The sequence below is a fragment of the Vitiosangium sp. GDMCC 1.1324 genome, assembly GCF_003044305.1.
GTDB lineage: Bacteria > Myxococcota > Myxococcia > Myxococcales > Myxococcaceae > Archangium.
The window spans coordinates 401719-515286 of the sequence record NZ_PZOX01000006.1; the positions used below are offsets into that span (position 1 = coordinate 401719).

Annotated in this window: 98 protein-coding genes (1 of these 98 only partly in view); 40 read left to right on the forward strand and 58 right to left on the reverse strand. The window is 68.2% G+C overall.

The window, feature by feature from the left end; all coding sequences use genetic code 11:
- The 6 genes in view from DAT35_RS20510 to speD are tightly spaced (at most 25 nt apart) and all read right to left on the reverse strand, a layout consistent with a single transcriptional unit that may run on beyond the window.
- A protein-coding gene (locus tag DAT35_RS20510) for an NAD(P)/FAD-dependent oxidoreductase (protein ID WP_199242950.1) crosses the window boundary here: on the reverse strand, positions 1-687 show its 5' end (the start). It extends 948 nt beyond the left edge of the window; only the first 687 of its 1635 coding nucleotides appear in the window; the start codon lies at positions 685-687; its stop codon lies off the left edge, out of view.
- Positions 678-2174: a polyamine aminopropyltransferase gene (locus tag DAT35_RS20515; RefSeq protein WP_108068746.1), complete on the reverse strand. Its 1497-nt coding sequence runs from the start codon at positions 2172-2174 to the stop codon at positions 678-680. The genes DAT35_RS20510 and DAT35_RS20515 overlap by 10 nt, the downstream gene beginning before the upstream one ends.
- 25 nt (positions 2175-2199) lie before the next feature.
- Entirely contained in the window at positions 2200-2427 is a 228-nt protein-coding gene (locus DAT35_RS20520; protein ID WP_108068917.1) for a DUF350 domain-containing protein, read from the reverse strand.
- A gap of 5 nt (positions 2428-2432) precedes the next feature.
- A complete protein-coding gene (locus DAT35_RS59955) occupies positions 2433-2582 on the reverse strand; it encodes a hypothetical protein (protein ID WP_199242951.1) in 150 nt (49 codons plus the stop codon).
- Between the two features lie 12 nt (positions 2583-2594).
- The gene (locus tag DAT35_RS20525; protein ID WP_108068747.1) at positions 2595-4493 is read right to left on the reverse strand and encodes a DUF4178 domain-containing protein; all 1899 of its coding nucleotides are present in this window, start codon (positions 4491-4493) and stop codon (positions 2595-2597) included.
- Positions 4490-4816 (reverse strand): S-adenosylmethionine decarboxylase, encoded by a 327-nt coding sequence (gene speD, locus DAT35_RS20530; RefSeq protein ID WP_233261599.1) that lies wholly within the window; start codon positions 4814-4816, stop codon positions 4490-4492. Before speD ends, DAT35_RS20525 begins: the two co-directional genes overlap by 4 nt.
- A gap of 125 nt (positions 4817-4941) precedes the next feature.
- Between speD and DAT35_RS20535 the strand changes: the two genes are divergently transcribed.
- Positions 4942-5970: a lipase gene (locus DAT35_RS20535; RefSeq protein ID WP_108068748.1), complete on the forward strand. Its 1029-nt coding sequence runs from the start codon at positions 4942-4944 to the stop codon at positions 5968-5970.
- 328 nt (positions 5971-6298) lie between these two features.
- Here the strand turns inward: DAT35_RS20535 and DAT35_RS20540 are convergent, their stop codons facing one another.
- From DAT35_RS20540 to DAT35_RS20550, 3 genes are all read right to left on the reverse strand, one after another.
- Entirely contained in the window at positions 6299-6658 is a 360-nt protein-coding gene (locus DAT35_RS20540; protein ID WP_108068749.1) for a hypothetical protein, read from the reverse strand.
- On the reverse strand, positions 6655-7992 hold the full coding sequence (locus DAT35_RS20545) for a hypothetical protein (protein ID WP_146209802.1): 1338 nt from the start codon (positions 7990-7992) through the stop codon (positions 6655-6657). The genes DAT35_RS20540 and DAT35_RS20545 overlap by 4 nt, the downstream gene beginning before the upstream one ends.
- 165 nt (positions 7993-8157) lie before the next feature.
- Complete coding sequence (locus DAT35_RS20550) at positions 8158-11343, reverse strand: CHAT domain-containing protein (protein ID WP_108068751.1); 3186 nt, start codon at positions 11341-11343, stop codon at positions 8158-8160.
- A 229-nt stretch (positions 11344-11572) separates the two neighbouring features.
- Between DAT35_RS20550 and DAT35_RS20555 the strand changes: the two genes are divergently transcribed.
- From DAT35_RS20555 to DAT35_RS20565, 3 genes are read left to right on the forward strand one after another with little or no spacing between them, the layout of a single operon-like run.
- Positions 11573-12373 (forward strand): peptidylprolyl isomerase, encoded by an 801-nt coding sequence (locus DAT35_RS20555; protein ID WP_233261600.1) that lies wholly within the window; start codon positions 11573-11575, stop codon positions 12371-12373.
- Positions 12374-12384: 11 nt separating this feature from the next.
- Positions 12385-13116 carry an alpha/beta hydrolase gene (locus DAT35_RS20560; RefSeq protein WP_108068752.1) on the forward strand — a complete coding sequence of 244 codons (732 nt, stop codon included), beginning with the start codon at positions 12385-12387 and terminating at the stop codon, positions 13114-13116.
- A gap of 30 nt (positions 13117-13146) precedes the next feature.
- Entirely contained in the window at positions 13147-13560 is a 414-nt protein-coding gene (locus DAT35_RS20565; RefSeq protein WP_108068753.1) for a secondary thiamine-phosphate synthase enzyme YjbQ, read from the forward strand.
- A 5-nt stretch (positions 13561-13565) separates the two neighbouring features.
- Here the strand turns inward: DAT35_RS20565 and DAT35_RS20570 are convergent, their stop codons facing one another.
- Genes DAT35_RS20570 through DAT35_RS20580 form a run of 3 tightly spaced genes read right to left on the reverse strand, consistent with a single transcriptional unit; the run spans position 13566 to position 16766 of the window.
- Positions 13566-14903, reverse strand: a complete 1338-nt coding sequence (locus DAT35_RS20570) for a sigma-54 dependent transcriptional regulator (protein WP_108068754.1) — start codon at positions 14901-14903, stop codon at positions 13566-13568.
- Complete coding sequence (locus DAT35_RS20575) at positions 14903-16294, reverse strand: ATP-binding protein (protein WP_108068755.1); 1392 nt, start codon at positions 16292-16294, stop codon at positions 14903-14905. The genes DAT35_RS20570 and DAT35_RS20575 overlap by 1 nt, the downstream gene beginning before the upstream one ends.
- Positions 16295-16310: 16 nt before the next feature.
- Positions 16311-16766, reverse strand: coding sequence for a hypothetical protein (locus DAT35_RS20580; protein WP_146209803.1), 456 nt, complete (start codon positions 16764-16766; stop codon positions 16311-16313).
- 283 nt (positions 16767-17049) lie between these two features.
- Between DAT35_RS20580 and DAT35_RS20585 the strand changes: the two genes are divergently transcribed.
- Positions 17050-17295, forward strand: coding sequence for a hypothetical protein (locus tag DAT35_RS20585; RefSeq protein WP_108068757.1), 246 nt, complete (start codon positions 17050-17052; stop codon positions 17293-17295).
- A gap of 114 nt (positions 17296-17409) precedes the next feature.
- Here the strand turns inward: DAT35_RS20585 and DAT35_RS20590 are convergent, their stop codons facing one another.
- From DAT35_RS20590 to DAT35_RS20625, 8 genes are read right to left on the reverse strand one after another with little or no spacing between them, the layout of a single operon-like run.
- The gene (locus tag DAT35_RS20590; RefSeq protein WP_108068758.1) at positions 17410-17772 is read right to left on the reverse strand and encodes a VOC family protein; all 363 of its coding nucleotides are present in this window, start codon (positions 17770-17772) and stop codon (positions 17410-17412) included.
- 36 nt (positions 17773-17808) lie between these two features.
- Positions 17809-18621 (reverse strand): AraC family transcriptional regulator, encoded by an 813-nt coding sequence (locus tag DAT35_RS20595; protein ID WP_108068759.1) that lies wholly within the window; start codon positions 18619-18621, stop codon positions 17809-17811.
- 13 nt (positions 18622-18634) lie between these two features.
- On the reverse strand, positions 18635-19363 hold the full coding sequence (locus DAT35_RS20600; protein ID WP_108068760.1) for an ABC transporter ATP-binding protein: 729 nt from the start codon (positions 19361-19363) through the stop codon (positions 18635-18637).
- Positions 19364-19375: 12 nt separating this feature from the next.
- Positions 19376-20800: a hypothetical protein gene (locus DAT35_RS20605; protein ID WP_108068761.1), complete on the reverse strand. Its 1425-nt coding sequence runs from the start codon at positions 20798-20800 to the stop codon at positions 19376-19378.
- A 12-nt stretch (positions 20801-20812) separates the two neighbouring features.
- Positions 20813-21538, reverse strand: a complete 726-nt coding sequence (locus DAT35_RS20610) for an outer membrane lipoprotein-sorting protein (protein ID WP_108068762.1) — start codon at positions 21536-21538, stop codon at positions 20813-20815.
- Between the two features lie 50 nt (positions 21539-21588).
- Positions 21589-22869, reverse strand: coding sequence for an ABC transporter permease (locus tag DAT35_RS20615; protein WP_108068763.1), 1281 nt, complete (start codon positions 22867-22869; stop codon positions 21589-21591).
- A complete protein-coding gene (locus tag DAT35_RS20620) occupies positions 22866-24134 on the reverse strand; it encodes an FtsX-like permease family protein (RefSeq protein WP_108068764.1) in 1269 nt (422 codons plus the stop codon). The genes DAT35_RS20615 and DAT35_RS20620 overlap by 4 nt, the downstream gene beginning before the upstream one ends.
- Positions 24131-24787 carry a TetR/AcrR family transcriptional regulator gene (locus DAT35_RS20625; RefSeq protein WP_108068765.1) on the reverse strand — a complete coding sequence of 219 codons (657 nt, stop codon included), beginning with the start codon at positions 24785-24787 and terminating at the stop codon, positions 24131-24133. Before DAT35_RS20625 ends, DAT35_RS20620 begins: the two co-directional genes overlap by 4 nt.
- Positions 24788-24882: 95 nt before the next feature.
- On the opposite strand from DAT35_RS20625, the gene DAT35_RS20630 reads away from it, so the two are divergent.
- From DAT35_RS20630 to DAT35_RS20650, 5 genes are all read left to right on the forward strand, one after another.
- Positions 24883-26415 carry an MBOAT family protein gene (locus tag DAT35_RS20630; protein ID WP_108068766.1) on the forward strand — a complete coding sequence of 511 codons (1533 nt, stop codon included), beginning with the start codon at positions 24883-24885 and terminating at the stop codon, positions 26413-26415.
- A 30-nt stretch (positions 26416-26445) separates the two neighbouring features.
- Positions 26446-27471: a hypothetical protein gene (locus DAT35_RS20635; protein ID WP_108068767.1), complete on the forward strand. Its 1026-nt coding sequence runs from the start codon at positions 26446-26448 to the stop codon at positions 27469-27471.
- A 140-nt stretch (positions 27472-27611) separates the two neighbouring features.
- Positions 27612-29447: a serine/threonine-protein kinase gene (locus tag DAT35_RS20640; RefSeq protein ID WP_108068768.1), complete on the forward strand. Its 1836-nt coding sequence runs from the start codon at positions 27612-27614 to the stop codon at positions 29445-29447.
- A 67-nt stretch (positions 29448-29514) separates the two neighbouring features.
- Complete coding sequence (locus DAT35_RS20645) at positions 29515-33294, forward strand: DUF3857 domain-containing protein (RefSeq protein WP_108068769.1); 3780 nt, start codon at positions 29515-29517, stop codon at positions 33292-33294.
- Positions 33295-33314: 20 nt separating this feature from the next.
- Positions 33315-34457, forward strand: coding sequence for a hypothetical protein (locus DAT35_RS20650; protein ID WP_108068770.1), 1143 nt, complete (start codon positions 33315-33317; stop codon positions 34455-34457).
- Positions 34458-34459: 2 nt separating this feature from the next.
- Here DAT35_RS20650 and DAT35_RS20655 read toward each other — a convergent pair whose 3' ends face one another.
- The 14 genes from DAT35_RS20655 to DAT35_RS20720 all read right to left on the reverse strand — a co-directional run bounded on the left by DAT35_RS20655 (position 34460) and on the right by DAT35_RS20720 (position 47218).
- Positions 34460-35221, reverse strand: a complete 762-nt coding sequence (locus DAT35_RS20655) for a crotonase/enoyl-CoA hydratase family protein (protein WP_108068771.1) — start codon at positions 35219-35221, stop codon at positions 34460-34462.
- A 9-nt stretch (positions 35222-35230) separates the two neighbouring features.
- Entirely contained in the window at positions 35231-35671 is a 441-nt protein-coding gene (locus tag DAT35_RS20660; protein WP_108068772.1) for a hypothetical protein, read from the reverse strand.
- 22 nt (positions 35672-35693) lie between these two features.
- A complete protein-coding gene (gene sufT / locus DAT35_RS20665; RefSeq protein WP_108068773.1) occupies positions 35694-36254 on the reverse strand; it encodes a putative Fe-S cluster assembly protein SufT in 561 nt (186 codons plus the stop codon).
- A 13-nt stretch (positions 36255-36267) separates the two neighbouring features.
- Complete coding sequence (sufU, locus tag DAT35_RS20670) at positions 36268-36720, reverse strand: Fe-S cluster assembly sulfur transfer protein SufU (protein ID WP_108068774.1); 453 nt, start codon at positions 36718-36720, stop codon at positions 36268-36270.
- On the reverse strand, positions 36717-37946 hold the full coding sequence (locus tag DAT35_RS20675; RefSeq protein ID WP_108068775.1) for a cysteine desulfurase: 1230 nt from the start codon (positions 37944-37946) through the stop codon (positions 36717-36719). The genes sufU and DAT35_RS20675 overlap by 4 nt, the downstream gene beginning before the upstream one ends.
- Positions 37943-39268: a Fe-S cluster assembly protein SufD gene (sufD, locus tag DAT35_RS20680; RefSeq protein ID WP_108068776.1), complete on the reverse strand. Its 1326-nt coding sequence runs from the start codon at positions 39266-39268 to the stop codon at positions 37943-37945. The genes DAT35_RS20675 and sufD overlap by 4 nt, the downstream gene beginning before the upstream one ends.
- Positions 39265-40047 carry a Fe-S cluster assembly ATPase SufC gene (gene sufC / locus DAT35_RS20685; RefSeq protein ID WP_108068777.1) on the reverse strand — a complete coding sequence of 261 codons (783 nt, stop codon included), beginning with the start codon at positions 40045-40047 and terminating at the stop codon, positions 39265-39267. Before sufC ends, sufD begins: the two co-directional genes overlap by 4 nt.
- Positions 40044-41480 carry a Fe-S cluster assembly protein SufB gene (gene sufB / locus DAT35_RS20690; protein ID WP_108068778.1) on the reverse strand — a complete coding sequence of 479 codons (1437 nt, stop codon included), beginning with the start codon at positions 41478-41480 and terminating at the stop codon, positions 40044-40046. Before sufB ends, sufC begins: the two co-directional genes overlap by 4 nt.
- Complete coding sequence (locus tag DAT35_RS20695; RefSeq protein WP_108068779.1) at positions 41477-41989, reverse strand: SUF system Fe-S cluster assembly regulator; 513 nt, start codon at positions 41987-41989, stop codon at positions 41477-41479. Before DAT35_RS20695 ends, sufB begins: the two co-directional genes overlap by 4 nt.
- Positions 41990-42152: 163 nt before the next feature.
- Positions 42153-44342: a helicase HerA-like domain-containing protein gene (locus DAT35_RS20700; protein WP_369945923.1), complete on the reverse strand. Its 2190-nt coding sequence runs from the start codon at positions 44340-44342 to the stop codon at positions 42153-42155.
- A gap of 16 nt (positions 44343-44358) precedes the next feature.
- Positions 44359-45540 (reverse strand): hypothetical protein, encoded by a 1182-nt coding sequence (locus tag DAT35_RS20705; RefSeq protein WP_108068781.1) that lies wholly within the window; start codon positions 45538-45540, stop codon positions 44359-44361.
- The gene (locus tag DAT35_RS20710) at positions 45533-46264 is read right to left on the reverse strand and encodes an ImmA/IrrE family metallo-endopeptidase (RefSeq protein WP_108068782.1); all 732 of its coding nucleotides are present in this window, start codon (positions 46262-46264) and stop codon (positions 45533-45535) included. The genes DAT35_RS20705 and DAT35_RS20710 overlap by 8 nt, the downstream gene beginning before the upstream one ends.
- Complete coding sequence (locus DAT35_RS20715) at positions 46261-46641, reverse strand: hypothetical protein (RefSeq protein WP_108068783.1); 381 nt, start codon at positions 46639-46641, stop codon at positions 46261-46263. The genes DAT35_RS20710 and DAT35_RS20715 overlap by 4 nt, the downstream gene beginning before the upstream one ends.
- The gene (locus tag DAT35_RS20720) at positions 46628-47218 is read right to left on the reverse strand and encodes an RNA polymerase sigma factor (protein ID WP_158501804.1); all 591 of its coding nucleotides are present in this window, start codon (positions 47216-47218) and stop codon (positions 46628-46630) included. Before DAT35_RS20720 ends, DAT35_RS20715 begins: the two co-directional genes overlap by 14 nt.
- Positions 47219-47488: 270 nt before the next feature.
- Between DAT35_RS20720 and DAT35_RS20725 the strand changes: the two genes are divergently transcribed.
- The 3 genes from DAT35_RS20725 (at position 47489) to DAT35_RS20735 (ending at position 49814) form a co-directional block, all read left to right on the forward strand.
- Positions 47489-48295, forward strand: coding sequence for a GNAT family N-acyltransferase (locus DAT35_RS20725; RefSeq protein WP_108068785.1), 807 nt, complete (start codon positions 47489-47491; stop codon positions 48293-48295).
- 79 nt (positions 48296-48374) lie between these two features.
- Positions 48375-49085, forward strand: a complete 711-nt coding sequence (locus DAT35_RS20730; protein WP_108068786.1) for an iron-containing redox enzyme family protein — start codon at positions 48375-48377, stop codon at positions 49083-49085.
- A gap of 102 nt (positions 49086-49187) precedes the next feature.
- Positions 49188-49814, forward strand: coding sequence for a hypothetical protein (locus DAT35_RS20735; RefSeq protein ID WP_108068787.1), 627 nt, complete (start codon positions 49188-49190; stop codon positions 49812-49814).
- A 72-nt stretch (positions 49815-49886) separates the two neighbouring features.
- Here the strand turns inward: DAT35_RS20735 and DAT35_RS20740 are convergent, their stop codons facing one another.
- On the reverse strand, positions 49887-50975 hold the full coding sequence (locus DAT35_RS20740) for a response regulator transcription factor (RefSeq protein ID WP_158501805.1): 1089 nt from the start codon (positions 50973-50975) through the stop codon (positions 49887-49889).
- Positions 50976-51160: 185 nt separating this feature from the next.
- Between DAT35_RS20740 and DAT35_RS20745 the strand changes: the two genes are divergently transcribed.
- Positions 51161-51922 carry an SDR family NAD(P)-dependent oxidoreductase gene (locus tag DAT35_RS20745; protein WP_108068789.1) on the forward strand — a complete coding sequence of 254 codons (762 nt, stop codon included), beginning with the start codon at positions 51161-51163 and terminating at the stop codon, positions 51920-51922.
- 5 nt (positions 51923-51927) lie between these two features.
- Here DAT35_RS20745 and DAT35_RS58235 read toward each other — a convergent pair whose 3' ends face one another.
- Genes DAT35_RS58235 through DAT35_RS20770 form a run of 6 tightly spaced genes read right to left on the reverse strand, consistent with a single transcriptional unit; the run spans position 51928 to position 57093 of the window.
- Positions 51928-52143 (reverse strand): hypothetical protein, encoded by a 216-nt coding sequence (locus DAT35_RS58235; RefSeq protein WP_146209805.1) that lies wholly within the window; start codon positions 52141-52143, stop codon positions 51928-51930.
- Complete coding sequence (locus tag DAT35_RS20750; RefSeq protein WP_108068790.1) at positions 52133-52489, reverse strand: hypothetical protein; 357 nt, start codon at positions 52487-52489, stop codon at positions 52133-52135. Before DAT35_RS20750 ends, DAT35_RS58235 begins: the two co-directional genes overlap by 11 nt.
- Positions 52490-52500: 11 nt before the next feature.
- Positions 52501-53439: a hypothetical protein gene (locus DAT35_RS20755; RefSeq protein ID WP_146209806.1), complete on the reverse strand. Its 939-nt coding sequence runs from the start codon at positions 53437-53439 to the stop codon at positions 52501-52503.
- Positions 53436-54596, reverse strand: a complete 1161-nt coding sequence (locus DAT35_RS20760; RefSeq protein ID WP_108068792.1) for a hypothetical protein — start codon at positions 54594-54596, stop codon at positions 53436-53438. The genes DAT35_RS20755 and DAT35_RS20760 overlap by 4 nt, the downstream gene beginning before the upstream one ends.
- Positions 54593-56212 (reverse strand): hypothetical protein, encoded by a 1620-nt coding sequence (locus tag DAT35_RS20765; RefSeq protein WP_146209807.1) that lies wholly within the window; start codon positions 56210-56212, stop codon positions 54593-54595. The genes DAT35_RS20760 and DAT35_RS20765 overlap by 4 nt, the downstream gene beginning before the upstream one ends.
- 32 nt (positions 56213-56244) lie before the next feature.
- Positions 56245-57093 (reverse strand): TadE/TadG family type IV pilus assembly protein, encoded by an 849-nt coding sequence (locus tag DAT35_RS20770; RefSeq protein WP_108068794.1) that lies wholly within the window; start codon positions 57091-57093, stop codon positions 56245-56247.
- A gap of 280 nt (positions 57094-57373) precedes the next feature.
- On the opposite strand from DAT35_RS20770, the gene DAT35_RS20775 reads away from it, so the two are divergent.
- Positions 57374-58450 (forward strand): hypothetical protein, encoded by a 1077-nt coding sequence (locus tag DAT35_RS20775; protein WP_108068795.1) that lies wholly within the window; start codon positions 57374-57376, stop codon positions 58448-58450.
- Between the two features lie 38 nt (positions 58451-58488).
- On the opposite strand, the gene DAT35_RS20780 is transcribed toward DAT35_RS20775, so the two are convergent.
- Entirely contained in the window at positions 58489-59334 is an 846-nt protein-coding gene (locus tag DAT35_RS20780; protein WP_108068796.1) for a class I SAM-dependent methyltransferase, read from the reverse strand.
- 277 nt (positions 59335-59611) lie between these two features.
- Here DAT35_RS20780 and DAT35_RS20785 point away from each other — a divergent pair, with 277 nt between their 5' ends.
- On the forward strand, positions 59612-60373 hold the full coding sequence (locus DAT35_RS20785; RefSeq protein ID WP_158501807.1) for an alpha/beta fold hydrolase: 762 nt from the start codon (positions 59612-59614) through the stop codon (positions 60371-60373).
- Positions 60374-60391: 18 nt separating this feature from the next.
- Here DAT35_RS20785 and DAT35_RS20790 read toward each other — a convergent pair whose 3' ends face one another.
- Positions 60392-61201, reverse strand: a complete 810-nt coding sequence (locus DAT35_RS20790) for a class I SAM-dependent methyltransferase (protein ID WP_108068798.1) — start codon at positions 61199-61201, stop codon at positions 60392-60394.
- Between the two features lie 69 nt (positions 61202-61270).
- On the opposite strand from DAT35_RS20790, the gene DAT35_RS20795 reads away from it, so the two are divergent.
- The 7 genes from DAT35_RS20795 to DAT35_RS20825 all read left to right on the forward strand — a co-directional run bounded on the left by DAT35_RS20795 (position 61271) and on the right by DAT35_RS20825 (position 70388).
- A complete protein-coding gene (locus tag DAT35_RS20795) occupies positions 61271-64117 on the forward strand; it encodes a TIR domain-containing protein (RefSeq protein ID WP_108068799.1) in 2847 nt (948 codons plus the stop codon).
- A 12-nt stretch (positions 64118-64129) separates the two neighbouring features.
- A complete protein-coding gene (locus tag DAT35_RS20800; RefSeq protein WP_108068800.1) occupies positions 64130-65284 on the forward strand; it encodes a cytochrome P450 in 1155 nt (384 codons plus the stop codon).
- 78 nt (positions 65285-65362) lie between these two features.
- Positions 65363-65608 (forward strand): hypothetical protein, encoded by a 246-nt coding sequence (locus tag DAT35_RS58240; protein ID WP_146209808.1) that lies wholly within the window; start codon positions 65363-65365, stop codon positions 65606-65608.
- A gap of 95 nt (positions 65609-65703) precedes the next feature.
- Positions 65704-67281, forward strand: a complete 1578-nt coding sequence (locus DAT35_RS20810; protein ID WP_158501808.1) for a S8 family serine peptidase — start codon at positions 65704-65706, stop codon at positions 67279-67281.
- Complete coding sequence (locus DAT35_RS20815) at positions 67278-68342, forward strand: hypothetical protein (RefSeq protein WP_108068803.1); 1065 nt, start codon at positions 67278-67280, stop codon at positions 68340-68342. The genes DAT35_RS20810 and DAT35_RS20815 overlap by 4 nt, the downstream gene beginning before the upstream one ends.
- A gap of 7 nt (positions 68343-68349) precedes the next feature.
- Positions 68350-69330: a hypothetical protein gene (locus DAT35_RS20820; protein ID WP_146209810.1), complete on the forward strand. Its 981-nt coding sequence runs from the start codon at positions 68350-68352 to the stop codon at positions 69328-69330.
- Positions 69327-70388, forward strand: coding sequence for a hypothetical protein (locus DAT35_RS20825; RefSeq protein WP_108068805.1), 1062 nt, complete (start codon positions 69327-69329; stop codon positions 70386-70388). Before DAT35_RS20820 ends, DAT35_RS20825 begins: the two co-directional genes overlap by 4 nt.
- Before the next feature lie 122 nt (positions 70389-70510).
- Here DAT35_RS20825 and DAT35_RS20830 read toward each other — a convergent pair whose 3' ends face one another.
- The gene (locus DAT35_RS20830; RefSeq protein ID WP_108068806.1) at positions 70511-71344 is read right to left on the reverse strand and encodes an alpha/beta fold hydrolase; all 834 of its coding nucleotides are present in this window, start codon (positions 71342-71344) and stop codon (positions 70511-70513) included.
- A gap of 48 nt (positions 71345-71392) precedes the next feature.
- On the reverse strand, positions 71393-71866 hold the full coding sequence (locus DAT35_RS20835) for a DoxX family protein (protein ID WP_233261602.1): 474 nt from the start codon (positions 71864-71866) through the stop codon (positions 71393-71395).
- A 363-nt stretch (positions 71867-72229) separates the two neighbouring features.
- On the opposite strand from DAT35_RS20835, the gene DAT35_RS20840 reads away from it, so the two are divergent.
- From DAT35_RS20840 to DAT35_RS20850, 3 genes are all read left to right on the forward strand, one after another.
- A complete protein-coding gene (locus DAT35_RS20840) occupies positions 72230-72541 on the forward strand; it encodes a hypothetical protein (protein WP_146209811.1) in 312 nt (103 codons plus the stop codon).
- Between the two features lie 165 nt (positions 72542-72706).
- On the forward strand, positions 72707-73126 hold the full coding sequence (locus DAT35_RS20845) for a CBS domain-containing protein (protein WP_233261603.1): 420 nt from the start codon (positions 72707-72709) through the stop codon (positions 73124-73126).
- A 100-nt stretch (positions 73127-73226) separates the two neighbouring features.
- Positions 73227-74426 (forward strand): ABC transporter substrate-binding protein, encoded by a 1200-nt coding sequence (locus tag DAT35_RS20850; RefSeq protein WP_108068809.1) that lies wholly within the window; start codon positions 73227-73229, stop codon positions 74424-74426.
- Between the two features lie 54 nt (positions 74427-74480).
- On the opposite strand, the gene DAT35_RS20855 is transcribed toward DAT35_RS20850, so the two are convergent.
- Both DAT35_RS20855 and DAT35_RS20860 read right to left on the reverse strand, forming a co-directional pair.
- Positions 74481-74708: a hypothetical protein gene (locus DAT35_RS20855; protein ID WP_233261604.1), complete on the reverse strand. Its 228-nt coding sequence runs from the start codon at positions 74706-74708 to the stop codon at positions 74481-74483.
- 143 nt (positions 74709-74851) lie between these two features.
- On the reverse strand, positions 74852-75046 hold the full coding sequence (locus DAT35_RS20860) for a hypothetical protein (protein ID WP_108068811.1): 195 nt from the start codon (positions 75044-75046) through the stop codon (positions 74852-74854).
- Between the two features lie 236 nt (positions 75047-75282).
- Here DAT35_RS20860 and DAT35_RS59045 point away from each other — a divergent pair, with 236 nt between their 5' ends.
- The 5 genes from DAT35_RS59045 to DAT35_RS20890 all read left to right on the forward strand — a co-directional run bounded on the left by DAT35_RS59045 (position 75283) and on the right by DAT35_RS20890 (position 82124).
- On the forward strand, positions 75283-75714 hold the full coding sequence (locus tag DAT35_RS59045; protein WP_158501809.1) for a universal stress protein: 432 nt from the start codon (positions 75283-75285) through the stop codon (positions 75712-75714).
- A gap of 69 nt (positions 75715-75783) precedes the next feature.
- A complete protein-coding gene (locus DAT35_RS20870; protein WP_108068813.1) occupies positions 75784-77601 on the forward strand; it encodes a hypothetical protein in 1818 nt (605 codons plus the stop codon).
- Positions 77602-77878: 277 nt separating this feature from the next.
- Complete coding sequence (locus tag DAT35_RS60815) at positions 77879-78604, forward strand: hypothetical protein (protein WP_233261605.1); 726 nt, start codon at positions 77879-77881, stop codon at positions 78602-78604.
- On the forward strand, positions 78601-81357 hold the full coding sequence (locus tag DAT35_RS20885) for a DUF4105 domain-containing protein (RefSeq protein ID WP_108068816.1): 2757 nt from the start codon (positions 78601-78603) through the stop codon (positions 81355-81357). The genes DAT35_RS60815 and DAT35_RS20885 overlap by 4 nt, the downstream gene beginning before the upstream one ends.
- Positions 81354-82124, forward strand: a complete 771-nt coding sequence (locus DAT35_RS20890) for a class I SAM-dependent methyltransferase (protein WP_108068817.1) — start codon at positions 81354-81356, stop codon at positions 82122-82124. Before DAT35_RS20885 ends, DAT35_RS20890 begins: the two co-directional genes overlap by 4 nt.
- A 22-nt stretch (positions 82125-82146) precedes the next feature.
- Here the strand turns inward: DAT35_RS20890 and DAT35_RS20895 are convergent, their stop codons facing one another.
- A complete protein-coding gene (locus DAT35_RS20895; protein ID WP_108068818.1) occupies positions 82147-83727 on the reverse strand; it encodes a DUF4388 domain-containing protein in 1581 nt (526 codons plus the stop codon).
- An 82-nt stretch (positions 83728-83809) separates the two neighbouring features.
- Positions 83810-84616 carry a lipopolysaccharide assembly protein LapB gene (locus DAT35_RS20900; protein ID WP_108068819.1) on the reverse strand — a complete coding sequence of 269 codons (807 nt, stop codon included), beginning with the start codon at positions 84614-84616 and terminating at the stop codon, positions 83810-83812.
- Positions 84617-84937: 321 nt separating this feature from the next.
- Between DAT35_RS20900 and DAT35_RS20905 the strand changes: the two genes are divergently transcribed.
- On the forward strand, positions 84938-91669 hold the full coding sequence (locus DAT35_RS20905; protein ID WP_158501810.1) for an Ig-like domain-containing protein: 6732 nt from the start codon (positions 84938-84940) through the stop codon (positions 91667-91669).
- A gap of 130 nt (positions 91670-91799) precedes the next feature.
- Positions 91800-92792, forward strand: a complete 993-nt coding sequence (locus tag DAT35_RS20910) for a metallophosphoesterase (RefSeq protein WP_108068821.1) — start codon at positions 91800-91802, stop codon at positions 92790-92792.
- Here the strand turns inward: DAT35_RS20910 and DAT35_RS20915 are convergent.
- Genes DAT35_RS20915 through DAT35_RS20925 form a run of 3 tightly spaced genes read right to left on the reverse strand, consistent with a single transcriptional unit; the run spans position 92782 to position 96206 of the window.
- The gene (locus tag DAT35_RS20915; protein ID WP_108068822.1) at positions 92782-93114 is read right to left on the reverse strand and encodes a cupin domain-containing protein; all 333 of its coding nucleotides are present in this window, start codon (positions 93112-93114) and stop codon (positions 92782-92784) included. The genes DAT35_RS20910 and DAT35_RS20915 overlap by 11 nt on opposite strands.
- An 11-nt stretch (positions 93115-93125) precedes the next feature.
- The gene (hemW, locus tag DAT35_RS20920) at positions 93126-94349 is read right to left on the reverse strand and encodes a radical SAM family heme chaperone HemW (RefSeq protein WP_108068823.1); all 1224 of its coding nucleotides are present in this window, start codon (positions 94347-94349) and stop codon (positions 93126-93128) included.
- A gap of 6 nt (positions 94350-94355) precedes the next feature.
- Positions 94356-96206, reverse strand: coding sequence for a gliding motility protein (locus tag DAT35_RS20925; protein WP_108068824.1), 1851 nt, complete (start codon positions 96204-96206; stop codon positions 94356-94358).
- A gap of 192 nt (positions 96207-96398) precedes the next feature.
- On the opposite strand from DAT35_RS20925, the gene DAT35_RS20930 reads away from it, so the two are divergent.
- On the forward strand, positions 96399-99002 hold the full coding sequence (locus DAT35_RS20930) for a pitrilysin family protein (protein WP_108068825.1): 2604 nt from the start codon (positions 96399-96401) through the stop codon (positions 99000-99002).
- Between the two features lie 95 nt (positions 99003-99097).
- Here DAT35_RS20930 and DAT35_RS20935 read toward each other — a convergent pair whose 3' ends face one another.
- From DAT35_RS20935 to DAT35_RS20955, 5 genes are read right to left on the reverse strand one after another with little or no spacing between them, the layout of a single operon-like run.
- Positions 99098-104236 (reverse strand): hypothetical protein, encoded by a 5139-nt coding sequence (locus tag DAT35_RS20935; protein ID WP_108068826.1) that lies wholly within the window; start codon positions 104234-104236, stop codon positions 99098-99100.
- A gap of 9 nt (positions 104237-104245) precedes the next feature.
- Complete coding sequence (locus tag DAT35_RS20940) at positions 104246-104782, reverse strand: hypothetical protein (protein ID WP_108068827.1); 537 nt, start codon at positions 104780-104782, stop codon at positions 104246-104248.
- Positions 104783-104793: 11 nt separating this feature from the next.
- Positions 104794-105951 (reverse strand): prepilin-type N-terminal cleavage/methylation domain-containing protein, encoded by a 1158-nt coding sequence (locus DAT35_RS20945; protein WP_108068829.1) that lies wholly within the window; start codon positions 105949-105951, stop codon positions 104794-104796.
- Positions 105951-106541, reverse strand: coding sequence for a hypothetical protein (locus DAT35_RS20950; protein WP_108068831.1), 591 nt, complete (start codon positions 106539-106541; stop codon positions 105951-105953). Before DAT35_RS20950 ends, DAT35_RS20945 begins: the two co-directional genes overlap by 1 nt.
- Before the next feature lie 4 nt (positions 106542-106545).
- Positions 106546-107328, reverse strand: coding sequence for a Tfp pilus assembly protein FimT/FimU (locus DAT35_RS20955; protein WP_108068833.1), 783 nt, complete (start codon positions 107326-107328; stop codon positions 106546-106548).
- Positions 107329-107590: 262 nt separating this feature from the next.
- Here DAT35_RS20955 and DAT35_RS20960 point away from each other — a divergent pair, with 262 nt between their 5' ends.
- Positions 107591-108463, forward strand: coding sequence for a 50S ribosomal protein L11 methyltransferase (locus DAT35_RS20960; protein WP_108068835.1), 873 nt, complete (start codon positions 107591-107593; stop codon positions 108461-108463).
- 80 nt (positions 108464-108543) lie between these two features.
- The gene (locus DAT35_RS20965) at positions 108544-109032 is read left to right on the forward strand and encodes a DUF962 domain-containing protein (RefSeq protein WP_108068837.1); all 489 of its coding nucleotides are present in this window, start codon (positions 108544-108546) and stop codon (positions 109030-109032) included.
- Between the two features lies 1 nt (position 109033).
- On the opposite strand, the gene DAT35_RS20970 is transcribed toward DAT35_RS20965, so the two are convergent.
- Positions 109034-110353: an adenylate/guanylate cyclase domain-containing protein gene (locus DAT35_RS20970; protein WP_199242952.1), complete on the reverse strand. Its 1320-nt coding sequence runs from the start codon at positions 110351-110353 to the stop codon at positions 109034-109036.
- A gap of 183 nt (positions 110354-110536) precedes the next feature.
- Between DAT35_RS20970 and DAT35_RS20975 the strand changes: the two genes are divergently transcribed.
- The 4 genes from DAT35_RS20975 to DAT35_RS20990 all read left to right on the forward strand — a co-directional run bounded on the left by DAT35_RS20975 (position 110537) and on the right by DAT35_RS20990 (position 113213).
- Positions 110537-110761 carry a hypothetical protein gene (locus DAT35_RS20975; RefSeq protein ID WP_108068840.1) on the forward strand — a complete coding sequence of 75 codons (225 nt, stop codon included), beginning with the start codon at positions 110537-110539 and terminating at the stop codon, positions 110759-110761.
- Positions 110762-111016: 255 nt separating this feature from the next.
- The gene (locus tag DAT35_RS20980; RefSeq protein WP_233261606.1) at positions 111017-112024 is read left to right on the forward strand and encodes an endonuclease/exonuclease/phosphatase family protein; all 1008 of its coding nucleotides are present in this window, start codon (positions 111017-111019) and stop codon (positions 112022-112024) included.
- 72 nt (positions 112025-112096) lie between these two features.
- Positions 112097-112831, forward strand: a complete 735-nt coding sequence (locus DAT35_RS20985; protein ID WP_108068844.1) for a 16S rRNA (uracil(1498)-N(3))-methyltransferase — start codon at positions 112097-112099, stop codon at positions 112829-112831.
- 115 nt (positions 112832-112946) lie between these two features.
- On the forward strand, positions 112947-113213 hold the full coding sequence (locus tag DAT35_RS20990) for a GlsB/YeaQ/YmgE family stress response membrane protein (protein ID WP_108068846.1): 267 nt from the start codon (positions 112947-112949) through the stop codon (positions 113211-113213).
- Positions 113214-113568 lie beyond the last annotated feature (355 nt).

Below are 113568 nucleotides of genomic sequence, written 5' to 3' on the forward strand. Positions count from 1 at the left end.
CTGCGCCATGCTCACCCTGTCGAGCGCCGTCCACTCGGCGTCATCGCTGGAGAGCGCCGTGGGCACCGCGAAGGCCTTGCGTCCCTTGGCGTCCCGCGCCGCCCCGAAGGCGTTCATCCTCGCATCGAAGCGCTCCAGCTCCGCCAGGTCCGCCGGGCTCGCCCCCGCGCGCAGGTACAGGCCCTCGTACCACTCGCCCTTGTAGAAGAGGCGCTCCTCGGGCTCGCGGATGAGCAGCTCCTCGGAGAAGGTGGGGTAGCCCTGCGCATCCACCCCCGTCACCGCGTCCATCTCACGCAGCAGCCGCATCACCGGCCCAGCATCCACCAGCGGGGCCGGCAGGTAGTGCGCGCCCCACGGGTACGCGGACACCTCGTTGCGCCCCGAGCGCGCCGTGCCTCCCGCCTCCGCGTCCAGCTCCAGCACCCGCACGTCCTTCACGCCCGCGGCCGCCAGCCGCCACGCCGCGCTCAGGCCCGCCACGCCCGCCCCCACCACCAGCACGTCCACTGTCTGCGATTCCGCCGCGCGAGGCAGCGGGCCGCCTCGCAGCTTGTGCCCCACGTCCACCGCCCGGTCCACGATGGCGCCGGGTACCGGCTCGCGCGGGCTCGTCCTCCGGCACGCACTGGCCGCCACCGCCGAGCCGAGGAACGCGGCGACGAGCTCCCGCCGCGTCAGTTCCACCGGCGCCACTCCTCCTCGTAATAGTGGACGAGCACCTGGTTGTTCAGCCGGTTCACCTCGGCCGGCAGCGGCCCCATGTCCATGGGGAACTGGAAGAGCGTGGCGTGCGTGTCGTCCGAGAGGAAGCGCAGCCCCTGGGGCAGCGGGCGGCGCGGCAGCGTGCCCTCGTGGGCCACCAGCACGTAGCCCCACTCGCCGAACGAGGGCACCAGCGTGTGGTACGGCTGCGTCCAGAAGCCCGCCGCCTTGAGCGTGGTGTCCACGCACCAGAAGGAGCGCCGGGCGTAGAGCGGCGAGGTGCTCTGGATGACGGCCACTCCGTCCGGTGCCAGCCGCCTCTTCAGCAGCTTGTAGAAGCCCGTGGTGTACAGCTTGCCCAGCGCGAAGTTGTTCGGGTCCGGGAAGTCCACCACGATAACGTCCCAGGTGTCTCTCCCCTCGCGCAGGAACTCCATCGCGTCCGTGTTGATGACGTGCATGCGCGGGTCCGCCATCGAGTGCGCGTTGAGCTCGGCCAGCTCGCCATAGCGCGTGGCGAGCCCCGTCATCGCCGGGTCCAGGTCCACCAGGGTGAGCGTCTTCACCTCGGGGTAGCGGAGGATCTCCCGCGCCGCGAGCCCATCCCCGCCGCCGAGAACCAGCACCCGCTCCGCCTTCCCCGCACGCACCATGGCCGGATGCACCAGCGCCTCGTGGTAGCGGTACTCGTCCACGCTGGAGAACTGCAGGTTGCCGTTGAGGTACAGCGAGAAGCCCCGCTTGCCCCGCGTCAGGACGATGCGCTGGTAGGGCGAGCTCGTCGCGTGCACCACCTCGTCCGCGTAGAGGTGCTCCTCGGAGAAGTTGGTCAGCCTGTCACCGAGCACCAGGCCCACCACGAGCAGGAGGCTGAGCACCACCGCCTTCACCCGCAGCCGCAGCGGGTGGGCCAGCACCGGCGCCAGCAGCCACGTGCTCCACAGGCCCACCAGCGCATTGAGCAGTCCGAAGAGCAGCGAGGTGCGCACCAGCCCCAGCTTCGGCACGAAGAGCAGCGGGAAGGTGATGCTCGCCGCCAGCGCGCCCAGGTAATCGAACGTGAGCACCTGGCTGACCAGGTCCTTGAACTTGAGCTGGTCCTTGAGGATGCGCAGCAGCAGGGGAATCTCCAGCCCCACCAGCGTGCCAATGACGAGCACGCACCCGTACAGCGCCACCCGGAACATGTCCGTGAGGGCGAAGGTGAGGAAGAGCAGCGGCGCGCATGCCCCGCCCACCAGGGCCACGCCCAGCTCCACCTCCACGAAGCGCTGGGGCACGCCGCGCTCGATGAAGCGCGACAGCCAGCTGCCAATTCCCATGGCGAAGAGGTAGCAGCCAATCACCGTGGAGAACTGGGTGATGGAGTCGCCGAGCAGATAGCTGGCGAGCGCGCCGACGATGAGCTCGTAGATGAGCCCACACGTGGCGATGACGAGGACGGTGACGAAGAGGAGCGTCTTGTTCAAAGCGGGTACTGCCTGCGACGGGGCATCAGCCCGAGATGGCCGCGGCCACGATGATGGCCAGGCCGATGATGAAGGAACCCATAACGATGCCGAGCGACGTGTTCTGGTCGACCTCGATCTCCTTTTGCACGTCGAACGGCATGATGAGCCGGAACACGAACAGGCCCGCCACGAACACCGCCAGCCCCACCAGCGAGTACACGAGACTCGCCAGCAGGTTGCCCACGTTCACCACCACTGCCAGCACACCCATCAGCATCACTTCCCTCCCATGAAACCGCCGGTCCAGTAGCGCACGCCGCTGCCTCGCGTCCCCGCCTGTCCCCGCTCCGAGCGCGTGAACGGCTCCCAACCAGAGAACGACATCAAGGCATAGAGCAGGACGACGACTCCTCCGATGAACTTCATGACCTTCCTCCCTCAATCCCCCGAGGACGAACCCAGGTTGCTCTCCGCCCAGCGCGTCGACTCGAAGCTGGACGAGCGGAAGAACGACAGCAGCGGCCCGATGAGCAGCAGCACCACCGACATGCAGAACCAGGTGCCGCGCGGGGTGTCGCTCACGAGCGTCACCTTGTAGCCGAGCCCCTGGGGCCGGCCATCGAAGAACGCCGTGGTGCGCAGCACGTAGCGCCCCGGCTCCACCGAGGACAGGTACTCCTCCTCCGACTGGCTGCCCTCGCTCCACGAGCCGTCCGAGTCGCTCCCCGCGTAGTAGCCCACCTCCTCGTAGAAGCTGACGACCTCGCCGTTCTCCTCGTTCACCAGGTCGCCCTGCACGCCCAGCCAGTTGTTGTTCACCGGCGCGACCAGCTCCGCGCGCACGTTGCCCTTCTTGTGGATGTCGAAGGGCTGGCTGAAGGTCATGGCCGAGGGCGTGCCGGATTGCATGTCCTGCTCCAGGGCCACCTCCTGCACCAGCACCGTCTCCTTGGCGGCCCTCATGTTCACCACGAGGAAGACGGCGAGCAGCGCCACGCCCCAGATGCCCGTCCACTTCCACGTGCCCGCGCTCGAGTGCGGGTTGGGCTGGCTGGGCGCGATGCCCTCGGGCGTGGGCAGGGGCTCCTGGAGCTGGAAGGCCTCCTTCACCACGCCGGGCGCGAGGTACTCGCCGAGCGTGTACGTCACCTCGTTGTCGGTGCGATCCACGTTCACCGAGTACGGCGGCGCCACGTACTCCTCCGCCTGCGCGTACTCGCCCGCCTGCACCTCCCAGTAGAACTCGCCCAGAACCGTCTCGGTGACGGCCGTCACGCTCTGGAAGGCCCGGTAGCGCCGGCCCTCCAGGTGCGCGGCCGATCCCGGGGACACCGCCACGTCGCCCGCGTCCAGCGGCTTGAGGAACACCCAGTGCCCGTTGGAGTTCATCAGCCAGGTGAAGCCGTGCGCCCGGTTGAAGAGGAGGTACTCCTCCCACGGGTAGCGCACGCCCTCCACCGTGCACGAGCGCACCAGGAAGCCGATGCACACCCACTCGGCGCCACCCAGCTTGCCCTTCGCGCCCAGGGGGATGAGGGGAGCGTGGTCCGGCTTCTCCAACAACTGGAGGAAGGCCAGCTTGCCCCGGCTCGCGTCCAGCAGCGCGCCACAGTAGGGGCACGCCACGCGCTTCGTCCGATCCGGGGCACGCAGCTCCAACGAGCCATTGCAGTTCGTGCAGCGCGCCTGCTGCAGCGACACCTTCTTCACTCGCGGCCGGAGCTGATCCGGAGGAATGCCCAGCTCCTCCAGCTTCAGCTTCTTGCCGACGTAGACCTCGGGCTCGCTCGTCCCCGTGCCGAAGTCCAGCGTGACGAAGACACCGCGTGGGCCCGTGGCGTCCACGTAGTGACTGTCCGCGCTCGGGTCCACGTCACTGGGGAGCTGGCCCGCGGCGGCCACCACGTGGCCATGCCCCCGCTCCTCCACCACGAGCCGGTGGCCCTGGAGGCTGAAGCGGTGACCGGGCTCGAAGTCCTCGAGCGACAGGCCCGGCTCGGTTCCAGAGGCGAGCATCAGGTGGAAGGCGCCCTCGGACTCGGAGAGCCAGCCGGTGCGCCCGTCGTCGAACTCCACGTACCACTCGTCCCAGGGCCCCGCGCCGTGGTCCTTCTGCAGGTGGCCCACCAGCCGGTAGCCATCGCGGCCAATGCGGCCCTCCACGTTGAGCTGCAGGGGTGAGTCGGTATCGACGATGGCGCCAATCTTCCCGTGCGCCTCGAGGTTGAGGCCCTGCTTCGCCACCACCGTCTGGCAGTGGCCGCACACCACCACCTGCGCCGTCCCCGCGGTGAACTCGACTGGAGCCCCGCACGACGGGCAATTCCCCTGGGTCACGCCACCACCCCCCGAGACAGCTCACGGACACGGCAGGAGGCCGCACCCAGGTGCCGCGCCAGCAGAGCCTCGAAGTCCGGGCGCTGGCGAGGGCGGCAGCAGTAGACGTTGAGCGCGGCGAAGCCGTGCTCCGGGAAGGTGTGGACGGCCAGGTGGCTCTCCGCCAGCAGCGTGAGGCCGGTGATGCCGCCCGGCTCCGGGAAGACGTGCCACTGCGGCTGGCCCACCACCTTCAGCTCCAGCAACACGATGAGCTCCTCGAAGAGGGCCGCGAGCACACCCGCGTCCCGCAGGCGCTCCGGCGGGCACCCGCTCACATCCACCAGCCATTCCTGTCCGGTCGTCAGCGTCCTTCCTCCCCTTTGAAGCCCCACCTTCTACCACGGACTCCGCCATTCCATGGCCGGGAGAACAGGGAGGACCGGGCCCTGGTACGCTGCGGGGACGTATGTCGCGGAAGGAACCCGGTCCCCCCTCCACCACTCCCCCGCCCGAGGGGGAGCACCTCGCCCCCAACACGCTCCGGACGCCCGCCACGGGCGCGGTGGCGCGGATGCTGCGCTCGTTGCGCGCACTGCCCGAGGCCTGGAGCGAGTCCGGCCCCGGCTGCGCGGGCATGGCCGGCTGGTTCAAGGCCGAGACGGCGCCGCCCACGGACATCACGGCCCGCTTCCGGGAGGTGCACCAGCGCGTGCGCGAGGATGAGCCGGTATTGCCGGACGAGGCGAAGCGCCACCTGTACCTGCTGGTGAAGGGGATGTTGGGGGACGAGGTGCCCGGCTACCTGGAGGACAACCAGAAGCGCCTGGAGAAGCGGGGACTGGAGACGCGCGAGGTGGCGGTGGACACCGAGGGGCGGCTCGTGGACAACGTGAAGGTGGTGCGCGAGGCGCTGCTGGACGCCATCCACTTCCGCCGCACGGTGGTGCTGGTGGGCCACAGCAAGGGGGGTGTGGAGGCCATGAGCACGCTGGCGCTCTACCCCGAGTTGCGCCGCCACGTACGCGCGGTGGTGGCGTTGCAGGCGCCATTCGGCGGCTCGGTCATCGCCAATGATCTGGTGACGACGCCGTCGCTGCAGCGGATGCTGGACATGGTGTTCCCCTCGCTGTTCCAGGGGGACGCGGCCTCGGTGGAGGACCTGTCGTACGCGCGGCGGATGGAGTTCGTGCGCAAACACCCCTACCCCACGGACATCCCCACGGTGGCGCTGGCGACGTCGAGACTGTCACGGCGCTCGCTGATGAGGCCGCTGTGCGCCTACGTGCACGAGCGCTACGGCTGGGCGTGCGACGGACTGGTGAACGCGGTGGACGCGGAGGTACCGGGCTCGCGCGTGGTGCGGCTGGACGACATGGACCACGCCGAGGCAGCCCTCATGGGACTGCCCGGCTTCTCCAACTACTACCCGAGCGACATCACCGAGACGATGGTCGCCCTCGCGCTCGAGACTTCCGAAGGGCCCCCGCAGCGGTGACGGTGGGATGAACCAGGAATATCCCTCTTCCAAGACGACCGAATTGAACACGGTGGGGTTCTGGCTCGACCAATACAACAAGCCCCCAGCCGCGGTCTCAACGAAGATCCCCATCTCGTAAGCGGAGCCATCCCGCGCCCGAGAGAAAGCCTCAGCAAGGTTTGGTGTCCGCAGAATCCGAACCCAGGCCGCCCCCTGCCTTGCCTTCTGGCTTACATAGAGGACGAGTTCTCTGCGGTGAGCCAAGTGCAAATCTTCTTTCGGAAGCATTCCAACGCCCCATGTTCACGACCTTGGGCACTGGCTCGGAGTTCTGGTCCGACAAACATCACCGAGACGATGGTCGCCCTCGCTCTTGAGACTCCGGCCCGATGAACCAAACGATGTCCCCAAGGTCAGGAGCACGACCAAGCCGCGCCCACTCCGAGTCAATGCGTGCGAGTTGCTCGTCCACCGAGCCCTCCCAGGGGTGGTAGGCACCACCTGGAAGAAGGTTGACGGCCCGGAGCAAACCCTGGCTCAGCAGTGGCTGAAGGGCACGGAGGGTTTCGCGGCGGATCTCCTCCTCCGAGGCATCGGGTTTGAGCTGACGCACATCATCCGCAATCCACCACAAGCCGATGTCACTGTCGGCACCAGCTTTGACCCAGGACGTTCGAGCATCCTCCAGCGCTTTGTCGATGTTCATGGGACGAATTTGATCTCGCGGATTCCAATTCCAGGGATGCGGACATCAATCGTAGGCGGACCAGAAGTAGAAGTAGGACGAAGACCTATTGTGCCCCCACCCGGAAGCCGAACAAGGGTTCCAGGATAGGTTGTTTCCGTGATGCGGGTTCCGCCAGCCGAGAGCTGGTCGAAGAATCCTTGGGCCTCGCTCAAACCGCCCTTCAAGATCCTGATCTGAGCGCTTGATCCCTCGGTACCGATGAGGCGGCCTCCTGGCCTCAGCAAATCTTCGATGTTTCGCGTGCGTGAGGAGTCACCACTTCCCGTCCGCGCGCTCTGGTCTGTGCCATCACTGATGTTGCTTCGCTCCGAACTTCCACCACCTCCCGTGTTCTGGGCACTCATGGCAACCGCGCCCGGAGCCAGAGCGATGGTGAAGGCTCCTTCGGCGGATACGGCGACTGACCGCACCTCACCTATCCCCGCCAGCCGGAAGCCTCCTTGCATCTCCGCCAACATCGCCGCCCGCGAGTAACCGGGTAGTCCTGGCCCCTTGGGTCCGAGCCCAGTCGTGCTGCCGATGGCCGCCGTCGCCAACAGAACAAAGGCCCGCGCTGCGTGCCTCGCCATCACCTTGCCGTACCGCTCTCCGGCCTCCCGCACCTGCTCAAAGGTCGTGGCTTGGTTCACCTCTCCTACCAGCTGTATCCAGCCCCCAATCAGTCCCCACACCGTATCGACGCCCAGGTACGCAATGAGCCAAGCCGTCAGGGTAGCGGCCAGGCCCTTGGATACTGGCTCGGGTAGCAACCAGAGCATCATGTACATGGCCATTGCGGACACGATGCCGGCCCGCACCTCCTCCGGGTCCGCCATCTCCGCCAGCGCCGCTTTCATCTCGTCCCACACCACGTCCACGGCCAGGGCCATTGCCAGTGTGTAGCGCCCATCCGCGTCGAGGCTCGGGGTGTCCTTCAGCAGTGACAGGCAGTCTCGCGACTGGCGCCTGTGTTCACACCAGCGCCCGTAACCGCACGTCAGTTCGTCTGGCCCTGGCAGCAGCCGCGAAGCTTCTGGTAGCGCAAGCACCAACTGCCGACCCGTCCACTCCAGGTACACCTCTTCCTGCCAGGACTCGAACATCACCGATCTGGCAAATCGCAGGGGCCGAGAGGCGGGCCGCACATCCCGGGCCACATCCGCCAGCGCCTGCTTGAATTCATCCTCACGCAGCCTCACCGGTTCATGGCCACCCCGTGCCTGATGAACCAGGGGCTTACCCTGCCCCGTATCCAGGCGCACGACACGCGTGGTGCCGCCACAGCCGAAGAGCAGCACCAGAAGCACCACCACGCAGCTCCGCCTCATGAGGAATCCTCCGAGTCGTGACTACGCGCCGCTGGGTAGTCCGTCCGAATGGATACCCATCTGGCCCGAGAAAGCCTGAGAGCAGGCCCCGAGACATTCACCCGTCATCTCAGACGGGTGAGGCTCTTTTCAGGGTGAGACCACCGCGATTCACGCCGCGGCGGAATGGGCCGCGGAGACCGCCGATGGCAGTCGCGCCATCACATCCCCCACGAACACGTAGGACAGGTACGTGGGCGACTTGTGCGCCTCGCGCTCACGCAGGAGCCGGAGCGCCTCGCCCACGGTGAGGCCGTTCTCCCTCAGGCCTTCCACCAGATGCTCCACCACGTGGCGGGCGTGTGCATCCTGCACGGGCCAGAGCGGAGCGATGAAGCCGGAGAAACGCTCGCTCACGAAAGCCTCAGCCCACCCGCCCACGCTGCCGAGCATGTCGGTAGCCGCCCCCACTTCGCAGGCGTTGAAGATGACGAGCGGCCGGAACTTGCGACCGAGCGATACCTTGGGGTTCCGCACATCGAGTGTGCGCAGGAACCCATCCTCCAGGTAGATATGGGAAGGCGACACCGGATCCCCGCTGTACTTGCCGTGCCCAGCGAAGTGCAACAAGCCCACGGAGTTGAAATGGCCTTCCGTCAGCACGCTCAACACGCGCTTGCGGCTCCCCGGCACCCGAATCGCGCCGAAGCGACTGGAGAGTTGCCGTGACTCCTCCTGGGCCTCGGGCAGCGGCGCCAGGTGCGGGTGGTACTGATAATCCGGAGCGATGGTGAGGATTTCCCCCTGCGGCAGGCGTGCCGTCAGCGACGTCTGGTAGTCGAGGAACCAGCGCGCCACCGGGTGCTGCACGCACAGCAGCCCCGCATCCTGCACATCCGTGGGCGTCATCAGTTCCCAGGGGATGTACGGGTCATCGGTGATGAACTGGATGGGGAAGCCCTTCCCGTACTGGTGGCGCAGGGCACGAAACGTCTCCCGGAAGGCCGCTGGCGTCCGCTGGTAGAGCAGCTGCCCGAGCCCCAGGAACCACTCGTAATGCTCGCCGGGCCGTTGCTCGCGCGCGGCGTTGGCCACGCTCTGGAAGAAGGCGGCCGGGTCCGAGCCCAGATCCACCTCGCCCGAGAGCCGGGACGGCAGCCCCTCGCAATCCACGGGCACCTGGAGCATCCAATACAGCCGACGCGGGTTGCCCTTCTCCAGGCGATGGATCTGCACCGTGAGGTGGGGCTCCTGGGCATCGGCCTCGATGGCGAAGACGCTCTGGCCCTGCACGGACGGATCCCTGTCGCGCGAGGAGGAACCCGTGGCCACCCCGGAAGAGGACGGGCCCGGCAGACCGGCAGCACCCGGCTCGATCGGAATGACCCGGCGCGCCGCGCCGCAGAAGCGCCCGCCGTACTCGAAGGTCGCCACGACGGTGAGTTCGCCAGAGGCGTTCGGGTTGACGATGGCCGAAAAGGTGGCGGCGATCGACTTCTTGTTGCGCTGCACCATCACAATGCCCTTGTCCCCGTCGGGCTCGAACATCAGATCCGAGCAGAGCAGGCGCACCTCGATGGGCAGACGGCTCCAGTTGGGCTCCAGTTTGGAGATAGAGAGGCCCGCGGACTCCGTGTCCGGATGCTGGGTCTCCAGCAGATCCACGGACAGACGAAGCACCTGCCCCGGACGCGCGATATCCAGCGGCTTCAACGCGGGATGACGGACGATGCTCTGTCCTTCGTCCTTGGACTCCGAGACGGGCACTTTCGGATGCGCTGGGTCGGTCGAGCGGTCCCCGTCATCACCTTCTTGTGGCAGAACGATCAACCCCCCCAGGTTCGGCAGGAACTCCTCCAGCGAGTCATCGCCGATCCCGCGCCGAGGGCCCGGCACGGGCACCGGGGACCTGGGCCGGACGGGTTGCTTGCCCTCACCATCAGGGTCCTTGGAGAGCGCGCTCTCGCCAGGGAAGACAGCGAAGACGTTGGCCACGGGAACGACCTCGGGGCCGCCCTTGACGACCACGCGGTACACACCGGGAGGCAGCGGGCGCAGCGTGCCCTCGTGCGTACCATCCGACGTGCGCTCGAGCGTCTGCTGGAAGGACTGCCCCGTGTCCGCGTTCACCACGTAGGCCTGGAGCGAAACGGGCTCCTCCGAGGGACGCACGCGCACGGTGACGGGCTCGTCGTGCGCGTAGGCATCATCGATGTGCAGCGAGAGGCTCCGAGGCGCCGCACGGAACTCGTTGAGGTTGATCTGCGTGCCGGTGAGCACTCCCTCTACGTGGGCGAGCACCTCGAAGGCATTCTGCAGCGAGGCATGCGACGTGGGACTGTACATGGCCCGCACGTGGTCCCGCTCCTCCACCGGCATGGCGGACACACGCGGCACGGTGCCATCGCCCCCCATGTCCCGGCCGTCTGGCAACGTGGAGAGCATCTCCAGTCCGGATGCCCCGACGCGCGCGCCCTGCAGCGTGGGCTGGAAGGTGCCCACCACTGGGTGGAGGTGGTAGCCACGCTCGATGTACTCCGAGTTCCTGAGGTTGGACTCCACGGCGCTCTGGATTTCCCGCTGGAAGGCGAGTCCCTCTGCGGCCCGCTTCGGGTCGAGGTTGGGAATGCCCTGGGCCTCGCCTGGCCGGACGAGACGCTTGTCCGGCATCTCGATGGAGGGATAGGTGGGCAGGAGCTGGTACGCCGAGGGCAGGGAGCGCACCATCTCGGACAGATCGAAGAGCTTCACCGGACCGAGGCTCTTGCGGAAGCCCAGCGCGAGCGCCTGCAGTGCCATGAACGAGCCGCGGTGGGGCGTGCCGAAGGTGATGAGCGCGCGGGTGTTCTTCCAGCCGCCGAGGCACTCGAGGAAGTAGCGCGCGACGATGCCGCCCATGGAGTGCCCCACGAGGATGAGGCGCGACTCGGGCGTGCCGCCATTCTTGGTACGCCACTGATAGAGCCAGCCCTCGGCCTCGCTGGCGAGCCGCTTCGCGGTGATGCGGATGTCGCGCCGCCAGTCGTAGGGGAACGTGAAGAAGTTGGCACCGGGGATGAGACCGAGCCGGCTTTCCAGCGTGCGCGCCACCTGGGTGTAGCCATCCACCTTCCAGAAGCCGGGCAGCAGCTGGGTGTCCGGAAGGACCTTCGAGGCACGCACGCCGTCATCGGCGAGCTCGCCCCCGCTGTCCGACTTGAGGGCGAGCGACTCCACGCTGCCACCGAGGCTCGTCAATGCGCGGAGGAGTGCGCCGCCGGAGAGTCCCCAGATTTCCTTCCCGTTCCGATCCACCAGCACGCTGCCGAGCAGACCCGGCAGGAGAACGACGACATCCTTGATGACGGTGGCGGCCATTGCATCCTCCAGAGGGAGCACAGTCCCAGGCGCTTCCACGAGCGGGCACCCGGAGAACTGACGATAGCCGGGATTCTACGGTTCCATTCCGACCCGCCGGAAAAGGCCCACGGTCAGGGACTGAACGCTGCCAGGAGGACGTGCGAGCTTCTGAACACCGGTTCAGAACGACGCATTCCTCGCAGGCTCGGGTTGCGAGCACTCGTTCGCTCTGTAGGATGCCCGCCCCATGCGAACGAGACTCCTGACAACCGGACTCCTCCTCCTGGCCCTGACCGCCTGCTCGAAGGAAAAGCAGGCCGAGGGCACCACCCCCACAGCCACCAAGCCCCCGGCGACGCCGAGCGCCCCGGCCAACACGCAGGCTCAAAACACGCCGCCTCCGGGCCAGCCGGTCCAGACGGAGACGGAGCCGAAGGTGCACGGCTCCAGCCCGGTGCCCCGCTCGCAGCCGCCCGCGGAGAAGCCGGGGCCCTGGCAGCAGAAGGCGCTGGACGGCAAGGACCTGTACGCCACGCTGGAGACCAACCAGGGCAACATCGTGGTGAAGCTCTTCGCGAAGGACGCGCCGCTCACGGTGGCGAACTTCGTGGGCCTGGCCACCGGTGAGCAGACGTGGCGCGACCCGCGGACAGGCGAGGTGAAGGAGAACACGCCCCTGTACCAGAACGTCATCTTCCACCGGGTCATCCCGGGCTTCATGATCCAGGGAGGAGATCCGCTGGGGATGGGGACGGGCACGCCGGGCTACAGCTTCGAGGACGAGACCCAAAACGGACGGACGTTCGATAAACCGGGCCTGCTGGCGATGGCGAACCGGGGGCGGGGAACGAGCACCAACGGCAGCCAGTTCTTCATCACCGTGTCGACGCCGCAGCACCTCAACGGCGGGCACACCATCTTCGGCGAGGTGCTGAAGGGCTACGACGTGGTGGAGCGCATCTCGAAGGTGCCGACGGGTGAGCGAGACAAGCCGCAGAAGGACGTGGTCATCAAGAAGGTGACGGTCAGCGACACGCAGCCCAAGTAGTGGAGCAAGCGATGCGAAGTGTGAGAACGCGCCTGGGCGAGCTGGACGCTTATGTGGTCGACGCGCTTCCCGAGGGAGCAAACCCGGAGCTGGTGGTGGTGCTGTGCCATGGCTTCGGGGCGCCGCCGACGGACCTCGTGCCCCTGGCGCCCGAGTTGGTGGCGCTGAAACCCGAACTGGGACCGAAGGTGCGGTTCGTGTTCCCCACGGCCCCGTTGAAGCAGGAGATGATGGGGCAGCGCATTCCCGCGTGGTTCCACCTGCCACCCGAGGTGCTGATGGGGCAGGAGCGGGACTGGGATGAGTTCGCGGCCTCCACTCCGGAGGGACTGGCGCAGGCGAGGCGCGGGGTGATGAGCCTCGTGTCGGCGCTGTCCGCGGCGACGAACCTGCCCTATGGCCGGATCGTCCTGGGCGGGTTCAGCCAGGGCGCGATGGTGACGACGGACGTGGCGCTGCGGTTGGAGGAGGCCCCGGCGGGGTTGTGCATCCTGTCGGGGGCGTTGATCTCCCAGGACGAGTGGAAGCCTCGGGCGGAGAAGCGCAAGGGCCTGCCGGTGCTGCAGAGCCACGGGCGCGTCGACAACATCCTCGCGTTCCAGCAGGCGGAGCGGCTCCGGGACCTCCTGTCGAACGCGGGGCTGTCGGTGGAGTTCATCCCCTTCAACGGACCGCACACGATCGCCCCGGAAGCGCTGGAACGGATGGCGGAGTTCCTCCACCACCGTCTCGAGAAGCGGTGAACCAAGGCCCCGGACCCGAGGAGATGAGCCATGTATCGCGCGAAGGAACTGACGGTGGCGACGCGGGGCCGGGGCTTCTACGACATCACCGACGAGGTGCAGCGGGCGGTGGCCGAGAGTGGTGCGAAGGAGGGCCTGTGCACCATCTTCATGCACCACACGAGCGCCTCGCTGCTGCTGTGTGAGAACGCGGACCCGGACGTCCGCCGGGACCTGGAGGCCTTCTTCTCGAAGCTGGTGAAGGACGGGGACCCGCTCTTCCGCCACGACGCCGAGGGCCCCGATGACATGCCGGCACACGTGAGGACGGTGCTGACGCAGAACTCGCTCAACGTGCCGGTGAAGAACGGGGGAGCCCATCTCGGCACGTGGCAGGGCATCTACGTCTGGGAGCACCGGACCTCACCCCACCACCGCCGGGTGACGGTCTCCGTCGTGAGCTGAGCGCCCTACTCCGTGGGCTCCTGCGCCTCGAGCAGCTTGTAGAGCGTCTTTCTATCCACATCCAGCAGGCGCGCGGCCTCGCTCTTGTTGCCGCCGACGTACTGGAGCACATGGGCCGCGTAGCGCCGTGACAGCTCGGCCAGACTCGGCATGTCCCCGGCCAGGCCACTCAGCTTCTTCGGCGCATCGCCAATCGGCTCGGGGAAGTCCTGCGGCCCCAGCACTCCCGTCACGTTGAGCGCGAGCGCCCGGGCCACCACGTTCTCCAACTGCCGCACGTTGCCCGGCCAGTCGTACGCGGTGAGCCGCGTCATGGCCTCGGCCGTCACCACCGGCGCCACCCCACCCCGTGCATGCAGCGCCGCGAAGTGCTCCACCAAGGCCGGGATGTCCTCACGCCGCTCGCGCAGGGGCGGCAGGTGCAGGTGCACCACATCCAGCCGGTAGAGCAGATCCTCGCGGAACAGGCCCTCGGCCACCCGCTCCTTCAAGTCCTTGTTCGTCGCGGCCACCACGCGCACGTCCACCTTCACGGGCGCGCTCTCGCCCACGCGGCGGATCTCCCCCTCCTGCAGCGCTCGCAGGAGCTGCGCCTGCACCTTCGGCCCCACATCTCCAATCTCGTCGAGGAACAACGTGCCGCCGTGGGCCTCCTCGAAGAGGCCGCGCCGCGCCCCCGTGGCCCCCGTGAAGGAGCCCCGCGCATGGCCGAACAGCTCGCTCTCCATCAGGGATTCGGCGATGGCGCCGCAGTCCACGGGGATGAACGACCCGCTGGAGCGCGGCGAGCGCCGGTGCAGCGCGCGAGCCACCATCTCCTTGCCCGTGCCCGTCTCGCCGGTGATGAGCACCGGCACCGACGTCGCCGCCGCCCGGGCCACCTGCTTGTACACCTCGAGCAGCGCCGGGCTGCGCCCCACCATCGAGCCGCGCTCCACCTGCTTGCGCAGCGAGCGGTTCTCCTCCACCAGCCGCTTCTGCTCCAGCGCCCGCCTCGCGACGCGCACGATGGCGTCCACGTCGAAGGGCTTGGAGAGGTAGTCGAAGGCGCCCTGCTGGATGCTGTCCAGCGCCCCCTCGATGTTGCCGAAGGCCGTCACCACGATGACGGGCGTGTCCGGAGACTGCGCGCGCACCTCGTTGAGCACGGTGAGCCCATCGCCCGCGTTGGGCATGGCCATGTCGGTGAGCACCAGGTCGAAGGGCCCATCGTCCGCGAGGCGTGCGGCGGCCTCCTTCGGGTGCGCGGCCTGGAGCACCTCCCCGAGCATGCCGAGCAGGCGCTTGAGCAGGTCTCTCGCATGGGGGTCATCGTCGACGACGAGGATACGAGCGGGATTCATCAGCCAACTCCGCGGGCAGGAGGCTCGGCATCGGCCGCGAGGGGAAAGCGGACCGTCACCCGGGTGCCCTCGCCCGGCGCCGAGCGCACCAGTAGCGCGCCCCCATGCGCATCCACCAGTCTTTTGGTGGTCGCCAGGCCGAGCCCGTGCCCGGGAATCTCCCGCGTCTCCGGGGCTCGGAAGAAGGGCTGGAAGAGCTTCGTCTGCGTCTCCTGGCTCATCCCGACGCCATTGTCGTCCACCTCCAGCACCGCCTCGCCACCCTCGCGCGCCACCTTCACGCGGACGCGGGCCTCGGGCCGGCCCGCCGTGTACTTCACCGCGTTGGACAGCAGGTTCTGCGCGATGATCTGCAACAACTGCGAGGGGCACGGCACCTTCACCCCGGACTCCAGCGTGCGCTCCAACGCCACGCCCTGCGCGGCGGCCGTCTGGCTCACCTCCAGCAGCAGCGTGCTCACGGCGGTGTCCAGCTCGCCCACCGAGGGCTCGCCCCGGGTGCCGGCACGGCAGAAGCGCAACAACGCCTCGATGAGCTCGCCCATGCGCTTCGCACTGGACTCGGAGAGCGCCACCAGCTCCAGCGCCTGCGCGTCCTTCACCGCCCCCGAGCGGCGCAGCAGCGTGAGGTACCCCTTGAGCGGCGACAACGGCCCCATCAGGTCATGCGCCACGCGCCGGGTGAAGGCATCCAGCTCCTGGTTGCGCCGATCCAGCTCCTCCATCTGCGCCTGGATGGTGGCCTCCTGGCGCTTGAGCACCGAGGTGATGCTCCAGCCCACCACCAGCGACACGAGCACCGCCAGCAGCGTCACCACGCCGCCATAGGCAAGGTTGCGCACGCGCAGGGCGGCCAGGTGCTCCAACAGCATGCGCGCCTCGTCGGCGTTCTCCTGGGCGAGCTGCCCCGCCAGCCCGTCGATCTCCTCGGCCAGGGGGCGCACCTGCTCCACCAGGTGGTGCCGGGCCTGCTCGGCCTCCTTGCGATTCGAGAAGACCGCCGCGGCGCGCACCTGCTGGGCCAGCCGGGTACAGGCCATGTTGAAGCGCTGCCACACCACGAGCTTGTCGTCGCGGGGCAGGTTGCGCGTGTAGTCGTTGGTGGCCTCGCGCACGTCCGCGAGGATGTCTTCCATCACTTCGTTGGCGGCTTGACGCTCCTCGTCATCGGTGGCGCGGATGTGGGCCTCGATGGCGGACTCCAGAGAGAGCGCGTCCACCCGGATGCGGCCGATGAGGCCCGCCCGGTCCAGCGCCTCCTGCACGCGCGCGTCCACCTGATGGCTGGTGCGCACCTCCGACCAGAGCGTGAAGCCGGCCACCGCCGACAGCAGCATCACCGCGAAGAGGAAACCCGCGCGGTAGCCGCGGATGGACGCAGGGGGGCTCACGAACCGCTCCGAAACTTCAGCGAGACCCTCCCTCGGGGGAACCGGCTGGCTCCTGCGGGGCGGGGGTCTGCTGCGCGGGCTGCGGCTGACTGCGCCGCCGGGCCCGGGACAGCGCCGACTGGTACCACACGTCCTCCAACTCCTCCTGGAGCGCCGTCAGCTCCCGCTGCCGCGTCACCAGCTGCGCGTTGTGCTCCACCAGCGAGTGCCGCTCCGCCACGGACCGGTCCAGCTCGTCCTCCAACAGGTGGGTGAGCTGCCCGGACTCGGCGCGCTCCTGGGCTGCCTGCTCGAGCGCACTCTCCGCCGCGGCGAGCCGCACCGCGAGTGCCTCCGCACGTTCGCACTCCTCCTGATACCGCCGCTGCCACCGCTCCACCTCCTCCGACACCTGTGGCCGCGAGGACACCTGCGGGGTCGCGCATCCCACTTCCAACCCGCCCGCTACCAACGCGATGAAGAGGTACCGCATACCTTCGCTCCCGTCCCTCCGCACGCGCGGCATGCGCATCCGGTCTAGACCGGGCTCTACCGTCTCCGGCTGACACGGCCAGCATCCCCAAGACAGGGGGTGTCGTCAAAGACCTCCGGCACTTTCTGGGGAGGGTGCCCCCAGGCCGGGCAGGCGGAATGGGGAGATTCTCCGCAATCCGGAGGGGCCTTCCCTCGGAAAAGGCCGTGGCACGGCGGGTGCTCAGTGTCGGCAACGCAACGCCGCACTGCCGCGACGTTTCGTTGCTGCTCGGAGAATCCACATGAAGAACATCATCGCCGCCATCGCCCTGACTGCCTCCATGACCGCGTTTGCCTCTGAGCCCGCGAAGGCCGAGGCCAAGCCGGAGGCCGCTGCTCCTGCCGCCGCCGCTCCCGCCGCCGAGGCGAAGCCGGAGGCCAAGCCGGAGGCCGCCGCCAAGCCGGAGGCCAAGCCGGAGGCCGCCAAGGGTGGCAAGAAGGGCGGCAAGAAGGCCGAGAAGCCGGCCACCGCCGCTGAGACCAAGTAGTTCTTCCGCTTCATCTGAAGCGCTGGTGAGGGCGCCCCCTGCGAAGGGAGGCGCCCTCGCCATTTCAAGGGCCCGGCACGCCGCCCGCTGGCCAGGCAGGCGTCCTAGGGAGGCTCAGGGCTCGGACCACACCGCGAGCTCGTTGCCGCTCGGGTCCACGAAGTGGAAGCGCCTGCCACCGGGGAAGCTGAAGATCTCCTTCACGATGCGCCCGCCCGCCTCGCGCACCTGAGCGTACGAGGCCTCGAGGGCTCGCGAGTAGAGGACGATGAGCGGGCCGCCCGCGGACACCGAGGCCGCCTTGAAAAAGCCGCCATTCATCCGCCCGTCGTTGAAGGCCACGTAGTCGGGACCGTAGTCCTCGAAGCGCCAGCCGAAGACGGCGCCATAGAAGCGCTTCGTCGCGGCGATGTCGGTGGCGGGAAACTCGATGTAGTCGACGCGGTGGTGCTGCTCAGCCTGGCTCTGGGTGGACATGAGTCCTCCGTGGGATGGAATGTAGGGCCCGGCACACTAGAGGCGCCCCTCGCCGGCGGATTGTACAAATCCGACCTGAGTCTGTTCGCGGACGTAGGCACCCGGGGAGAGACCTGTCAGGGCGCGGAACTCACGAATCAGATGGGCCTGGTCGTAGTACCCGGCGGACAGGGCCAGTTCGGCGCCCGCGGTCTCCGGCCGGTGCTCGAGGAGCGCAACGGCGTGCTGCATGCGAGCGATGCGGCACAGCACCTTGGGCGCCAACCCCACCGTGGCGCGGAAGCGGCGCTCGAGCTGGCGGGAGCCCACCCCCAGCACGTCCTCCAACGACTCCACCTGCAACCGCCCGCGCGCCGCCTGGATGAGACCCACCGCGTGGGCAAGCGCCGCGTCGAGGCTCGCGGACGAAAGCCGGCGCAGGAGCAGTTGCTCCAGGAGGGCCAGGCGCGCCCGGAGCCCCTCCGTCCCCCACAGCCGCTCCTCCCACTCGCGTGCCACGTGCGGCCAGAGCGACCCGAGCGCGAGATGGCCATCGGTGAGCTCGTGCACGGGGAGCCGCAGGAACGGGTGGGCACCGCCAGGCCGGAAGCGGATGCCGACGAAGCACGCCTCACCGGAGAGCGGCACCACCTCGGCCTGTTGCATCGCCCCCACGATCCGCAGGCGCGGCGGCATGGCATCCCGGCCGCTGCTGGAGCCGAGGTCCATGAGGATGTCGATGCAGCCATCCGGGAGCACGCGGCTGGGCAGCGGGATGGAGGCATGCGCGGTCATCCCCCAGAAACATTGGACGTAGGGCGCGAGGGCCGCGCACGGGCGCGCTTCGATGTAGCGCGGAGGGGGAGTCATCGGGCCAAGAGTCTCAGTGCGCCCCAGCGGCCTTCAGGCCCGGCGCCTGGAGCTCGCCCTGTACCATCTTCCCGTCCTGGATGTGCAGCGCCCGCCGCGCATGCGCCACCACGCGCGGGTCGTGCGTGGAGAAGAGGAACGTCACCCCCTTCTCCCGGTTCAGCGTCAGCATCAGCTCCAGGATCTGCTCGCTCGTGGCCGAGTCCAGGTTCGCCGTGGGCTCGTCCGCCAGCACCAGGCGGGGCTCGGTGATGAGCGCCCGGGCGATGGCCACGCGCTGCCGCTGCCCGCCCGAGAGCTCATCCGGCTTGTGGTGCAGGTAGGGCTTCAGACCCACCGCGTCCGCCAGCGCCTCCACGCGCTTGCGCAGGGCCGCCTTGCCCTCGGTGTCCTTGCGCACCATGCACGGGAATTCGATGTTCTCCGCCACGTTGAGCACGGGGATGAGGTTGAAGTTCTGGAAGATGAAGCCGATCTTCCGGTTGCGCACGTCCGCGAGCGCGTCGAAGTCCCGGTCCCCCACCTCCTCGCCATCCAGCCTGTAGGAGCCGCTCGTGGCCCGGTCCAGGCACCCGATGATGTTGAGCAGCGTCGTCTTACCGCTGCCCGAGGGGCCCATCACCACGGTGAACTCACCCGCGGAGACATCCAGGTCCACGCCGCGCAGCGCGCTCACCTTCGTCTTGCCCAGGAGGTAGTCCTTGGTGATGGCCTTCAGCTCGAGGAGATTCTGCGAGGGCATGGAGCACGTCCTTCAGTAGAAGAGGCGGACCTGGAAGAGGCCGCGATATTCGAGGGGCAGCAGGCTGAGCTCACTCACCTGGGTGGTGGACTCGGGCACTGTCGCCGCGAGGGACTTCGGACCCTGCCAGGGCACGAAGCCGGAGAGCGTGAGCGTCATCCACTCGGTGGCCGCCCAGGAGAGGCTCGGCGTGATGAGGCCCGACAGGTCTTGCAGGTTGGCCATCACCACCACGTTGAAGGTGAAGTCGTCGCGAATCTTCGGCTTCTGGTAGCTGACGAAGACGTAGTGGCGCCCGAGCGGCTCGAAGCTGAACTTCTGCGGCAGCCCCGCGTCCACGCTCCCGCGCGGGTCCACCGTCGAGGGGTCCAGGCCGAAGTCCTGCGCCACCCGCAACAGGCTGAGCGCGTTGACGTAGTGCTGGAACTCGCCGCGCGTGAGCCCGTCCGACTGGTACAGGTACTCCACCGAGAGCATCGACTCGTCGCCGAACATGTAGCGCGTGCCGGCCAGCACCCGCGGGCGCAACGTCCGCTCGTCCAGGCGCTTCGTGGAGAAGAAGGCCTCGCTCCGCAACACGCAGCCCAGCGCCGAGGGCCGATCCTCCAGGCACTCGCCCACCGGGTAGCGCCGCGCCGAGCCGAAGCCCACCAGCCCCTCCACGTGCAGCTCGTAGTCGGTGAAGAAGTAGCGCGAGAAGGAGAAGCCCAACCGCGTCTTGTCCTCGAAGGCGTCCCCGTACAGGTTGGAGTGGAAGAGCATCAGGTTGATGTCCGCGTCCGCCACCAGCGCATAGGCACGCGCGGCCACCAGGTAGTGCAGCTGGTCATCCTGCCGGTCCCACCTGGGGTACGCGAGCAGCGCCTGTGGCAGCCCGTTCTGCTGCTTGAGCACCGCGGGGCTCGCCAGCAGCGTGAAGGCGTACTTCTCCAGCGGGACCTCCACCCGGACCATGTACGCCCCCGCCCGCTGGAAGTTCGGGTCGGTGGGGTCCTTCGGCGGGTTGATGAGGTCCGTCGGGTTGTACGCCATCCCCGAGCCCCAGATGACCCGCTTCTTCCCCACCAGCAGGTGCAGCTGCGGCACCACCTCGTGGCTGATGTACAGCTCGTTGAGCGACATCAGGGGCTTCGCCGCGCTCGCCTCCTTCTCGCTCACGGCCACCTCGTTGCCGTCCGCGTCCAACCCCCGGTAGCGCCCCGAGGCCAGGAGGAAGAGCGACAGGTCCGCCGAGATGAAACCACCCGGACGGTACTCCTGACGCGGCTGCACGTTCAGCTCCAGGAGCTGTTGCAGCTCCGGCTGGCTGTCCGTGGCGAGCAGGCCCGAGACTCGCGAGCGCTGGTACTGCGTGCGGCTCTCGACGTAGCCCGTCACCTCGGCGGCCAGCGCCGGTGCCGAGGCCAGGAGCGACAGGGAAGCGAGCAGCGTGCGCATGGAGGAACCCGCTCAGCGGCCCAGGTCCGCCTGCGTGAAGCGCTGGGCCGGCGCGTCCACGTTCAGCTTCACTGTCTTCATCACCAGCTCCGAGCGCCTCGCCTTCACCAGCTCGTTGCGCATCACCACCTTCGCCGGCCGCGTGTAGCCCTTGTCGAACTCGGTGTACTCGGTGAACTCGGCGCTGCGCAGCATCTGCCCGCTCGTGCCGTAGTACTCGCCCTTCACCGGCATCGCGTCCTTCTTGCGCAGCCACAGCTTGATGGAGTCGTACGCCGTCTCCGCGCTCTTCGCCTTCAGCTCCAGCGCGTACGTGTCCGGCACGTCCGAGGGCACCAGCTTGCCCGTGTAGTCCTTCGTGTAGTTCACCCGCATCACGTCCGCGTTGTTGAAGTCGCCGCCCTGGAAGCTGTCGCGGTTGGCGATGCGCGTGGCCCTCTTGAGGTTGGGCAGGTACACCCACATGTTGTCGCCCGAGCGCAGCATCTCCTGCCCCTTCACGCTCGCCGGCCCCTTGAACCAGACGCGGAACTTGTCGTCCTCGCCGCGCAGCATCTTCATCACGTAGGTGCGGCTGCTGCCGTCCTCGCGGTACGCCGTCATCTCCGACTCGGTCTCGAAGGTGCGCGGTCCCATCACCGCGTCGTACTTCGCCAGCAGCTCCTCCGCGGTGGGCTCCGCGGCCAGCGCCGGTGCCGCCACCAGCAGCGTCATCAGGGCGAGAGTGAAGGTTCTCATCTGCAAACTCCTTGAAGGGAAGTCCTTGAAAGGAAGAAGGGGAACGGGACTCAGACCGAGCGCAGCGCTTCCACGGGGTCCAGGCGGCTGGCCCTCCAGGCCGGCCAGGCCGCGGCGGCCAGCGCGCCCACCACCGCCACCGCCAGGGTCATGACCACGAAGGACGGGCTCAGCTGGGGGCGCAGCACGGACTGCGAGCCACTGCTGACCACCATCGACATGGGAATGCCCCGCGCCGCGATGGCACGGACCACGGAGCTCCCCAGCAGCACGCCGCCCACTCCGCCCAACACGCCGAGCAGCGTGGCCTCCACCAGGAACATCGTCAGCACCTGCCGCCGACGCATCCCCACCGCGAGCATGGTGCCAATCTCGCGCACCCGCTCGAACACGCTCATCAGCATGGTGTTGATGATGCCGGTGATGATGATGACGAAGAGGATGAGGGAGATGAGCCCCATCACGAAGCGCTGCCGGCTGATGATGTCGCGCACGAAGGGCTGCAGCTCCTGCCAGGTGTGCACCTCGTACTGGGGGCCGAGCTCCTGGCGCAGGTCCTCCGCGATGCGCTCCAGGTTGCGCAGGTCATCCACCGCCACGGCGAGCTCGGTGACACGGCCCTCCATGCCCAGCAGTTCCTGCGCCAGCTTCAGCGGCACCGTCACCGTGCGCTTGTTCTCGAAGGGGAGGCCGGACACGCTCAGCCCCTCCACGGACACGTCCAGCGAGTTGGCCCGGCCCTTGGGGCTCGACGAGGCGAGCGTCACCCGATCCACCATGGACTCGGCGTCCGCCTCCTTCGAGGCCACCGCCTTCGCCTTCTCCGCCGGCACCACGGCATGGAAGGAGCGCGCCAGTTCGTTGCCGAGGATGGCATGGGCGTGGTCACCCGACGCGAGCGCCCGGCCTCCAGGCAACACGTCGAAGCCGGCCCGGGGCACGGCCTGCTTCTCCGAGGCCAGGTCCAATCCCCTGCCCACGAACATCGTCTGGGACACCCCGTTGCTCACCAGTCCGGAGAACTGGATGCGGCCGGTGACGCCCGTGACGCCGGGCACCTTGCGGACACGGGCCAGCAGGGCCTCGTCATAGGGGATGCTCGGCTCCAGCAGCAGCGCGTCGCTGCTGTCCATGTAGCCGGCGGTGTGAATCTGCAGGGCGCCCGTCTTGCCCTGGACGATGTCGTCCACCATCAGGGCCACGAAGCCGTCGATGAAGCCTCGCAGCACGAGGACGGCGGTGACGCCCAGGAGCACGGCGGCCAGGGTGACGAGGCTGCGGCGGCGGTTGCGCGCCACGTTGCGCGCGGCGATGGAAGAGAGCGTGCTCATGAGTGGGCCAGGGCCTCCACCGGACGGAGCTGGGCGGCGCGGTACGCGGGCCACAGGGCGGCGAGCGCCGCGCCCACCGTGGCCATGCCCACCGCGCGCACGAGGTACAGGAGCGACACGTGGGGACGGATGATGCTGTCCGCCGAGGCGCCGGGGGCCGGCAGGTAGATGCCCCGGTGGCCGAGCCACAGCGTCACCGCCCACCCCACCAGCGCCCCGAGGATGCCTCCCACCAGCCCCAGCACCGCGCCCTCCATGAGGAAGAGCGACACCACCTGCCTGCGCCGCGTCCCCACCGCGAGCATGGTGCCAATCTCCCGCACCCGCTCCAGCACGTTCATCAGCATCACGTTGACGATGCCCAGCAGCACCGTCAGCAGGAACACCGACGTCATGATGCCGAAGATGAAGTCCTGGTGGCCCACGAGCTGCGCGACGAAGGGCAACACCTGGTCCCACGTGTGCACCTCGTACTCGGGCCCGAGCGCCGCCTGCACCGCGTCGCGCACCCGGGGCGCATCCTCCAGCTCCTTCACCGCCAGGGCGTACTCGGTGACGCGGCCCTCCATCCGCAGCAGGCGCTGCGCGGTACCCAGGGGCACGTAGCCCTGCCTCCGGTCTCCCGGCGTGGCGCTCACCAGCGTGCCCGCGATGCGCACGGCCTCGCCGTTGAGCGCCCCGTCCCGGTCTCCCGACAGCAGCGCGGGCCAGCGCTCCGATGGCACCTGCGCGCCCGTCACCTCCGCACGCAGGCTCCTCGCCATGTCCGCGTTGAGCAGCAGCTCCGGCGCGTCCACGGTGGACAGGTGCGAGCCCCTGCCCAGCCACGTCATGCGATGGGGCGTCACCTTCGGCTCCAACGCCGGGTCATAGGCGGTGATCTGTAGGAAGCCCGTCTTGCCGGCGCCCTCGTCCCCCGTGGCCCCCTCCGCGTCCGGCAGCGACACCATGCCGCCGAAGGCGATGCGCGGCGACACCGCGACGACGCCCTCCACCGAGGCCATGCGCCGGCGCACCTCCTCCGAGTCCGCCATGTCCAGCGTCAGCGGCGAGCCCTGCACGTTGGCCAGGTAGCCCTTCTTGTGCACCTGGATGGGCCCCGCCTGTCCGAAGATGAGGTTCTCCAGGACCACGCGCTGCTGGCCGTTGATGAAGCCTCGCAGCCCCACCATGGCGCCCACGCCCACCACCAGCGCGACGAGCGAGATGGCGGTGCGGCGCCGGTTGCGCAGCAGGTTGCGCGCCGCGAGCGAGAGGAGCCTCATGAGCGCCTCCGCGAAACGGACTTCAGGGTCATGGTCTCTCCCGCCTTCACGGACTCACAGAAATGGCGCACGTGCGCGTCCACCCTCGCGTGGAAGCGCTCCAGGTCCGGGGCGCCCTCGGCCATCACCAGGAACATCAGACGCATCATCAACATCGGCCCCATGAACTCGATGGAGTACAGCTCGGAGTCCCCGGGCCGGATGACGCCCCGGCGGACCAGTTCCTCGAAGAGCCGTCCCAGCCGCGCGCGGCCCGCCATGATGGAGTGGTGGATGAGCCCCGCTTCCTTCAGCCTCGGGCCCTCGGCCAGCAGCATGCGAACGAACTTCTGCTCGCGCGGAGAGGCCCACTCGTCGACCAGGCGCTGGGCGATGAAGCGCAGCAACGGCTCGGGACCCTCGCGCAGCAGCGCGTCCAGGTCCAAGGACTCGAGCCGCTCGGACCTGCCCGGCCCCATGTCCTGCAGCAGCGCCTCGAAGATGGCCGCCTTCGAGGGGAAGTGATGGTAGAGCGCGCTCTCGCGCACCCCCACCGCCCGGGCGATCTGCCTCATGGACGTGCCCGCGAAGCCTCCTTCCGAGAACAGCTCCAACGCTGCATCCAGAATCAGGCGGCGCGTGTCCCGCGCTTCCTCTTTCGTCGGCCTCGCCATGCCGGGGCGCAAACCTAACGAACGTTCACTTCATTCGCAAGTCAGCGAGCCTCGGGCTGGAGTACCCTGGCGCTCACCGGTCCCCGGGCTCGCGGATGCTCTTCAACTCGCACGTCTTCCTCTTCGCCTTCCTGCCCGCGACGCTGCTCGTGTTCTTCGGCCTGGGACACCGCGGCCGCACCCGCGAGGCCCTGCTGTCCCTCCTCGCCGCCTCGCTCGTCTTCTATGGCTGGTGGTCCGCCGGCTACGTCCTGCTGCTCGTCGCCTCGCTGTCCTTCGACTACGTGCTGGGGGCTCGCATCGCCTCGCTCGCCGCCGTGGACAAGCGCCGCGCCCGGTGGCTCCTCACCGCCGGGCTCATCCTCGACCTGGGACTGCTCGCGTACTTCAAGTACTCGGGGTTCCTCGTGGGGAACCTCCAGGCGCTGCTCGGGACGCACTGGGACTACTCACCGCCCCGGCTGCCGCTGGCCATCTCCTTCTACACCTTCCAGCAGGTGGCCTACCTCGTCGACTGCTACCGCACCGCCCACCGCGAGCCGAGCTTCCTGCGCTACGGCCTCTTCGTGACCTTCTTCCCGCATGAGATCGCCGGCCCCCTGGTGAACCACCGCGAGATGCTCCCGCAGTTCGCCTCGCCGGACGTGGCGCGCCTGCGCTCCGAGCGCCTCACCGTGGGGCTCACCTGCTTCTTCCGGGGGCTGTTCAAGAAGGTCGTCGTGGCGGATGTCGTCGCGCAGTTCGCCAACCCCGTGTTCGCCGCCGCGGCGCAGGGCGTACCCGTGGGCCTCGTGGATGGCTGGGTGGGGGCCATCGCCTACTCGCTGCAGCTCTACTTCGACTTCTCCGGCTACTCGGACATGGCCATCGGGCTGGCGTGGCTCTTCAACATCCGCCTGCCGCTCAACTTCGACACGCCCTACCGCTCGGCGAGCATCGTCGAGTTCTGGCGCCGCTGGCACATCTCCCTCTCGCGCTTCCTGCGCGACTACCTCTACGTGGCGCTGGGCGGCAACCGGAAGGGCCGCGTCCGCCGCTACGTCAACCTGATGCTCACCATGCTGCTCGGCGGGCTGTGGCACGGCGCCGGGTGGAACTTCGTCCTCTGGGGCGCGCTGCATGGGGCCCTGCTCGTCGTCACCCACGTGTGGACCGCCGTGCGGGAGCGGCTGGGCCTGGCGCCGCTCGGACAGGAAGGACGGTGGACCCGGCCCCTGGCCATCGCCGCGACCTATGGGGCGGTGGTGGTGGCCTGGGTCTTCTTCCGCGCCGAGACACTGGAGGGTGCACTCGGCGTGCTCCGGGGCATGGCGGGCCTGACGGACGGCGCGCAGGCGGGGCTCGCCTTCCGCGCGGTGTGGAACGACGACCTCTCCGGCTTCTTCCGGGCGGCGGCCAAGACGGGCGTGCTGCTCGTGGCGCTCCCGGTGGTGTTCCTGTCCGGTGGCCTGCACCGCTGGATGGGGCCCCACAACCCCGCGCTGGTGGAGGACTCGCCCCAGGCATTCCCGGCGTCGCGCTGGGGCTGGCAGCCCACGCCGGGCCAGGTGCTCGCCTGCGCCGCCATGGCCGCGGTGGCCATCCTCCGCCTGAGCGAAGTGAGCGAGTTCATCTATTACAACTTCTGACCGGCTCCCCGGGCCGGCGCGGATACTCCCGTGAGCATGGACAGGTACCTCAAGCACTGGGTGGTGGCCACGGCGGCGCTGGTGCTGGGGGCGTTCGCGCTCAACCTGCTCGTGGATCCGCTCTGGTACGGCCAGGGCAACCGCCTCACCGGGCGCAACTACGAGTTCAACGAGCGCGTCTCCAAGGCCAACCTCTTCCTCCAGGACCCCGCCCGCTACGACTGCCTCATCCTGGGCAGCTCCACCTCCACCATCGTGCACCCCTCGCTGCTGGAGCCGCACCGCTGCTTCAACCTCGCGTTCAGCGCGGGCGTGGTGGGCGAGCTCGTGGCCTATGCCCGGTGGTTGCGCGCGCACGGCGCGAGGCCCTCGCTCGTCATCGTCGGGACGGACTTCGTGAACTTCGACGCCCGCGTGGACAAGCAGGTGGACGTGCCGGACTTCGTGACCCGGGGCGAGGCCCCGCCGCCGCGCTGGAAGAGCTACCTCTCCCTGGACGCGCTCCTCTGGTCGGCCCTGGCGGTGATGGACCAATCCCCCTACCCCAAGTTCTATGACGAGCGCTTCGAGGTCGTGATCCGCCCCGATGCGGGCACCTTCGACCCCGAGGGCCTGCGGCTCTCCCCGCGCACGTTGGATCCGGCCCGGGCGGCGCGCTTCCGCGAGCTCCGTGACGTCTTCCCCGAGGCGCGCTTCGTGGGCTGGATGCCGCCGCTGTCCGCGTGGCACATGGCCGAGCTGGAGCGCACGGGCGCCCTGCCGGACTACCTGCGCAGCCTGCACGCGCTGACGTCCGTGTTCGACGCGCTCTACGACTTCGCCGTGCCCTCGGACGTCACCATGCGCACCGGGAACACCTACGACGGGCGCCACTACGGCAACGAGGTCAACGCCCGGGTGACACGCCGGCTCGCGGGGCACGAGGACTCGTTCGGCGTCCGGGTGGATGGACTGACCCTGGAGGCCTACCGCGCGCTCTACGTGGAGGCACTGCGAGCCTTCCGGGACGGACAGTCGAACCCCTCTGCTCCCGTGGTGGGCCCTCTCACCCCCTGAGACTGGGGGTGTAGGTGGGCTCCCACATCCAGAACCCACCGGAACCATTCACGCCTGTCCTTCCCGTAGCGTCCTGGATCATCCTGTACGCCTGGAAGCAAAAGGTTCTGCTAGCCTCACCGCGCTCCGCAGCCCCCCTCATGCCCTCGCTCGACGCCACCGCCACCGCCATCAGCCGGACGCATGCGCCGGATCTCATCCCCGGCTATCGACTGGAGAAGCTCGTCGGTACCGGCGGCATGGGAGAGGTCCACAAGGCCATCCAGCTGTCCCTGGGCCGCACCGTCGCCGTCAAGCTGCTCAGCCAGCAGCTCGCCCAGGAAGAGAGCTTCGTCGCCCGCTTCCAGAAGGAGGCCGCGGCGCTCGCCACCCTCCATCACCCCAACATCGTCTCCATCGTCGACAAGGGCAGCACCGTGTCGACGTACTACCTGGTGATGGAGTTCGTGGACGGGCCCTCCCTGCGCGAGCGCATGCGCACGCCTCCCGAGGATCCGCTCGAGAAGATCCGCGTCATGCTGCAGATCTGCCGGGCCATCGAGTACGCGCACGGCCGCGGCGTCATCCACCGGGACCTCAAGCCGGAGAACATCCTCTTCGACGTGCAGGCCGGCGACATCCCCAAGGTGACGGACTTCGGCCTGGCCTCGTTCCTCGAGGACACCAGCTCGCGCTTCCAGCTCACCAGCACGCACGTGGCCATGGGGACGCTGTCCTATATGGCGCCCGAGCAGAAGGTGGACGCCAAGACGGCGGATGGACGCGCGGACATCTTCGCGCTCGGCCTCATCTTCTACGAGATGCTCGTGGGCGAGCTGCCCGCGGGCCACTACGATCCGCCCTCGCGCCGCAAGCCGGGGCTGGACCCGAGGCTGGACGGCATCATCGCCAACTGCCTCAAGCAGCTGCCCGCGGACCGCTACGACAGCGTCACCAGCCTCATCCGAGACCTGGAGCCACTCGCGCCCAACTACACCACCGTGCGGCCGGCGAAGCTCAGCCGGATGCAGCGCGTCAAGCTCGCGGTGAAGCGCACGGTGCGCGTCGTCCTGCAGGTGGTGGCCACGCTGATGGTGCTGGCCGCGATGGGCATCCTGGGCATCACGTGGCTGCGCAACTCGGAGAGACGCGTGCCGATGACCCCGGGCACCTCGCTCTCCGCGGACCTCGGGCTCCCCTCGGCGCAGCTCGTCGCGGGCAGGTTGAGCTCGACGGATGGCGAGCCGCGCAAGGTGAGCCTGGGTGAAGGCGTCGACAAGCCCTCCGTGCTGGTGTCCGGCCGGCCACTCACCCTTGAGGACAGGACGCTCGTCTTCCCCGCCGTGGAGGGCCAATCGCGTGTGGGCCTCATGGTCGTGGACGTGCCGGGCATGAGGGGGGATACCGCCCGCTTCTCGGCCCGGGTGAACACCGGGACGCTCGAGCCCACCTCCTTCGCCGACCACCTTCGTCCCCTGATGTACGGCCCTCGGCCAGACGCAGAGGTCGCCCTGTTGCTGATGGGCAGCCCGGGGCGGTACGTGGCTCTGGTGTACAACGGTGCCGGCGCCCCGCTCCGGCTGGAGTGGAACCTGGGAGAGAAGCGAGGCGCCATGCTGGGGCCCGACTCCCCCGTGGGACCCCTGGAGCTCGAGCTGTCCGTGGACGAGGAGGGGGTCCTGGTCGCCTCGTATGGCACCCGGGATGAGAAGCGCCCCATCGCCGAGCCCCTCCATCTGGGGTTGGACTGGCAGGAGAAGCGGTTCGGCAAGGCGCCCCATCCCGCCCTGGGTTGCATCGAGGGCATCTGCCGGGCGGAAGGTTTCAGCTACTCGGTCAAGCCCCTGCCACCCAAGCCCGTGGGTGCCGTGGCCCAGGCGTCCGAGCCCCCGCGCCCGCAGGTCCAGAAGCCGGCCCCCAAGCCGACGCCCCCGGCGCCTGCCAAGCGGCCAACCCCAAAACCCGCCCCTCCGCCGAAAGGTAAACGCTCAAAGTAGCGAGCGGGCTATTCGCCGCATGCGGATGTAGCCTCACCCGAGGGATTGAACTATCCCTGTGCGCTCTATGCGCACGCCCACCCGCGCCCTGACCGCGCTCCTGCTCGTCGTCGGCCTCCTGGCCGGCTGTGCCCACGCCCCCGCGTCCACCGAGGTGCTCGAACGAGCCGCCACGGCGGCGCAGAAAGGCACCAGCGAGGCGCGCACGCTCGCGCTCGCCGGCTTCCATGCGTGGTTGATGACGGGGGACGCCGCCGCCGCCCAGGCCCGCTTCGACGAGGCCATCGCCAAGGACCCGGCCGACCCCTACGCCCTCTACGGCCAGCACCTGCTCGCGCGCCGTGTCGCCCAGCCCCGCCGCGCGCTCGATGCCGCCCTGGCCGTGGCCACCCGCGCCCCCCGCCATCCACTCGCGGTGCCCTCCGCGCGCTACGTGCTGGACATGGTGGGCACCTCCCCCGCGCTGGATGACACCATCCTCACGGGACTCCAGGCCGCGCTCGATGCCGGCTCCTCGGGCGAGGCCGCCCAGTTGCTGCGCGCCAGCCAGGTGGCCATCCTCGGCCTGCGAGCGGATAGAGCCGCCCAGGCCCGCGCGCTGAAGGACATGGGCGCGGCGGACACGGCCACCCTGCTGGGGCCCTTCTCGCCCTGGCACCTGCTCGCCTTCGACGACACCACCCCTCCGGAGAAGGACGGCTCCCTGGCGGGCCCCTTCACCGGCCCCTTCGGTACGCTCGTGCCGCGCACCGTGCGCGGGCCAGACGGCCGGCTGGACGTGGCGGGCGAGCCAGCCGCTGGCGACATCTACCTGCTGGTCGTGGACGCGGAGGTGTCCGAAGCCGGTGACTACGTCGTGCGCTCCGTCTCCGCCTCCTCCCACAAGGTGATGGTGGATGGCACGCCCCTGCTGGAGCGCCGCGCCTTCACCCGCGCCGCCTCCACGGTGACCGCGCACACCGTGCACCTCGCCGCGGGCCGCCACCGCATCCTCCTCAAGCTGCTCAAGGACCAGCGTGGGGCCAACGTGACGCTCGCCCTGGTCCGCGCGGACGGGCGCCCCTCGGCCATCCGCTACACCCCGGCCACCGGGCCCGCCCCCTCCGAGTGGGGCTCGGCCCCGAAGGACGCCGGGTCGGAGCTCGTCTACCCCGGCGCGCAGGACCTGGCCGCCGCGCTCGCCGACGAGGCGGGCCCGCTGCTCTCGGACTTCGTCGCGGTGCGCGATGGGATGGGGAGGGATCCGGACGGCGCCTGGCGGCTGATGACGCGCCTGCAGAAGGCCACGCAGGCGCCCGCGGTCCTGTCGCTGCGCGCCGAGCTGGCCTCGCTGGACCGGAGCATCCCCACCAAGGTGTCGCGCGGACGCGCGACGCGGGACCTCGAGGCGGCCCTGGCGAAGGATCCGGGAGACGTGAACGCACTGCTGCTGCGCGCCGAGCTGACCCTCAATGACGGACAGGCGGCCGCGGCGCAGGAGACGCTCAAGACGGCGAAGGCCGCGGCGAAGCCGGCGGGCTGGCCGGTGTACCTGCTGGAGGCGCGCGCGGCGCTGGCCCTGGAAGTGGAGAGCGCGGCCGAGGAAAGCCTGGACGCGGCGATCCAGGCACAGCCGAAACTGTGCGATGCGCTGGGACTGCTCTACGGGCTGGCGCGGCGCCGGGACGCGGTGGCTCGAGCGGACGAGCTGATCTCCTCGATGGAGGGCTGCCCCGGTTGGCTGTCCCGCGCCACCGAACACGCACGGATGCGGGGTGACCTGGCCCGCGCCACCGAGCTCGCCCAGGAGCAGCTCACGCGCAACCCGGGGGACATGACGGCGGCCATGTCGCTGGCCAGTGCGTACGTGGCGCAGCGCCGCTTCGACGAGGCCACCGCCACGCTGCGGGCGCTGAGCGCGCTCTGGCCGCGCAACGCGAAGGTGCTGGAGAAGCTGGCGGACGCGCGTGAGCTCGCCGGGGACGCGGCTGGGGCGCTGGCGCTGCGCGAGCAGTCCCTGCTGTTGGATGGAAGCAACCTGGCGCTGCGCCGCGCCGTGGTGCGCGCGAAGACGGGGCAGGAGCTGCTCCAGGCGTACGCCATCGACGGGCGGCAGGCCATCAAGGACTACGAGGCCAACCCGGGCCCCGAGGAGAGCGCCGCCGCCTACGTGCTGGACTCGGCGGCCACGCAGGCGTACCCGGACGGCGCGCAGATCACCCGCATCCACGGCATCCAGAAGGCGCTGGAGCAGAGCGGCGTGCAGGATATCGCCGAGGTGACCCTGCCCTCGGGCGCGCAGGTGCTGGCGCTGCGCACCATCAAGGCGGACGGCACGGTGCTGGAAGCGGAGAGCATCGAGGGCAAGGACACCATCAGCCTGCCGGGCGTGCAGGTGGGGGACTACGTGGAGGTGGAGTACCTGCTGGCGGAGGGCTCGCGAGGGCCAGCGCAGCCGGGCTTCACGGCGTCCGACTTCTACTTCCGCATCGCCAACATGCAGGACCACCGGGCCACGTACACGGTGGTGGCGCCCAAGGGCACGGGCATGAAGGTGGACCCACACAACATGAAGGCACCTCCACCCGTGGTGAAGGGGGACGAGGAAGTCTTCACCTACGAGGTGAAGAACGCCCCCCCCTTCATTCCCGAGCCGGACGCTCCGCCCTCCAGCAAGGAGTACCTGCCCTTCGTGGTGGTGGGCGCGGGCACCACGGGCAACGACAAGCTGGTGGCGGTGTACTCGGACGCCTTCCTGGACCGGGGCACGTTCAACTGGGAGGTGGAGGCGTTCGCTCGCGAGGCGGTCGGAGACAAGAAGGGCCTGGAGGCGGTGAAGGCGCTGTACGCGGCGGTGATGAAGCGCTTCATCGGCCGGGACGCGGGGCTGACGCAGTCGGCGGCGTCGTCGGTGGCGCAGGACCGGGGCAGCCGGATGTGGGTACTGAAGGCGGGGCTGGAGTCGCTGGGGATTCCCACGCGCATCGTGGCGGTGCGGACCTACTCGGCGGACCCGGCGGAGTACCTCTTCCCCGAGGAGTCGCTGCTGCCGTACCTGGCGCTGAGGGTGGACGTGCCCGGGGAGGAGCCGGTGTGGCTGGACACCAACACGCGGTACGCCCCCTTCGGCGAGCTGCCCGAGACGGCGCTGGGCGGGCGTGACGCCTACGTGCTGCCCGAGCCCGGGCGTCCGTTGGAGAAGGTGAAGACGCCGCCGGCGAAGCAGGTGCCCGGCAAGCAGGTGAAGCTGGCGCTGGAGGTGGATGGAAGCGGCCAGCTCACCGGCAAGGGCGAGGAGGTGTACACCGGCTTCGAGGCGGCACAACTGGCGGAGGCCTTCGAGGCCATCTCCGGGGAGCGCCGGAGGCAGGCGTTGCAGGGCGCGGTGGGACGCTACTTCGGCGGGGCGGAGCTGACGGACCTGAAGCTGGAGCGCACGGAGGCGGTCGGAGCGCCCTTCACGGTGCGCTACGAGTTCAAGGCGGCGAACTTCGCGCGGGCGGACAAGGACAGGCTGGTGCTCCCGCCCATCACCATGCCGGCGATGCTGGGACGGCAGTACGTGCAGCTCAGCACGCGCAGCACGCCGCTGTACATCGGCGACACCGAGGCGAGCCATGTCGTGACGACGCTGACGATGCCGCAGGGCTACCGGCTGTCGGATCCGCAGGCACAGCTGAAGGTGGAGAGCCCATTCGGAAGCATGGTGCGCACGGAGAAGCAGGAGGGGCGAGCCCTCACCATCGACGAGACGGTCCGGGTGAACCGTGGCCGCATCCCGCCGCAGAAGTACGAGGACTTCGCGCACTTCGCGGGTGAGGTGGACCTCATCCAGTCGAGGGACCTGGCGCTGGAGAAGAAGCCGTAGGGAAACAGGAGAGAGCCCACGTGTCCGACCCGCTCATGACCGAAGACGACGTCGACGACCTGTCTCAGGCCACCGCCGACGCACTCCAGAAGGTCGGCTACGACATCACCCGCTGGAAGGAGGTGGGAGCGGTCAGCCCGGGTGTGGTCGGCCTGCTCTACGCCTGGTTCTCCAACCAGGTCTTCCAGAACGGCATCATCGGCTGGGTGGGGAACGGCTACGCCCGGAAGGGAGAGCACCGGGTGCTCGCCGCCCTCACCCGCATGCACGCCGGGCTCGACCCCGATATGGCAGCGGTCCTGTTCCACGCCTTCCAGCAGGTGGAAGAGCACGGGGCCGGGAACCCCGAGTCCACCCTACCGGGCCATCTCGACACGTTGCTCTGGGAGCGCCCCATGCGGCGGCTGAAGTTCGGCTTCGCGGTGGCGGCGCACTGGGACGCCAATGCGGATCCGTTCGCGCTCCCCCCACCCCGGTGGGAGCCACCACGCGCGACGCTGGCGCCGGCGAAGGGGCCGGTGCGCTACCCGAGCGTAGCGGTAGGACTCACCCCGAACGGCGCTCACCTCGACGTCCGCATGGAGGACTTCGACGCGTTCGACTACCTGAACGTGACCGGCGCCGTCGTCCGGGGACTGTGGCGCGCGGGCGTCTCGGACGAGGAGATGCGCCGCTTCTTGAGCGAGGCCGATGACGAGCGCAAACGCCTGGGTGAGGTCTGCGCGCGCTGGATCTCCTTCGATGGCGATGGAGGCGACGCCGCGCGCTTCCAGCGCATCCACGACGGGCTGTTCCCGCCGGATCCGCTGCTCGCCAGTTTCCCCCAGGTGAAGGACTGGCACGGACTGTTCCTCCTGCCGGAAGGCGCTATCGAGCGGGTTCAGCAGGCACTGAAGCAGGTGAACTACGTCCAGCTGAAGGAGCCGGCGGCCGGGCTACTCGACACGCTTCGAGCGGCCCTCCGGTGGGATCCAGACGCCATCGGAGTGCTCCGAGGAGAGACCCTCTCCTCCGCCGACACCCCGGTGTTCGAGCTGCTGGTCCAGGCCTCCCAGACGGGACAACGGATCATCATCTTCGGGCTTCGCGATGCGGCGAAGCAGGAGCTCCGCATCCAGGCCGCCCGCTTCAGGTCGCACGTGCACGAGCCCACGTCCGCCTGACCCTATTCGAACTTGCCGTGCCGGCCCGCGCCGCCCGCGAAGCGCTTCGCTCCGGTCAGCGACTCCGACTCGAGCACCTGGATGCCGCCCTTGAACTCCTGGAGGAGCGCCTCCTCCAGCGGGAGCCCGGCCTGCTCGTACGCCGAGCGCCGATCCGCGTTCATGCAGGCCTGCGGGAAGGCGGCGATCTCCCGGGCCAGCTGCTCGGCGGCCTCGCGCGCACCGCCATGGGGCACCACGCGGTTGACGAGCCCCATGCCGAGCGCCTCCTGAGCGGACACCGGGCGGCCGGTGAGGATGAGGTCCAACGCGCGGGAGAGTCCAATCAACCGGGGCAGCCGCACCGTTCCCCCGTCGATGAGCGGCACGCCCCAGCGGCGGCAGAACACGCCCAGCACGGCATCCTCCTCGGCCACGCGGAGGTCACACCAGAGGGCCAGCTCCAGGCCTCCCGCGACGGCATGGCCCGAGATGGCGGCAATCACCGGCTTGCTCAGCATCATCCGCGATGGCCCCATGGGCCCATCCCCCTCGGGAGCGAGATGGGGCAGCCGGCCTTCGGCCACCGCCTTCAGGTCCGCTCCCGCGCAGAAGGTGCCTCCCTCGCCGTAGAAGACGCCGACCTTCGCCTCGGCATCGGCGTCGAACTCCCGGAAGGCACTCGCGAGGGCCTCGGCCGTGACGCCATCCACGGCATTGCGCACCTCGGGGCGGCTGAGGATGACGGTGGAGATGGGACCGTTCTTCTCGACGCGGACGCTCATGGGAGACTCCTAGAACGCGTAACGCACGGCGCTCTGCGAGCCGGCGAAGCGCAGCTCGATGGTGCCGTGCTCACCCTTGTTCTGCTCGCGCCAGCGCCGCTTCAGGGGGCCCAGGTCGAACGTCGCGGTGCGGGACAGCAGCGCCTCGCATGAATCCCCGTTCGCATCGTGGGCCAGGACGAGCTCCGCCTGTGTGTCACCCGCCGCCAACGTCTGGAAGACACCATCCCAGAGCAGCTCGTACACGTGCTCCCGGCAGCCGCCCGAGTGCCTCACCTGCGCCACCAGCGTGTCGCCCTGAAGCTCCAGGCTCCTGATGATGAGCTCGTCCCCGGGCGCGGGAGTCGGCGTCATCCGCAGGACCTTGGAAGTGGCGGAGGCCGAGGACATCGGCCCCGCGCAGCCGAGCAGGGCACAGAGAACCAGACCACTCCAGATGGGCGTGCGCATACCCCTCCCGAAAACCCCGAGACTACATCCAGCCGAGCTGCAACCGCGCCACGTCCGACATGCGGCTCTGGTCCCAGGGCGGATCCCATACGAGCTGCACGTCCGCCTCCGTCACTCCGGGCACGCCCTGCACCTTCTGCCGCACGTCATCCACCAGCACCGGCCCCATGCCGCACCCCGGAGCCGTCACCGTCATGTGAATCTCCACCCGGTGACCGCCCTCCGGCAGCGGCGTGGCCTTGCACTCGTACACCAACCCCAGCTCCACGATGTTCACCGGAATCTCCGGGTCATACACCGTGCGCAGCTGCTCCCAGATGCGCTCCTCGTCGAACGAGCCCTCGGCGGCCTGCGCCTGGGGCTCCTCGGACTTCGGGTTCTGCGCGAGGTAGTCGGCGCCCAACGCATCGGTGTCCTTCTCGGCGATGCGCATGAGCTGCCCGTAATCACCCTGCACGGTCACGTTGCCGCCGAGCGTCTGGAGCACCCGCACCTCGGTGCCCGCGGGCACCGTCACCCGCTCGCCGCTGGGAATCATCGTCACTTCGCAATCACGCGCGAGCGGTGTCAGCAAGCCTCTCATCCGAACATCCTCCCTACTCCGTCGAGACCGAGGTCTCCTTGCCGTCGAGCGCCGCGCGCAGCGCATGCCACGCCAGGCTCGCGCACTTCACCCGAGACGGGAACTCATTCACTCCGGACAGCACCGCCAGCTTCCCCAGCGCCTCCAGGTCCATGCCCTGGGGACCCTCGGTCACCAGCTTGTGCACCAGCTCGTAGAGCCGCTCGGCATCGGCCCGGGACAGCTCCTTCACCGCCCCCGTCATCAGCGACGCCGAGGCTCGGGAGATGGCACACCCCTGCCCCACGAAGCCCACGTCCTTGATGACGTCGCCGTCCATCCGCAGCGTCACCGTGAGCTGATCTCCACAGAGCGGGTTGTACCCCTCGGCCCGGCGGTTGGCGCCCTCCACCTCGCGGAAGTTGCGCGGACGCTTGCCGTGCTCGAGCACCACCTCCTGGTAGAGGTCCTGCAACTCGGAGCTCATGCGAACACCTCCCGGACCTTGTGGAGCCCGCGCACCAGCGCGTCGATGTCCTCGCGCGTGTTGTACATGGCCAGCGACGCGCGCACCGTGGCCGCCACGCCGAAGCACGACAGCAGCGGCTGCGCGCAGTGGTGTCCCGCCCGGATGGCCACGCCCTCGCGGTCCAGGATGGTGCCCACGTCGTGTGCGTGCACGTCCTCCATGATGAAGGACAGCACCCCGGAGCGCTCGCGCGCCTGGCTCATCAGTCTCAGGCCCGGCACGCTCTCCAGCGCCCGCGCCCCGTACTCCAGCAGCGCCTGATCATGCGCGGAGATGGCGTCCAGCCCCACCGAGTCGATGTAGTCCATCGCCGCCGCCAGCCCGATCGCGCCCGAGATGTCCGGCGTGCCCGCCTCCAGGCGGTACGGCAGGCGGTTGTAGACCGTCTTCTCCATCGTCACGGAGAGGATCATGTCCCCACCACCCTGCCAGGGAGGCATCGACTCCAGAACGGCGGCCTTGCCATACAGCACGCCGATGCCCGTGGGGCCGAACATCTTGTGCCCGGAGAGCGCGTAGAAGTCGCAGTCCAGCGCCTGCACGTCCACCCGGAAGTGCGCCGGCGCCTGAGCCCCATCCACCAGCACCGGCACGCCCCGCGCGTGGGCCCGCCGGATGATGTCGCGCACCGGGTTCACCGTGCCCAGCGCGTTGGACACGTGCGTCACCGCGAGCAGGCGCGTGCGCTCGGTCAGCAACACATCGAGCTGGTCCAGCCGCAGGTCGCCTCGCTCGTCCACCGGCACCACCTTCAACGTGGCGCCCACCTGCTGGCAGAGCATCTGCCAGGGGACGATGTCCGAGTGGTGCTCCATGGCGGTGATGAGCACCTCGTCACCCGGGCCCACCTTGCTGCGCCCGAAGGTGTACGCCACCAGGTTGATGGCCTCGGTGCAGCCGCGCACGAAGATGATCTCCTTCGTCTCGCGAGCGTTGATGAACCGGCGCACCCGCTCGCGAGCCCCTTCGTAGGCCAGGGTGGCCCGCTCGGAGAGCGCGTGCACGCCGCGGTGCACGTTGGCGTTGTCGTGCGTGTAGTAGCGCACCAGCGCGTCGATGACCGCCTGGGGCTTCTGCGTCGTCGCCGCGCTGTCCAGGTACACCAGCGGCCGGCCCCGCACCTCCTGGTGGAGGATGGGGAAGTCCGCGCGGATGCGCGCCACGTCCAAAGGTGCTCCGCTCATGCCCGTCCCTCCTTCGCTCCGGGGAGCTTGCGTGCGAGCAGCTCCTCCACCTGCTCTCTCAGCGTCGCCAGGGGAACAGCCCCCACCACCTCGGTGGCGAAGGCGTGCGTCAGCAGCGACTCCGCCTCCGCCCGGGGAATGCCGCGCGCCCGGAGATAGAAGAGCGCCTGCTCATCCAGGCGGCCCACCGTCGCGCCGTGCGCGCACTTCACGTCGTCCGCGAGGATTTCCAGCTGCGGCCGAGCATCCGCCATCGCCGCCTCCGACAGGAGGAGGTTGCGGTTGGCCTGGCGCGCATCCGTCTGCTGCGCGTCCGGACGCACCATCACCTTGCCGTGGAAGGTGCCGCGCGCCTTGTCGTCCAGCACGCCCTTGTACAGCTCACGGCTGGTGCAGCGAGGCTGCGCGTGGTCCAGGTTCGTCCACTGGTCCAGGTGCTGCGTGCCGTGGCCCACGTACAGCCCGTTCAAGGTGGCCTCGCCACCCTCGGCCGAGAAGAGCGCATGCACCTCGTTGCGCGCGAGCGCCCCGCCCAGGGAGATGAGATGCGAGGCGAAGCGGCTGTCCCGCCCCTGCTCCACGTGCAGGCCGCCGATGTGAAAGGCCGACTCGGACTCGGCCTGCAGCTTGAGGTGCGTGAGCCGAGCCCCATCCCCCAGCACCACCTCCGTCACCGCGTTGGTGAAGGAGACGCCCGGCGCCGCGCCCACGTAGCTCTCCACCAACGTGAGCTCGCTGTTCTCCCCTGCCTGCACCACCACCCGGGGGCTCGCCAGCGCCAGCTCTCCATCCCCTCGCGTCACGAAGAGGAGCTGCACGGGCTCGTGGCACACCGTCCCCGGCGCCACCCGGACCAGCGCGCCCTCCTCCAGCAGCGCCGCGTTGAGCGCGGTGAAGGCACTCGCCTCCGCGCGAGCCCGGCGGCCCACCAGGGACTCCAGCGGCTCGCCGTCCTGCAACGCCTCGCGCAGACTGCGCACCGTGAGGCCCTCGGGAGCGCCCTCCAGCCGGGACAGCTCCCGGACGAACCAGCCGTCCACGAACACCAGCCGCGGCCCCGTGCCCGGCAGGGCGAGCCGTCCCACCGCCGCCTCCACCCCCGCCTCGTGCACGGTGCGCACGGGGCAGAAGGCATGATCGGAGATGGGGGCCACGTTCGTGTACTTCCAGTCCTCGAGCTTCGTGGAGGGGAAGCCTTGGCGCGCGAGCTGCGCGATGCCGTCCTGCCGCAACGCGCGCAGCCACGCGGGAGCACCCGCCGCCCGCTCCGCCTGGAAGCGCTCGGCCAGGTCGAGGTAGTGCTGCAGCCCCGCCTCCTTCACGGCCTCGCCTCCTTGCCACCCGCGGCTTGGCCCTGGCCCAGCCACGCATAGCCCTTCTTCTCCAGCTCCAGCGCCAGCTCGCGCCCGCCCGTGCGGACGATGAGCCCGCCGGCCAGCACCGACACCTTGTCCGGCACCACGTACTCCAGCAGCCGCTGGTAGTGGGTGATGACGAGCATGCTCCGCTCCGGCGAGCGCAGCGCGTTGATGCCTCCGGACACAATCCGCAGCGCGTCGATGTCCAACCCCGAGTCCGTCTCGTCGAGGATGGCCAGCCGCGGCTCCAGCACCGCCATCTGGAAGATCTCGTTGCGCTTCTTCTCGCCGCCGGAGAAGCCCTCGTTCACCGAGCGCTGCATGAAGGCCTGGTCGAGCTGCACCAGCTTGGACTTCTCCCGCGCGAGCTGGAGGAAGTCCATGGCGTCCAGTTCCTCCTGGCCCGCGGCGCGCCGCCGGGCGTTGAGCGCCGTGCGCAGGAAGTGCAGGTTGCCCACGCCCGGAATCTCCACCGGGTACTGGAAGGCCATGAAGACGCCCGCGTGGGCGCGCTCCTCCGGCGGCAGGGACAGCAGGTCCTTGCCGTCGAAGAGCACCTCGCCCTTCGTCACCTCGTACGTCTCGCGGCCGGAGAGCACCTGCGACAGCGTGCTCTTCCCCGAGCCGTTGGGGCCCATGATGGCGTGCACCTCGCCGGGCATGAGCTCCAGGTTGATTCCCTTGAGGACCTCGCGACCCGCCACGCGCACGTGCAGGTCCTTGATGCTGAGCAGCGGCTTCATCCCACGCTCCCTTCCAGACTCACGCTGAGCAGCTTCTGCGCCTCCACGGCGAACTCCATGGGCAGTTCCTTGAAGACCTGCCGGCAGAACCCATTCACAATCATCGACACCGCGTCTTCCTTCGAGATGCCCCGCTGCTGGCAATAGAAGAGCTGGTCCTCGCCAATCTTGGACGTGGACGCCTCGTGCTCCACCTGCGCGGAGGAGTTCTTCACTTCGATGTACGGCAGCGTATGGGCGCCGCACTTGCTCCCCAGCAGCAGTGAGTCGCACTGGGTGTAGTTGCGCGCGCCCTCGGCGCTCTTGAGCACCTTCACCAAGCCCCGGTAGGTGTTCTGCCCGTGGCCGGCGGAAATCCCCTTGGAGACGATGGTGCTCCTCGAGTTGCGGCCCAGGTGGATCATCTTCGTCCCCGTGTCCGCCTGCTGCCGGTGGTTGGCGAGCGCCACCGAGTAGAACTCGCCCACCGAGTCATCCCCCTTGAGGATGACGCTCGGGTACTTCCAGGTGATGGCCGAGCCCGTCTCCACCTGCGTCCACGAAATCTTGGAGCGGTGGTGGGCGATGCCGCGCTTGGTGACGAAGTTGTAGATGCCGCCACGGCCCTGCTCGTCACCGGGGTACCAGTTCTGCACGGTGGAGTACTTGATGTTGGCCCCATCCAGCGCCACGAGCTCCACCACGGCGGCGTGGAGCTGGTTGGTGTCGCGCATGGGCGCGGTGCAGCCCTCGAGGTAGCTCACGGTTGCGCCCTCGTCCGCGACGATGAGGGTGCGCTCGAACTGGCCGGTGTTCTCCGCGTTGATGCGGAAGTAGGTGGACAGCTCCATGGGGCAGCGCACGCCCTTGGGCACGTAGACGAACGAGCCGTCGCTGAACACCGCCGAGTTGAGCGCCGCGAAGAAGTTGTCCGAGTGCGGCACCACCGTGCCCAGGTACTTCTTCACCAGCTCGGGGTGCTCGCGCACGGCCTCGGAGAAGGAGCAGAAGATGACGCCGGCCTTGGCCAGCTTGTCCTTGAAGGTGGTGGCCACGGACACCGAGTCGAACACGGCATCCACCGCCACGTTCTGCAGGCGCTTCTGCTCCTCGAGCGGGATGCCGAGCTTCTCGTACGTCTTGAGGATCTCCGGATCCACCTGGTCGAGGCTGTCGAGCTTCGGCTTCTGCTTGGGCGCCGAGTAATAGATGATGTCCTGGTAGTCGATGCGCGAGTAGGACACCTTCTGCCAGTCCGGCTCCTTCAGGGTGAGCCAGTGCCGGTAGGCGCGCAGCCGCCACTCGAGCATGAAGTCCGGCTCGTTCTTCTTGGCGGAGATGATGCGGATGATGTCCTCGTTGAGCCCACGGGGGATGGACTCGGACTCCACCGCGGTGACGAAGCCGGCCTCGTACTGGCGCTTCGTGAGCTCCTGGATGGTCTGCGTGCTCATGAGTGGATTCCTCCCGCCGTGGCCGGGGTTGGGTTCGAGTTCTGGGCTGGAGCGGCCGGACGTGCGGGCACGCCGAGGCCCACCAGGCGAGGCACCGGCGCACAGAGGTCCGCCAGCGTCAGCTTCCCGAGCGCGTCCTGGATGGTGCGGTTGATGACGCGCCAGTGGCCTCGCACCTTACACACCGTCTCCAGCTCGCAAGCGCCAGCCGGCGGATGGGCACCATGCGCACCGCACTCGGTGAGGGACACGGGGCCCTCGAGCGCGGTGATGATCTCCGTGAGGGGAATGTGCTCGGCGGGCCGGGCCAGCCCATAGCCGCCGCTCGCGCCCCGGTGGGACACCAGCAGGCCAGCGCCCTGGAGCCCCTTGAGCACCTTGCTCACCGAGGGCAGGGGCACACGGGTATCGGCCGCCAACTCCCTCGCCGTGCGCGTCTCGTTCCCGGCGCGCGCCAGCTCGGTCAGCAGCACGATGCCGTAGTCGGTCATCTTGCTCATCCGGAGCATTCGGAATCTCTCCAGCCTTGGGGGCCCCCTCTACCAGGGGGTACCTCTGCGTGGTGGCTCTTTAAACAGGACTAACTTGGTCCGCATTAAAAATCGTGCCACCACGGGCTCGGCGAGCCGATTGCCCTGCGACCTGGAGTGAAGGCGAGAGAGAGCCGGAGTGCTACTCCACCAGCAGTCGCTTCACGGGCGCGGGGTCCACCGCGACCATCAACGGGCGGGTGAAGTTGCTGAACGAGACGAGCGCCTGGCCCGGGGCGAGCCGGGAGACCCGGTTCCACAGGCTCTCATCGATGCTGCCCACCGTGCGTTGCATCCGGGAGATCACCGAGCTGTCCGTGATCTTGTGGATGATGAAGTTGTTGAGCAGGCCCAGCACTTCGTTGGGGAGGTGCTGCGGCAGTTGCGTGACGAAGACGAGCCCCAACCAGCGCTTGCGGCCGCGCTTGGCGATCCGTGCCACCTGCTCGAACAACACCTTCATCTGGGTTATGCGGCTGGCCGACAGGAACTCGTGGGCCTCCTCGATGATGATGAGAACCGGGGTGACGGATTGATCCTGGTCGTTCGCCCGCTGGTAGTGCGCCTCCTGGGTCTCCTGGAGCCCGCGGAGGATGTCGGCGATGACGAGGTTGTTGAGCTGGGGTGAATCCGTGTCCGAGAGGTCGATGACGGACACCCGCCCGGGGGTGAGCATCGAGCCGTAATGCACCCCGGGGACCGAGCCGACGTCATAGATGTTGAGGCGCCGCAGCCTGTGGAGCTTGCTGGCCAGCGCCTTCCAGCTGATCTCGTGCTTGCTGCTCTGGGCTCTCACCCGGGCCATCACCTTGCCGGGGCTGCTCTTGAATTCGCTGTACAGCACGGGACCGTGCGGAGAAGCCTGCTCGGAAGCATCTTCGCCGGAGTCCTCGTCCTCACCGATGCCGTCCAGCAGCTTGCCCTGCTTCCGGGACGAGGCTCTCGGCTTGCTCCGGGTCTCGGACCGCCCCTCGTCACTGAGGCTGTAGATGTAGGCGCTCACGACGTCCAGGACGTGCTGGATGGTCATCCCCGGATAGCCCGTCGAGAGCTCATCGACGTCCAGCACCTGCCGGCGCTCCTCGTCATTCCTCGGGAAGAGTCCGAAGTCCTCCAGCAAGAGCTTCGTGACGTCATAGGCCTTGAGGAACCGCTCGTGCTGCGCATCCGACATGTCGAGGATCTCGGCGATCGCATGGGGCGAGAGGCTCGAGAAGTTCAGCGAGAAGCGGTGCAGGTTCCGGTGGCGTGGGTTGCGGCTCGCGCGGCCCGTCAGGTGGTGGATGTGCAGGTCCTTCACCCCCTCCGGCTTCTGGCCGCGGCGCCTGAGCGCCTCGAGCATTGCCGCGTGGTCCGTGGGCTGGTCCACGTGCGTGTACTCACCTTCCACGTCGAAGACGACGGTGGCGATGCCCGCCGCCTGGGCGCGGTGGATGAGCGTGGCAACGGTGGTGGACTTGCCACCGCCCGTCGTTCCGATGATGCCGGTGTGGCGAGGCAGGACGGCCTTGTCCCGGGGGTTGAGGCGGGCTTCCATCTTTTCGTAGCCCACCACCATCCCGAGGCTCATCTCTCCCCCCACGCCGAGCACGCGCGCACTCTCCTCCTCATTGAGGAGGAAGACGGGACTCTGGGGCCGGGGGCGGAAGCGCGGTGGCTCCAGGACCCCGCCGATCTCCTCACCGAGGATCTCCACCTCCGCACGCCCGTGGTAGTCGAACATGAACGCCACCGTCTTGCCCTTGGTCACCACGCCGACGGCCATGGTGGAGTTGGCGGGAACGCCGTCGGGCTCGAGGAAGGGTCCGCGAACGACCACGCCCAGATAGGAGCGCTCGTCTTCCCGCGACTTCACCCTCACGAGCGTCTGGGAAGCCAACCGGTGGAGGTCGCCCCGGCTCATCAGGACGGTGATGAGGTTGTCGCTGCTGGCCTGGGTGTCGAAGTGGGTGAACCCCACCGCCTTGTCGAGCTCGGGATCGGCGGGCGCCGCCGTCTTCACCTGGTTCTTGAGCTCGTTGATCTCCCCCTGATCCTCTTTCGGCAGGGGCCGGGTGAGCGCACCGCGCGGGGCCCCCGCGCCCGGAGACTGAGGCTCCTCTCCTCTCATCCCCTGAGTCGAACGTGCGGCCCCACCACGAGACGCCCCCGGACCTGGGGGCTGTGCGCTCCTTCCACTCCCCACCGGAGGAGCCGGACGCGCGGCCCCGCCGCGAGGAACACCCGCGCCTGGAGGTTGTGCGGCCCTCCCATTCACGACCGGGGTCGAGCGGCCGTTCTCACCATGGAATTCCCCCGAGCCCGGGGGCGGAATCTTGCCATCGTCCGACATACCTCACGCCTCCTTCCTAACCGCGCTTCTTGCCCTGCTGGAAGAACTGGAGGTTCGCGCCCGCATGGGCATAAGCGTCATGAACCAGACCCAGGAATCCGTCCGCACCGAACGCGTTGCGGCACGACACATCCGCGACGTCGAGCAGCATCGGGAAGCTCCGCTCGGGCCTGAGAACGCTGTCGGCCATCGCCACACGTGCCGCGAGATGGACATGCTCCCGGTGCGCATAGAAGAGCCGGGGGGGTGTCCGCTCGGAGATCCGATACAGACCGATGAGGACATCCGGGCAGCACCGCCGCACGAAGTCGAGCGCCGCCTCACGCCCCTCGTCTCCGTACTGCCATCCCTGGATGAGGCGGACACTGTCACTCTCGAGCGTCTTGAGAATGGCATACTCACCCGGGGCGAGTGCGTATCCGAGGGTCAGATAACCCCGCCCCTCGAGCGTGTCGGGAACGAACACGAACTTCTTGTGTCTCTGGATGAGCCGCTGGAGCACGTCGAGCGAAGCGCGCAGCAGGCCCATGTACCCAGAACCGGAGAGCATCTCGTGAGGACAGGGGTGGCCCATACCGATGCGCCACTCTGATTCCGCCTTGTCCACGAGGACGGCCCGCTCCGCGTAGCTCCTGATGCAACGATATGCGAGCCTGCTGGGCCCGTCCCCCCGGCCCACGCCATGCCGGTTCTGACGCATCTCGATGAGCGCCATCGCCTCCGCCACGGCATCCGTATTCCGGGATGACATCTCCTTGCGGAAGAACCGCTGAGCGAACGTGCCAGAGGTGCCCCCATAGCTCACGACCGCGACCCCGAACTGGGTGATGCCAATGGGCAGACTGTCATGGGAGACAGTGGTTCCGCTCACGGCTTCGACCCGCCCGGCAAAGAGCTTTCCTTCTTGGACGGCCCTCATCTCGTCGCGATTGGTCCGGTAGACACCCGCCTCGGCAGGTGTCCCGATGCGCGTCCCGAGCAGGGGAAGGATCTCCCCACGGATCAGGGCCCGGACGCGCCCTTCCTTGTCGATGGCGCTGGCGATCTCCCGCTCGAAGCGAGCCATGACATGCTCGAAGTCGAACCCGGTGTCCCATTTGCCGAGATCGAGAGCAGCGGACAATTCCTCGCCAAAAACATCCTGGAACCTGTCGTCTCCGGCGAGCTCGTCGTCATCTGGGGGATGGTCATCAGACATGGTCACCTCCGGCGCACCCAAGAAGCTCCTGGATGGAGAATCGCGAGTGGCCATGACGGAAAGAGAGCATCCGGACGTATTCCCGGGCCTCCTTCCGTGGCAGCCCGAAGCGGGCGACCACCCGGTCCACCGCGACCTCCTCCGGCGCGCCCTTCACCACCTCGAGGACACGCTCTGCCGGTGCCAGCAGTTCGAGGGCCAGACGATCCGCGCGCCGCTCGGAGCGCGCCACCTTCCCAGTACGGATTCCGGAGGGATCGCGCTCCATCAACCGGACCTGGAGTCCGAGCGGAACGCCCTCGAGCACGGAGGATAGGAGCTCCTCGGACCTGGGGGCTCGCCAGCCATCGAGCACCGGCCGTATCCCCTCCCCCAGGGCATGCAGGGCGTGGGAGCGAGGCAGGAGGTGCTCGAGCACGAAGTGGGCCACTTCATGCGCCAGGGTGAAGCGTTGCTCGTCCGAGTCGTCCTCGGTGTCATAGAAGATGACGCCGACGCCCCGCCACGCCACCATGCACCCATGAAGCGAGCGGTGGTTATCGGTCACCTTGTGGTGCACGCCCTTCCGCACGAGCCAGTCGCGAACCCCCTCGGAGCTGAGGTGCGCCATGCGCTCCAGTGTGACGGGAAGCGATAGAAGCGCCTGTTTGGGGTCCCTGGGAAAAGAGAGCGTGAGCGGCAACCCGCAGGCCGCCACGGCCTCCTTCAACCACCATTCGGTCATGAGTTCGTCTCGTCATCGCAGGAGCGATCCCGTGCCGCGAGCAGCAGGGAATCCTCATCCGCCGGCCCCTCTCCGCCTTCCGACCGTTCGGCGAAAGCATCCATCACTTCCACACGCCGAAGCACCGCCACCAGACGCAGAGGTTCCAATGCGAAACGTTTCGCGATGGTGAACACATGCTCGGTGAACTTCTCGCCCTCGGGACGCCGGCAGAGCGACAACCACTGGAGTACCTCCAGCGAGCAGCCCAGCTCCGCCGCGAGCTCTTCAGCGGACCGGCCTTCGCGCTCACGGTACTTCTCGAACACATGGCCCAGCATCCAGGCCTCGTGTGCACTGCGCCGGACCGCCGTCTTCAGCCATTCAGGATTCGTCATCGGAATCCTCCTTTCCGAGGCGCTCCAACAACTTCATGAGGCGATCCCGGTGCCGCTTCACCTCTCGCCGCATCTCGACCTCGGACGACGACTCCAGACCGAGTGCCTTCGCCAACTCCCGGGTCGAGCGCTCACCTTGCAGGATGAGCCGGAGGGCTGCCCGGTCTCTTTGCGTGATGTCGTACTTTTCGAGCCGTTCAAGGACGAGTGCGGCCTCCATGCCCCGCTCCAATTCCTCATTCGGAGCCGTGGCCTGAAGTTCGACAATGCCCGCGAAACCCTGCTCGCGCCGGGCGCGCGCCGCATGGGACCGGTGGCGATCCACCCCTCGCTTCTGAGCGATCTGGCGCAGGTAGGTGAACAGACGGCTGCGCTGCGGGTCATAGCGCTCGGGGTGTTGCAGGTAGACGAACACCGCGTCGATGGCTGAATCGTAGGCATCTTCCCGCTCACAGGTCTTCCTGAGGGCTCTCAGGAGCCACGGCATGTAGGTCTGGAAGACCTCGACCGGCGCCACCGGATCTCGCTGGAGGACCCGCTCATGCAACGTCACCTCATCCACCCTTGATGGGCTCATCCCTCTCCTCGCCAGGATTCTCTCGTCCGCCGTGGGACTCATTGCGTCTCGCATGATTCTTCGTCACCCATTCGTGGAGTTCGACGACCAGGCGCCTCCTGCCCCCGCGAGAGGATGGAAGCGGACGAGCCGCGAGTCTCTACCTCCCGGGTGGTAGGCCGCCGCGGCGTCATGGAAATAAACAGTCCGCGAACTCCGGCCTTCGGCAACGAACGAAATACAGAGGCCCGGTGAAGCGCCGGGTCTGCCTCGTTTCACGTGAGGGGATCCATGACATCCATGTGTTGCCGTGTTGCCACCACCCAGCGTCAGCTCGATGACGCGCTCCGGGTCCGCTGGGCTGTCTTCGGAGCGGAGCTGAAGCTGCTCGGAGGACCCGTTCCACCGGCACCGCGGGAGGTGAACTGCTTCGATACGCTGGAGACCACCGTGCATCTCGTCGTCTATGCGGATGACGTGCCGGTGGCCACCTCCCGTCTGCTGCTGCCCAACCCCGAGGTGGCTCGCACCACGGATGGAGGCCTGGGCATCGAGCTCGACCAGAAACTGAACCTGTCGGGACTGGCGGAACCGGGCCTCCTGTTCGCGGAGAGCACGCGCTTCTGCATCCTCAAACGCTGGCGCCACTCCGAGGCGCTCCTGCGGTTGCAGGCCGGGCTTTATGAGGAGAGCCGGCGGCGGGGGGTGACACATTGGATTGCCTCCGCGAACACGGAGACGGACTCGGCCGAGGACGCACAGCTGGTGTTCCAGGTAGCGGCGCACAAGGGACTGGTGAGCCAGCGTTGGCGCGTCCAGGCCCGCGTGCCGTCGACTCCTCCTGTCAGTCCAAACGCGCCCTTCTATTCACCTCCAGAGCGGGCATGCGCCCACCAGGGGCGGCTCCAGGGATTGAGACTGCCCCGGGTGCTATCGCTCTTCGCGCACAAGATGGGCGCGCGCTTCATCGCCGAGCCAATCTACGACATGGGTTTTCGCCGCTTCTCCCTGCCACTCGTGGCCGCGCTGGATGAGCTTCCGCCTGACACCCTGAGCCGGTTCGACGCCTTGGACGCGCATACCTCCCACGCCGCCTGAGCCGGACTCACTCCCGGCCTTTCCCTCTCACCTTCACCTCAACCGCCGGGACCGGCAACGGCCCGGATAGGAGACGTACATGCACACGCGAACCGGAACACAGACCCAAGCGGATTGGACCAGTGCCCTGGAGCACGAGGCGCGCACACTCGTGGAGGAACTGGACGCGTACCCCGCCGCCCGGAGCCTCTTCGAGGGAACCCTCGATGCCGAGGGCTACGCCCACTATCTGGTGCAGACGTACCACTACGTGCGGTGGAGCACGCCCCTGCTGGCGGCGGCGGGGCTCCGGATGAAGCGCCAGGGCCAGCTCCCCCTGCTGGCGGAGTTGCTCCTCCAGAAGGCCTCGGAGGAGCGCGGACACGAGCGCTGGCTGCTGGCGGATCTGGGAAACCTGGGGTGGCCGGCCACGCGGGTCGAAGGCACGGAGCCCGGTCCCGCGGTCACCGCCTATATCGCCTGGAACCGCTACACCACGCTGGCGGGCGTGCCCACCGCGTTCCTCGGCACGGCCTATGTGCTCGAGTACCTCTCCGTGCAGCGTGCCAGCGGGGCCGTGGAGCGCCTGATCGCGGCCAATACCATCCCGAACATCCGCAAGGCCGTTACCTTCCTGCGCGGCCATGGAAACATGGATGGAGACCATGTGGCGGAGCTGACCTCGGTGCTGCGCTCGCTGATGGACCCGGGGGAGCAATCGGCCCTGCTGCTGTCGGCCCGCATCACGCGCACCCTCTATGCCGGCTTCCTTTCCGGAACGAGCAGCGAGCAGCCGGCGCGTACCTCTTGAGAGGTACAGACACCGCGAGCCCTTTCAGCGCATCTTGCGCGCCCCGGTCCTCCCGCGCTCGAGAGGTCCGGGCCTCCAACCTCGCTCCTTCCTCGAGAAGACATGAACAGGGTTTTCGCAGTGGGCGTCATCGCGCTATCGGCACTGGCCGGCTGCGGTGGCGACGACAATACAGGACCTGGACCCAGCACTCCGCAGAAGTGCAGCACCTCGAACTGCGCGGGCTGCTGCTACAACAACGTCTGCCAGACAGGTACGACCGCCTCCGCTTGTGGCAAGTTGGGCGCGGCGTGCGTTGCTTGCGGTTCCGCCCAGGTGTGCAAGACGGATCAAACCTGCGGCGTGGACCCGAACAGCGTCTGGCTCATCCAGCCCGTCTCGGCCCAAATCACCTCCAACAACAATGGCTCTTACTGGGACGCTGATTACTCTCCGCCGGACGTCTTCGTCGTGATGAAGTGCCCGGGCGCGACCTCCGCCACCTCCACTTACGAGGTGGAGAGCTACACCCCCAAGTGGACCACCGGAGGATGCACCGCGAAGGCGAGCCAACTGCTCGCGGAGCCCTGGGTCTTCCAGCTCTGGGACAGCGATATCAGTGTCAACGACACCATCACCACCACGCTCGGGTTCCGGTTCACCGAGCAGGCCCTCACCTCGGGCACGGTCACCCTCGGCGCCTCGGGAGGGATGACGTCGCTGACGGTGCAATTGCAGAAGCAGCCTTGAGCCAGGCCGCATCAACATCCGCGCGGGGAAGCATCGGACTCGTTGCCTCCCCGCGCCCCTTCACCCTGGCACTCAATCCCGCGCCGACAGGTGCATGAGGGTCGCCCGGTAGATGAGCTCCGCCCGGCTCTCCACCCGGAGTTTCTCGAAGGCGTTCCTGACGTGCGTCTTCGCCGTTTCCGGCGAGATGTCGAGCTGGCTGGCAATGGACTCATTGCTATGGTTCTGAAGCACGTAGCTGACGACCTCGGTCTCCCGCTCGGTGAGCGTCACGCGGCAGATCCCGGGCACCGGAATGACATACGAGACCTCGTCGAGCACCAGCGTCCATAGCCGCCGTCCGTCCTGCTCTGGCATCCGGACAAACGTCACCCTCAGCTTCCGGTCCTCACGATGCCGCTCCCAGACGTCCAATCCGAACGCCCCGCCCTCCTCCAAGCGCACGAGCCAGACCAGCCGCTCCACCCATTCTCGGGGAAGACCCGAGGGGCCCAACTCGAACGGTGAGAACCAGTCCTGCAGCAACGCGGTGACCCGGTCCGTGCGCATCACCTCCTTGGCGCTCGGGGTCAGCACCAGGCAGTCCATGCCCCGCTGTTGGAGGAGCACATCCGGAAGCCCCCCGCACGTCGCCACTCCGCTGAACATCCGGCAGTTGCGGATTGTCCGGTTCAGAACGGGCGTGAGCGCTTGCAGGAGCGCCTGCTCTCGCGTGGAGAAGGGATGGAGCCGCTCGCGGTAGATCGTCAATCCCCCGTGCCAACCCTGTTTCATGTCCAGCTTCACCGACATGACTTGCTCCAGAGGCGTGCACAGCTCACGGCAGAGCTGATACGAGCGGCTGCGGATCAGCACCTCGCGCGGTGCCATCTCCGAGTCCCTGAGCACCACGTTGGGCAGGTGCACCACGGCACCTGCCACGAAGTCATCTCCGGCCATCTCCGGGTAACGATCCAGGAATGCGGCCAACCTGTCCGTCGCCACCCACACGTAGCCGGAAGACGGACCGGGCCTGGACATGCACCAGGCCGCATGGTCCGCCGGCAGGAGTTGGAACATCCACCCCTGGGCTCGGGACAGCACCACCGGAAGCTCCAAGGCGCTGGTCAGGGCCTCTCTCAGCTCGGAGATGAGCTCCCGTTCGCGCGAGTCGAGATTCATTGGGGATTCCTCCGCCAGAAAGGGATTGTCGCTGCTGGTACGCTCCGAGATGGACATTGTCCATACCACCCGGGTGGTAGGTGCCTGTCCGGTACCCAGCACTCTCCGTGGAGACAGGGCCTCGACTGCTTCCATAGGCGGAGGCCGAGCCTCCGCGCTAAGTCCCTCCCCCAAGGAGGGAGCGCATGACGGAGATGAGCTATCGGACAGCCCTGGTGACCGGGGCCTCCAGCGGCCTGGGGCGAGGTCTGGCGCTGTGGTTGGGCAAGCGCGGTGTGAAGGTGTACGCCGCCGCGCGACGCCGTCCCCAGTTGGAGGCGCTCGCTCAGGAGGCGAAGGAGGCCGGTGCCACCATCGAGCCCGTGGAGCTGGATGTTTCCCAGGCGGAGGCCACGCTCGAGCGAATCCGCGAGTGGGATGAGGCCTGCGGAGGGCTGGACCTGGTGGTGGCCAACGCGGGCGTGGGCGGGCAGACCGATGCCCGGCACTTCTCCTGGGAGCACGCGAAGCGGGTCATCGACGTGAACGTCACCGGGGCCGTGGCCACGCTGTCCGCGGTGCTGCCACGGATGGTGGAGCGCAACCGCGGCCACCTGGTGGGCATCTCCAGTCTGGCGAGCTGCCGGGGGCTGCCCCAGAACGCGGCCTATTCAGCGTCCAAGGCCTTCCTCAACACCTTCCTGGAGAGCCTGCGGGTGGATCTCCACGGCACCCAGGTACGCGTCACCTGCATCAAGCCCGGCTTCGTGAAGACCGAGATGACGGCCGGCATCCAGCACGCCATGCCCTTCCTCTTGGAGACACACGAGGGCGTGGAGTTGATGGGGCGGGCCATCCTCCGAGCGGAGGCCGAGTACGGCTTCCCCTGGCAGATGGCCAGCGCCGTCGGGGTGGCGAAGCTGGCGCCCAACTTCCTCTTCGACGCCGTCGCGAGCAGGGTGCTCTGAACGCGCTAGGGCACGGCCAGGTTGAGCATGAAGTAGATGCCCTGCAGGTACTTGTTCAGGGCTCCCATCAGCATGGGGATGACGGTGATGATGCTCACCCCCCCGGCCAGCGCCAGGAAGTAGACGATGACCGAGTACTCGACCATCGCCTGGCCACGCTTCCAACGGCGGGACAACGAGCGCGCCGCCCGCTTCACCTGTCTGGGAGCTTCATTCCTCATCGTTCTTCACCTTCACCCCCGCGGGGGCCTTGGGCGGAGTGATTCGCTCCATCATGTATTGGGCGTCGACCTTCCCCTTGGCCTTGCAGCTCCCGGAGCACGCATCCGCCACGTCCTTGCAGCTGGCCTTGCACGCGGACTTGGCGTCGTTGCCCTTGATGTCGTTGCAGGGGTCCGAGCAGATCGTCTCGATGGCCTCGCACTGGTCCGCGCACGTCTTGGGGGCCTTGGTGAGAACGGGCTTGGGCGCCTTTGGCGGCGTGGCCTTCTTCTTGGCCTGGGCGGAGGAAAGACCCGCGGCGAGCAGCAGGCCCAGCGCGGCGGTACGGAACAGGTGCGAAGTCACGGTAGAGCCTCTCATTCGTCAAGCCACAGGATGCCCACGGCCACGGAGGATGGATCCGCGTGGGGTTTGGCGGTCAGGGACAACATCCGGGAGCCCTTCTGGTAGCTCTCCATTCCGGGCAGCCCGTTCTCCAACGTCACGGGGGAGAACCCCCGCCGGGTCAGCTCCTGGCGGTAGAAGTCCTGCACCTTCTCCACCGTGCTGTCGCGCACCACGAAGACGGCGCTCCGGGACGCCAGTCCAGGCTCCATCTGCTGGATGGCGGTGGGCAGCTCCGAGTTGGGGGGAAGCGGCACGTCACCGGGCAGGACCGGTCGGCCCTCGATCAGCGCCTCCGGATTGCCAACGGACGCGAGGATGACCGTCCCCTCTCCATGGGGCACCAGGGTGATCGTCTTCAGGTTCTTGCTGCCCGGGGGCCGGAAGCTCACGTACGTCATGCCGGGCACTTCCTCCACCTGCCCGAAGATGAGGGCGTCGGACACCTGCGCCAGGGCCTGCTGGTAGAACTTCATCACCGCGTAGGGCGGCTCCTCGACGATGAGCGTGGCGACGTCCACCCGCGCACCGTTGATGAGCGTCTGCGCGCCCATGGGCTCCAGGCGCACACCCCGGTAGACGCTGAACAGGAAGGGGTCCACGTCCGGGGGCTCCGGCTCCTCGGGCGCCTCGGCGTACACCTGGCGCACGAACTCCCGCCAGTTCTCGTCCGAGGCATAGGGATTGAGCGCCTTGGCCTTGTCCCCATCGCAGGAGCCCTTCCCGGCTCCGCCTCCGCAGCACGAGCCGCCCGCGGAGGACATGGCCGGCTGGGTGGAGGCCAGGGCCTGCGCCACGGCCTCGGTGGGCTTCGCCCCGGCGGGCGCCTTCGGCTGCGGGGTGCTCGGGCCATTGGCCGCCAGCGCGGGCACCGCCCAACCCAGGGTCATCAGGAGGAAGAACGCTCTCATGGGCACTTGTCCTGCTCCGCCTGCCTGCAACCCATGTAGTGCACACCGCGCCGGCTGGCGGCCGACTGGTAGTTGTTGTTGATGCCGGAGTAGGGAGTGGACAGGTACTTCTGGCCGCCGCCGAGCGTCACCCCACCGGCCGCCTGCTTCTGGCCAGGGCTCTGCGCCTTGTAGCGGGCGACCAGGAACGTGCCGGCCATGTTGGGCAGGCCCGCCGCCTCGCGCGTCGTCGCGTTGGCGGTGACCGCGTTCATGTACAGCGCCGACTGGGCCCTGGCGGTGAAGTTGCCCGAGGCTCCCGCCACCGCGCCGTACGTCGGCACCTGGCTGTAGTCCTGGACCACCCGGTCATAGAAGGGGCCAGCGACGTTACCCGGGCTGGCGAGCGCGCTCGAGCGCGCGCCGATGTCCGCGTCGTTGAGCCTGCCCGACGACGAGCCGGTACGCAGCGCCCACGTGTTGAAGTACACCGCGCCCCGCTCGTACGCGACGATGTTGCCGCCCGTGCCCTGGTATTGGTGCGAGTCCGAGCCCGCCCCGCGCTTGGTCAGGTTCGACATCTTCACGTCGGTGAACTCCGTGAAGAGCTTCTCCGGGATGATGTAGTTGTAGATGTAGCCCTTGGCCCAGCACCGCGCCCTGCCGCCCGCGTTATAGCTGGAGCCCTCGAAGGAGCTCACCACGGGGTCCCCGACCAGGCCCGAGTCGGACCAGGCTTCGCACTGGAACTGCGTGTCTGGCCCCACGTTGGCATCGAAGCGGAACGTGTACTGGGCGGCGAAGTAGATCTTGTGGTGCTTCTGGTGATTGTGATTGCCGCGGATGCGCTCCACGTCACCGTAGCCCGGACCACCTACCTCGGCGCCATCATCGACGGCGGAGGTGTGGTCCGAATAGGTGGCGCGCACGGCGTGCTGAATCACGTCCATCTCGGCGTTGGCGCTACCCGACTCGGCGTTGCGCGTGGACATGTCCCAGATGCCGGCCACCACCGTCTCCTGCAGGTCCAGCTTCATGTACGCCGCGTCGATGAGGAAGAGGGCGTAGAGCAGCAGCGGGATGAGGACGAGCATCAACAGCACCGTCTCCACCAGCGCGGCGCCCCGGGGGTTCCGGCCAGCGGCCAGACGGAAGGAAGGGCTGCGAGAAGTGCTCATTGGAAGTTGACTCCCTTCGGGCCACCGTTGGAGACACCATTGGCACCTTGCACCACGGAGGCCGCGTTGGTGTCGATGGCGGTGAGGGCCTGCATGTCCGAGTTCGTCAGCGGGTGGAGCTTGGCGCGCCAGTACGGGTTGAAGAGGTTGGGGTAGTCGGACCAGTCACCGATGCGGTGGTAGTAGACGAGCGCCTTGGCGAAGGCCTTGGTGCGCTCGTTGTTGGAGAGCGTCAGCTGGCCATCCTGCGAGCCCGTCCCCGAGAAGCGGATGGTGCCGGTGCCATCCTTGGCCACCTCGTAGGGCCCGCGGATGCCGTACTCGTTGACGCGGCCGTCCGTGCTCACCGCGGCGAAGACGGTGGGCTGGTTGTACGGGGCAGTCGTGCCGATGTTGAACTCGGTGAAGCGCTCGAGCCGCAGCTGGGGCGAGCTGTGCGCGCTGCCCGAGTGAGGCCGGTTGAAGAAGTCCAGGATGCCCAGGTCGGCTCGGTGGCGCGCGCCCTGGCCACTGAGCAGCTCGCCGGGGCCCAACGCGCTCATGGCCGGCAACGGGCCCGAGGAGGAGCCATCCCGCCACTGGCCCTGGAGCATGCCCCAGTCATACGAGTTGAGGCTCTGCCCCTGGGTGGAGCCCGCGGCCGCATCCCGCGCCATGAGGGCCACGCCCCCCGACTGACCGGGGAAGTTGCCGTCGGTGAAGCCCGTGCGGCCTCCCGAGGATATCCCCATGTCCGGCGTCTGGTTGACATTCCACGTGCCCTGCGGGCCCATCCACAGCGACGCCTTGACGAGCTGAGGCATCTGGGTGAACAGCACCCGCTGGATGGCGGGCGTGCCCTTGCGGTTCCAGGCGAAGTCCTGCCGCGAGGCGTTCACCGTCTCCGCCATGATGCGCCGCTTGAGCTGGGTGTTGCTGTAGAAGATGTTGTTCCACTGGCTGGTGTTGAAGGCGGACACTGCGGACTCGTCAGAGGTGACGGATGCGGCCCGCAGCATGTTGTCATCCTTGAGCGAGCCCAGGTTGCCCGACATCAGGGTGGACGTCACGCCCGCGCGCACCGCGGTCTGCGAGGCGTTGAGCAGGGTGACGTGCGCGTCCAGCGCGCGCATGAGCTGCTGGGCGGGCTGGTCCAACTGCCTCACCTTCTGGCCCATCTTGCCGCTGATCCAGTCGATGGTGAGCCCCGCCGCGTTGATGGTCGCCTCGAAGGAATGGATGCAGTGGGTGAAGCAGCACGGCGCGCACCCGAAGGGCGTGCAGCAGCAGTAGCAGAGGCTGCGCTCCTGCGAGGCGATGGAGCTCATGACGGACGCCGCCGACATCTTCAGGTCCACCAGCATGGCCGCCTCGGACATGTAGGCGTGCACGTTGGCCATGCCCACGTAGGAAGAGGCGATGGCCCGGTTGGTGTAGGCGAAATGGTTGAGGGCGCGCGCCTCCACCACCGCCACGGAGAAGGCCTTGGCATCCGCGTAGTTCTGCACGCGGATCTTCTGCTGCACCGACACCGTGACGTTGAAGGTGATGAACACCACCAGCGCGAGCACCAGCAGCGTCACCACGCCCAGGATCATCGCCTGTCCGCGTTTGGCAACTCGAAGGGTTTTCTTCATGGGAGTCTCGTCGGGAAGAGGCGCGCCGGAGCCTAGAGGCTGTAGTGGATGCAGTCGTTGGTGTTCGGCAGGGGATAGCGGCCGAGGAAGTAGTTGCTCTGCATGCGCATGGCGTAGCTGACGTTGATGGGCAGCGTGTAGATGCGCTTGCCGGCCAGGGTGAGCACCGCACCGCGCTGCCCATCCGTCCTGGGCGTGGTGGGAGGCGCCCCCTGGCGCGTCATCCTCAACACGTTCGGCAAGGTGGCCCCCAGGTAGGTGCGGGTGATGATCCAGTTGGCGAACGGAATGGGCATCCGGTACAGAAGCTGGAGCTGCACCCGGAGGCGCAAGCGGTTGTAGCGACGCATGCCCTCGCCCGACTGCGCGTCCGAGCCCGCGGCCAGCATCAGCTCCGGATCATCGAAGTCCACCTCGTTCCGGCTGCCGATGCCATTGCGGGAGCTCTGATCGCCCGCCGGAAGGGGGGAGGCGCCGGTACCTCGCAGCTCCGAGAGCGTGGGGCCACAGATGACGATCTTCACCATCTGGGTGCCCGCGTTCTTGTACTGCTCGTTCTCCGCCATGGTGCGCATGTACTTCCTCACCACGTCCGAGCTACTGCTGGTGGGGAGGATCGTCTCGCTGTTGTTGACGAGCACGGGCAGCAAGTGGAAGACCGCAGCGGCCTCCATCGCCTCCAGGCTGGCGTTCTGCATGGCCCCCACCCGCGCCGCCCGGTAGACGGCGTACTTGGCCATGACTCGAGCCTGGGCAGTCATCCCAAGCTGCAAGATTCCAAGAATCAGGAACATGAAGAGAGGCAGGACCAAGGCGGTCTCGACAGCGACCTGCCCTGACTCCGCTCGTCCCGAAGAGCCGCTCCGCTGACCAGAGAACATGGGGAACACTCCTACTCCCACAGATACAGGTGCACCAAAAAGCGCACTATCGGTCAACTAGCCGGGCTCATCCCCCCGCCGCTCCTGCCCGGAAATACTGTGTGCACCAATATCTACAGTGGCACTATAATAGGGCAGGTGAAGTTCCGCAGCCTGGAGGCGGACAGCGGCACACTCAGCGACAGCGGGGTCGCGCTCATGCAGTCCCTGGGCGGATGGGCGGAACTCCCTTCAACCCTGCGACGCCCCCCCACTCACGAGTTGGGATAAGAAACCTCGCATGCTCCGACCCCACCTGCTCTCCCTCGTGATGCTGTTCCTTGTGGCGCGACCGGCGGTGGCTGAGACCTCGGCCCAGTTCCGTATCGACCCTCTGGCCAAGGTGAAGATCGAGGGCTTGTCGGCCAAGGACACCGCGACCTTCTACGCGGGCGTGGATGCATTCACGAACCATCTGGCCTCGTTCCCCTCCGTCAACACACCGACCCCCCCCGTGTGCGTGGCGCTCCAGCGCGAGGTCTTCCGCGTGCCGATGACCCCCAACCAGGCACAGGGAAAGGTCAACATCTCCTACCTGGCGCCGATGTCCCGCCAGACCTGCCGCACGGCGAAGATCGTCAACAGCAGTGTCGAGATGAACCTCAACCTCGCCCCCTTCGTCGACCAGAACAACGCCATCGGCCAGGACGACGCGGGCTGGCTGCTCGTGCCACAGACGTACACGAAGGTGGATGACGGCGTCTTCCTCGTCCAGCTCAGGAAGCACCGCTACTACGTCATCACCCGGGACCGGGAGGCGGCACTGGTTCCCGTCACCCTGGAGCGCTACCTGAAGTTCGAGGAGCGCAAGGTGCAACAACGGGTCGAGGAGGTCGACAAGTCCGAGCAACGGCACCGGGAGTGGCTCGCCCGGATGCACGAGAACTTCGGGCCCGACCTGAAGAAGGCCCCCGCGGACCTGCGTGACACCTACGCCAAGAGCATTCAAGAGGCGGAGAAGAACAACCAGGAGTCGCGGGCCAAGGTGTCCGCGGACCTCCAGCAAGTGCGCGGACGGCTGGCCTCGCTCTCCCCGGAGCAGCGCGCACAACCCGCCTGCATGGAGAGCCTGAAGGGCGGCATGGCCACGAACGTGGTCGCGGGACCGTGCAAAGCTCCGAGCCTGGGCCTGTTCGCCTTCAACCCGGAGCTTTCCAAGCCCGGCGCGGACAAGGGCACGGTGCGCTACCTGGTGGTGGATGTGCTCGACATGCGCCACTCCACCGAGGAGGAACACAACTTCAACCACCGCACGCAATTGATGGAGCACTTCGACTTCGCCGCCCTCGCACGCGTCCTCCGGTCGACCGGAAAGTGATTGAGCACCTCGAACGCGGGAGGTGACGACAGCCGCGCTCACCTCCTCGCGACGACGAGCCACGTCACTCCGCCGAGAAAGACCTTCCCGCCAGTCCGATGGTGTTCGCATTCGCGGGCAACCTCCGCCTCCCACGCCCGCTGTGCCTCCGGCGGCAGTCCCTCCACGAGCTTCGCCACGGGGCCCCCGAGCTCGCGAATCCAGCGCACCACTCCCGCCCCATCCGCTGCCTCCATCACGGGCACATGCATCGACTCGGCGTGCTCCATCGCAAACCCGCTGCGCGCCAACAGCGGGCGCAGGCGCTCGGGGTCGGAGAAGCGGGACACGCCCGGGGCATCGGGCCCGGCGGGAGGGGGAGGCGGACAGAATCGGGCCAGGGTCCTACGCGGCAGCGACCAGTACTCGACCTGTTCGGGCCCCGCCCAGCATGCGCACACCAGACGTCCGGAGGGACGCAGCGCGCGCCAGAGCCGCTCCAGCGCCCGCTCGGGCCGGGGCATGTACATCAACGCCCAGCGCACGGTCGCCGCATCGAAGGACTGCGCCGGCACTTCGAGCGTCTCCGCATCCGCGACACGAAACTCGATGTTCGAGAGAGCCAGGGCTCGTGCCTTCTCCCGTGCGACCTCCAGCATGCCGCCGGCCAGGTCCGTTCCCAGCACGAAGCCGGAGGGGCCCACCCGTTGCGCGGCGCGGAGGGAAGGCTCGCCCATCCCCGAGGCCACATCGAGCACCCTCATGCCCGGCCGAAGGCAGGCCAGGTCGAGCATCCGCTCACTGACGGGCGCCGTGAGGCGTGACTCCATCTCGTCGTACCGGCGGATGATGGTGGTGCGCTCGGCCCACCAGGAGGTCTGCTGCGGCGGACTCTGGAGTGTCATGTCTTTCTTCCGTGAGCGTGCGACCTACGGCACGAGCCGATCCGAAACGTACGAGTTCTAGCGCAACCAGCCCGCAGCGCCCGTGTTTCGACCTCGTGTTCCGCCAGCGGCGGGACCCTGGGACCCCTGCATGGTGGAGTGCAATCACGGACTCCTGGGGTGCATCTCCAGCCTGGCAAGAGACCTTCTGGAAGACAGGAGGGTGAGCCGGGAGGCACGAAGCGGGAGGGGAGACATCACAAAGATACATCCCCACCTCCATGAGAGAGGAGCTCCGATGAAGACCTTGGAACGAAACGGGACAAGGCTGGCCTACGACGAGGTGGGTCGCAGTCCGCCACCACTCGTCTTCATCCATGGCCTCGGCTGCGATCGGAGCTACTTCGCCCCTCAGCTCACACACTTCGGCCGCACGCACCGGGCCATTGCCGTGGACCTCCGCTCGCACGGCGATAGCACGAGCCCGGATGACGGCACGCTCGCGGCTCTCGCCGACGACGTCGCCTGGTTGTGCCAGGAACTGAGCCTCCAAGCGCCGGTGCTTGTCGGCCACAGCCTGGGGGGAGTCGTGGCCTTGGAGCTCTCGCGCCGCCATCCCGGCCAGGCCCGCGCAATCGTCCTCCTCGATTCAGCAGTCGCGATGACGTCCGAAATCCGGGCCATGAGCGAACAGCTCCTGCGGGCCCTCATTGCGACCCAGGACCTCCAGCAATGGGCGAGCCTGTGCGAGCAGCACATCGGTCCGGCGGCTTCCCCGGACCTGAGGGCCCGCATCCTCTCAGACTTCAAACGGTCTCCGGCTCGGCTCCTCCAGACCAGGACAGAACAAAGCATTCAGTGGGACGCGATGGGGGCACTCCAGGCATACCGTGGGCCCTTGCTCTACGTACAGGGGCTCGCGCCCTTCTCCAAAGCCATCCTCCATGCAGCGTGCCCGCAAGCCCAAGTCGAAAGACTCGAATCCGCGGGGCACTATTCGACGCTTGCGGCACCGGCGGCGGTCAACGCCTTGTTGGAGCGGTTCCTGGCGACACTCTGACGGGGGCCGCGCGACCCCTCACGCCCAGCCAAGACCAAGGTGGGCCGAAAGCTCCAGGCGCACCTCGCCCTGGCCCAGGGATGCCTCGAGGTTCGAGGAGACGCGCCCCGAGAAAGCCCGCCAAGGCCCCTCTCCTACTGAGCTCCGCAGTCCAACCAGCGGCGGAGACAGGGACGCGAACCACGCCCACGCCTTGTTCGGCGAAGGAAACGTCACGTCGAGGCACGTCGTGCGCACGTCAACCTCGCGGAAGCTCGAGGCGCGCATCTCCTGCCGCAGACCCTCCGGGCTGGCGAGCGTCGATGCATCACCCGGCCAGAAGAACATGGGCATGGCCGCGCGCAGGGACGTCCATAAGACAGACATGAAAGACGAGCGCTCCACCGCCGCCCAGCTTGAAACCACGGCGCGCCCTCCTGGCCGGAGCACGCGGCGGAGCTCACGAAAGCCCTTTGCCCGGTCGGGAAAGAAGATGAGGCCGAACATCGAAAAGGTCGCATCGAACACGCCATCGGAGAAGACAAGGGCCTGTCCATCTCCAACGGATGCCGCGATCCCGTCCACGCCCTCGGCCGCGGCGCGAGCGCGGAGCGCATCAATCATCCGGGGAGAAGAATCCACCGCGCTCACCCGGGCCCCCAGCCTGGCGGCTTCGAGCGCCAGGGTGCCAGGCCCCGTGGCCACATCGAGGACACGGGCCCCCGGAGTCAGCGCGGCGAGCTGGAGCGCTTCCTGGCTGAAGTGCCTGAACAGCGGCGTGACTTCCGCCGCGTAGTCGACAGCGACCTGGTCCCAGGGAGACGGGCAAGACGGCAAGCGGGTTGGCATGAGACGTCACCCCTTCCACTCGTGGATATTAGATTGATGTAGATCCCCACTGAACGAGGAAACTGATTCATGGAGGCTCTCGAGGGAACGCGGGTGGTCCATGAAAACAGGCCCACGGTGTTCATCAGTTACAGCCACAAGGACGCGGAGTGGGAGGCCCGGGTCGTATCCCATCTGATGGTTCTCCAAGAGCTCCTGGCGCCCTGGCATGACCTCAATATCGGCCCGGGCGCGGACTGGAAGGAGGAGATCGAGCGGGCGCTCGACGAGGCAGGTGTGGCGGTATTGCTGATTTCAGCCAACTTCCTGAGCTCGGAGTTCATACGCCAGGAGGAAGTGCCGCGGCTTCTGCGGCGCTGGGCCAACGGGAGCCTGCACCTCATCCCCGTGCTGATTTCGCCCTGCGACTGGGAGGCCATTGGCTGGCTCCGCCGGTTGCAGTTCCACCCCCGAGGCGCCCACGCCCTCTCCAAACAGAGCGCGCACGCCGTAGATACCGAGCTGGCGTCCCTGGCCAGGGAACTCCGCCTGCTCACAAGCGGGAGTGTGCAGGAAGCGAGCTCCAAACAGTGGGTTCCACCGCCCGACGTCTCCATTTCCCGGCTACCCATCACGGGCGAGCATCTCTTCGGCCGCGAGCGGGAGCTGGCCCTGCTCGACGGCGCATGGGCTGATCCAGACACGCACATGCTCAGCATTGTGGCCTGGGGCGGGATCGGCAAATCGAGCCTGGTGAACCAATGGCTGGGAAGGTTCGCGAGGGACAGGTACCGGGGGGCGCGTCGGGTCTACGCCTGGTCGTTTTATAGCCAGGGCATACATGGCACGACGGCGCTGGCGGATGACTTCATCTCCGCGACCCTGAAGCGCCTGGGCGACCCCTCACCGCCCGGTCAGGGCTCGGCCTGGGAGCGGGGCGAGCGTCTGGCCCGACTCATCCAGCAGGAACGCATGCTGCTCATCCTGGATGGAATGGAGCCCTTGCAATCATCGCCCGGCCCTCAGTGGGGCCGGCTCAGGGATTCCGCCCTGTCCGTTCTGGTCCGCGAGCTGGCCTTCTTCAATCCCGGACTGTGCATCATCACCTCGCGCGTCCCCGTCGCCGATATCGAGCACTTCCGCCGCACGACCGCGCCTGTCGTCGAGTTGGAGGGCCTCTCGGAGGAAGCGGGGGCGGAGCTCCTCCGGAACCTCCAGGTGAGGGGTTCGCAGCTGGAGTTGGAGCAGGCCTCGCTCGAGCTGGGCGGCCACGGCCTGACCCTGAGCCTCCTGGGCACCTACCTGCGGGATGCCTGCGAGGGAGATGTCCGGGCTCGCCGCGAGCTCCACTTCTTCGACGAGGGCCAGGGAGTGGAAACGCACGCGGAGAGAATGCTCCAATCGTACGAGCATTGGTTCGCAGAGGAGGGACCGGAGCTCGCGGTGCTGAGGTTGCTCGGGCTGTTCGATCGCCCCGTTGAGAGGCAGTGGGTGGACGTCTTGCGCGAGCCGATTGCCATTCCAGGCCTGACTACGCCCCTGGAGGGGCTGAGAGAGCGCGCCTGGCAGCGCACGTTGTCCCAACTGCGTCAAGCGCGATTGTTGGCAGAGGTGGACCCACTGAATCCGGGCACTCTCGATACCCACCCGCTGATTCGCGGGTACTTCCGGCGACAGCTCAAGACGCGGTTCCCAGAAGCCTGGAGGCAGGGGCACCACCGGCTCTACGAGTATTTCTCCCGGAGCGCCGTGCCGCTGCCGAGCACGTCCGAGGAGCGAACCCTGCTCCAACTCGCGGTGATGCACGGATGCCAGGCGGGCCACCACCAGGAGGTCTTCGAGCAGGTGTTTCTCCTGCGGCTCCTTCGGGGTGTGAATCTCAGAACCGTAGCTCCCGAGGTGGTCGACCGGGCCGGAGAAGATCTCGCGGCGCTCGCCCATTTCTTCGACCCGCCCTGGAGGAATCTCCCCCCCACCCTGCCGGATGAGCTCAAGATTCGTGTGCAGACCGAAACGGCCGGATACCTCATCCTCCTGGGCCACATCTCGGAGGCGGTCGAGCCGCTGCTCGGAGCGTTGAAGCTTTGTCTCTCGCAGGGAGACCGGGGCCAGGTCAGCGTCATCCTCGAGTACCTGTGCCGGGTCCACTTCCTCCTCGGAGAACTGCCCGCGGCCATCCACTATGGCGAGCGCGCCGTGGCTCGGGCACGGGAGGAGCACATCCCCCCCTGGCAAGAGGCTGTTCAACTGGCGTCTCTCGCCTGGGCACTGTTCCTGAGTGGCCGCTTGGAGGAGGCCGAGGAGCGCTTCCGCCACGCCGACTCCATCCCCATGGGAGCGGAGCGGGTGAACTTCCTCACCGGCGAGCTCTTGTATTGGATGATGCTTCTGGACCAGGGGCGCTCTCGGGAAACCCTGCAACGGATTGAACCCTACGTGGACTGGGCACGGTCGACGGGCAGCCAGCTGCTCATCGGGCTGATCCGGATGTATCAGGGAATCGCCTATCTGCGGCAGGGCCCAGACTCTCCGGAAGCGCTCACCCTTTCGCTCGACGCCTTGAACGAAGGCCTCCATTTGATGTGGCAGTTGGGAACTCCGGTTCTGATGAGCTTCGGCCTGGAAGCCCGGGCGGCAGTCCACCGGCTGCGGGGTGAATTCGAGCAGGCGTGGAAGGATGTCCAGGAGGCGATGTTCATCGCGATCGGCTCGGGCATGCAGTTGGCCCAAGCGGATCTCCACCTCGAAAGCAGCCGCTTGCATCTGGCGATGGGGCATAACGAGCTGGCGAGAGCGGAACTAGATGCCGCGCGGAAGATGATCGCTCGGACAGGCTATCACCGCCGCGACCGGGAGCTGGCGGAACTGGAGACCCGGCTCACTCCCGCCGAGAGGAGGGAACCAGGCACGAATCACGGCCAGCTCGTGGAGAAGTGACGCGGAGCATCCATGGATCCACTCTCGAGCCTGGCGAGCCTGTTCGACGCGTCACGAGCCCATGCGCGGCTCCGGCAGACGGACCCGGTGCACTGGTCGGAGCAGCTCCAGTGTTGGTTCCTCACCCGTTACGAGGATGTCGCTCACGCCTTTCGCGATCCTCGGCTGAGCTCCGCGCGCAGCGAGCTCTTCATCGCGCGCTATCTGGCGGACAAGGCCTCCCTGACCAGGGATTACCTACGCCTCTCCAAGCGGTCCATGCTGATGACAGACGGCGCGGACCACGCACGGCTCCGGAAGGAGTACGGCACCGGCTTCACCCATGCGTTCGTCAAGAGCTGGCGGCCCGTGGTGGCTCGGGTGATGGACGAACTTCTCGCGGCGGTGCGGGACCAAGGCCGGATGGAGCTGGTTTCGGACTTCTCGGCCCCCTTGGTTCCACTCATCCTGATGGAGCTCTTCGATATTCCCACGAAAGACCGGAAACGCTTCCGGACGTGGATCGACGCGGCGGGAAAGTTCGGCAACGTGCTGGAAGCCGGACCCGTCCGCCGTGCCAACGACAGCATGCGGCGAATGGAGAAGTACCTACTCCGCCACCTCCTTCGAAACGAGCCCGAGGAGCGGATGGACGTGACAGAGCTGATCTCCAACGTCATCCTGACTCTGACCGCAGGGTACGTCGCCACCAGCGACCAGCTGAGCACGGGAGTCTACAATCTGCTCATCCACCCAAACCAGCGCCTGCTCCTGCGAGAGCGCCCCGAGTTGCTCACTGGCGCGGTGGAAGAGGTGCTGAGATACACCCCTTCGGCGCCGCTCATCTACCGCATCGCCCTCGATGACATCCCCATGGGCGGGAAGGTGCTCCGGAGCGGACAGTGGGTCTGCCTCGCGGTCGCCGCCGCAAACCGGGACCCCACGGCCTTTCACGAACCCGACTGCTTCGACATCACCCGGAAGCCCAACCGGCACCTGTCGTTCGCGTCCGGACCGCATACCTGCCTGGGAGCGGCGCTGGCTCGCCAGGTGCTGGCACGTGGGCTGGAGGTCCTCTTCCACTCTCAGCCCGGGCTGAGGCTGGATCCGGAGCGCTCGCGGCAACCCAAGTTCAACGGAGGGATATTCTACGGCTTTCATTCGCTGCCGCTCGTCTTCAGTTCCTGAGCAAGCACGACTCCGGTCTCATGGACAGGATAGAAATTGCTGCCTATCCTGGAATCCCATCAGAGGACTGGAGATTGTATGACTTCAACTCCCCTTCCAAAGCTTCCTTTTCTCAACCTCCTCTCGGATCTCTTCGATAGGCGCCGTCCGGGTGTACTGAAGAAGACGCTCGACGCGTTCGTCAAAGATCCAGACAAAGTCATGCAGTCGTATGGCCTGAGCGATCCCCAGAAGAAGGCACTCAAATCTCAAGATTTCGATCAGATCGCCCGTGAGATCATCGAGGAACTGAAAACCATCCAGTGCATAGATCCCAACTGGTGACCGGCCCATTCATTCAGGAGCAAACGCTCATGAACCCACAACAACCCGTGTTCCCCCCACAGACCATCCCACGAGGCGCGAAGGAGGTCGGACCTTTGTCCCCTGACATCGTCGTCCACCTCATCTTCTTCTTCGACCCGTCCGCGAACTGGCATGCGGCCTTCGCAGCAATCGCGCGACAGTACGATTTGATCACCGAACAGATGTTGGCGAAAGCGGGACTGGTCTCGGTGAAGACCACCGCGAAGAATGTCGAGAAGCTCTTTGGTGTGGGGTTGACGCAGTACAGTTTGAAAAACCGCACGTTCTACGCGTCGGATGGAACTCCCCATGTTCCCCAGGAGCTGTCTGGCGTTCTGGTACAGGTGCTCGGGTTGCACACCATACCGGTGATCAAGCCTGTTCCATTATCCCAGATGGTGGCGCCCCTGGCCCGGCCCCGGCTGGAAGCGCTCAGGACCGTCGCGCCCCCGTTCAATACCGCCTACACAGCCAAGCAGTTGCGAACCCTCTACAACTTCCCATCGAGCGCCACCGGGCAGGGCCAGAAGGCCGCCATCATCATCTGCGGTGGGGGGTTTTCGCAGTCACTTCTGGAGGGCTACTTCACCAGCCTCGGTGTCGGCGCATCCCAGCCCCAGGTCGTCCCGGTCAACGTGCTCAACAGACCCGCGATATTCAGCTCGTGCCAGAACCTCCTCAAGGAATTGTATACGCAATTCGGAGTACCGGAGCCCTTGCTCGGGCCTCCCGCCCCTCCCGGGGGCCCAACCGGAGGCGGCGGAGCCCCACAACCCCCTCCACCTTCCCCTGGCCAGCAAGTCCCCGTCTCCGTGGAGGATATCAGATGGACCATCGAGGCACTCATGGACGTGGAGATCCTCGCAGGCGCCGCTCCGGATGCGGAACTCAAGGTCTACGTCTGTGACGGCTCGAGCCTGGGCGCGGTGCTCGCCTTGATGCAAGCGTTCCTGGATGGCGCCTCCGTCATCTCGTGCAGCTGGGGTGAACAGGAGGGAGCGGGTTTCACATCCGGCGAGCGACTCACGGCGGACAACCTGCTCGCCTACGCCGGGCAGAACGGGTGCACCACCGTCGTCGCTTCGGGGAACCAAGGAGCCCAATACATCCAATACCCTGCCTCGAGCCCGTTCGTGCTGTCGGTGGGCGGTACCTACATCGAGAATGCAACCTTCCCGGCCATCAACACCGAGGTGGTCTGGAATCAGCAGGTCTCCGCGAGCTCGGGAGGTTTCAGCACGTTCTACGCACGCCCTGGCTGGCAGCAGGGCATCGGCTTTTCCTCCGTGAACAACATGCGCGGCGTTCCCGACGTTTCGGCGAATGCGTCGGGCCAATCGGGATACTGGCTATTTCTCGGCAATGGCTCGGGCCAGGGACTCAACATCGCGGGGTGCGGGACCAGTGCCGCGGTCCCGCTCTGGGCTGCCTTGATCCTGGTGTTGAACCAGGCGCTGGGCAGGCGGCTGGGATTCATCAATCCGCAGCTCTACTCGCACGCCTCGCAATGCTTCAACGACATCACCTCGGGCAACAGCCAGATCGGCGGCCAGGTAACCATCTACCAGGCGGCTCTCGGATGGGATCCATGCACAGGGCTGGGAACGCCCCACGGCCAGCACCTGCTCGACATGTTCCGGGGAACGGCGTGAGCGGGACGGTGCGCCCCCTGCTGCTGGCCCTCCAACCCCTGCTGGAGCCCGCGCTCGTGCCACCATGGGCATTCCGGAACGTGCTGGCGACCGCATCCGGGGTTCCTGACACCCTCTCCGGAGGCTACTTCGAGTGCAGGCTCGGGAGAGAACGAGGCCGGGTCGACCTCCTGCTCGGGACGCTGGGGACGGATCGCCGGAAGGGCCTGGCCATCGAGGAACGCTGGCCCCTCGCGTGGAGACAAGAGCCGCTCTGGCGTCAGTTGCTGGCGTTCTATGCCGACTGGGCCCGGCCGAGCTCGTGGCTCGGCCAGCGCATCCCCTTGACGCTCCTGGAGTTCGACGTGGAGGGCGCTCCAGGGCCGGTGCCCGTCCCCGGCTTCCACTTCTGCATCGATCCGGACTTCCAGCGGCATCCTCCGGACCTGGATGCGCGAACCGGCGTCCCGGGTGGTGGCTTCGACACGGAAGCGCTGTTGGAGCTGGTCCAGACCGCCACCACCCTGCTGCCGCGTGGTGGCCTCGAGAGTCCAACGCTGGAACAACTCAGGGTCTGCCATGAGCAGCTTCCCGCCGGGGGACGCCTGCTCCATCTGTCGCGGATGTTCTCGCGGGCTGGCGCTCCGCTGAAGCTGAACGCGCTGGTGCCTCGCGACGGGCTGGCCACCTGGCTGTCACGGATTGGCTCACCTGTTTCCCCGGAGCAGGTCCTGGAGCTCCTGGAGCGCCACGCCCCCGGCCAGCACCTCGCGAAGCTGGATCTCGCACTCGGGCCGAGCCTGGGACAGCGGCTGGGCCTGGAGCTCTCGTTCCGGTATGGCGCCCCCGGCACGCCGGAATGGGAACGGCTGCTCCAGGGCCTGAGCGCGGAGGGGTTGTGTACGGCGGAGGAGCGCGACGCGCTGCTGGCCTGGAGGGGTCCAGCACGACTGCGGCGCGACGGAGGAGGTTGGCCGCTCCGGCTGGAGCGAGATCTCGTGCTCAAGCTCGTCCTCGACGGAGCGGAGATCCAGGCAAAGGCATACCTGTTCTTCCAGCCACGCTTCTCCCTGTTCGTCTGAGGTGAGAATGCTCTCATCAACCCGGTCGCTGCTGGATGTCTCACGCACCCGACTCACCTTCCCTCTGGTGGGGCCAGCAGCCTGGACGCGACTGTGGGACCTCGCCGACACGCTGCCGCTTCCAGCGGACATCCACTGTCTGGAATGTCACCTTGGCGGTGAGGAGACGCGGGTCGATCTGCTCTGCTGTCTGACGGCCTCGAGTCGAGAGGCACTCAAGGGAAGACTGGAGGGGCTGGAAGAACGGCCCGCGTGGCGCCCCCTCATGCGATTCCTGACGGGCTGGTTCACCCCTGGTTCTCCCGTTCACGACATTGGCCTGCTCTGGCTGGAGTTCGACCTGCCCGGTTCCGCGACGCCCTCTGTCTTCTTCTCCATCAATCAGGGGAGCAGCCTGGAGCGCCAGGTCGATGAAGCCTTCCTGCTTTTCCATGGAGAGAGGTTGTCCAAGGCGGTGCACACTCGTATCCAACGCTGCGTGGACACGCTTCCCCCCGGTGGCTCGCTCAACCATGTCGCGGCCATGCTCGGTCGGAATCGCGACGTGCGGCTCGCCCTGGAGCTGAAGCCTCTTCAGCTCCCGCAGTACCTCCATGCGCTGGGTTGGCCCTACCCGCTCGAGGAGCTGACCCGGAGCTTCAACGCGCGAGCACCGGATGTCGACCGACTCGGCCTGTCACTCGACGTGGAGCCCGGAGGCGCGCTCGGGCCCCGGCTCGGCCTGGAGTTTGCCTTTCACCGGGCGCTGGGGAATGAGCCGAGGTGGCCCAGACTGCTCGCGGAGTGGGGCGAGGACGGCCTGTGCAGCCCGGAGCAGTGCGATGCGCTGCTCCGCTGGCCCGGGCGCGCTCCCTTCGGCCCCGCGCTGCAATTGCTCCGCACCCTGCACCACGTCAAGGTGCTCTGGGAGGGAGGGCGACTGAGCGAACTCAAGGCCTACCCAGCGCTGAGGCTCCAGCCCGGCTTCGCCGGAGGCGCGGGCTCATGAGCGTGACACTCTGGCCCGTGGCCCCCACGCTCGAGGCCATACGGCCCTTCGTGGCGGACTGTCTCGTGGGGGCGCGCGCGTGGTCGGACATCCTCGCCGTCGCGACCCGGCTGCCCGAAGGCACCGTCTGCTACAACCTGGAGTGCCGGCTCGCCGAAGGGCAACAGCGGGTGGATCTGCTCGCCGTCGTCCGCCGTGGCGAAGGTGCTCGCGTCTACGCGGGGCGGGCGCCACGGCGGACACCACGGCCAGAACTCTTCAGAGACGAACGGTGGCGGCGCATCCGCCGGCTCTTCACGTCCTGGGTGGATGGAGCGTTGGAGCGCCTATCGCCCAACATCTGGCTCGAGTTCGACCTGGATGGAGGAGGTATACGGGTGCCCGTCCCGCAGCTCGGCATCTGCATAGATCCGTGCATGTACGAGCCAGACGCGCACCGGCCACCGGTCACTTCCGAAGCCTTCCGCGGGCCCACCGAAGCGGCGATCGAGCTGCTCCGGGGCAAGCCGCTCACACGCGCCATGCGTGAGCGGGTACGCACCTGTATCGCCGAGGCGGAGCAACCACCCGAGGGGCGGGCCATCTTCCTGGGCATCACCAACAGCCGGAGCCCAAATGTACTCCGGCTCTGGTCCCGACTGAAGGTGGAGACGGTGCCGGCGTACCTCGAGCGGATCGGCTGGAAGGGACCAGGAGAGCGCGTCTGTTTCGTGCTGGACCGACTGTGCAGGCCACGGAAGGGACTGGTGAAGCTGGAGGTGGAACTGCAGGGGGAGGAGCTCTCCCCCAGATTCGGGGTGTGTACGGAGTTCTGCCCGGAGGGTGACTACCGCGAGGCCTGGCGGCTGCTCTCTGGATTGGTGAACCTGGGACAGTGCACACCGGAGAAACGGGAGGCGCTCCAGGCGTGGCCGGGCACTGCGAGGGCCGCTCTGGCACCCGGAGCCTGGCCCGTCCGTATCCATCGGATGGTGGACTTCAAATTCGTGGTGTGGCCGGACGGGACGCTGGAGACGAAAGCCTACTTGATGGTGGTGCCACTCTTCTCGCTGCTCTGAGTCTGCGCCTCGCCGGGGTATGGGTGATGACGGCTTCAGGACACTCACGGCCTCCGGACACATCCGCAACCGCCTGGATCGGGAGGCCTCCATGGCTCACGAGGGGTGCTCGCGCTGTTTGCCTACGTGCCCGCGAACTTCCTGGCGACCTCGGCGGGAGCGTCGAGGAAGGGGGTCACCATCTGCGCCAGCAAGGGGGACATGAAGACGTTGTAGTGGGTCAGGCCCGGCAGGATGGCGAGCCTCGCACTGGACATCCCCGAACCGTCCCAGCCGGCGTCCCTCTGGCCGCCGCCGAGCAGCTGGAAGAATTCCACGGCATGCAACGGGATGACGCTGTCTGCATCGGCGTAGACGAGCAGCACCGGTATCTTCAGCGCCGCGACCTCACGTGACCAGTCGTACTCCTGGCGAAGCAACTCGCCCATCTTGTCGAGCAGCGCCGGGAAGTTCCCGGGCTTCGGAGCGACGGCGGCATAACCCTGATACATCGGAGTCGCCTTCATGAACTCGAAGGCGGATGCCCCCATCTGCGACATGCTTTGACGGATCTCCGGATACCAGCCATTCCGGCTGTAGGGGACCGAAACGAGAACGAGCCTGTCGACGACTTCCGGGTGCTGGATCGCCGTCCGCAGGGCAACGCCGCCGCCCAGCGAATAGCCCATGACGTCGGCCTTCTGGAAGCCCAGGTGCTTGATCAGCGCCACGATGTCGTCGCCCATCAACTCACAGCGAATCGGGCGGTCGATGTCGGCCGTGCGGCCATGAGCCTGCAAATCGACGGCGATGACCTTCCGTTTCTCAGCCAGCTGCGGCAGGAGCGGGCCAAACATGCTGGTGAAGCCCAGGCCGCCATGCAGGAGGATCAACGGTTTTCCGGTGCCGTGAATCTCGTAATAGAGGTGGACGCCATTCACGTCTGCGTATCCGGTCTGCGCGCGAGCGTTTGTCATGTCAGTTCCTTCAGAGGTTCGTGCGGAGCTCGTGGGGATGAACCAGGCTCACTTCGAGCCCGGTGTCGCGCGCGAGACGAGCATGGAGCGGTACGCATTCCGGTACGACCACGCCAGGTAGATCTCCAGAGCCAGGATGACGATGGAGAAACCGGTCCCGTCCGGGGCGAGGAAGATGTGGAACGCGAAGATGTTCACGACGACGGGTGCGATGAGGGCCAGCGCCAGCGGCACGAATCGGTTGGCCAGCAGCAGCGCTCCCACGAGCACTTCGGTGCCCTTGACCAGTTGGAACATGTAGCCCGTCTTCATGAGCGCACCGCCGAACGCGACGGCGCCTTCGGGCACGGGCGTCGAGGGCGGCGGCAGGAAGTTCAGGAGGCCGTTCAGCCCGAAGACGAAGAAGATGAGCCCCATCAAGAGCCGTCCGGCGGTCGGAAGATGGCGAGCGAGCGACTTCGGGGTGTGGCCTTCGGTGGCGCCTGCAGCAAGCGTCGTGTCTGTTCCCAGGGTGGCCTTCATGTCGTGTCTCCTTCGGGTGGCTCTACCGTCACGACGAATGACGCTCCGCGAGATCGACACGCCGGATGATTTTCCCCAGGGCCCTGCTAAGTGCTCGAAATGACGAACTCCGACGGGCCACGCCATGACCCTGGCTGCTGGAGCAGCCCGTGTTCAGCTGGTTCGCCGCCCTCTCCCGGCCCGCTCCACTGCCTGCATCCGGGGCGGGGGGCGCGACCACGGTTGGCCCGGAACGCGGGCGGCTCCAGCTTGAGAGCTGAATGAGCGTCGCCCCTCCCCGCGGGTGCCGGAGTGGCTGGCCTGGGGTACGGCCGGCCGCTCAGCCGAACGGGGGGAGACCGGGCCGGCGAAATGGGGAGCACCATGCAGACCGAGAACCAGAGCGAACGCCTGAGTGCCGTGGACAAGGTGGTGAGCGGGAACATCGTGGAGGCCGGGACGGACCACATCACCATCCGCGACATCGCCGCCGGAGTGGACATCACCGTGCGAGTCGATGACCGGACACGCTACGTCTGGATGCAGCCACAGCACCAAGGCAGGCTGACCGACGATGGGCAGGTCCGGGTGGGCTACTACTTCGCCGGGGGCGTTCACACGGCCAGCGAAGTGCTCGTGCTCGAGCCGGGAAACGGCGTGTCCATCGCCGAGCAGCTCGTTCCTACCGTGCACTGAGCGCGGACCCCGTCGAACGCGGCGCGCACCTCACCGGCGTCGCCGCGCTCCCATGGGGGCGAGCCGAAGCCCGCCCCCCAGTGGGGCTGGAGTGCCTGGCCGCGGCACCCCATCGTTCCCAAGGTGTGAGGGACGGAGGACAACGCGATGCTGTGCGAAGAGATCATGAAGCGGGACGTCGAGCTGGTCCGTCCCTACGACAACCTCCACACCGCGGCGCGCAAGATGCGGGACAAGGGCGTCGGCTTCCTGCCGGTGGTGGACGACCAGGGCAAGCCCGTGGGGACCCTCACCGACCGGGACATCACGGTGCGCGTCTCGTCCCAGGACCACCGGCCCAGCAACGTCAGCGTGCGCGAGGCGATGAGCCCTGGCGCGGTGACGTGCCGGCGCTGGGATGACATCCACATCGCCGAGAACCTGATGGCCCGAAATCAGAAGTCGCGCATCATCTGCGTGGACGAGTCCGGAGTGCTCATCGGGGTCATCAGCCTCTCGGACATCGCGAAGATGGAGGAAGGGCCCAGGGCGGCGGAGGTGCTGCGCGAGGTCGCGCAGCGCGAGGCCCATCCCACGGTGGTGTAGCGGCGGGCGGCGCGGGAGGACCGGGCGTCGGCCCCAGGCATGCCAGGACCACCAGAGTGCGATAGAAGACGGTCGCCTTGGTTTCGTGGAGGAAGTCCTCATGCGCCGTCCCATCGCCCCGATGCTCCTCGCCGCGCTCACCGTGCTGGCGGCCGCCTGTGAGAAGAAGGCGCAGCCCTCACCCTCCTCCGAGTCCACTCCTCACCAGGCGGCGGCCTCCACCGGGGAAGCCCCGGCGAACTCGGACACCATCCTCCTCGGGCAGGTGGGAAGCCTCACCGGCAGCGAAGCCACCTTCGGAGTCTCCGCGCGCAACGGCATCGCCATGGCCGTCGAGGAGGCCAACGCCACGGGCGGGGTGAAGGGAAAGAAGCTGGCGGTGCGTGTCTATGACAGCCAGGGCAAGCCCGAGGAGGCGGCCCAGGCGGCCACGCGCCTCATCACCCAGGACAAGGTGGCGGTCATCCTGGGCGAGGCCGCCTCGTCCAACTCGATGGCCATGGCGGACAAGGCCCAGGCAGCCGGGGTGCCGATGATTACTCCCTCGTCCACCAACCCCGCCGTCACCCGCAAGGGCGACTACATCTTCCGCGTCTGTTTCATCGACCCCTTCCAGGGCTATGTGATGGCGAAGTTCGCCCGCGACGACCTGAAGCTGACCCAGGTGGCGGTGCTGCAGGACAACAAGAGCGCGTACTCGGTGGGGCTCACGGACGTGTTCAGCCGGAAGTTCTCCGAGATGGGTGGCGCCATCGTGGCCAACGAGAGCTACTCGAAGGGCGACTCGGATTTCCGCGGGCAGCTCACCACCATCAAGAAGACGAAGCCACAGGCCCTCTTCGTGCCCGGGTACTACACGGACGTGGGCATCATCGCGCGGCAGGCCCGCGAACTGGGACTGACGGTGCCCCTGCTCGGGGGTGACGGGTGGGAGTCCGACAAGCTGTTCGAGCTGGGCGGCACGGCCATCGAGGGCAGCTACTACTCCAACCACTACTCGGTGGATAACCCGGATCCGCGCGTGCAGGAGTTCATCACCAAGTACAAGGCGGCCTACGGCGCGGTGCCCGATAGCGTGGCGGCCCTGGCCTATGACGCCGCGCGGCTCGCCATCGACGCGATGAAGCGCGCGCCGGACCTGTCGGGCGCGGCCATCCGCGACGCGCTGGTGGCCACCCGGGACTTCCCGGGCGTGGCCGGCACCATCAACCTCGACGAGAACCGCGACGCGGTGAAGCAGGCCGTGGTTCTCAAGGTCGAGGGGGGCAAGACGAAGTTCGTCACCACCGTGAAGCCGTAGGCTCCGTATTGAGCGGGGCCCCCACCTGGGAAGGCCCCGCTCGGACAGGCTCAACTACCTCGCGAGCTCACAGTACTGCGGGTACCGGCTGCACGGATAACAGGTGCCACCGGGGCCACCGACGCAGACCTCGTTGACGCCGCACTTGCCTTCCAAGCTGCACATCCGGAGGGCCTGCTCGGTCGACGCCACATCCGTCACGGGCTCCTCCTCGATGGGGCCACCACACGCGGCCAGACCCAGCGTCGCGACGATCAGCCCCATGCCACGAATCCAAGACATGCTCATGTGCCATCCTTCCTGTTGAGAGGGAGACACGATTCTAGGTTCTTCTGGATGAGCGCGCCCCTCCAAAATTCACACCGGGTGAATCCGTCCCCATGAAGTCCGGCTCGCCCGGTATCACTCCGGGTGAGGCGGTCCTCCTAACCGCCGAGCGCCATGCCGCCATCGACGTGGAGCGTGGCGCCCGTGATGAAGGCCGCCAGCCGGTAGATGGAGTGAACGTTCAGCGCGAAGGCCGCATCGAACTGCTCGTCGGTGGCGACCTCCTCTCCTGAAGGCGTCGGCGCGCCCGCGTTGTTCACGAGCAGGCCCAGCCGGAATGGGTCCGTGGCCATCCGCGCCGAAGAGCCGGAACCGGCGCTCGCCGTGTTTCTCGATGCCCTTCGCGCGCATCGCCCTCGTGCGAAGGAAGAACCGGGTAGCCTCGGCCGGAGGGAGAGCGGACGGTCGAGCCCGTGCCGTGTCGTCAGCACCCTGGGCGACGTCCCGGCTTGTGCCCCTGATGCCCCCCACCCACCCTGACGGTAGGGGGGTGCAGCGGCCCCGGTTCTTTCCTCAAGGAGGAGCGGACGTGATTCACCACATCCTCGTCGGTATCGACGGCTCGGCGAGCTCACGCAAGGCAGCGCTCTTCGCCCACGACCTGGCGCAGCAGACCCAGTCGCGCATCACCCTCCTCTTCGTGCTCGAACCGCCCCGGGTCCTGCCCCTGGGCTTCCTGGACTCGGAGATCATCGCCGGCCCTCAGCGTTCCCCCGAGGAGCTGGAAGCCGTGCGGCGCATGCTGGATGAAGTGGCCGCTGATCTCCCCAAGGCCCAGGTCGACAAGGTGGTGGAGATCGGCCGCCCGGCCGACACCATCGTCTCCATGGCGGCGAAGCTCAGCGCGGACCTCATCGTCATGGGTGCCCGGGGGCTCAACCCCGGCGGCAAATGGCTGCTCGGCTCGGTCAGCGATCGCGTGGTCCAGCACGCCGGCCGCCCCGTCACCGTGGTGCACTGAGCCAGCGCCCCTTCGCCCGCTCGTGAAGGCAGGGAAGAAGGCACGCGGTCTCACGGTAGGCTGCGTGGCATGGCACGGCTCCTCGTTCTCCTGCTCCTGGCGGCGGCCTGTGCGACGCCTCCGCGCCCCGCCCCCTCCGCGCCCCCGGTGGTCTCCGTCCCGGAGCCACCTCGTCCCCTCCTCAGGGTCCATCGGCTGCTTCCGGGCGGTGTGTCCTCCCCGTGGGGCGTGCTGCCGCCAGACCCCGCGCATTCGGGGCCACTCCCGGAGGCCCCCTGGTACGCCGAGCCCCTGGCCCCCATCCGCACCGAAGCGAAGGCACTCGCGCTCGCCGCCGTGCTGCGGGAGTACCGGGTGCCCGGGCTGTCCTTCGGCGAGCTGGAGCTCCCCGAGCCCGCCCTCCTCGCCCGGATTGTCGAGGGAACCGGGCTCACGACCCTCTACCTCGCGGATACGGCCTTCACCGATGCGCACCTCGCGGCCCTCCGGGGCCTGGAGACACTCGAGTCCCTCCACCTCGAGCGCACGCGCGTGACGAACAAGGGGCTCGTCCACTTGGAGGGGCGGACCCGCCTCACCGAGTTGCTGCTGAACGAGACCGCCGTGTCGCTCCGAGGTCTGCAGCCCCTCGCCACGCTCACTGGACTGCGCCGGCTCGGGCTCGGGAGCACGGCGGTCGGAGCGCCGGGGCTCGACTTCCTCGCCGGACTCTCCCAGTTGGAGTGGCTCGACCTCTCCGACACGATGTCCGATGACTCCGTGCTCGCGCTCCTGCCCGGCGCCCACCTGCGCACGCTCATCCTCAGTGGCACCGGTGTCACCGACGCGGGCCTCACCGCGCTCCGCCAGATGCCAGAGCTGGAGGAACTCGGCCTGGCGAGGCTCGCCATCACCGACGCGGGACTCGTCCATGTGGCCGGGCTTCGCGCACTGGTGGCGCTCCACCTCGGCAACACCCGGGTGTCGGACGCGGGACTCGAGCACCTCGCCGGCCTCTCCTCACTGCGAGCCCTGGTGCTCAGCAAGACGCGCGTCGGAGGCGCGGGGCTCCGATGGCTCTCCGGACTCCAAGCGCTCCAGGTGCTCCAGTTGGATGACTCGGCCCTCACCGACGCCGGGCTCCAGCGCCTCGCCTCCCTCCGGGCACTGCGCGAGCTGGACCTGTCGCGCACGGCCGTCACCGGGGCCGGGTTGCGCGTCGTCGGAGGCTTCGAGTTGCTCGAGTCCCTCGGTCTCTCGGGGCTCTCGCTCACCGACGCCTCGCTGGAGGCACTCGCGCCGCTCCGAGCACTCGCCCGGATCGATCTCAGTGACACGCCCCTCGGCGCCGAGGGCCTGCGCCAACTCGGCACGCGCGAGGCCCTGCGCCACCTCGACCTGAGCCGCACCCGGCTCACCGACGACTGGCTGGCCTCGCTCCAGGCCTTCCCGCACCTCCAGTCCCTGCACCTCGTGAAGACCCAGGTGACGGACGCGGGACTGGAGCACCTCGCCGCGTTGCCGGAGCTGGAGACGCTCTACGTGAGGTCCTCTCCCATCAGCGGCCCGGGGCTCTCCGTGCTCGAACGGTTGCCGCGCCTCACGGCCCTGGACCTGGGCGGCACGTGGGTGGATGACACGGGCATGCGAGCGCTCGCGCGGTTGAGCCAGCTCACCTGGCTGAGCCTGGCGAGCACGCGCGTGACGGACGCGAGCCTCACGCACCTGCCCCACTCGCTGAGAACACTCTATTTGACGCGCAGTGCGGTCACGGATGCGGGGATGGCCGCGCTCCTCCAGCTCCCGATGCTGCGCGAGCTCGACCTGCGCGGCACACGCGTGTCCGCCGAAACGCAGACACGTTTGGAACAGGAGTACGGTGTGCGCCTCATCCGTCCCTCACCCTGAGCGTGTCCCAGGTGAGACACCGCACCGCGTCATCCGCGAGCTTCGTGCACCGGTCTGCACACGGCCGCCAAGTCCGCTTCGCACGAGCAGGGACCGAGCGCTCGCAACCCCTCGGAAGTCCGAGCCAGAACCCGCGGCACGGCAATCGCTAAGATGTTGGACCACGAACAGCATCCCAGGGGGAACGATGAAGGCTCAATGGACTCGCGTCGTCGGGGCAATCGCAGGACTGATGGTCGCCGGGTGTCAGACGCCAGGAGCGGTGGGCGCAGGCTCCATGAGCGCCTCCGACTCCTCGGCGGGCTCGAACTCCGGCGACTCCAGCGCGGGGAGCAAATCCACTTCGGGCGAATCGACCAACAACGAGTCGAGCCAGTCCCACTCGAGCCAGAGCCAGTCGGGTGAATCGAGCAAGAGCGATTCGAGCCAATCCAACTCGAGTCAGTCCAACTCCAGCCAGTCGAGCAAGAGCGACTCCAGCCAGTCGAGCAAGAGCGACTCCAGCCAGAGCCAGTCCAACTCCGGAGACAGCTCGAAGGGCAGCTCGGAGAACTCGAAGAGCAGCCAGAGCAGCGGCGGCAATGGTGGGCTGGTGCTCTCCTTCTCCACGGTGGGTGCCACCGTGGGCGGTCTGGGGTTCGCCTTCTGGGCCATCCTCAGGGCCGCGCCCATTGGCGCCCCCGCTCCCGCGGACGTGGGTCAGGCCGCCCAGGCGTACCTGCGTGCGCGCACCCATCAACTGCGTGAGGACCTGGCGCTCGGAGCCGGTCCCAGCATCGAGGACCTCGCCGCCATGGCGCGCATCCGCCGCGAGAACCTCCGGGTCTTCGGCCGTCTGCTGCGCGAGCACCGCGGCGAATTGCTCTCGCTCGCGGACTCCGCCGCGCTCACCCCCGAGCGCGCTCTGACCTGGCTCGAGCGGGTGGGCCAGCTCGCGAGCACTGACCCTCGACTGATGGAGGATCGGCGCGCGTTCCTCGCGGCCCATGGAATCGAGGAATGAGAGCCCTGGTGGTCCTGGCGGCCGGGCTCGTGGTGGCAGGGCCCGCCGCCGCTCGGACGCTCGCCGAGCGCGTCCGAGCGCTGGAGGTGGAGCATGGCCTGGTGCTACGCGCTCCCGCCTCGGAGGACGCGGCGCTCGTGACGGAGGTGGAGGCCGGACTGGCCGCGCTTCCTCCCGCGCTGCGCCGTCCTCCCGGAGAGCCCCTGGAGCTGGTGCTGCACCCGGAGCCGGCACCGCTCGGCATGGGCAACGACTCCGAGCGGCGGCCGGACTGGAGCGAGGGCCGGCGGCGTTTCCATCTCTACGCCTTCGTTCCCTCACGGGAGCGGCGGGCCACGCTGCGCACGGCACGTCTCACCGACGCGGAGTTGGAGCGGCTGTGGCGCCGCCGCGCGGTGGTGCACGCGGTGATGCAGCGCTGGGACGACGCACGACGCTGGAGCCGCACCCCACGCTGGCGCCGGCTGTCCGGGTGGATCCTCCCGTTCGAGCGGCCGCTCACCTTCTCCGAGGAGTCCCTCCTCACCTATGAGGGGGCCTTCAGCCGGGCGCGCGGGCAGAAGAGCGCGTCCCTGGACCTGGTCACCTTCGCCGAGGAGCTGTTCGTCCCGGTGGAGTCCCTCCGCGAAGAGGCGCTCTCCGTGGATGACCAGGTGCGCTGCCAGGAGTTCTCCAAGGCGCGGGCGCTCGGTGAGCTGCTGGCCGCGGACGGATTCGGGACGCTGCCGCCGCGAGGAACCTGCCCCGCCTTCGACGCATGGGCCAGGGCCGGGGAGCTGTCGCACTTCGAGCTGCTGCTCGTGGCCTCCACGGGCCGTCAGCCCGAGTCACTCTTCGGACACCTGCTGATGCGGCCGGTGTGGCACGAGGGAGAGCATCCGCAAGGGCCAGGCTTCGAGGCGGTGGTGCAGCCCGTGGCCCTGACGGGGTCGGAATCCGGAGGCCCGCGCTACATCGTGAGGGGGTTGTCTGGAGCCTTCTCGCTGGGCTTCCTCACCTTGACGCTGGGAGACCTGGCACACGAGACGGTGGAGCTGGAGCAGCGCACCATCCGGCGCTTCCGCATGCGGCTCACTCCGAGCGAGCAGGTGCGGCTGCTGGAGCGCGTCTGGGAGATGGAGCGGCGCGGCTACATGCCGTACTACTTCTTGACCGACAACTGCGCGAGCGCGCTCCTCTTCCTCGTCAATGGAGCGCTGGAGGGAGAGCGCAAGGTGCACAGGCCGGGGTCGTTCTGGGTCGTGCCGGGTGCCACGTTGGATGCGTTCGCCCAGGTGGAGGTGACCGGACCGGACGGGAAGAGCGAACCGCTGCTGGAGCACATCCCGGACAACATCGAGTCCACCGGCGAGCGCGCCCTGCGGGCTCACGAGTCACGCGAGGAGACGCTCGAGCAACTGGCCACGCGGGTGGGGCCCGAGGTGCGCGCGAGGCTGCGCCTGCTGAACCGGCGGCTCCAGTCGTCCGACCCGGAGAAGCGTCACGAGGCCTGGACGCGAATGCCCGCGCTGGTGGAGGCCGCGCTCGCCTCCGCGCCGGAGCCGGAGCGGGAGTCCGTCCGCACGATGCTGCATGCGTACATCGCCTGGTCGGTGCGGGTGGAGCGTGCGGAGGTGGACCGGGCCGAGGACGAGCGGCTGAAGGTGGAGCGCAACCAGCTCGTGAAGCTCCACCAGGCGGTGCCCACGACCCGGGACGAAGTGCACGAGCGCCAGCTCCTCTTCGAACGGGAGGACGTGTTGCAGCGGCGGCTCGCGGCGCTCGATCGCGTCGCCCTGTTCCAGCAGATGCTGGCGACCGCGGATCGGCGCGAGCCCACCCCGGAGGAAGCCCGGACGCTCGCACGGGCCGAGGCCACCGAGGCCACCTTCGTCACCGCCACCGAGGTACAGGGCGGCCTCCACGAGGGGCCCCTCTCCGAGGTGGATCCGCTGTCCTTCCTGGAGCGCGACCACGCGATGAAGGTCCAGTCGGAACAGGACCTGGCCTCACGGTCCCTGCCCACCTCGGGCGCGGCGAGGACGGCGGTGCTTCTGGGTATGGATTTCCAGCGCTCGGGGCAGGTGCGGCCGGTGGTGGGACTGCGCACGGCGGGGCTGAGCGAGGCTCTGGGCGAGTCCTACCTGCACGGCTTCCGGCCCAGCAGCGAGCTGCGTGTGCTCGACGGGGAGATCCGCCTGGAGCCGAGGCGCGGGCTGCCTCGCGTGCTGGACTCGCGACTCACCCTGCTGGGCTACCGCACCCTGCTGCGCGAGCCGCCCTGGCACCGGCGCACCCTGCTCGATGAGCTGGGCTGGGGCATGGAGGCCTTGCTCGAAACCGAGGAGGAAGGGGTGGACCTGCCGCACCGGGCCACCGCCCAGGCCGAGGCGCTCCTGGTGATGGACGAGGGCCCTCGCTTCCAGCACTACGCCGCGCTGGGCGTGGGCGCCCGGGCCGCGCTGCGCTGGGGGCTCGACGAGCTCGCTCCCGCCGTGGGTCCCCGGTTCTCCTTCTCCCAGCGCGTGAGCCTGCCCGGCCCGCTGGCCAACGCGGTGCGGCTGGAGGCCGCCTGGTCCCCGACGTACGTCATGAGCCGGGGGCTGAGGCACGAGGCGGAGGCCTCGCTGCGGTTGGACCTGATCATCGGCCAGTGGGGGCGCCGGAGCGTCCGGTTCTCACCCCGGGCCCAGGTACGCTGGGAGGGGGTGCTCGAAGGCTGGCCCTCGGGTCAGGTCGAGCCTCGCCTGGACCTCGCGGTGGAGGTGCTATGAGCGCTCGCATACCGACCGAGTTCGATGCCTTCGTCCGCGCCTATGAGGACGACGAGAACTTCCATTACCGCCGCTACGTCGAGGCCCCCTCGTTCTTCGAGGCCCTGGGCGACATCACGGGCCAGTCCGTCCTGGACCTGGGTTGTGGTGCCGGGCTCTACACGCGGCGGCTCGCTCAACGGGGGGCGGCCCGGGTCGTCGGCCTGGACATCTCCCCGAACATGATCGACTACGCCCGGGCGCGCGAGGCCGAGGAGCCGCGGGGAATCCAGTACGTGCTCGACGACGCCAGCAACGCGGGCAGGCTCGGGCCCTTCGACGTCGTAACGGGCGTCTACGTGCTGCCCTACGCGCAGACCCTGGAGAAGCTCCGGGCCATGTGCCGGGGAGCCCATGACGCCCTCCGGCCCGGTGGACGCTTCATCACCGTGGTGGTGAACCCCGAGGCCCACTTCGCGCGGAAGGACTTCTATCGGAAGTACGGGTTCACCCTCGTCCCCCTCCGGCCCGAGCACGCGGGCCTCGAGCACCTGCCGGACGGAGCGCCCGTCCGCCTCGTCTCCTACATCCTCGACAAGCGGATCGACGTCACGCCCTACTGCTGGAGCCACGAGACGCTCACGTCGGTGTTGAAGGAAGTGGGCTTCTCGCAGGTCCGCTGGCGGGCGGTGGAGGTGTCGCCCGAAGGGAGCGCGGCGTTCGGCCTCGACTACTGGAGGGACATCCTGGAGAGCCCCCCGGCGGTTCCACTCGCCTGCGTGAAATAGCCGGAAGGGCCGGGGGTGGGACTCAGCGCTTCACGCGCTTCATCGTCTCCTGGATGAGGTCCACGTACTGCCGGTTCTTCGGGTTGAGCTTGAAGGCCTTGCGGTAGGCGTCCTCGGCCTGGGCCCACTGCCCCTCGCCGCGCGACACCTCGCCCGTGAAGTACCAGGCCTCCTCGCACCCGGGCTCCTGCTTCGCCACGGCCTGCAGTTCCTGCAGCGCCAGCTTCCCGTGCGACTCGGGCTTCATCAGGTAGCGCGCCCACGCCCGGTACGCCTGGTACAGCGGCTTGGGATCGATGTCGCACGCGTACTCGAAGTACTCGAAGGCGCCCGCGTAGTTCTCCGCCTTCAGCCGCTTCATCGCCTCGTCGTACTGCGTGCGCGCATCCAGCAGGTCCGTCCGGATGCGGAACTGCTCCTCTGTCGACGGCCTCCCCGTCCCCACCTTCTTCTCGCGCGCCGCCGCCCGCCGCTTGCGCCAGAGCGCCGCCTGCTCCACTTCCGACAGCGCGCCGAACGCCCTCGCATACCCCACCAGCAGCGCCTCGGCCTTCTCCTTCAGGTCCGCCGTCTGGAACCGCAAGGGAGAGAACTTGTCCGACAGCGCCAGGAACGCCTTGCGCAGCGCCACCGGCTGCACGTTCTCCGGCACGCCCAGCAGGTCGAACGGATCCTGGCTCCGGTGCGACAGGAAGGCGCTCAGCAGCGCGTTCTTCACCGCCTCGTCGTCGTCCGAGAACGGCACGCCCGAGGGCCCGGCCGGCACGAGCGTCGCGGGGTCCACCGTCTCGATCGTCCCCGGCAGCGGAGTCAGGGCGGGGCCAGGAATCGGCGGCGGAGTCCGGGCCGGTGCCGACGAGGCAGGCTGCGGACGCTTGTCCACCTCCTCCGCGAAGTCCGCCAGTCCCAGCAGACAGAAGGCATAGAGCCGGCGCAGCGTGGAGTCGGTGTCCAGACCCGAGCGCTGCATCAGCTCCGGGAAGGTGGGCCGGAAGCGCAGCGCCTGGAACAGCCGCGCGTCCTTCGAGGACAGCTTCGGCCCCTCCACTCCCGGCACCTGCGCGAAGCGCCGGTCATCCGTGAAGGTGAAGTGCGTGGCCACCTCGTCGAAGGGCATCACACTGGCAATGCCCGTGAGGATGAGCTGCGCTGTGTTCATGCGCACGCTGGTGTCCGGCGGCTCGATGTCGGCGATGAGCCGGAAGCGCGCGTCCGTCCAGCGGAAGCAGTCCAGCAGCTTCATCGCCATGTTCGCCTGCATCTGCTTGTACAGGTCGAACGGGCTGATGAGCCCCTTCTGCACCAACAGGCCGCCGATGGGGACCTCCGTCTGCACGCTCTCCGCGAGCGACTTCTGGTAGTCCGCCTCGGACAGCTTGCCCTTCTCCACCAGGAACTTGCCGAGCGTCTCGTGCAGCAGGTTGCTGGAGCACGCCACGGGGGCGCCGTCCTCGAAGGTGATGCGCTTCTCGCGCTGGCGGACCTTCAATTCCAGCGTGCACGTGCGCTCCTCGATGGCCAGCGCATGCAGCAGCAGCGGGAACGGAGTCTCGGCGAGCGCCCCCTCGCGCTGCCTCAGGACCTGGGCGGGGGTGGAAAACATGAGGGCCGAAGCTTAGAGGTCCGCCCCCCGCCCCTCCAAACCCCTTGTGCCCAATGGTGCCTCGGGGGACTGCCGAGCGGCCTCACTCGTTGTCGGACGCCGTGTCCGAGTCGCCGTAATACCCGTATCCATCCGGTGAGGGCGCGTGGGCCGTGACCCGGCTCAGGACGGAGTACCCGAGCGCGACGACAACCACCAGCGCCACCCCGTAGGCGATGGGACGGCTGGGACGTGCGCGCCACGCCCACAGCCGCTCGCGCCGGCGCTGGAAGCCGGGAGCGGCCACGTACTCCTTCCAGGCCTCCTCGCGCATCAGCGCCCCCTCTCCGTCCCGGCCACTCCGGTCGAGCGCCCGCGCCAGCATCACCCGCCCCTCCACCGTCCCGGGCCGGGCCGCGCGCAGGCGCTCCAGTGCCTCGATGGAGCCCTTCAGATCCCCGCGCGCCAGCCGGAAGCGCCCGCGCTCCAGATCGATGGCGCCCATCTGATAGTCCGGATCCTGCTTCGCCGCCTCGTCCAGCAGCAGCTCGCCCCGGGCCGCGTCTCCTGCTCCCAGGTACGCCACCCCGAGCAGGAACAGCGTCGCCACGTCGTCGACGCCCGCCTCCAGGTTCGGCTTGAGCACCGTCACCGCCGCCGCGTACTTCCCCCGCTGCACCCACAGATCCGCCAGCTCGTAGCGCGCCCTGCGGTCATGGGGGTTGGACTGCAGCATCCGCTCCAGCTTCGAGGCGCGCTGCCATCGGCCCAGCGCCCGGAAGGGGCTCGGGAGGATGCCCACGGTGTAGCGATCCGCCACCCAGATGAAGCCCAACACCAGTAGGGCCGACAGCACCGGGCTGCCGGTCAATGAGGACAGCAAAATCCATAGAAGCCAACTGGTGCTCATGGGGCCGGCCTCATATCAGGTGGGGTGAGCCCACCGCACGCCGCGCGAAGGGTGTGGCGTGGCGATCCGCCACAGTGGCGTTCCGCCACAGTCTCCCAGGCCGGACAGCGGGCGGGCGCCGCCGCCGAATCACCCCATGAGCTTAAACTGTCCCCAGACGAGCCGCTGGCCTGGAATTCGCGGCCGGGAGGTGGACTGGCGTAAGCTGCACACATGGGCGCGCGATGGCTCCGGCTTTGCACAGGGGGCGCCCTGGTCATCCACCACCCCTCCTTCAACCCCGTGGCACTCATGCGAACTCCTCTTCCGCCAATCCCGGCCATGCGCCGAGGCCTCGCGACGCTGACGTCCGCGCCGGCGCTACTGCTGGCCCTCCTGGTATTGCTGACGGCCGGTGCGGCCCGAGCCGATACGCCCACCAACGACGCGGCCCCCAAGCTGCGCTACTGGGGCGACCTGCACGGCAACTTCGCGCTCGTCGGCAACACGCTCGGACAGGACTGCCGAAGCACCACACCCCGGCCGCTGATCGGCAAGGCGCCGCCCAACGACTTCGTGTACGGCGAGCGCAGCTGCTCCCAACGCGATACCTCTCCGGACTTCTTCTGGACCCTGGATGACTGGACGCTGGAGAACACCGGCGCCAGCACCAGCCCCTACCTGCCGCCCAGCGGCCCCATCCCCGTCGCCAATCCCCTGCTGGCCCGCAGCCAGGCCGTGCTCAGCCTGCCTCCCGGGGCCAGGGTCATCTATGCGCGCCTGTATTGGGCGGCCACCCGCTTCAACTCCTCCGCGGGCGACAAGATCGCGGCGCCGGACCTGACGGCCACGCTGTCCCGGCCGGGTGTGGTGGGCTTCGAGAAGTCCCTCACCGCCGACGACTACGCCTTCCAGACCGAGGCGGGCGCGGAGTACCAGTACCAGTCCACGGTGGACATCACGGACCTGGTGAAGGCCTACGGTTCGGGCCCCTACCAGGTCACGGATGTGCAGGCCATCCCCTTCGACACCACGTCGGGTGAGTACCTCTTCGACGCTTGGTGGATGGTGGTCTTCTACGAGGAGCCGGGCGCGACCAAGCGGCACCTGAAGCTCTTCGACAGCATGCGGGTCGTCGCGGGCACTCCTGGCACCACCATCTCCCTGGATGGCTTCTACGTGCCGTCCTACGCCGTCGACGCCAAGCTGGGCGTCATCGCCTTCGAGGGTGATGACCCCGCGCCGGACATCAACGACACCTTCGAGTTCAACGGCCAGCTCATCAGCAACGACCTCAACCCGGCCAACAACTTCTTCAACAGCACGCGCTCCTGGAGCACCCGGAACACGGGCGTGAAGACCGACACGCCGCTGGCGGGCATCGACGCGGGCACCGACGGCATCTTCGATACCCTCCCCATCAGCAACAAGGGAGACCGTCCGCAGCTCACCGGTACGCAGGGAAGCCTGTCCGGCATGGACCTGGACGTGGTGGACGTCACGGTGAACGCCGGCGACCACTCGGCCTCGGTGAAGGTCAACACCAGCGGCGACAAGTTCTGGCTGGGCGGCTTCATCACCTCCATCACCACCCAGGCCCCGGACTTCACCAACACCGTCAAGACGGCCAGGAACATCAGCCGCGCCGACGGCACGGTCCGTCCGGGCGACATCATCGAGTACACCATCTCCACCATCAACGTGGGCGATGACCACTCGCGCGACACGGTCCTCACGGACACGCTGCCCGCGCAGCTGGATTACGTCCCGGGCTCCATCAAGCTCCTCACGGTGGCGGCGAGCGACCCCACCCCTCCTGGCAGCCTGACCGACGCCAAGGGCGACGACGTCGGCGAGTACGACAGCGCCACCCGCACCATCACCGTCTACCTGGGCACGGGCGCCACGCCCAGCAAGGGCGGCACCCTGAAGGGCATCATCAAGGCGGGGGATGTGGGCGAGAGCACCAGCGTCTCCTTCCAGATGAAGGTCAAGGCCACCACCTCGGGCAAGGTGGAGAACCAGGCCTTCATCGAGGCCGGCGGCCTGCTGGGCATCGACCCGGTGAAGACGCCCTCGCACAGCCCGGACGGCAGCGGACCCACGAAGATCGAGGTCGCCATCGTCCCGCAGCCCACCATCCAGACGCCGGCGCCCGGCACCATCACTCGGGACAACACGCCCACCTACTCCGGTACGGCCCTGCCGGGGACCACGGTCACCGTGACGGAGGGCAGCACGGTGCTCTGCACCGCCACCGTCACCGCCGCTGGCACCTGGTCCTGCGATAGCACCCCGCTGAGCGAGGGGCCCCACACCGTCACGGCGGTGGCCAAGGACGGCGCGGGCAACGAGAGCCAGCCGGCCACCACGAACTTCACGGTGGACACGGTGGCGCCTGCCGCGCCCGTCATCACCTCGCCGACCTCCGGCGCCACGCTCACCATTCAGCGCCCGCTGTTCACCGGCACCGCCGAGCCCAACGCCATCGTCATCGTGAGCGTCGATGGCAAGGTGATCGGCCGGGTGGTGGCGGATGGCTCGGGCAACTGGTCCATCCCCTCGCCGGAGCCGCTCGCGGACGGCCCGCACACCGTCGGTGCCACGGCGCAGGACGCGGCGGGCAACACCAGCCCCGCCACCAGCGTCCCGTTCACCATCACGGCGAACCCGCCGGACACGAAAATCACCACCCAGCCGCCGCTCAAAACCACGAGCCCCGATGCCACCTTCGTGTTCGATGCCTTCGGGAGGGGCGACGTCGGCAGCTATGACTGCAGCCTCGACGGCCGCGCCTTCGTGACGTGCGCCAGCCCGAAGGCCTACACGGGCCTGCCCGACGGGCGTCACACCTTCGCCGTACGTGCCAGGACCTATAGCGGCGTGGTGGACCCCACTCCGGCCACCTACACCTGGCTCATCGGTCTCGACACCGACAATGACGGCATCCCCGACAGCATCGAGACGGCCACCGGGACGAACCCGAACGACGACGACTCGGACGACGATGGCATCCTGGATGGCAACGAGGACGCCAACGGCAACGGCATCTTCGAGCCCGAGCTCGGCGAGACCAACCCGCGCAGGACGGACACGGATGGCGACGGCATCCAGGACGGCACCGAGCGGGGCCTGACCGCGCCCCAGGGCTCGAACACCAACACGTCCATCTTCAAGCCCGATGCGGACCCGTCCACCACCACCGACCCGCTCGACACGGACACCGATGACGGTGGCGTGTCCGATGGTGTGGAGGACGTCAACCAGAACGGCCGCGTCGACCCGGGCGAGACGGATCCCAACGTCAAGGCGGACGACAAGACCGTGACCGACACCGACGGCGACGGCATCCCCGACACCACCGAAGTGGCGCTCGGCCTGGACCCGAGCGACCCGGACACCGATGACGACGGCGTCATCGACGGCGCGGACGGCATCACCGACACGGACGGAGATGGCCTCATCGACGCGCTCGACCCGGACAGCGACAACGACGGCCTCAAGGACGGCACCGAGCTGGGTGTGACGGCGGCCACCGCTCCGCCGGGCACCAACACCAGCTCTCCCAACTTCGTGCCCGACGCGGATCCGTCCACCACCACCAACCCCAAGGACGCCGACACCGACGACGGTGGCGTGTCCGACGGCACCGAGGACAAGAACCACAACGGCCGCGTCGACCCCGGTGAGACCAATCCGAACGTCAAGGCGGACGACGACACGGACGGCGACGGCGTGCCCAACGCCACCGAAGTGGCGCTCGGTCTGGACCCGAACGACCCGGACACCGATGACGACGGCGTCATCGACGGCGTGGACGGCATCACCGACACGGATGGCGACGGCCTCATCGACGCGCTCGACCCGGACAGCGACAACGACGGCCTCAAGGACGGCACCGAGCTCGGAGTGACGGCGGCCACCGCTCCGGCGGGCACCAACACCAGCTCTCCCAACTTCGTGCCCGACGCGGATCCGTCCACCACCACCAACCCCAAGGACGCCGACACCGATGATGGTGGCGTGTCCGACGGCGCCGAGGACAAGAACCACAACGGCCGCGTCGACTCCGGTGAGACCGACCCGAACATCAAGGCGGACGACAAAACCACGGCCGACAGCGATGGCGATGGCCTGTCCGACAGTGAGGAGACGGCTCGTGGGACGGATCCGTTCGACGACGACACGGATGATGACGGCCTCACGGATGGCTACGAGGTCGCCACCTCCAAGACCGATCCGCTCAAGAAGGACACGGATGGTGACGGCATTCAGGACGGCACCGAGCTGGGCCTCAGCGCTCCCCAGGGCCTGAACACCAACCTGGCCGTCTTCCAGGCCGATGCGGATCCGTCGACCAAGACGGACCCGCTCGACGTGGACACCGACAACGGTGGCGTGTCCGACGGTATCGAGGACGTGAACCACAACGGCAAGGTCGACCCCGGTGAGACCAATCCGCTCAACCCCGCGGACGACGATCCCACCAAGGACACGGACGGTGACGGCATCCCCGACAGCGTCGAGGTGGCCACCGGCACCGATCCGACGAAGGCCGACACGGATGGTGACGGCATCCCGGATGGCGTCGAGGACAGGAACCACAACGGCACCGTGGACCCGGGCGAGACCGACCCGCGCAAGACCGACTCGGATGGTGACGGCCTCCCCGATGGCGTCGAGGACAAGAACCACAACGGTGTCGTGGACCCGGGCGAGACCGACCCGAGGAACCCGGACACGGACGGTGATGGCCTCTCGGATGGTGTCGAGGTCGAGCTCGGCCTCGACCCGAACGACGCGGACACCGATGACGACGGCGTCGTCGATGGCAAGGACGGCATCACCGACACGGATAAGGACGGCCGCATCGATGCGCTCGACCCGGACAGCGACAACGACGGCATCAACGACGGCACCGAACTCGGCGTGACGGCGGCCACCGCTCCGGCGGGCACCGACACCAGCTCGCCCAACTTCGTGCCCGACGCGGATCCGTCCACCACCACCAATCCCAAGGTCGCCGACACCGACGGTGACGGCCTCAAGGATGGTGAGGAGGACAAGAACCACGACGGCCGCTTCGACTCGGGCGAGACCGATCCGAACGACCCGGACACCGACCACGGTGGCGTGTCCGATGGTGACGAGGTGAAGACCAACGGCAACCCGCTGGACGACACGGATGACTTCATCATCGCCGGCCGTGGCTGCAGCACCTCGAGCGGCTCTCCGCTGGTGTGGCTGGCGGCGCTGCTGTTCGCCGTGCCGATGATGCGCTCGCGGCGCTCCCCGCGCCGTGGCACCGCGGCGGCCGGTGGGCTGCTGGGTCTCCTGGGTGTGCTGTCCGCTCCGGCGGCGGACGCCCAGGCGCCCACCCCGTCCCCGCTGTCCCAGTCCATCGACGTGCAGCGCTACAAGCCCGGCCCGGGCGCCACGGACATCCTCGGCGTGCACGGCGCCAAGGTGGACGGGCACCTCGGCTGGCACCTGGGGGCTTCGATCAACTACGCGAGCAACCCCCTGGGCTTCCTCGACCCCCGCCAGAACGACTTCATCTACTCCATCGTCGCCCACCAGGTGACGTTGGACCTGATGGGGTCCATCTCCCTGTGGAACCGGTTCGAGCTGGGTGTGGCACTGCCCCTCACGTACCAGTCCTCCGAGAGCGGCGCCTCCGTCATGCCGGCCTTCAAGAACGGCGTGAACGGCGCCGGCCTGGGTGACCTGCGACTGGTGCCCAAGGCGCACCTGCTGACGGCGGGCGGGTTCGACCTGGGTCTCGTCGTCCCGGTGCTGCTGCCCTCCGCCGGAGGCCAGGGCTTCCGCGGCGGCTCGGGTGTGAGCGCGCGGCCCCAGCTCATCGCCGAGTGGGGCAACAGCAAGGGCCTGCGGCTGGTGGCCAACCTGGGCGCCAACCTCCAGGGCGAGCAGCAGGTGCGCAACCTGCGCACGGGCACCGAGCTGATGTACGCGGTGGGTGCCCAGGTGCCCTTCACCGAGAAGCTCGCGCTGCGCGCCAACCTCGCGGGCGCACTCGGGCTGAACGACCAGGACATGGAGGGGCGTCCGCTGGAGCTCCTCGCGGCGGTGCAGTACCGCATCACCCCGGGGCTGGCGGCCCACGTGGGCGGTGGCCCGGGCCTCACCCGCGGCTACGGCACTCCGGGCTTCCGCGTCTTCGCGGGTCTCGACTGGACCCAGCCCGGTGAGCGCGCTCCGGAGCCCGTGGCGCCTCCGCCGCCCGTCGACACGGACGGGGACGGTATCGCGACGGGCACGGGCACCACGGATGTCCAGGACAAGTGCCCCAACGAGGCCGAGGACAAGGACGGCTTCCAGGACGACGACGGCTGCCCGGACCCGGACAACGACGGCGACGGCATCCTGGACGTCCAGGACAAGTGCCCCAACGACGCCGAGACGGTGAACGGCTTCGAGGACGCCGACGGCTGCCCGGACAAGGCGCCGGTGGACACGGACAAGGACGGCCTGACGGACGACAAGGACAAGTGCCCGACCCAGCCCGAGGACAAGGACGGCTTCGAGGACCAGGACGGCTGCCCGGATCCGGACAACGACAAGGACGGCATCCCGGACTGGGAGGACCAGTGCCCGATGCAGCCCGAGACGATCAACGGCGTGAAGGACGAGGACGGCTGCCCCGACGAGGGCAAGTCCAAGGTGCGCCTGGAGTCCAAGCGCATCGTCATCCTGGACAAGGTGTACTTCGCCACGGGCAAGGACATCATCCTGGACAAGTCCTTCGACCTGCTGAAGCAGGTGGCGTCGATCCTGCGCGCCAACCCGCAAATCGAGCTGCTGCGCGTGGAAGGCCACACGGACAACCAGGGCAAGGCCGCCAACAACCAGAAGCTGTCGCAGCGCCGCGCGGCCAACGTGCGCGCCTTCCTCATCAAGGAGGGCATCGCCGAAGAGCGTCTCGAGGCGGTGGGCTACGGGCAGGAGAAGCCCGTGGACACCAACAAGACGGCGGCCGGCCGTGAGAACAACCGCCGCGTGGAGTTCAACATCCTGAAGGTCGCTGGCGAGGAGGCCCCGAAGGCCCCGTAGTCAGCACCCCGGCCCTGCCGGACATGGACGGCGCGAGCAGGCAAGCAACCTGCTCGCGCCGTTTCCGTTTGGAGCCCCCGCTTCCACCTGGAGACGGCTAGGGTGCGGGCCTCCACCCGAGGAGAGTCTCATGTCTCCCATCACCGCCCGCCCGCTCCTCTTCACCGTGATCGTCCCCCTGCTCCTGGCGGCGGCGCCTCCTTCAACCGCTCCGGCCTCTCCCCGCCTCGAGGACGAGCTCCCCCACACCTTCTCGGGAGTGGAGCGCGTGGTGGCGGTGGGCGATGTGCACGGGGATGTGCAAGCACTGAAGGACGTGCTGCGGCTGGCCGGCCTCATCGACGAGAAGGACCGGTGGAAGGGAGGCAAGGCGCACCTGGTGCAGACGGGAGACATCCCGGATCGTGGAGAGCGCACCCGCGAGGCCTTCGAGCTGCTGATGCAGCTGGAGAAGGAGGCGCTCGCGGCGGGAGGCCGGGTGCATGCGCTGCTGGGCAACCACGAGGTGATGAACATGCTCGGGGACCTGCGCTACGTCACCCCGGGCGAGCTGGCCTCGTTCGCGGACCAGGGCACCGAACCGGATGCGTCCGGGACGCCACGAGGGCAGAACGGGCACCGCACGGCGTATGGGCTCCAGGGACGCTATGGCCGCTGGCTGCGCACCCACCTCGCGGTGGTGCGCATCAACGACACGCTCTTCGTGCACGGAGGCGTCGCGCCGGAGGTGCCAGCGAAGACCCTGGCCGAACTCAACCGCTGGGTGAGGCAGGATCTGTTCCCCGGCAACCCTCCGGGAGGCGGGACGAACTCGCAGGGGCCATTGTGGTTCCGCGGCTACGCGCTGGGAGAGGAAGAGGGCACGGGGCCCGCCCTCGACTCGGTGTTGCAGCGCTTTGGCGCGAAGCGGATGGTGATGGGCCACACCACCGACCGGGATGGGAAGATCCGGACGCGGTTCGGCGGGAAGGCGGTGTTCATCGACACCGGCCTGAGCACCGGCTACGGCCGCCACATCGCCGCGGTGGAGATTCGAGGCGGCAAGCTCACCGCCCTCTATCCCGACGGGCGCATGGAGCTGGTGGCGCCCTCCCCCACCCCGAGCGGCAAGCTCAACCCCTGACGCCGCGCAGGTCGCCGTGCACCGCGAGCCAGATGCAGGGGGGCTCGCGCGAGGTCCACTCCACGCGGTGGCGCTCGTGCGCGGGGAGGAAGACATGATCGCCCGGGCCGAGTTCGCGCGTCCGCCCATCCTCCCAGGCGAGCTTCGCGCGACCCTGGAGAAGCACCACCCACTCGTCCCGCGCCTGGTCATACCAGTGGCCGGGAGGCGTAGCCTGCCCCGTGGAGATGATGCGCTCGATGAGGACGCCCGCATCGGGCAGGAGTGGCTCGAAGGTCTCCTCCTCGGGCAGAGGCTCCGGGAGCACGAACAGGTTGTCCATGCGAGCGGACGTTACAGGAGCCGCGCGCTGATGGCGCTATGCACGTCCGCGCCCGCGTCGGTGAGCACGAGCCTGGGGCCCTCGAGCCTCGCGAGGCCATGTTGCACCAGCCGGGCAATCTCCGCGCGGCGCGGCTCCGGATCCTGGCCGTAGCGCGCGCACACCGCCTCCCAGTCCACCCCGGAGCGCAGCCGCAGTCCCATGGCCAGACGCTCCTCGAAGAGCTCCTGGGGGCCCAGCTCCTCGCGGCTGGACTCGGGCAGCGTGCCCTGCTCCGCCGCCCGCATGTATGCGTCCGAGCCGCGCAGGTTCACGTAGCGGTAGCCCGCGGGCTGCTCGCCCGGCCCGGACGTGAGCAACATGCCCGTGGCCCCCACGCCCAGCGCGAGGTACTCGCCGCCCGTCCAGTAGAGCGCGTTGTGCCGCGAGCCGAGCCCCGGCTTCGCGTGGTTGGAGATTTCATAGCGGCGCAGCCCGTGCTCCTCGTAGGCGTCGCGGATGGCCTGCGCCATCTCCACCACGGCCTCGTCCGGGGGCAGCACCAGCTCCCCCTTGTCGAGTTGCCGGGACAGCGGCGTGGCCACCGCCAGCACTTCGCGCTCCACCGTCAGGGCGTAGGTGGACAGGTGCTCGGGCCCGAGCGCCGCGGCCTGGCGCGCATCCGCCTCCGCCTGCGCCCGCGTCTGCCCATGCACCCCGTAGATGAAGTCCATGGACACCACGTCGAAGCCCGCCCGCCGCGCCGTCTCGTATGCCGCCACCGCTTCCTGGCTGGAGTGCTCGCGCCCCAGTGCCTTCAGCGTCTCCTCGTGGAAGGACTGCACGCCCAGCGAGAGCCGGTTGACGCCCGCGGCCCGATAGCCCGCGAAGCGCTCGGCGTCCGCGACGCTCGGGTTGGCCTCCAGGGAGATCTCCGCACCCGGTGCAACCGACAGCCGCGCCGCCACGCCCTCCAGCACGTGCGCCACCCAGCGCGGGTGCCAGATGGAGGGCGTCCCCCCTCCGAGGAAGATGGACTCCAGGGGCCGCCCGCGCAGCGACGGCTCCGCCGCCAACCGTGCGTCCAGCTCCGCCAGCACCGCACGCGCGTAGCGCTCCTCCGGCACCTCGCGCACCACCGCCACCGCGAAGTCGCAGTAGGGGCACTTCGCCAGACAGTACGGGAAGTGCACGTACAGCCCGAACCGTGCCGCCGGTGTTCCCGTGAGGGGATCGATGGGGCCCGCGAAGTCCATGCCGTGCTACTTCGCTCCCCGGAGCTGCGCGAGCTGCGCCTCCAACCGGGACACCTTCATCTTGTAGCTGGCCGCCGACTCCAGGGCCGTCTCCGCCGCCACCAGCTTGCGCTTCATCGCCGCCACGTCCGCCTTGAGCTGGTCGCGCTCGGCGAGCAGCTCGGCGGTGGCTCCGGACGCCTCCGCGGCCGGCGCCGACAGCTCGAGCGTGGTACGCCGCGCCCGCTCCTCCTCCAGCTCCGATTCCAGCTCCGCCACCCGGGCCTCCAGCGTCACGCGCACCGAGCCCTCCGCCGCTGACGCCTGCCCCTTGCTCCGCGAGGCCTCCAGCGCCCCCTCCAGCATCGTCACCCGCTGCCGCAGCCGCTCCGTCAACGCCTCGGCCTCGCGCGCGCGGCTCTCGGCATCCAACTCCTCCACCTCCAGCTCCTCCTCCGCCTGGGCGGCCTCCTGCTGGGCCACCTGCTCCCGCACGCGCGCCAGCTCCGCCTCCACATCCGCCAGTGCTCGCGAGAGGTCCTGCCGGTCCGACTCCACCGTCCGCAGCTCGGACTCCAGCTCCGCCACCCGCGCATCCGCCGCCGCCGTGCGCTCCGAGTCCTGCTGCGCCTGCGCTCGCCCGCGCCCCAGCTCCACCTCCACGTCCGCCAGTGCGCGCGAGAGGTCCTGCCGGTCCGACTCCACCGTCTGCAGCTCCTCCTGCAGCGCCGCCACCTGCGACTCGGCCTGCTCCGCCGCCTGCGTCAGCGCCACCGCGTCCGTCTCCATCCGGTCGCGCAGCTGCACCAGCTCGGCCTCCGCCGCATCCAGCCGCGCGGCGAGCTCCGCCACCTCGGTACGCGCCGTGTCGCGCTCGGCCTCCAGGTCGCGGGTGCGCGCCTGGGCCTCCTCCAGCGACTGGCTGGACCACTCGGACTCCGCGAGCGATGACTCCAACTGCGCCACCCGCGCCGCCAGCCCCGCCCGCTCCGCCTCGGCGAGCTCCCGCTCCCGCTGGGCTTCCGCCAGGTCTCCGCTGCTCTGCTCCAGCTCGGCCAGGTTGGCCTGGTACTGCTCCCGGACGGCCTCCAGCGCCCCCTGCATCTCGGCGCGCTCCGCCGCCAGCTCCGCCACCCGGTCCTGCGCCAGCGACAGGGCCTCCTTCGCTCCGACGAGCTCCTCGGCGATGGAGCCGCGCGAGTCCCGCTCGTGCTTCAGCTCTCCGGTGAGGCTCGACAGCTCCGACTCCACCTCGGCCAGCGCGCGCGAGAGGTCCTTGCGCTCCTCCTCCGCCGAGTGCAGCTCTCCCTGCAGCTCCGCCACCTTCGCCTCGGCCGCCGCCGTGCGCGCGCCCTCGCGCGACAGCGCCGCCGAGGTGTTCTCCAGCTTCGCGGGCAGATCCTTCAACGTGGCGAGCTGCTCCCTCGCCTCCGTCCACTGCGCGCGCAGCGTGGCCTCGGAGACACGCAACGCCTGCAGCTCGGCGTCGTGCTCGGCGTAGAGCGACCGTGCGCGGGCCAGCGTCTCCGTCTTCTGCTTCAGCACCAGGCGGAAGTGTTCGAGCTTCTCCTCCGGGGCGGCGCCCAGCGCCATGCGCGGCTCGGGCGGCTCGGAGAAGGGGTCCGCCGCGCCCACGGGGCGGGCCGGGGCGGCCGCGGGCTCCGGGGCCCGGGGCGACGACTGCTGCACGGAGGGCAGGGACATCGCGGGCCGGAAGGCGGCCGGAGGGGTGGATGTCGCCTTGCCCGAGGCCGGAGCGGTCGCACCCCGGCGAGGAGGCAGTGGCGGGGGAACGGACGAGGCCGCGGGACGGGCTTCCGCCTCCAGGCTCTCCCTCAGCTCCGCGAGTGGATCCTGCTCCTCTGGCGACGACCCCATGCGTGCCCAGGTTAACGCCCGCAGCGCCTCTTCTCCACACACGTCCGCGCTCCACGTGCATCACGGCCTCCCGTCTGGTCTCCAGGCTCACAACAGGCTCGCGGCGGACCCCTCCTGGCGTTAGGGACTGGTCGGAAAGGCCTCCGGCTTGCCTTGCCACCCCACACAGCCGGTGTCAGGTTCGGACGTTCCATGGCTCAGCGCTACACACTCCCCAACGGACTCACCGTCGTCTTCGAGGAGCAGCACGCCGCCCGGGTGGCCGCCTTCCAGGTGTGGGTCAAGGCCGGCAGCGCCGACGAGCGCCCCGACCAGGCCGGACTCGCGCACCTGCACGAGCACATGCTCTTCAAGGGCACGGCCCGCCGAGGCCCCGGGGAGATCGCCCGCGACGTGGAGGCCCACGGCGGCGAAATCAACGCCTGGACGTCCTTCGACCAGACGGTCTACCACATCGTCATCGCCAGCCAGTTCGCCCGCATGGGCCTGGACATCCTCGGCGATGCCATCCGCTCCTCCGCCTTCGACGCGGACGAGCTGGCGCGGGAAATCGAGGTGGTGTGCGAGGAGATCAAGCGCAGCCAGGACACCCCGGCCCGGCGCGCCTCGAGAGACCTGTTCTCCACCGCCTACCAGGTGCACCCCTACCGCCACCCCGTCATCGGCACCGCGGAGAGCGTGCGCAGCTTCAACCGGGACAAGGTGCTCGAGTTCTACCGGCGGCACTACACGCCGAGGAACCTGGTGCTGTCCGCCACGGGCGACTTCACGGAGGCGCAGCTGCGCCAGTGGGTGGAGGAGCTCTTCGGCGGGGACTGGGGCCGGCCCCATGAGGGCGCCGTGGGCCGGGCGAGAGAGCCCGAGGCCACGCGCCGCCGCGTGCTGCTGCGCCCGGACGAGGTCAAGGAGGCCTACTTCAATCTCGCCTTCCCCATTCCCCAGGCGGACCATCCGGACGTGCCCGCGCTGGACGCGCTGGCCATGCTCGCCGGCCAGGGCGAGACGTCGCGGCTGGTGCTGGAGGTGAAGCGCAAGCGCAGCCTCGTCAACGACATCCACGCGTACGCCTACACGCCCAAGGATCCCGGCCTCTTCACCGCCAGCCTCACCCTGCCGGCCGCGAAGCTGCCCCAGGCGGTCGAGGAGACCGTGCGGGTGCTGACGGCGCTGCGCATGGGCGCGGTGCCCGCGGAGGAGCTGGCCACGGTGAAGGCCCTCATCGAGGCGGAGGCCATCTACCAGCGCGAGACGGTGCAGGGGCTGGCGCGCAAGATGGGCCACTACCAGTCCAGCATGGGGGACCTGGAGGCGGAGGCGCGCTATTACGAAGCCATCGCGCGGCTCACGCCCGAGCGAATCCGCGAGGTGGCCGAGCGCTACCTGCGCTTCGACCACGCCATCGTCACGGGGCTGCTGCCTCCGGGCACCCCGTTCGGCGCGGAGCAGACGGAGGAGATCCTCGACCGGGTCTCCCGCGAGGCCCCCGGCGTCCCGTCCGAGCGCCGTGCACCCAGGGCCCCCCCCGCCGAGCCCGCGCTGAAGGTGGGCCGCACCCCGCCGGCCAGTCCGGGCAGGGTGGTGGAGGAGCGGCTGCCCTCAGGGGCGCGCGTCCTCGTGCGCGAGGAGCCGGCCGTGCCCCTCTTCGCCGTGCGCGCCGCCTTCCCCGGTGGCCTGCGCTACGAGACGGCGGAGAACAACGGCCTCACCACGCTGCTCAGCCGCAGCCTCACGCGCGGCACCCCCTCGCACGACGCGGAGGAGATCTCCCATCTCATCGACAGCTTCGCCGGCTCGCTCTCGGGCCAGGGTGGACGCAACTCGATGGGCCTGCGCGGCGAGTTCCTCTCACGCCACTTCCAGCCCGCCTTCCGCCTCTTCGCGGACTGCCTCCTCAACCCCAGCTTCCCCGAGGCCGAGGTGGACCGGGAGCGCACCCTGCTGCTGCAGGACATCCTCACGCGCGAGGACAAGCCCAGCGGCGTGGCGTTCGATCTCTTCGGCCGCACCCTCTTCCGCGCGCACCCCTACCGGCTGTCCACGCTGGGCGAGCAGGCCTCGGTGGAGAAGCTGGGGCCGGACGCGCTGCGCGCCTACCACGCCGCGCACATGGACCCCTCCCAGCTCGTGCTGAGCGTGGTGGGAGACGTGAAGGTGGACGAGGTGCTCGCCCTCGCGCACGAGGCCTTCGGAGCCTCGCGAGGCCGCGCGGCGCCCCCACCCCAGGTACGGCCCGAGCCACCGCCCGAGTCCCCGCGCTCGGACAAGCGGGTGCTGACGCGGGCGCAGGCCCACCTCGTGCTGGGCTTCCAGGGCGTGCGGGTGAATGACGACCGGCGGCACGCGCTGGAAGTGCTCTCCACGCTGTTGAGCGGCCAGGGCGGGCGGCTCTTCGTGGAGCTGCGCGACAAGCGCTCCATGGCCTACAGCGTCAGCAGTTTCTCCATCGAGGGCGTGGATCCGGGCTACTTCGCCGTCTACATGGGCACCAGCCCCGAGAAGCTGGAGGCGGCGCTCGCCGGCATCCGCGCGGAGCTCGCCCGGGTGCGCGACGAGCCCATCCCCGAGGCCGAGCTCTCCCGTGCGAAGCAGCACCTCATCGGCACGCATGAGATTGGCCTGCAGCGCAACGGCTCGCGCGCCGCGCTGCTCGCGCTGGACGCGTGCTACGGCCTGGGCCTGGAGAACTTCCTCCACTACGCGGAGCGCGTGGCAGCGGTGACGGCCGAGGACGTGCGCGCGGTGGCCCGCCAGCTCATCGACTTCGACCGGAGCGCGCTCGCCATCGTCGGCCCCTGAGCCCCCGCAAAACAAAATCCCCTCTCCCGAGGAGGGAGAGGGGATGAAGTCACCGGGCCTCTGAAGAGGCCCGGTTCACCGGGAAGCCCGGCTCGCTACTGGGTGCAGTTCGCGGCGTTCTCGTGGCGGCACGAGTGCAGGTTGCGCGGCACCTCGAGCCAGTAGATTTCCGGAGCCTTATTCTCCTGGGTCTTCAGGTTCTCGGTGGAGGGAGCCTCGCCCGGGCTCGACATCGCCACCTCGAAGCGCTTGGCACCCGTCGCCGACAACGAGACGATCGGCATTCCCGAGCCCGGAGGTCCGCTCGTCGGGCGGGCCTTCGCGTCGATGTAGCCGACGAGCGTGCGCTTGCCGGTCATCGGGTCGACGTCGAACTTCTGGAAGCTCTCGGCCAGGTTCGGCAGACCCGTGATGACGTCCGCCTGCCACGAGTAGGACATGTCACCCAGACCTGCCAGCGAGCAGGCCGCGGACCCCACTCCGGAGGACGGCGCGAAGCTGGGCCAGAAGACGACGCCCGCGAGCACGGTCGAGCCTTCCGCCGTCCGCTCCAACAAGCTGTTGTTGTAGCGGACGAACCAGCCCGGAGAGAACTCGTTGGCGCGCGGCACCTTGGAGAGGTCACCGGCGGTGATGTAGCGCTGCTTCACCCCAGCGGCATCCGGAGGCAGGTACTTGTAGAGCGAGTCCGGAATGGTCACGTCCACCAGCGAGCACGGGCTGCCATCCGCGCACTTGAAGCCCGCGGTGTCCGTCAGGCGCATCTGGTCGAACGAGACCGCGCCGGCCGCGGTATTGAAGGCGCGGCCACCGCTGCCGTAGACCTGGAAGCCGAAGAAGCGCTGCAGCGCCACCGACCCCTGCTCGGTGGAGCTCAACTTCATATCGGCATGCTCGGCGGTGTTGAGGTTGAGGTGGTTGCACGTCCACAAGCTGCCCGAGCCCGAGCAGGAGGACTCGGTCGTGAACTCGCGCGGCTTGCCGTCCGACGGCAGGGTCGGCGGGTACACGCCGGAACCGTATGCCGGGTCGGGGCAGCTGATGGTGAGCTGGGTCAGCTCCATCCGCGACCCGGAGCACGCCGTGGTCCCAGTGCTCGTCCAGTCCTCCTTGCTCGCCGTCAGCACGCCACCCACGTACTTGAGGGTGCTGGTGCGCTTCTGGCCGTTGATCTCTCCGACGAGCTTCGCCTCCACGTTGCACTTGAGGCGGAGGCACGCCAGCAGGTCGTCCGCGCTGCAGTCCGTGCCCGGCGTGGTGCGCAGGTGTTGCCGGTCGCCGGTGCCCATGAAGGCGCGCAACCAGCCCGTCTCCGGCTGCCGGATGGTGGAGGCGATCTGGAAGAACGCGGCCTTCTGGTAGGCGCTGTGCGGCCCGCCCAGGTAACCGTCCTCACGCGCCATCTCCAGCGAGCGCGCACCGAACCAGTTGTTCACCTGCTTGGTGGTGGCATCCCGCTCGCCCGGCTCGTGGAACCGGAACGTCCACACCTGGCCGCCCATGTCGCCGACGATCATCGTGTCGAAGAAGCCGTCCGCGTCGAGCTGCACGCTGTCACCCTTGCCGATGTCCACCATGGCCGGCGAAGCCACCACGGGCATCATCTGGTTGAGCACCTCGTCATAGGCGCCCGTCTTGGCCATGGGCTGGGCCTCGGCGGACCACAGCTTCTGGCCCGTCCAGGCATCCACCAGGTACACGCCGCGGCCGCGCGTCAGGTCCGGGCTGTAGCCACCGTTGAGCGCGACAATCCAACGCTCCTCCCAGCCGCGAGCAATGTCATTGGGCGCGGAACTCGAGCCAGCCTTGAGACGCACCGGCCCGATGGGAGGAGGCCTGGGCGCGAAGTTGGACCAGGACTGCCCCATGGTGACCGACTCCTTGTCGCACGCATTGGGGAACATCCAGCGGAACGGCTGTTGGTTCTTGTCGCTCGGATCCTTGAGCGCATTGAGCATCATGTACGGGTCCGTCACGTCCAGCGCCACGAAGCGCTGACCGCCGCCGCGCTCGGTGGTGACGGCGATCGTGCGGAACTCGCCCGGCTCCTTCACTCCGGGCTGCGTGCCCCCGGTCCCGTCCGCCCAGATGTCACGCACCATGGGCGTGCCGTCCACGAAGTACTCGTGACCGCCCACCATCAGGCCCAGCTTGGGCAGCAGGTCCGGCGGGATGAAGGCCCACAGCTCCTGGCCCGTGCCAATGTCGTGGATGTCGTCGAACTTGCCCTTCTTGGCGGCGCTCGTGGCCGAGCCCGCGTGGATGGCGTGGATCATTCCGCCGTTGGAGCCCACCAGCAAGATGCGATCGCGCTTCTCCAAAGCCGCCTTGTGGACGGAGTAGGCACCGTAGTTGCCCGCAGAATAATTCGGGGCCGGGTCCATCGGCGTGGCCTTGGGGGTCGGGATGCCACCCACGAGGTTGTAGAGCGTGGACACGCACTGACCGGACAGGGCGTTGTCACACAGGAAGGGCTCGACAGGCGGATCCACCACCACCGGCGTGGAGTGGAAGATGTCCGCGAGCTTGCAGGACGTGGCGACATCGGCCTTGGCGTTGTCCGCGCACGGCCGCTCCTCGTCCAGGATGCTGTCACCGTCGTAGTCGAAGACGTCCATGCCGCGCACGAAGCGGATGAGCTGGGTGGCGCAGTAGTCCTGCTGCGCGGGGGTGCCCGACCACGTGCCCTTCTTCTGCTTGGCGAAGAGCGTGCTGCAGAACGCGTCACCGCCCGCCAGGACGTACTTCTTGAGTTGGGCGAGGTTGTCCTCATGGAACTCGACGGGCGGGTTGTCCTCCGAGGTGAACTTGCCGTCGTCGTTCCTGTCGATGAGGGTGAAGATGCAACGGCCTGACGTGTCATAGCCCGCATCGCCGGGGCGGAGGTTTGGATTGCACTTCTGGGCCGCCTGGCGCTTGCCGATCTTCTCGCCCACGTCCCAGAAGGGCTGCGCGGGCGTACCGCCCTCCACCTTGCCCCCATCCACGGGGGTAGCCGTGTTCACCCGTACCCAGACCCCCTCGGTGTTCTCCTGGACGATGTTGTCCTTGCTGAACTTATCGGGTGTCAAGGGTACGCCGACAGGGAGCGAGATACCCGTCCCATCCACGTAGAAGGAGTCGTCACAGTCGCCGTCATCGTTGAGGTCCGTCGGCCCGTGCGGCACGCACCCCTGGGCGAACTCGCTGTAATAGAAGAAGCGGTAGAGGTGACCCTCGTACGGACGGTTGCGGCGGGGGATGAAGCGGGGCACGTACACCGAGGACTGGACGCCGCTGGCCTGCACGCCGGAGATGTTGGCGGCGGCGAACGAGGTGGACAGCTGCTTCAGGTCACCGAGGGCGTTGATGATGGCATTACGCAGCTCTTCGGGCTCGTTGACGCGGGTGAAAGTGCCCTTGCCCGCCTTCGCGATGCTCTGGAGCATAACGCTGTTGTCGCCATAACCGATGGTGTACGTGCGCACGGACTGGGTGCCCGGCATGTCGTCGCGCAGGTCCATGTTGGCCAGGAAGAAGGCCACGTCATCCATGAAGTTCTTGTTGCCCACGCCCAGACCGGTCGGCCAGTTCCAGTCGGTGTAGTCGCAGTCCGCCTTGGTGTACTTGACGCCCGAGTCATCCGCGAACTGGTCGCAGTAGTTGATGCCGCCCACGTCCGGGTTGGTCTCGGGGTTCGCCGGATTCCACTTGACCAGCGACCCATCCGGAGGCGGATGCCGGGCGCCCTTGGCGACGAGCAGTTCCATCATCTTGGTGATGGGCACCGAGTTGTCGTACTTGGGCGCGCCGTCCGTCAGCACGATGACCGAGCTGACCTGGCAACCGAAGCACACCGAGCGCTTGTTGACATCCGGCAGCTCGTTCAGCGGATCAATCTCCCACGGCTGGCCAGGCCTCCACTCTCCCGTGGAGGGGTCCACAAAGCCCTTCTTGACCCACTCATCGGAGCCCGCGGCGTAGGTCGCACCGGTCTGACCCGTGTACGGGTTGTCGTAGGTGCCGCCGTTGCAGCAGCCCGGCCAACCGAAGTAGCCAGGATTGAGGGGCTGCTTGAACCAGTTCTCCCACTTGTTGTCGGAGATCTGCGAGGAGAAGTAGCCGCCCAGGCCGAACAGGGCCTCGCCGATGGCGCGCTCGTTGTGACGGAACAGCGCCTTGTTGACGGCGCTCATCAGCTTGGGCCGGTTGAGCGCGGCCTCGTTGATGGTGGGGTAGGACTTGTCACAGGTCGGGCTCAGGTTCGCGAGGATCTGCGGCGGGTCGAACCAGCCGTGGTCCTTGCCGAAGGTGGCCACGCCCATGCGGACGTTGGGCGCCATGTTGATGACGTCCTTGAGCACCTTGCGCGCCACCACGAACTTGGGCGGACGCAGGTTGAGGACGCGGCCGCTGACGATCCACTTGCGGTACGCCTCGGGAGGAAGCGGCGGCTCGTCAAAGGACCGCGTGGGGCCGTTGTAGCCCACCTGCGTCTTGGCGGAGATCATCGGACCGCGCCACCAGCCCTTGTTCGCCAGACACGACTGGCACTCGTTCATCACCGGCGAGTTCCAATACGCACCGGTCCAGCCGACGACCTGGAAGCAGGCCGTCAACGTATCCGTGGTGCCATCCAGCGTCGTGAAGAAGGCGCTGAGGGAGTACGGGAACTCGCCCACCTGCCAGGCGATGCGCCGGCCACGCGAGTGGTAGAACTTGTTCGGCTCGAAGAAGGGTGTCGGATTGAAGTCGGCGTCGTTGTCGTAGATGACGGAGCCGTTCTTCTTGGTATCCGCGCTGTCCTTGTCGAACCAGCTCATCGCGCCAGTCAGCGCGGGGTCCGAGCAGCCCGTGTTGACGAAGTTACCGTAGTCTCCGTCATAGCCACGGTCTCCAACCACGGGAGTCGCGGGAGGAGGATCGTAGCCGGGCGTGAAGGCCTCGGGCAGGTACTGGGGGTAGTCCATCATGGACTCGTTGTTGCCCAGCAGGAACATGGCGCTCGGCGGGCTGGAGGGGACTTCGAAGAAGTCCTTGTCGCCCCCGACGGCCGGGCTCATCATCGCGTCGCCAATGGCCACAGCGCTCGAGCAGCACGCGGCCTTGTCGGGCATGGGAACCGAGCCCGAGCGACTCTCCAGGGCCAACAATCCCACGGCCCCCGCCACCACCACTCCCGCAGCCAAGCCCACCCGGCGGTTGAACGGCTTCCGCAGGGCGCGTCGCATGGTGTCGAAGTCGATGTGCATCATGAAAGGCTCCTAGAGACCCAAGCGAACCACGAATTCCACTTCGGTCCCACGACCATTTTCGTCCATACAGTGGACCATCACTTTATACGGCTTGCCGCCGAACGAGCCATCTCCGACGATGTTGGTCAGATCCCGGAGGTCCTTCCGGTTACCGCCCGCTTTGGCCGAGACCTGGATGACGTTGTTGACGGTCACCTGATTGATGTGGCCGCTGCGCAGACAGCGGGCGTCCTTGGGGACGTTGCCCGGAGGGCAGTTGGCGAGGCCCGCCGAGTTCAGATCCAAGCCGGACGCCAGGTTGATGCCCTCCGTGGCCAGCTCGATGGACAGTTTCGCGGGGTCGCTGAACTGGCTGAAGCGCGAGAGCATGTATTGACGGCCCGCATCCGCGCAGGCGAGCAACTCGTCACCGCTACGCTCGTTCCTGGCCGCACCCAGCTCACTGTGGGAGAAGGCCACGGCAGCGGCCGCCAGCAGACTGATGACCGCCAGCAGCACCACCACCAACAACAGCACGGAACCACGTCTGCCGAGGTGTCTCTTCATGGGGAATCCTCCTAGCCACCCGCGCAATTGTAGGCCTTGTCGTCGGTGGGAATCTCGCCCTTGCAGGCATTGGGCTGCGCCGCGTCGGGGTCATGGTAGATCGGCACGGGCATCTCCGTGGACCGCATGTTACGCACCTGGACGGACATCTCGGAGACAACGCGCCGGAAGCCGTAGGGCACCTTCTGGCCCGTCATCGGATCCGCGGTGAGTGCGAGCTCCGGAGAGCCGTCCGGCAACATCCCAAACGCGGGAATCTGGTTCATCATGTCGGCGCTGGCCCCCGAATCGCGGGTGGTGCTCCGCGCCACCAGCCCCACCACGACGGCGCGGATGTTGGCGGGATTGTTGTTCGTGACCAGCCCTGGGTCCCCCAACGTATCGTAGGTGGGCGCAAGGTCCGTCGGGTTGGGGGTGAAGAAGGTGCCGTCACTCCGCACGAAGCTCACGCGCAGCGCCTCGATGTCCTCGGCCACGGGCTCGCCATACGAGTCCAGCGGATCCTTCTCGTCGAGCCCGTGCCGACGGAACAGATAGGGCCTGCCGGGCGTGGCGGGATTGCCGTCCTCGTCGATGAGCCGGATGGAGTAGTCGTAGACGTCGATCTTGTAGAGGTAGACCGGCAGGCTCCCCGAGGTGGTGAAGCAGTTGCGGGCCTCGTTGAGGTTGGGGAATGTGCCGGTCGTCGGCTGCAGCGACAGCGCCACGTCTCCCTTGGCAGCAGTCGTACTCAGCCGCGAATAGGTCCAGCCGACCGCACCCGAGCACATAACCTGGACGATCTGCCCCTTGAGCAACGGTTCGGTCAGCGGCTGGGCCAGGGTGATGGATGTCTCCGAGACGCTGGCGACGGTGGTGCTGAACGCCGGGTTGCGCATCCGGAAGACGAGCCGATCCGACCGGTTCACGAACGAGAGGGAGTCGCGAGACCAGCCCGTCGGGAAGTCGAAGGCCCGCCACGGCTCCATGCCATACCCGGCCATGCGCAGATTGCGCACCACCATCTGGTGCGTCTGCCTCAACGAAGCCTGTCCGCCCCGGATACCCGCCTGCGTGTAGAAGGACTGGGTGTAACCGAGGAAGGCTGCGGAGACCGCGAGCACCGTGATGAAGGTCACCGCGGAGCTCACCATCAGCTCGATGAGAGTGAATCCTCGCTGGCGCCGCATCAGTGAAAGCCTCCTCGCGGCATGGCCCGCATGGCCTGGGTGGTCACGACGCGGGGCTCGCCCGCGTCCAGGTAGAGCACCTTCACCCAGATCTGCAGCCTGTAATCGTCACTCTTGCGAACGATGTAGAAGCGCTCGTACGTGGTGAGGTTCTTGGACGGATCGCCCTCTTCGTTCCTGAAAACGGGCTTCTGCATCCCGCCGAACTTGAGGCCCCCCAGCGTGAGCATGACCTCGCCGTGCATGCACGCCTTGTAGGCGTTGTAGCCACCCGTGCCTGGGTGGAGCAGCTTGCCGGTCTTGTCCAGCGGATCATCCGCGCACAAGGGATCGGAGAAGAGGAGCCGCGCGTCGGTGCCGCCGAGCGTGCCGGGGGGAGTGCCGTCGAACTTCCAGAGTTGAATCTGCTCGGCCAGGTCGTTGGCGAGGTCGGTGGCCTGCATGAGCCGACGCGCCTGACCGGTGGCGCTGCGCGCCTGGACGAGCGCGCCGAGCAGCCCGGCCAGGCCCACGAGAAAGACGACCGCGGCGATGAGCGACTCGATCGTCGTGAAGCCGGGGCGTTGATGGGAGGAAACGCGTCTCAGCATGAAATCACCTGTTCGCCGAGAAAGTCCGGACGATGCCGGTGTTGGTGATGACGACGGCCTGGGCACTCTCCTTGCCCCCACCGGACGTCGGCCAGAAGGTGATGGAGGCGGCCCCATCCGGGGACAGCTTGCCCTCCGCGTCGGCGAAGTTCACGGTGCCATCCGGCTCGAAGAAGATGGCGCCGCGCAGCGGCTTGCCCGGGCTGTCCGTCGTGCAGAAAGTGCATGCGGTCTTGTCGGGGACGAAGCAGAAGGGCGGCGGGAAGACGTCGGAGCCTGTCGTGGGGCCCCGGGCCAGACCAATCTTGGCGTCGAGCGAAGCGGTGCAGCCCTTGTGCGCCACGTGACCCATCGCCTCGAAGAAGCCGCCCTCGAACAGCCGCACCGAGGCATTGAAGTGCCCCGAGTCGAACAGCGAGTACTCGGAGCCAGCGGGAGCGGGAGCGCCCGGCGCCAGGTCCTTCAGCGTGCGCCAGCCGGGGTACTTGGCAGCCATCGTCGCGCTCATGTTCGACCAGGGATCCACCACCACCCAGTACTGGATGGGGCTGCCCAGGCCGTACGTATCGGCGTTGAGCACCAGCACCACCCGCTGGTTGCGGCCGTACGCGTGGGAGCGGGCACTGGAGATCACCGCGGAGAACTCGAGCGCGCCACCCGTCAGCCGCGTGCGCTGAGGCAGCACGTCCAGCGCGGCGAATGAGAGCGCGGCGAGAACGGCGATGATGCCCACCACCGTCATCACCTCGATCAGCGAGAAGCCTGTATTGCGTCGGGTTCGCTTCATAGGAAGTCCATCATTGGCGCCCCCGACCAGAGCCACACTCTCCAACCTGACACGGGCGCATCCAAAACAAGGGCTGAACTTCGACAGCCTTCGATTGCTCCTCTTGCGGTCAGCTTACCCCAAATCCCAAGAAGGGATCACCGCATCCTTGGACACCCGAACACCGAGCAACGAGGCTTGGGCGTTCGCTCGAAAATTTCTTTCCCCGTTGCAGCCATCCCGGCATCTTCCGGAGAGCAACGCGAGACGCGAGAAGGGCGACATGACGGGGACGTATCAGACACTCACGGTGGATCTACCCGAGGCAGAGTCGGAAGCAGCGCAGGATCTGCTGCATGAGGTAGGGGCAATGGGACTGGAGGTGCGAGATCGGGAGACGCCCACCATGCCGGGAGTGCGAGCTCCCTCGGCGGGCGAAGCCATCCTCGTGGCCTACTTCGAGGACGCGGAGACGGCCGAGGAGGCGAGAGCGTCGCTCGCAGAGGCCCACCCGTCGGCGCGGATACAGCTGGCCGAGGAGCAGCAGCAGGACTGGAGCAACGCCTGGAAGGTCCACATCAAGTCGGTGCAGGTAGGACGACTGTGGGTGGGCCCCCCCTGGGAAGCGCAGAACGCGCCCGCGGACAAGGTGCGGCTCGTCATCGAACCGAAGATGGCCTTCGGCACCGGTGACCATCCCACCACCTCGCTGTGTCTCGGTGCGGTGGATGACTACATGAGCACTCATCCGGGAGCGAGCGTGCTGGATGTGGGTACGGGTACGGGCGTGTTGGCCATCGCCGCCAAGAAGCTCGGAGCCGGCCGGGTAGTGGGCACGGACAACGATGCGGTGTCGGTGGAGCTGGCGAAGGAGAACGCACAGGACAACGGCACACCCGAGGTGGAGCTGTCCGGCAAGGAACTGACGGCGGTGGAGGGCACCTTCGACCTGGTGGTGGCCAACATCCTCGCCAACACCCTCATCGAGCTGGCGCCGCTCATCGTCCCCAAGGTGAAGGACAAGCTGCTGATGGCGGGAGTGCTCGCGCACCAGAAGGCGGAGGTGGAGGCCGCCTACGTGAAGCTCGGACTGGTACCGGAGCCGGGCGCCCAACAGGGCGAGTGGGTACGACTGGACTTCCACCGAGCAAAGTAGCGGACCGCCTGGATGCGTCCTGTAGGCTTGCGTGTTACCGCTAGGTCATCCCCGTTCCACAGAGGGCTGGAGGACACCGCATGCTGAAGCCACGCACCCAGGCGCTGTTCGACGAGTACATCGCCTCGCACCAGCACCCCACCAACCGCCTCACCCACAAGGTGGCCATCCCCCTCATCGTCCTGCACATCGTCGCCATGCTGGACTGGGTGCGGCTGGCCTCCGTGCCCGCCCTGCCCGGCGGCTCGCTCACCCTCGCCTTCGTGGCCTGGGCGCTCGCCTCCATCTGGTACCTGCGCGCGGATGCGAAGCTGGGTCTCATCGTCTCCGCCGCCACTGCGCTCTGCATCCCGCTCGGCCGACTGCTGCCCGTCTGGGCCGTCGTCGCCATCGCCGTCTTCGGGTGGCTCGTCCAGCTCGCCGGCCACGCCGTCTGGGAGAAGAAGTCCCCCTCCTTCTTCACCAACCTCATCCACGCCCTCGTCGGGCCTCTGTTCTTCGTCGCCCTGCTCACCGGCGACTACAAGCTCTCGCCCCAGGTCCAGGCCGCTCCCCAGACGGCCAGGTAGGTCAGAGGGAGCCGACGCTCCTCGCCGCCAGCAGTGGGGGCGCGTCCTTCTCCCTGAGCACCGCCCGGCCCTTCAGCGAGTACACCACCACCGACTCCCGGCGCCCCTTCACCCGCTCCTCGGAGATGCGCTCGCCCTGGAAGTGGCCCTGTCCCGCCCTCCAGGTGCTCTCGCTCACCAGGATGTCCACCCCCAGCGCCTTCGTCAGGCCCTCCACTCGCGAGGCCAGGTTCACCGCGTCACCAATCACCGTGTACTCGTGCTGCTCCGCCCCTCCCAGCATCCCCGCCGCCACCACCCCCGTGTGCAGCCCGATCCCGATTCGCAGCGGCGGCTCGCCTCGCTGCTCCCTCCAGGCGTTGATCTCCTCCAGCTTCTTGCGCATGTCGAGCGCCGCCTTCATCGCGTGCTCCGCGTGACTCGCATCCCCGTCCGGCACGCCCCAGCACGCCAGCATCCCGTCACCCAGGAACTTGTTCACGATGCCCCCGTGCTCCATGACGATGTGCCCCATGTGCTCGAAGTAATCGTCCAGCAGCTCCAGCACCACGCGCGGCGACAGTGACTCGCTCAGCGCCGTGAAGTCCCGGATGTCGCTGAAGAGGATCGTCACCTCACGCTGCACCGGCTCCAGCGCTCCGTCCCCGTGATTCAGCACCTGCTCCACCACCTGCCTCGGCAGGAAGCGCGAGAGGTTGTCGCGCCGCCGCAGCCTCAGGAACATGCTGCTCACCGCCGTGTTCGCCCACCCGATGAGCAGCCCGAGCGCGATGTAGCACCCCAGCACGAAGCTCACCCTCGCATCCGAGAACGCGTCCGCCCCCCAGCACACCAGCGCGTAGGTCGCCGAGGCCATCGCCGTGGACATCACCACGTGCAGCCAGCTGTAACGCGCCACCGAGAAGGCGAGCACCACCGCGCAGCTCGCCGCCAGCATCTCCAGATCGAAGTCCCCCGTGACACGGAAGGCCCTCCACACCACGAAGCCGAAGAAGCCACAGTCCAGCAGCGAGATGAGCACCGGCCTCCACATCGCCCGGCGCAGGTCCGGCTTCTGGAAGTGCAGCACCACCGCCAGGCCAATGGCGTTCACCGCGTAGAGCGCCACCGCCAGCACCCGCTGGGGATCTCGCGGCAACAGCTCGCCCGACATCCTCGCGATGACCGACTGGCTCAGCCCCGCCAGCACCACCAGCGCAACCCGCACCAGGGACACCACCTGCTCACCCCGCAGCGCGCTCTCGGCCAGCACCTGCTCCTGGTTCGCCCGCGCAAGCTCGAACCGGGCCACGGTGCTCTCATTGCCTCGACGCGCCATCATGGCTTCCTTCCCACTCATGAGACATGGCGCGCTGCGCATAGCAGGTGTGCCGCCTCTTTGCCTCGCCCCCAATCGCTCGCCCCCTCGCCTCCCCTCCCCTCCGGGCATCTGGACGGGTTGGCGAGTGACTCCAGCCACCAGAGATTGGAGGGAGGCACACCTTCCAGGGTCAGGAGCCCCATCATGGCAGGCAAGTTCAGCAAGACCACGACCCCAGGCCAGGGCTACACGGACGCGGTCACCCGCGACGAGCGGCGCGCCTTTTCCGAGGAGCGCGAGGACAACTTCGTCGGCAGCGCGGACCCCACCAGCACGCCTCCCGGCCTGGAGGCCGGGGCAGCAAGCGCGTCCGAGGACGCCGACACGGAGAGCGACGAAGCGCCCAGTGGTCGCGTGCAGGGCGGGTAGTGCACACACAGTAGAGGACTCATGCCAGGACAGGCCCTCTCTCGATTACTGGATCGCCTCCCCTTCGGGAGGAACATCATTGATGGTGTCCCCGCCGCTCCGCCCCAACACCTGCCGCACCGGGAGCCCACCCACGTCTTCCAGGGCTTCGACTCCCTGCCGCAGGCCCATGGGCCGCGCAAGCTCGGGACGGGCATCACGCTCCTCGTGCACCATCCGCGGCCCCGCCCGACCCGCGACCACGTGCTGCGCGTGATGACGTACAACATCCTCCTGGGCGGCGAGCGCCGGGAATTGCTCGAGCGCTACTTCGCCACGATGGAGGAGACCGGCCGGATGCCGGATGTCATCGCCCTCCAGGAGGCCAGCCAGCCCACCGCCGTGGAGCTCGCTCGCGACTACGGCTTCCACCTCACCTACCAGGGCCGGGATGTCGGCGGCCCCGTGGTGAACGGCAAGGCCATCCTCAGCCGCCACCCCATCCGCGAGGCCGCTCACTTCACCTATGACTTCCCCGACGACGCTCGCGCGGCGGCCATCGCCCGCCAGGGCTACGTGGGCGAGCTGGACGAGGACCGGGGCGCACTCTTCGCGCTGCTCGACGTGCATGGACACACCGTGGCCCTCTACGACGTGCACCACTCCCTGGGCGACAGCGGCATCAACGCCGGCCAGGTCTGGCAGCTCCAGGCCATCCTCCATGCACGCGATGGCGTGCCCTCCATCGCCCTGGGCGACTTCAACGCCAACATCAACGTCAAGCACTACTACTCGCTGCTGCCCAGCCCCATCCGCAAGCACGAGCCCACCGAGACCGTGAAGGACTACGAGTCGCGCTACGGCGACGTGCACCCCAGCGTGGGTGACTGGGGCGTGGGCAACATCGCCGACGTGCGCGTGCGCCGCGCCCTCCACGCTCTGGAGCACGAACTGCCCGACCCGCTCCGCCGCGCTCGCGAGCTGCGCGTGCGCATGCCGGATGGTTCCCACATGAAGCCCGACGAGGCCCGCGAGCTGCTCGTCGCCGGCACGTACCCCAAGAACTCCGAGCAGTGGCTGCGCCTCCAGGACGTGGCCGACATGTCCACCCTCAACTCGCTGCCCGACGGGCGCGGCGTGGTGCCCGCCACCGGCAAGCGCTTCGACACCTTCTTCGCCTCCCGCCTGCTCGAGCCCCTCCTCCTGGAAGTGGACCACTCCACCGAGGCGTCCGACCACCTGCCCTCCCTCGCCGACTTCCAGCTGAGCGACCGTCATCATTGAGCCGGCCCTGGTGGGGACGGCGGCTTCCTGCTGAAGTCGCCCCTCCCCACCACCCTGGAGGCCTCCCCACCCGTGGTCCGACTCTTCGTCCCGCTCCCCGAGCCCGCTCCCCCCGAAGTGATGCTCTCGGGTGACAGACGGCACTACCTCCTCCACGTCCTGCGGCTCGCCGAGGGCTCCTCCCTCGAGGTCTTCGACGGCTCCGGCCGCGCCTTCGAGGCGCGCGTGGCCTCCGTGGACGCGGACACCGTGCGCCTGGTGCTCGGGCAGGTCCGACACACCCCTCCGGCTCGCGAGGTGCACATCCTCCAGGGGCTCCCCAAGGGCGACAAGCTGGAGTGGGTGCTCCAGAAGGGCACCGAGCTGGGCGCCACCGCCTTCCACCCCGTGGCCGCCGCGCGCAGCGTGGTGAAGCTCGAGGCCAAACGCGCCGAGGAGCGCACCCTCCGGTGGACGAAGATCGTCGAGGAGGCCGCCCGCCAGTGCCGCCGCAATGACGTGCCCCTCGTCCATCCTCCGCGCTCGCTCATGGAGGCGGCTCGCTCGCTCACCCCCGGCACCACCCTGCTGGTGCTCGACGAGGAGGAGTCCGCCGTGCCCCTGGGCGAGGCCTTCCGCTCCTGCGCTCCCGGCGCTCCCGTGGCCCTCGTGGTGGGCCCCGAGGGCGGACTGGACCGCGAGGAGGTCTCCGCGCTCCGGGCACTCGGTGGGCGCCCCGTCACGCTCGGCCGCCGCATCCTCCGCACCGAAACGGCCGCGCTCGCCGCGCTCGCAGTCATGGCCCATCTGGACGGAGAGCTCGGGTAGGGACTGAGAGGACGAGCCCCCGCCGCCTGCCGGCTGCCCACCCCCCGCCGCCATCCCTATGTTTCCTCCGCAACGGCACCTTCATTCCGAGGTGCCAGACAGGGAGCGGCTCTCCATGGCCATCTACGCCTACGCGCTCATCGGGTTCATCCTGGGCATCATCGCGCGGGTCGCCTTGCCCTCCACACGGCTGGTGGGATTCTGGGGCAGTGCGCTGCTCGGCGCGGCGGGTGGTGTCATCGGCGCCCTCATCGCCTCCATCTTCATCCCGGGCGGAGTCACCACCGGCATCCAGCCCCTGGGCGTCGTGCTCGCCATCATCGGGTCGGCCCTGGTGTCCGTCGGGGTGATTGTCTTCACGCGCAACAAGCGCTTCGCCTGAGACGCCCTCCCAGCAAGCGGGGGACCCCGGCCCCCGGCGGTTTTCTTGCTCCCGGCTCGGGGAGGGCGTTTCATGGTGCTACAGCCTTCTCCAGCCCGGAGGAACCGTTGTCCAAGTGCTTGAAGTGCGGAGCTTCGCTGCCGCCTGTAGGGGACTGCCCCACCTGCGCCGCCGCGTCACAGCCCGCGGCCCGGGCCGTCCCAAGTCTGTTGGACAAGGACATCCAGATCGACCGCCGCCGCCCGGATCGTGACGCGCCGGCGCCAGCCATGCCGCCCGGAATGACCGCCCGCGCCCCCGTGCCTCCCGGCATGACGCCCGCCGGTCCTCAAGCGCCTCGCCCGCAGGCTCCGGC

What these genes read in the sequence shown, in the direction of transcription:
- DAT35_RS20830 (WP_108068806.1), bottom strand. Translation starts at nt 71,344, where the DNA reads ATGACAAACGCTCGCGCGCAGACCGGATACGCAGACGTGAATGGCGTC.
- DAT35_RS20555 (WP_233261600.1), top strand. Translation starts at nt 11,573, where the DNA reads ATGCGAACGAGACTCCTGACAACCGGACTCCTCCTCCTGGCCCTGACC.
- DAT35_RS20640 (WP_108068768.1), top strand. Translation starts at nt 27,612, where the DNA reads ATGCCCTCGCTCGACGCCACCGCCACCGCCATCAGCCGGACGCATGCG.
- DAT35_RS20990 (WP_108068846.1), top strand. Translation starts at nt 112,947, where the DNA reads ATGGCCATCTACGCCTACGCGCTCATCGGGTTCATCCTGGGCATCATC.
- DAT35_RS20565 (WP_108068753.1), top strand. Translation starts at nt 13,147, where the DNA reads ATGTATCGCGCGAAGGAACTGACGGTGGCGACGCGGGGCCGGGGCTTC.
- DAT35_RS59955 (WP_199242951.1), bottom strand. Translation starts at nt 2,582, where the DNA reads ATGAAGTTCATCGGAGGAGTCGTCGTCCTGCTCTATGCCTTGATGTCG.
- DAT35_RS20710 (WP_108068782.1), bottom strand. Translation starts at nt 46,264, where the DNA reads ATGACCGAATGGTGGTTGAAGGAGGCCGTGGCGGCCTGCGGGTTGCCG.
- DAT35_RS20655 (WP_108068771.1), bottom strand. Translation starts at nt 35,221, where the DNA reads ATGAGCGTCCGCGTCGAGAAGAACGGTCCCATCTCCACCGTCATCCTC.
- DAT35_RS20770 (WP_108068794.1), bottom strand. Translation starts at nt 57,093, where the DNA reads ATGTTCTCTGGTCAGCGGAGCGGCTCTTCGGGACGAGCGGAGTCAGGG.
- DAT35_RS20900 (WP_108068819.1), bottom strand. Translation starts at nt 84,616, where the DNA reads ATGAGCACCAGTTGGCTTCTATGGATTTTGCTGTCCTCATTGACCGGC.
- DAT35_RS20860 (WP_108068811.1), bottom strand. Translation starts at nt 75,046, where the DNA reads ATGGCCACGGACCCATTCCGGCTGGGCCTGCTCGTGAACAACGCGGGC.
- DAT35_RS60815 (WP_233261605.1), top strand. Translation starts at nt 77,879, where the DNA reads ATGAGCGCCTCCGACTCCTCGGCGGGCTCGAACTCCGGCGACTCCAGC.
- DAT35_RS20795 (WP_108068799.1), top strand. Translation starts at nt 61,271, where the DNA reads ATGGAGGCTCTCGAGGGAACGCGGGTGGTCCATGAAAACAGGCCCACG.
- DAT35_RS20825 (WP_108068805.1), top strand. Translation starts at nt 69,327, where the DNA reads ATGAGCGTGACACTCTGGCCCGTGGCCCCCACGCTCGAGGCCATACGG.
- DAT35_RS20935 (WP_108068826.1), bottom strand. Translation starts at nt 104,236, where the DNA reads ATGATGCACATCGACTTCGACACCATGCGACGCGCCCTGCGGAAGCCG.
- DAT35_RS20595 (WP_108068759.1), bottom strand. Translation starts at nt 18,621, where the DNA reads ATGACTCCCCCTCCGCGCTACATCGAAGCGCGCCCGTGCGCGGCCCTC.
- DAT35_RS20970 (WP_199242952.1), bottom strand. Translation starts at nt 110,353, where the DNA reads ATGATGGCGCGTCGAGGCAATGAGAGCACCGTGGCCCGGTTCGAGCTT.
- DAT35_RS58240 (WP_146209808.1), top strand. Translation starts at nt 65,363, where the DNA reads ATGACTTCAACTCCCCTTCCAAAGCTTCCTTTTCTCAACCTCCTCTCG.
- DAT35_RS20610 (WP_108068762.1), bottom strand. Translation starts at nt 21,538, where the DNA reads ATGAGAACCTTCACTCTCGCCCTGATGACGCTGCTGGTGGCGGCACCG.
- DAT35_RS20905 (WP_158501810.1), top strand. Translation starts at nt 84,938, where the DNA reads ATGCGCCGAGGCCTCGCGACGCTGACGTCCGCGCCGGCGCTACTGCTG.
- DAT35_RS20760 (WP_108068792.1), bottom strand. Translation starts at nt 54,596, where the DNA reads ATGAGCACTTCTCGCAGCCCTTCCTTCCGTCTGGCCGCTGGCCGGAAC.
- DAT35_RS20955 (WP_108068833.1), bottom strand. Translation starts at nt 107,328, where the DNA reads ATGAAGCGAACCCGACGCAATACAGGCTTCTCGCTGATCGAGGTGATG.
- DAT35_RS20705 (WP_108068781.1), bottom strand. Translation starts at nt 45,540, where the DNA reads ATGTCTGATGACCATCCCCCAGATGACGACGAGCTCGCCGGAGACGAC.
- DAT35_RS20585 (WP_108068757.1), top strand. Translation starts at nt 17,050, where the DNA reads ATGAAGAACATCATCGCCGCCATCGCCCTGACTGCCTCCATGACCGCG.
- DAT35_RS20915 (WP_108068822.1), bottom strand. Translation starts at nt 93,114, where the DNA reads ATGGACAACCTGTTCGTGCTCCCGGAGCCTCTGCCCGAGGAGGAGACC.
- DAT35_RS20870 (WP_108068813.1), top strand. Translation starts at nt 75,784, where the DNA reads ATGGCACGGCTCCTCGTTCTCCTGCTCCTGGCGGCGGCCTGTGCGACG.
- DAT35_RS20840 (WP_146209811.1), top strand. Translation starts at nt 72,230, where the DNA reads ATGCAGACCGAGAACCAGAGCGAACGCCTGAGTGCCGTGGACAAGGTG.
- sufT (WP_108068773.1), bottom strand. Translation starts at nt 36,254, where the DNA reads ATGAGAGGCTTGCTGACACCGCTCGCGCGTGATTGCGAAGTGACGATG.
- DAT35_RS20800 (WP_108068800.1), top strand. Translation starts at nt 64,130, where the DNA reads ATGGATCCACTCTCGAGCCTGGCGAGCCTGTTCGACGCGTCACGAGCC.
- DAT35_RS20735 (WP_108068787.1), top strand. Translation starts at nt 49,188, where the DNA reads ATGAACAGGGTTTTCGCAGTGGGCGTCATCGCGCTATCGGCACTGGCC.
- DAT35_RS20730 (WP_108068786.1), top strand. Translation starts at nt 48,375, where the DNA reads ATGCACACGCGAACCGGAACACAGACCCAAGCGGATTGGACCAGTGCC.
- DAT35_RS20745 (WP_108068789.1), top strand. Translation starts at nt 51,161, where the DNA reads ATGACGGAGATGAGCTATCGGACAGCCCTGGTGACCGGGGCCTCCAGC.
- DAT35_RS20780 (WP_108068796.1), bottom strand. Translation starts at nt 59,334, where the DNA reads ATGACACTCCAGAGTCCGCCGCAGCAGACCTCCTGGTGGGCCGAGCGC.
- DAT35_RS20725 (WP_108068785.1), top strand. Translation starts at nt 47,489, where the DNA reads ATGACATCCATGTGTTGCCGTGTTGCCACCACCCAGCGTCAGCTCGAT.
- DAT35_RS20925 (WP_108068824.1), bottom strand. Translation starts at nt 96,206, where the DNA reads ATGGGGTCGTCGCCAGAGGAGCAGGATCCACTCGCGGAGCTGAGGGAG.
- DAT35_RS20950 (WP_108068831.1), bottom strand. Translation starts at nt 106,541, where the DNA reads ATGCTGAGACGCGTTTCCTCCCATCAACGCCCCGGCTTCACGACGATC.
- hemW (WP_108068823.1), bottom strand. Translation starts at nt 94,349, where the DNA reads ATGGACTTCGCGGGCCCCATCGATCCCCTCACGGGAACACCGGCGGCA.
- DAT35_RS20695 (WP_108068779.1), bottom strand. Translation starts at nt 41,989, where the DNA reads ATGCTCCGGATGAGCAAGATGACCGACTACGGCATCGTGCTGCTGACC.
- DAT35_RS20715 (WP_108068783.1), bottom strand. Translation starts at nt 46,641, where the DNA reads ATGACGAATCCTGAATGGCTGAAGACGGCGGTCCGGCGCAGTGCACAC.
- DAT35_RS58235 (WP_146209805.1), bottom strand. Translation starts at nt 52,143, where the DNA reads ATGAGGAATGAAGCTCCCAGACAGGTGAAGCGGGCGGCGCGCTCGTTG.
- DAT35_RS20620 (WP_108068764.1), bottom strand. Translation starts at nt 24,134, where the DNA reads ATGAGGCTCCTCTCGCTCGCGGCGCGCAACCTGCTGCGCAACCGGCGC.
- DAT35_RS20550 (WP_108068751.1), bottom strand. Translation starts at nt 11,343, where the DNA reads ATGGCCGCCACCGTCATCAAGGATGTCGTCGTTCTCCTGCCGGGTCTG.
- DAT35_RS20560 (WP_108068752.1), top strand. Translation starts at nt 12,385, where the DNA reads ATGCGAAGTGTGAGAACGCGCCTGGGCGAGCTGGACGCTTATGTGGTC.
- DAT35_RS20600 (WP_108068760.1), bottom strand. Translation starts at nt 19,363, where the DNA reads ATGCCCTCGCAGAATCTCCTCGAGCTGAAGGCCATCACCAAGGACTAC.
- DAT35_RS20625 (WP_108068765.1), bottom strand. Translation starts at nt 24,787, where the DNA reads ATGGCGAGGCCGACGAAAGAGGAAGCGCGGGACACGCGCCGCCTGATT.
- DAT35_RS20605 (WP_108068761.1), bottom strand. Translation starts at nt 20,800, where the DNA reads ATGCGCACGCTGCTCGCTTCCCTGTCGCTCCTGGCCTCGGCACCGGCG.
- DAT35_RS20945 (WP_108068829.1), bottom strand. Translation starts at nt 105,951, where the DNA reads ATGCGGCGCCAGCGAGGATTCACTCTCATCGAGCTGATGGTGAGCTCC.
- DAT35_RS20960 (WP_108068835.1), top strand. Translation starts at nt 107,591, where the DNA reads ATGACGGGGACGTATCAGACACTCACGGTGGATCTACCCGAGGCAGAG.
- DAT35_RS20645 (WP_108068769.1), top strand. Translation starts at nt 29,515, where the DNA reads ATGCGCACGCCCACCCGCGCCCTGACCGCGCTCCTGCTCGTCGTCGGC.
- sufC (WP_108068777.1), bottom strand. Translation starts at nt 40,047, where the DNA reads ATGAAGCCGCTGCTCAGCATCAAGGACCTGCACGTGCGCGTGGCGGGT.
- DAT35_RS20980 (WP_233261606.1), top strand. Translation starts at nt 111,017, where the DNA reads ATGACGTACAACATCCTCCTGGGCGGCGAGCGCCGGGAATTGCTCGAG.
- DAT35_RS20975 (WP_108068840.1), top strand. Translation starts at nt 110,537, where the DNA reads ATGGCAGGCAAGTTCAGCAAGACCACGACCCCAGGCCAGGGCTACACG.
- DAT35_RS20790 (WP_108068798.1), bottom strand. Translation starts at nt 61,201, where the DNA reads ATGCCAACCCGCTTGCCGTCTTGCCCGTCTCCCTGGGACCAGGTCGCT.
- DAT35_RS20910 (WP_108068821.1), top strand. Translation starts at nt 91,800, where the DNA reads ATGTCTCCCATCACCGCCCGCCCGCTCCTCTTCACCGTGATCGTCCCC.
- DAT35_RS20700 (WP_369945923.1), bottom strand. Translation starts at nt 44,342, where the DNA reads ATGTCGGACGATGGCAAGATTCCGCCCCCGGGCTCGGGGGAATTCCAT.
- DAT35_RS20820 (WP_146209810.1), top strand. Translation starts at nt 68,350, where the DNA reads ATGCTCTCATCAACCCGGTCGCTGCTGGATGTCTCACGCACCCGACTC.
- DAT35_RS20535 (WP_108068748.1), top strand. Translation starts at nt 4,942, where the DNA reads ATGTCGCGGAAGGAACCCGGTCCCCCCTCCACCACTCCCCCGCCCGAG.
- DAT35_RS20590 (WP_108068758.1), bottom strand. Translation starts at nt 17,772, where the DNA reads ATGTCCACCCAGAGCCAGGCTGAGCAGCACCACCGCGTCGACTACATC.
- DAT35_RS20660 (WP_108068772.1), bottom strand. Translation starts at nt 35,671, where the DNA reads ATGCGCACGCCCATCTGGAGTGGTCTGGTTCTCTGTGCCCTGCTCGGC.
- DAT35_RS20785 (WP_158501807.1), top strand. Translation starts at nt 59,612, where the DNA reads ATGAAGACCTTGGAACGAAACGGGACAAGGCTGGCCTACGACGAGGTG.
- DAT35_RS20570 (WP_108068754.1), bottom strand. Translation starts at nt 14,903, where the DNA reads ATGAATCCCGCTCGTATCCTCGTCGTCGACGATGACCCCCATGCGAGA.
- DAT35_RS20765 (WP_146209807.1), bottom strand. Translation starts at nt 56,212, where the DNA reads ATGAAGAAAACCCTTCGAGTTGCCAAACGCGGACAGGCGATGATCCTG.
- DAT35_RS20520 (WP_108068917.1), bottom strand. Translation starts at nt 2,427, where the DNA reads ATGGGTGTGCTGGCAGTGGTGGTGAACGTGGGCAACCTGCTGGCGAGT.
- DAT35_RS20885 (WP_108068816.1), top strand. Translation starts at nt 78,601, where the DNA reads ATGAGAGCCCTGGTGGTCCTGGCGGCCGGGCTCGTGGTGGCAGGGCCC.
- DAT35_RS20890 (WP_108068817.1), top strand. Translation starts at nt 81,354, where the DNA reads ATGAGCGCTCGCATACCGACCGAGTTCGATGCCTTCGTCCGCGCCTAT.
- DAT35_RS20630 (WP_108068766.1), top strand. Translation starts at nt 24,883, where the DNA reads ATGCTCTTCAACTCGCACGTCTTCCTCTTCGCCTTCCTGCCCGCGACG.
- DAT35_RS20965 (WP_108068837.1), top strand. Translation starts at nt 108,544, where the DNA reads ATGCTGAAGCCACGCACCCAGGCGCTGTTCGACGAGTACATCGCCTCG.
- DAT35_RS20740 (WP_158501805.1), bottom strand. Translation starts at nt 50,975, where the DNA reads ATGAATCTCGACTCGCGCGAACGGGAGCTCATCTCCGAGCTGAGAGAG.
- DAT35_RS20895 (WP_108068818.1), bottom strand. Translation starts at nt 83,727, where the DNA reads ATGTTTTCCACCCCCGCCCAGGTCCTGAGGCAGCGCGAGGGGGCGCTC.
- DAT35_RS20940 (WP_108068827.1), bottom strand. Translation starts at nt 104,782, where the DNA reads ATGAAGAGACACCTCGGCAGACGTGGTTCCGTGCTGTTGTTGGTGGTG.
- DAT35_RS20855 (WP_233261604.1), bottom strand. Translation starts at nt 74,708, where the DNA reads ATGTCTTGGATTCGTGGCATGGGGCTGATCGTCGCGACGCTGGGTCTG.
- DAT35_RS20845 (WP_233261603.1), top strand. Translation starts at nt 72,707, where the DNA reads ATGAAGCGGGACGTCGAGCTGGTCCGTCCCTACGACAACCTCCACACC.
- sufB (WP_108068778.1), bottom strand. Translation starts at nt 41,480, where the DNA reads ATGAGCACGCAGACCATCCAGGAGCTCACGAAGCGCCAGTACGAGGCC.
- DAT35_RS20835 (WP_233261602.1), bottom strand. Translation starts at nt 71,866, where the DNA reads ATGAAGGCCACCCTGGGAACAGACACGACGCTTGCTGCAGGCGCCACC.
- DAT35_RS20930 (WP_108068825.1), top strand. Translation starts at nt 96,399, where the DNA reads ATGGCTCAGCGCTACACACTCCCCAACGGACTCACCGTCGTCTTCGAG.
- DAT35_RS20720 (WP_158501804.1), bottom strand. Translation starts at nt 47,218, where the DNA reads ATGAGCCCATCAAGGGTGGATGAGGTGACGTTGCATGAGCGGGTCCTC.
- DAT35_RS20775 (WP_108068795.1), top strand. Translation starts at nt 57,374, where the DNA reads ATGCTCCGACCCCACCTGCTCTCCCTCGTGATGCTGTTCCTTGTGGCG.
- DAT35_RS20580 (WP_146209803.1), bottom strand. Translation starts at nt 16,766, where the DNA reads ATGCGGTACCTCTTCATCGCGTTGGTAGCGGGCGGGTTGGAAGTGGGA.
- DAT35_RS20755 (WP_146209806.1), bottom strand. Translation starts at nt 53,439, where the DNA reads ATGAGAGCGTTCTTCCTCCTGATGACCCTGGGTTGGGCGGTGCCCGCG.
- DAT35_RS20675 (WP_108068775.1), bottom strand. Translation starts at nt 37,946, where the DNA reads ATGAGCGGAGCACCTTTGGACGTGGCGCGCATCCGCGCGGACTTCCCC.
- DAT35_RS20540 (WP_108068749.1), bottom strand. Translation starts at nt 6,658, where the DNA reads ATGAACATCGACAAAGCGCTGGAGGATGCTCGAACGTCCTGGGTCAAA.
- DAT35_RS20615 (WP_108068763.1), bottom strand. Translation starts at nt 22,869, where the DNA reads ATGAGCACGCTCTCTTCCATCGCCGCGCGCAACGTGGCGCGCAACCGC.
- DAT35_RS20850 (WP_108068809.1), top strand. Translation starts at nt 73,227, where the DNA reads ATGCGCCGTCCCATCGCCCCGATGCTCCTCGCCGCGCTCACCGTGCTG.
- sufU (WP_108068774.1), bottom strand. Translation starts at nt 36,720, where the DNA reads ATGAGCTCCGAGTTGCAGGACCTCTACCAGGAGGTGGTGCTCGAGCAC.